Origin of the sequence: Sphingobacterium anhuiense (assembly GCF_042686355.1) — a bacterium.
Classification (GTDB): Bacteria; Bacteroidota; Bacteroidia; order Sphingobacteriales; family Sphingobacteriaceae; genus Sphingobacterium; species Sphingobacterium anhuiense.
Genome location: NZ_JBHUPE010000006.1, coordinates 57,672 through 173,014 on the forward strand (window position 1 = coordinate 57,672; position 115,343 = coordinate 173,014).

Annotated in this window: 89 protein-coding genes and 3 tRNA genes (2 of these 92 cut by a window edge); 35 read left to right on the forward strand and 57 right to left on the reverse strand. The window is 36.3% G+C overall.

All coding sequences use genetic code 11. The features are described 5' to 3' along the window. Positions 1 to 458, forward strand: partial view of an NAD(P)H-dependent oxidoreductase gene (locus ACFS6I_RS15400; protein WP_380921910.1) — the 3' portion only. 73 nt of this gene lie to the left of the window's left edge; 458 of the gene's 531 nt are visible here — the last part of the coding sequence; the start codon falls outside the window, past its left edge; the stop codon is at positions 456 to 458. A gap of 227 nt (positions 459 to 685) precedes the next feature. Here ACFS6I_RS15400 and ACFS6I_RS15405 read toward each other — a convergent pair whose 3' ends face one another. Then, positions 686 to 1,120, reverse strand: coding sequence for an immunity 22 family protein (locus ACFS6I_RS15405; protein ID WP_380921912.1), 435 nt, complete (start codon positions 1,118 to 1,120; stop codon positions 686 to 688). Positions 1,121 to 1,269: 149 nt separating this feature from the next. On the opposite strand from ACFS6I_RS15405, the gene ACFS6I_RS15410 reads away from it, so the two are divergent. The 5 genes from ACFS6I_RS15410 to ACFS6I_RS15430 all read left to right on the forward strand — a co-directional run bounded on the left by ACFS6I_RS15410 (position 1,270) and on the right by ACFS6I_RS15430 (position 6,833). Continuing rightward, the gene (locus tag ACFS6I_RS15410) at positions 1,270 to 2,346 is read left to right on the forward strand and encodes an agmatinase family protein (RefSeq protein WP_168128181.1); all 1,077 of its coding nucleotides are present in this window, start codon (positions 1,270 to 1,272) and stop codon (positions 2,344 to 2,346) included. A 228-nt stretch (positions 2,347 to 2,574) separates the two neighbouring features. After that, complete coding sequence (locus tag ACFS6I_RS15415; protein ID WP_380921914.1) at positions 2,575 to 3,270, forward strand: SMUG2 DNA glycosylase family protein; 696 nt, start codon at positions 2,575 to 2,577, stop codon at positions 3,268 to 3,270. A gap of 90 nt (positions 3,271 to 3,360) precedes the next feature. After that, positions 3,361 to 3,433 (forward strand) — tRNA-Lys (locus ACFS6I_RS15420). 266 nt (positions 3,434 to 3,699) lie between these two features. After that, entirely contained in the window at positions 3,700 to 6,027 is a 2,328-nt protein-coding gene (locus ACFS6I_RS15425) for a TonB-dependent receptor (RefSeq protein ID WP_380921916.1), read from the forward strand. A gap of 17 nt (positions 6,028 to 6,044) precedes the next feature. Continuing rightward, complete coding sequence (locus ACFS6I_RS15430; protein ID WP_380921918.1) at positions 6,045 to 6,833, forward strand: DUF4249 domain-containing protein; 789 nt, start codon at positions 6,045 to 6,047, stop codon at positions 6,831 to 6,833. An 86-nt stretch (positions 6,834 to 6,919) separates the two neighbouring features. Here ACFS6I_RS15430 and ACFS6I_RS15435 read toward each other — a convergent pair whose 3' ends face one another. Together ACFS6I_RS15435 and ACFS6I_RS15440 are read right to left on the reverse strand one after the other, a co-directional pair. Then, positions 6,920 to 7,648 (reverse strand): LytR/AlgR family response regulator transcription factor, encoded by a 729-nt coding sequence (locus ACFS6I_RS15435; RefSeq protein WP_380921920.1) that lies wholly within the window; start codon positions 7,646 to 7,648, stop codon positions 6,920 to 6,922. Beyond that, positions 7,623 to 8,735, reverse strand: coding sequence for a sensor histidine kinase (locus tag ACFS6I_RS15440; RefSeq protein ID WP_380921922.1), 1,113 nt, complete (start codon positions 8,733 to 8,735; stop codon positions 7,623 to 7,625). The genes ACFS6I_RS15435 and ACFS6I_RS15440 overlap by 26 nt, the downstream gene beginning before the upstream one ends. Before the next feature lie 396 nt (positions 8,736 to 9,131). On the opposite strand from ACFS6I_RS15440, the gene ACFS6I_RS15445 reads away from it, so the two are divergent. Further along, the gene (locus ACFS6I_RS15445; RefSeq protein WP_183915375.1) at positions 9,132 to 9,602 is read left to right on the forward strand and encodes a response regulator; all 471 of its coding nucleotides are present in this window, start codon (positions 9,132 to 9,134) and stop codon (positions 9,600 to 9,602) included. 18 nt (positions 9,603 to 9,620) lie between these two features. Here the strand turns inward: ACFS6I_RS15445 and ACFS6I_RS15450 are convergent, their stop codons facing one another. The 4 genes from ACFS6I_RS15450 to ACFS6I_RS15465 form a co-directional block, all read right to left on the reverse strand. After that, positions 9,621 to 10,715 carry a sensor histidine kinase gene (locus ACFS6I_RS15450; RefSeq protein ID WP_183915377.1) on the reverse strand — a complete coding sequence of 365 codons (1,095 nt, stop codon included), beginning with the start codon at positions 10,713 to 10,715 and terminating at the stop codon, positions 9,621 to 9,623. A 74-nt stretch (positions 10,716 to 10,789) separates the two neighbouring features. Further along, positions 10,790 to 12,940, reverse strand: a complete 2,151-nt coding sequence (locus tag ACFS6I_RS15455; protein WP_380921924.1) for a sensor histidine kinase — start codon at positions 12,938 to 12,940, stop codon at positions 10,790 to 10,792. A gap of 1 nt (position 12,941) precedes the next feature. Next, positions 12,942 to 13,712, reverse strand: a complete 771-nt coding sequence (locus tag ACFS6I_RS15460; RefSeq protein WP_380921926.1) for a methyltransferase domain-containing protein — start codon at positions 13,710 to 13,712, stop codon at positions 12,942 to 12,944. A 9-nt stretch (positions 13,713 to 13,721) separates the two neighbouring features. After that, positions 13,722 to 14,534, reverse strand: coding sequence for a hypothetical protein (locus tag ACFS6I_RS15465; RefSeq protein ID WP_168128172.1), 813 nt, complete (start codon positions 14,532 to 14,534; stop codon positions 13,722 to 13,724). A 674-nt stretch (positions 14,535 to 15,208) separates the two neighbouring features. On the opposite strand from ACFS6I_RS15465, the gene ACFS6I_RS15470 reads away from it, so the two are divergent. The 6 genes from ACFS6I_RS15470 to ACFS6I_RS15495 all read left to right on the forward strand — a co-directional run bounded on the left by ACFS6I_RS15470 (position 15,209) and on the right by ACFS6I_RS15495 (position 23,669). Continuing rightward, positions 15,209 to 15,892 carry a response regulator transcription factor gene (locus ACFS6I_RS15470; RefSeq protein ID WP_021189661.1) on the forward strand — a complete coding sequence of 228 codons (684 nt, stop codon included), beginning with the start codon at positions 15,209 to 15,211 and terminating at the stop codon, positions 15,890 to 15,892. Then, positions 15,889 to 17,256 (forward strand): sensor histidine kinase, encoded by a 1,368-nt coding sequence (locus ACFS6I_RS15475; protein ID WP_346580465.1) that lies wholly within the window; start codon positions 15,889 to 15,891, stop codon positions 17,254 to 17,256. Before ACFS6I_RS15470 ends, ACFS6I_RS15475 begins: the two co-directional genes overlap by 4 nt. Before the next feature lie 371 nt (positions 17,257 to 17,627). Beyond that, complete coding sequence (locus tag ACFS6I_RS15480) at positions 17,628 to 18,761, forward strand: efflux RND transporter periplasmic adaptor subunit (RefSeq protein WP_380921929.1); 1,134 nt, start codon at positions 17,628 to 17,630, stop codon at positions 18,759 to 18,761. 198 nt (positions 18,762 to 18,959) lie between these two features. Beyond that, entirely contained in the window at positions 18,960 to 22,046 is a 3,087-nt protein-coding gene (locus tag ACFS6I_RS15485; RefSeq protein ID WP_380921931.1) for an efflux RND transporter permease subunit, read from the forward strand. Between the two features lie 24 nt (positions 22,047 to 22,070). Continuing rightward, positions 22,071 to 23,369, forward strand: coding sequence for a TolC family protein (locus tag ACFS6I_RS15490; RefSeq protein WP_380921933.1), 1,299 nt, complete (start codon positions 22,071 to 22,073; stop codon positions 23,367 to 23,369). A 227-nt stretch (positions 23,370 to 23,596) separates the two neighbouring features. Further along, positions 23,597 to 23,669, forward strand: a tRNA-Lys gene (locus ACFS6I_RS15495). 139 nt (positions 23,670 to 23,808) lie between these two features. Here ACFS6I_RS15495 and ACFS6I_RS15500 read toward each other — a convergent pair. The 17 genes from ACFS6I_RS15500 to ACFS6I_RS15580 all read right to left on the reverse strand — a co-directional run bounded on the left by ACFS6I_RS15500 (position 23,809) and on the right by ACFS6I_RS15580 (position 52,467). Continuing rightward, on the reverse strand, positions 23,809 to 24,501 hold the full coding sequence (locus ACFS6I_RS15500; RefSeq protein WP_132843155.1) for a LytR/AlgR family response regulator transcription factor: 693 nt from the start codon (positions 24,499 to 24,501) through the stop codon (positions 23,809 to 23,811). Beyond that, on the reverse strand, positions 24,498 to 25,658 hold the full coding sequence (locus tag ACFS6I_RS15505; RefSeq protein ID WP_380921935.1) for a redoxin domain-containing protein: 1,161 nt from the start codon (positions 25,656 to 25,658) through the stop codon (positions 24,498 to 24,500). The genes ACFS6I_RS15500 and ACFS6I_RS15505 overlap by 4 nt, the downstream gene beginning before the upstream one ends. Before the next feature lie 10 nt (positions 25,659 to 25,668). Next, a complete protein-coding gene (locus tag ACFS6I_RS15510) occupies positions 25,669 to 26,721 on the reverse strand; it encodes a sensor histidine kinase (protein ID WP_380921937.1) in 1,053 nt (350 codons plus the stop codon). A 265-nt stretch (positions 26,722 to 26,986) separates the two neighbouring features. Beyond that, complete coding sequence (locus ACFS6I_RS15515) at positions 26,987 to 28,669, reverse strand: RagB/SusD family nutrient uptake outer membrane protein (RefSeq protein ID WP_380921939.1); 1,683 nt, start codon at positions 28,667 to 28,669, stop codon at positions 26,987 to 26,989. A 5-nt stretch (positions 28,670 to 28,674) separates the two neighbouring features. Next, entirely contained in the window at positions 28,675 to 32,013 is a 3,339-nt protein-coding gene (locus tag ACFS6I_RS15520) for a TonB-dependent receptor (protein ID WP_380921941.1), read from the reverse strand. A gap of 178 nt (positions 32,014 to 32,191) precedes the next feature. Next, positions 32,192 to 33,352 (reverse strand): FecR family protein, encoded by a 1,161-nt coding sequence (locus ACFS6I_RS15525; protein ID WP_380921943.1) that lies wholly within the window; start codon positions 33,350 to 33,352, stop codon positions 32,192 to 32,194. Between the two features lie 191 nt (positions 33,353 to 33,543). After that, positions 33,544 to 34,149, reverse strand: a complete 606-nt coding sequence (locus tag ACFS6I_RS15530) for an RNA polymerase sigma-70 factor (protein WP_380921945.1) — start codon at positions 34,147 to 34,149, stop codon at positions 33,544 to 33,546. Positions 34,150 to 34,624: 475 nt separating this feature from the next. Continuing rightward, the gene (locus ACFS6I_RS15535; RefSeq protein ID WP_380921947.1) at positions 34,625 to 36,793 is read right to left on the reverse strand and encodes an IPT/TIG domain-containing protein; all 2,169 of its coding nucleotides are present in this window, start codon (positions 36,791 to 36,793) and stop codon (positions 34,625 to 34,627) included. 121 nt (positions 36,794 to 36,914) lie between these two features. Then, the gene (locus tag ACFS6I_RS15540) at positions 36,915 to 40,229 is read right to left on the reverse strand and encodes a TonB-dependent receptor (RefSeq protein ID WP_380921949.1); all 3,315 of its coding nucleotides are present in this window, start codon (positions 40,227 to 40,229) and stop codon (positions 36,915 to 36,917) included. Between the two features lie 31 nt (positions 40,230 to 40,260). Further along, on the reverse strand, positions 40,261 to 41,259 hold the full coding sequence (locus ACFS6I_RS15545; protein WP_380921951.1) for a fasciclin domain-containing protein: 999 nt from the start codon (positions 41,257 to 41,259) through the stop codon (positions 40,261 to 40,263). 106 nt (positions 41,260 to 41,365) lie between these two features. Then, on the reverse strand, positions 41,366 to 42,718 hold the full coding sequence (locus ACFS6I_RS15550; protein WP_380921953.1) for a fasciclin domain-containing protein: 1,353 nt from the start codon (positions 42,716 to 42,718) through the stop codon (positions 41,366 to 41,368). A gap of 17 nt (positions 42,719 to 42,735) precedes the next feature. After that, complete coding sequence (locus ACFS6I_RS15555) at positions 42,736 to 43,824, reverse strand: fasciclin domain-containing protein (protein ID WP_380921955.1); 1,089 nt, start codon at positions 43,822 to 43,824, stop codon at positions 42,736 to 42,738. A 23-nt stretch (positions 43,825 to 43,847) separates the two neighbouring features. Further along, positions 43,848 to 45,053 carry a hypothetical protein gene (locus ACFS6I_RS15560; RefSeq protein WP_380921957.1) on the reverse strand — a complete coding sequence of 402 codons (1,206 nt, stop codon included), beginning with the start codon at positions 45,051 to 45,053 and terminating at the stop codon, positions 43,848 to 43,850. A 50-nt stretch (positions 45,054 to 45,103) separates the two neighbouring features. Next, positions 45,104 to 46,900, reverse strand: coding sequence for a hypothetical protein (locus tag ACFS6I_RS15565; RefSeq protein WP_380921959.1), 1,797 nt, complete (start codon positions 46,898 to 46,900; stop codon positions 45,104 to 45,106). Between the two features lie 2 nt (positions 46,901 to 46,902). Continuing rightward, complete coding sequence (locus ACFS6I_RS15570; RefSeq protein WP_380921961.1) at positions 46,903 to 50,382, reverse strand: TonB-dependent receptor; 3,480 nt, start codon at positions 50,380 to 50,382, stop codon at positions 46,903 to 46,905. Positions 50,383 to 50,590: 208 nt separating this feature from the next. Next, positions 50,591 to 51,787 carry a FecR family protein gene (locus ACFS6I_RS15575; RefSeq protein WP_380921963.1) on the reverse strand — a complete coding sequence of 399 codons (1,197 nt, stop codon included), beginning with the start codon at positions 51,785 to 51,787 and terminating at the stop codon, positions 50,591 to 50,593. 50 nt (positions 51,788 to 51,837) lie between these two features. Further along, positions 51,838 to 52,467 (reverse strand): RNA polymerase sigma factor, encoded by a 630-nt coding sequence (locus ACFS6I_RS15580; protein ID WP_380921965.1) that lies wholly within the window; start codon positions 52,465 to 52,467, stop codon positions 51,838 to 51,840. A 345-nt stretch (positions 52,468 to 52,812) separates the two neighbouring features. Here ACFS6I_RS15580 and ACFS6I_RS15585 point away from each other — a divergent pair, with 345 nt between their 5' ends. The 8 genes from ACFS6I_RS15585 to ACFS6I_RS15620 all read left to right on the forward strand — a co-directional run bounded on the left by ACFS6I_RS15585 (position 52,813) and on the right by ACFS6I_RS15620 (position 59,960). Next, positions 52,813 to 53,019, forward strand: coding sequence for a hypothetical protein (locus tag ACFS6I_RS15585; RefSeq protein ID WP_021191561.1), 207 nt, complete (start codon positions 52,813 to 52,815; stop codon positions 53,017 to 53,019). A gap of 74 nt (positions 53,020 to 53,093) precedes the next feature. Beyond that, a complete protein-coding gene (locus tag ACFS6I_RS15590; protein WP_380921968.1) occupies positions 53,094 to 54,335 on the forward strand; it encodes a GTP-binding protein in 1,242 nt (413 codons plus the stop codon). Between the two features lie 304 nt (positions 54,336 to 54,639). Then, positions 54,640 to 55,614, forward strand: coding sequence for a GlxA family transcriptional regulator (locus ACFS6I_RS15595; protein WP_380921970.1), 975 nt, complete (start codon positions 54,640 to 54,642; stop codon positions 55,612 to 55,614). 21 nt (positions 55,615 to 55,635) lie between these two features. After that, a complete protein-coding gene (locus ACFS6I_RS15600; RefSeq protein WP_132843125.1) occupies positions 55,636 to 56,268 on the forward strand; it encodes a DJ-1/PfpI family protein in 633 nt (210 codons plus the stop codon). A 377-nt stretch (positions 56,269 to 56,645) separates the two neighbouring features. After that, the gene (locus ACFS6I_RS15605) at positions 56,646 to 57,383 is read left to right on the forward strand and encodes a CPBP family glutamic-type intramembrane protease (RefSeq protein WP_380921973.1); all 738 of its coding nucleotides are present in this window, start codon (positions 56,646 to 56,648) and stop codon (positions 57,381 to 57,383) included. Between the two features lie 149 nt (positions 57,384 to 57,532). Continuing rightward, positions 57,533 to 58,711, forward strand: coding sequence for a sensor histidine kinase (locus ACFS6I_RS15610; protein WP_380921975.1), 1,179 nt, complete (start codon positions 57,533 to 57,535; stop codon positions 58,709 to 58,711). Beyond that, positions 58,704 to 59,411: a LytR/AlgR family response regulator transcription factor gene (locus tag ACFS6I_RS15615; RefSeq protein ID WP_132843123.1), complete on the forward strand. Its 708-nt coding sequence runs from the start codon at positions 58,704 to 58,706 to the stop codon at positions 59,409 to 59,411. The genes ACFS6I_RS15610 and ACFS6I_RS15615 overlap by 8 nt, the downstream gene beginning before the upstream one ends. Positions 59,412 to 59,444: 33 nt before the next feature. Beyond that, on the forward strand, positions 59,445 to 59,960 hold the full coding sequence (locus ACFS6I_RS15620) for an STM3941 family protein (RefSeq protein ID WP_183915411.1): 516 nt from the start codon (positions 59,445 to 59,447) through the stop codon (positions 59,958 to 59,960). Between the two features lie 20 nt (positions 59,961 to 59,980). On the opposite strand, the gene ACFS6I_RS15625 is transcribed toward ACFS6I_RS15620, so the two are convergent. From ACFS6I_RS15625 to ACFS6I_RS15635, 3 genes are all read right to left on the reverse strand, one after another. Further along, entirely contained in the window at positions 59,981 to 62,653 is a 2,673-nt protein-coding gene (locus tag ACFS6I_RS15625; protein WP_380921978.1) for a hypothetical protein, read from the reverse strand. Between the two features lies 1 nt (position 62,654). Continuing rightward, a complete protein-coding gene (locus ACFS6I_RS15630; protein WP_380921980.1) occupies positions 62,655 to 63,530 on the reverse strand; it encodes a GLPGLI family protein in 876 nt (291 codons plus the stop codon). Positions 63,531 to 63,615: 85 nt separating this feature from the next. Next, a complete protein-coding gene (locus ACFS6I_RS15635) occupies positions 63,616 to 64,497 on the reverse strand; it encodes a GLPGLI family protein (RefSeq protein ID WP_380921982.1) in 882 nt (293 codons plus the stop codon). Positions 64,498 to 65,040: 543 nt separating this feature from the next. Here ACFS6I_RS15635 and ACFS6I_RS15640 point away from each other — a divergent pair. Continuing rightward, complete coding sequence (locus tag ACFS6I_RS15640) at positions 65,041 to 65,823, forward strand: patatin-like phospholipase family protein (RefSeq protein ID WP_380921984.1); 783 nt, start codon at positions 65,041 to 65,043, stop codon at positions 65,821 to 65,823. Positions 65,824 to 65,832: 9 nt separating this feature from the next. Here the strand turns inward: ACFS6I_RS15640 and ACFS6I_RS15645 are convergent, their stop codons facing one another. Continuing rightward, a complete protein-coding gene (locus tag ACFS6I_RS15645) occupies positions 65,833 to 67,032 on the reverse strand; it encodes a hypothetical protein (protein ID WP_380921986.1) in 1,200 nt (399 codons plus the stop codon). 268 nt (positions 67,033 to 67,300) lie between these two features. After that, positions 67,301 to 68,092 (reverse strand): hypothetical protein, encoded by a 792-nt coding sequence (locus ACFS6I_RS15650; protein ID WP_380921988.1) that lies wholly within the window; start codon positions 68,090 to 68,092, stop codon positions 67,301 to 67,303. A gap of 400 nt (positions 68,093 to 68,492) precedes the next feature. On the opposite strand from ACFS6I_RS15650, the gene ACFS6I_RS15655 reads away from it, so the two are divergent. Next, on the forward strand, positions 68,493 to 68,852 hold the full coding sequence (locus tag ACFS6I_RS15655) for a VOC family protein (RefSeq protein ID WP_021191545.1): 360 nt from the start codon (positions 68,493 to 68,495) through the stop codon (positions 68,850 to 68,852). 69 nt (positions 68,853 to 68,921) lie between these two features. On the opposite strand, the gene ACFS6I_RS15660 is transcribed toward ACFS6I_RS15655, so the two are convergent. The 16 genes from ACFS6I_RS15660 to ACFS6I_RS15735 all read right to left on the reverse strand — a co-directional run bounded on the left by ACFS6I_RS15660 (position 68,922) and on the right by ACFS6I_RS15735 (position 88,482). After that, entirely contained in the window at positions 68,922 to 69,836 is a 915-nt protein-coding gene (locus ACFS6I_RS15660) for a carbohydrate kinase family protein (protein ID WP_380921990.1), read from the reverse strand. Between the two features lie 27 nt (positions 69,837 to 69,863). Then, positions 69,864 to 70,247 (reverse strand): hypothetical protein, encoded by a 384-nt coding sequence (locus ACFS6I_RS15665; RefSeq protein ID WP_380921992.1) that lies wholly within the window; start codon positions 70,245 to 70,247, stop codon positions 69,864 to 69,866. A 139-nt stretch (positions 70,248 to 70,386) separates the two neighbouring features. Continuing rightward, positions 70,387 to 70,686 (reverse strand): hypothetical protein, encoded by a 300-nt coding sequence (locus ACFS6I_RS15670; protein WP_380921994.1) that lies wholly within the window; start codon positions 70,684 to 70,686, stop codon positions 70,387 to 70,389. 71 nt (positions 70,687 to 70,757) lie between these two features. Beyond that, positions 70,758 to 70,997, reverse strand: a complete 240-nt coding sequence (locus tag ACFS6I_RS15675; protein WP_380921996.1) for a carboxypeptidase-like regulatory domain-containing protein — start codon at positions 70,995 to 70,997, stop codon at positions 70,758 to 70,760. Positions 70,998 to 71,127: 130 nt separating this feature from the next. Then, positions 71,128 to 71,724, reverse strand: coding sequence for a hypothetical protein (locus ACFS6I_RS15680; RefSeq protein ID WP_380921998.1), 597 nt, complete (start codon positions 71,722 to 71,724; stop codon positions 71,128 to 71,130). Positions 71,725 to 72,363: 639 nt separating this feature from the next. Next, positions 72,364 to 72,747 (reverse strand): hypothetical protein, encoded by a 384-nt coding sequence (locus tag ACFS6I_RS15685; RefSeq protein ID WP_380922000.1) that lies wholly within the window; start codon positions 72,745 to 72,747, stop codon positions 72,364 to 72,366. A gap of 191 nt (positions 72,748 to 72,938) precedes the next feature. Further along, positions 72,939 to 76,031, reverse strand: coding sequence for an efflux RND transporter permease subunit (locus ACFS6I_RS15690; RefSeq protein WP_380922002.1), 3,093 nt, complete (start codon positions 76,029 to 76,031; stop codon positions 72,939 to 72,941). A 3-nt stretch (positions 76,032 to 76,034) separates the two neighbouring features. Continuing rightward, positions 76,035 to 77,138 (reverse strand): efflux RND transporter periplasmic adaptor subunit, encoded by a 1,104-nt coding sequence (locus tag ACFS6I_RS15695; protein ID WP_165902437.1) that lies wholly within the window; start codon positions 77,136 to 77,138, stop codon positions 76,035 to 76,037. Positions 77,139 to 77,148: 10 nt separating this feature from the next. After that, positions 77,149 to 78,402, reverse strand: a complete 1,254-nt coding sequence (locus tag ACFS6I_RS15700; protein WP_380922005.1) for a TolC family protein — start codon at positions 78,400 to 78,402, stop codon at positions 77,149 to 77,151. Positions 78,403 to 78,470: 68 nt separating this feature from the next. Next, a complete protein-coding gene (locus ACFS6I_RS15705; protein ID WP_183915421.1) occupies positions 78,471 to 79,805 on the reverse strand; it encodes a sensor histidine kinase in 1,335 nt (444 codons plus the stop codon). After that, positions 79,802 to 80,482 carry a response regulator transcription factor gene (locus ACFS6I_RS15710; protein WP_380922007.1) on the reverse strand — a complete coding sequence of 227 codons (681 nt, stop codon included), beginning with the start codon at positions 80,480 to 80,482 and terminating at the stop codon, positions 79,802 to 79,804. The genes ACFS6I_RS15705 and ACFS6I_RS15710 overlap by 4 nt, the downstream gene beginning before the upstream one ends. A 145-nt stretch (positions 80,483 to 80,627) precedes the next feature. After that, positions 80,628 to 82,034, reverse strand: coding sequence for a sialate O-acetylesterase (locus ACFS6I_RS15715; RefSeq protein ID WP_380922009.1), 1,407 nt, complete (start codon positions 82,032 to 82,034; stop codon positions 80,628 to 80,630). 326 nt (positions 82,035 to 82,360) lie between these two features. Then, positions 82,361 to 82,440 (reverse strand) — tRNA-Leu (locus ACFS6I_RS15720). A gap of 235 nt (positions 82,441 to 82,675) precedes the next feature. Beyond that, positions 82,676 to 83,104: a c-type cytochrome gene (locus ACFS6I_RS15725; RefSeq protein WP_380922011.1), complete on the reverse strand. Its 429-nt coding sequence runs from the start codon at positions 83,102 to 83,104 to the stop codon at positions 82,676 to 82,678. Positions 83,105 to 83,311: 207 nt separating this feature from the next. Further along, positions 83,312 to 85,498: a glutamine synthetase III family protein gene (locus ACFS6I_RS15730; RefSeq protein WP_380922013.1), complete on the reverse strand. Its 2,187-nt coding sequence runs from the start codon at positions 85,496 to 85,498 to the stop codon at positions 83,312 to 83,314. Positions 85,499 to 85,683: 185 nt separating this feature from the next. Continuing rightward, a complete protein-coding gene (locus tag ACFS6I_RS15735) occupies positions 85,684 to 88,482 on the reverse strand; it encodes a S9 family peptidase (RefSeq protein ID WP_380922015.1) in 2,799 nt (932 codons plus the stop codon). 140 nt (positions 88,483 to 88,622) lie between these two features. On the opposite strand from ACFS6I_RS15735, the gene ACFS6I_RS15740 reads away from it, so the two are divergent. Together ACFS6I_RS15740 and ACFS6I_RS15745 are read left to right on the forward strand one after the other, a co-directional pair. Next, a complete protein-coding gene (locus tag ACFS6I_RS15740) occupies positions 88,623 to 89,357 on the forward strand; it encodes an SIMPL domain-containing protein (RefSeq protein WP_031289417.1) in 735 nt (244 codons plus the stop codon). Positions 89,358 to 89,569: 212 nt separating this feature from the next. Further along, positions 89,570 to 90,076, forward strand: coding sequence for an ecotin family protein (locus ACFS6I_RS15745; RefSeq protein ID WP_021191992.1), 507 nt, complete (start codon positions 89,570 to 89,572; stop codon positions 90,074 to 90,076). Positions 90,077 to 90,158: 82 nt separating this feature from the next. Here ACFS6I_RS15745 and ACFS6I_RS15750 read toward each other — a convergent pair whose 3' ends face one another. From ACFS6I_RS15750 to ACFS6I_RS15770, 5 genes are all read right to left on the reverse strand, one after another. Beyond that, positions 90,159 to 91,022, reverse strand: coding sequence for a hypothetical protein (locus ACFS6I_RS15750; RefSeq protein WP_380922018.1), 864 nt, complete (start codon positions 91,020 to 91,022; stop codon positions 90,159 to 90,161). Beyond that, positions 91,019 to 91,402, reverse strand: coding sequence for a GntR family transcriptional regulator (locus ACFS6I_RS15755; RefSeq protein ID WP_132771869.1), 384 nt, complete (start codon positions 91,400 to 91,402; stop codon positions 91,019 to 91,021). The genes ACFS6I_RS15750 and ACFS6I_RS15755 overlap by 4 nt, the downstream gene beginning before the upstream one ends. Position 91,403: 1 nt before the next feature. Then, a complete protein-coding gene (locus ACFS6I_RS15760) occupies positions 91,404 to 92,216 on the reverse strand; it encodes a hypothetical protein (RefSeq protein WP_380922020.1) in 813 nt (270 codons plus the stop codon). Further along, on the reverse strand, positions 92,200 to 93,051 hold the full coding sequence (locus tag ACFS6I_RS15765; protein WP_380922022.1) for an ABC transporter ATP-binding protein: 852 nt from the start codon (positions 93,049 to 93,051) through the stop codon (positions 92,200 to 92,202). Before ACFS6I_RS15765 ends, ACFS6I_RS15760 begins: the two co-directional genes overlap by 17 nt. A 390-nt stretch (positions 93,052 to 93,441) precedes the next feature. Next, positions 93,442 to 94,626 carry a thiolase family protein gene (locus tag ACFS6I_RS15770; protein ID WP_380922024.1) on the reverse strand — a complete coding sequence of 395 codons (1,185 nt, stop codon included), beginning with the start codon at positions 94,624 to 94,626 and terminating at the stop codon, positions 93,442 to 93,444. A 366-nt stretch (positions 94,627 to 94,992) separates the two neighbouring features. Here ACFS6I_RS15770 and ACFS6I_RS15775 point away from each other — a divergent pair, with 366 nt between their 5' ends. Together ACFS6I_RS15775 and ACFS6I_RS15780 are read left to right on the forward strand one after the other, a co-directional pair. After that, complete coding sequence (locus tag ACFS6I_RS15775; protein WP_380922026.1) at positions 94,993 to 96,180, forward strand: acyl-CoA dehydrogenase family protein; 1,188 nt, start codon at positions 94,993 to 94,995, stop codon at positions 96,178 to 96,180. Between the two features lie 50 nt (positions 96,181 to 96,230). Further along, positions 96,231 to 98,360 (forward strand): 3-hydroxyacyl-CoA dehydrogenase NAD-binding domain-containing protein, encoded by a 2,130-nt coding sequence (locus ACFS6I_RS15780; protein ID WP_380922028.1) that lies wholly within the window; start codon positions 96,231 to 96,233, stop codon positions 98,358 to 98,360. Between the two features lie 179 nt (positions 98,361 to 98,539). Here ACFS6I_RS15780 and ACFS6I_RS15785 read toward each other — a convergent pair whose 3' ends face one another. The 3 genes from ACFS6I_RS15785 to prpB all read right to left on the reverse strand — a co-directional run bounded on the left by ACFS6I_RS15785 (position 98,540) and on the right by prpB (position 102,090). Then, positions 98,540 to 99,991, reverse strand: a complete 1,452-nt coding sequence (locus tag ACFS6I_RS15785) for a bifunctional 2-methylcitrate dehydratase/aconitate hydratase (protein WP_380922030.1) — start codon at positions 99,989 to 99,991, stop codon at positions 98,540 to 98,542. Positions 99,992 to 100,058: 67 nt separating this feature from the next. Further along, the gene (gene prpC / locus ACFS6I_RS15790) at positions 100,059 to 101,213 is read right to left on the reverse strand and encodes a bifunctional 2-methylcitrate synthase/citrate synthase (RefSeq protein ID WP_380922032.1); all 1,155 of its coding nucleotides are present in this window, start codon (positions 101,211 to 101,213) and stop codon (positions 100,059 to 100,061) included. Further along, positions 101,194 to 102,090 (reverse strand): methylisocitrate lyase, encoded by an 897-nt coding sequence (prpB, locus tag ACFS6I_RS15795; RefSeq protein WP_132843917.1) that lies wholly within the window; start codon positions 102,088 to 102,090, stop codon positions 101,194 to 101,196. The genes prpC and prpB overlap by 20 nt, the downstream gene beginning before the upstream one ends. Positions 102,091 to 102,523: 433 nt before the next feature. Here prpB and ACFS6I_RS15800 point away from each other — a divergent pair, with 433 nt between their 5' ends. Both ACFS6I_RS15800 and ACFS6I_RS15805 read left to right on the forward strand, forming a co-directional pair. Next, on the forward strand, positions 102,524 to 103,276 hold the full coding sequence (locus ACFS6I_RS15800; protein WP_380922034.1) for a 3-keto-disaccharide hydrolase: 753 nt from the start codon (positions 102,524 to 102,526) through the stop codon (positions 103,274 to 103,276). A gap of 184 nt (positions 103,277 to 103,460) precedes the next feature. Continuing rightward, positions 103,461 to 104,039, forward strand: a complete 579-nt coding sequence (locus ACFS6I_RS15805) for a hypothetical protein (protein WP_380922036.1) — start codon at positions 103,461 to 103,463, stop codon at positions 104,037 to 104,039. A 98-nt stretch (positions 104,040 to 104,137) separates the two neighbouring features. Here the strand turns inward: ACFS6I_RS15805 and ACFS6I_RS15810 are convergent, their stop codons facing one another. Next, positions 104,138 to 104,716, reverse strand: coding sequence for a hypothetical protein (locus ACFS6I_RS15810; RefSeq protein ID WP_380922038.1), 579 nt, complete (start codon positions 104,714 to 104,716; stop codon positions 104,138 to 104,140). A 567-nt stretch (positions 104,717 to 105,283) separates the two neighbouring features. Further along, positions 105,284 to 106,975: a sodium/sugar symporter gene (locus ACFS6I_RS15815; RefSeq protein ID WP_380922040.1), complete on the reverse strand. Its 1,692-nt coding sequence runs from the start codon at positions 106,973 to 106,975 to the stop codon at positions 105,284 to 105,286. Between the two features lie 172 nt (positions 106,976 to 107,147). Between ACFS6I_RS15815 and ACFS6I_RS15820 the strand changes: the two genes are divergently transcribed. After that, positions 107,148 to 107,717 carry a hypothetical protein gene (locus ACFS6I_RS15820; RefSeq protein ID WP_206368662.1) on the forward strand — a complete coding sequence of 190 codons (570 nt, stop codon included), beginning with the start codon at positions 107,148 to 107,150 and terminating at the stop codon, positions 107,715 to 107,717. Beyond that, positions 107,717 to 108,181, forward strand: coding sequence for a hypothetical protein (locus ACFS6I_RS15825; RefSeq protein WP_346588619.1), 465 nt, complete (start codon positions 107,717 to 107,719; stop codon positions 108,179 to 108,181). The genes ACFS6I_RS15820 and ACFS6I_RS15825 overlap by 1 nt, the downstream gene beginning before the upstream one ends. A gap of 192 nt (positions 108,182 to 108,373) precedes the next feature. Here ACFS6I_RS15825 and ACFS6I_RS15830 read toward each other — a convergent pair whose 3' ends face one another. Next, positions 108,374 to 110,245: a M1 family metallopeptidase gene (locus ACFS6I_RS15830; protein ID WP_380922043.1), complete on the reverse strand. Its 1,872-nt coding sequence runs from the start codon at positions 110,243 to 110,245 to the stop codon at positions 108,374 to 108,376. Between the two features lie 279 nt (positions 110,246 to 110,524). Between ACFS6I_RS15830 and ACFS6I_RS15835 the strand changes: the two genes are divergently transcribed. The 4 genes from ACFS6I_RS15835 (at position 110,525) to ACFS6I_RS15850 (ending at position 115,159) form a co-directional block, all read left to right on the forward strand. Next, positions 110,525 to 111,853, forward strand: coding sequence for a BamA/TamA family outer membrane protein (locus ACFS6I_RS15835; RefSeq protein ID WP_380922045.1), 1,329 nt, complete (start codon positions 110,525 to 110,527; stop codon positions 111,851 to 111,853). A gap of 65 nt (positions 111,854 to 111,918) precedes the next feature. Beyond that, positions 111,919 to 113,997 carry a TonB-dependent receptor gene (locus ACFS6I_RS15840; protein WP_380922047.1) on the forward strand — a complete coding sequence of 693 codons (2,079 nt, stop codon included), beginning with the start codon at positions 111,919 to 111,921 and terminating at the stop codon, positions 113,995 to 113,997. Continuing rightward, positions 113,998 to 114,483, forward strand: coding sequence for a GNAT family N-acetyltransferase (locus ACFS6I_RS15845; RefSeq protein WP_380922049.1), 486 nt, complete (start codon positions 113,998 to 114,000; stop codon positions 114,481 to 114,483). It begins immediately after the preceding gene. 76 nt (positions 114,484 to 114,559) lie between these two features. Beyond that, positions 114,560 to 115,159, forward strand: coding sequence for an LURP-one-related/scramblase family protein (locus ACFS6I_RS15850; protein WP_132771884.1), 600 nt, complete (start codon positions 114,560 to 114,562; stop codon positions 115,157 to 115,159). Between the two features lie 41 nt (positions 115,160 to 115,200). Here ACFS6I_RS15850 and ACFS6I_RS15855 read toward each other — a convergent pair whose 3' ends face one another. Beyond that, positions 115,201 to 115,343: the end of a hypothetical protein gene (locus ACFS6I_RS15855; RefSeq protein WP_380922051.1), read on the reverse strand. 208 nt of this gene lie beyond the right edge of the window; the window shows 143 of its 351 coding nt (coding positions 209-351); its start codon lies off the right edge, out of view — the gene reads right to left on this strand; its stop codon occupies positions 115,201 to 115,203.

Sequence of the window (115,343 nt, forward strand, 5' to 3'; positions counted from 1 at the left end):
TGAAAAAGTATCCTGATCAATATCACATCCATCAATTACACGAAGTTTATCCTACTGAGAAGATCGATGTGCCTGCAGAACAGAAACTGATAGAGCAGTATGATAAAATTGTATTTCAATTTCCGTTTTATTGGTTCAATTGTCCTCCTTTATTTAAGAAGTGGCTGGATGAAGTTCTTATTTATGGGTGGGCATATGGAAGTAAGAGTGGTTACAAAGTATCAGGGAAGAAGATCGCTCTGGCATTATCTATCGGTATAAATGAGGAAGAGTACACTACTAAGGGAAAGTATAAATATACTTTAAAGGAACTGACCCGGCCTTTTGAATTGACTTTTGAATATATAAAAGCCGATTATCAGCCATTCTTTGCTTATTATGGACTTGAACAAAATAGTTCAGAGGAGTGGATTGAAAAGAGTGTTACCCAATATATAGATTTCCTGAATAACCTATAAAAAAATGATTTTGCTGTTTAGTGACATAGCAAAAATGGTTGCATGCATATATAGGTACTGTCTTTCAATTGGTTTAACCCACTAGATCTTTTCAAAAAGAATTTAAGTTCATTCCCGGCCGATTCAACAGAAGAAGCTAATCTTAAGATTAGTTTCTTCTGTTGAATCGATATGAGAATTAGAAGGAAACACGAACTCAATTACACACTGATCTGGTTTAGTATATGCTAGGCAGGGATATTAAAGCTTCCAATATAGATCATGTCGTTGTAATTTCCGAGCGGTTTGTCTATAATCAACTCTGCGTCGGCATAGCATAATATGGCATTCACATTTGAAATTCCTTTATCAACACATGCCTGATAGATTGCTACTTCTGTTTGATCATTCCATATAGGCAGTTCTTCTATAGCAGCTTGAATACTCATTTTTTTGCGACTAAAGTAAACAGTGATCCAATCTACATCATAATCATACTGTTTGTCAATTGCTTTGCTAAACTGTGAACGAAGATTAAAGTCAGGTGCATTTCTCGCGTAGGTTTCATCAGTTTTAAATCGATTATAATCCTTAATAAATTTACTTTGGTCAAAATATTTATAAAATTGTTCTTCCGTTCTATTTGATGTCCCTGCCCAAATATGGATACGTTGCTCTGCCATTTTATTTCTTATACTTTTAGTAGACTGTAAAGATAGCCTAAATTCCTGAACCTTTATTTGTTCATTTACCCTCCCTAACATGGATCAAGATATCCTTTTTAACGCAGGTAAGTTTTTTTATATTTGCAGTTCAACTAGTGATTCATAACATGTCGACAAAGCAAACAAAAATTGAAAATTTCGATCCATCACAACCTGGCTTACCAGATTCAAGCATATACGGGCTTCCCTTTACAGCTGAAGAAAGTGATATTATTGTTGTACCCGCACCTTGGGAAGTAACTGTAAGTTATGGAAGCGGTGCTAGTAATGGCCCTGATGCTATTTTAAACGCCTCGTTTCAGGTTGATTTACTGCATCAGGAATTTCCTGATTTATGGAAATTAGGAATTTTCATGGATGAAACTCCTGCGCACTGGTCGGAAAACAGTGAAAAATATAAAAGTTTAGCGCAACCGATTATAGAGGCGTTAGAAAATGGTGAAGATATTGAAAATGACGTTACACTAAGAGGGTATTTAGAAGAAATAAATAAAGCTTCCAAACAATTCAATGACGAAGTAAAAGAACGCTCATTGTATTGGATGAATAAAGGTAAGAAAGTAATTCTTTTAGGCGGAGACCATTCTACACCTTTGGGATATTATGAAGCTTTAGCTGAAAACCATGATTCATTTGGAATTTTACATTTCGATGCACACATGGATTTACGCAATGCTTATGAAGGTTTTACCTACTCTCACGCATCAATTATGTTCAACGCGATCAAACTTCCACAATTGGAAAAAATCGTTCAGGTTGGTATTCGCGATTTTAGTGAAGGAGAATTGGAAGCAGTTCAAACTTCAAATAAAGTAAAAGTATTTACTGACACAGATCTAAAAGCAAATAGCTTTGAAGGAAAAATTTGGAAAGATCAATGTGATGAAATTCTAGCACAATTACCGGAAAATGTAGCGGTCAGTTTTGATATTGATGCTTTACAGCGTTGGTACTGTCCAAACACCGGAACTCCGGTACCTGGGGGACTGTCTTATGAACAAGCAACTTACTTGTTAAGTCGATTGGCTAATAGCGATAAAAACATTATTGGTATTGATTTAGTTGAAGTTGCTCCCGGAGAAGACGACTGGGATGGTAACGTAGGTGCTAGACTTCTATTTCATTTATGTGGCGTATTTGCAAAAAACAACAAACTTGCTGTAGGATCGAAAATCAATTTTTAAAGCAAACTGCATGTACTAACGATATTTAAATAGATCATATCTACTGAAATAATGTTCAAAAATAATTAGAGCAGTAGACATTTTACATAATTACACTTACCAGAAAACACAAAAGCCAATCTTTCGATTGGCTTTTGTTGTTATTAAATTGTGATAGGTCAGTATTTGTATACGTCATATCTCAGAAAATAATTAATTTGTGAATAAATAGAATATTAAAATCAAGGTATGGACAACGCCAAGACTGTAGCAACACAAATAATTGAGTTTAATAAACAATTACATTACTCAGGAAATCTTCCAGATGACTTTCGAGTATTAAATCCTTACTTTGAAAACCCGGAGACCTTAATCGTTATGGAAAAGTTTTACAACAAGTATTACGACGACACTGCTCCTAGAAAATTTATTATAGGAATCAATCCTAGTCGTCACGGCGCAGGGGTCACAGGCGTACCATTTACAGACACCAAAAGGTTAGAACACATCTGTGGTATCCCCATGAAATCTGCACATACCCATGAAATATCTTCCGTTTTTCTTTATGACATGATTAAGGAATTTGGTGGTGCACATGCTTTTTATAGACAATTTTACATCAATTCACCCTTCCCATTAGCCATTGTCCGGAGAACAAAGGAAAACAAATGGATCAATGCAAACTATTATGATGATAGAAACTTGTTTGCAATGGTTAAGCCATTTATGATCGAATCTCTAAAAAAACACATAAGCTTAGGCTTGGATACAACTAACGTATTTGTATTAGGAAAAAAGAATGCAACGTTTATTGAAAAGATAAATAAAGAAGAGCATTTATTTGAAAATTTAACGATTCTAGATCACCCACGCTATATACAGCAATATAAATCCCGAGATAAAGAGCATTATATAAATAAATATATCGGTGTACTAGGGACTTAGGGTTAAATAATAAATTTTATTTGGACTATAGCACTAGAAACTCTATCTTTGCATCACTTTCAAAAAGGGATACACTTCCAATTAAGAAAGGATTCCGTAGCTCAGCTGGTAGAGCAATACACTTTTAATGTATGGGTCCTGGGTTCGAATCCCAGCGGGATCACAAAAAAGCTTCACAAATGTGAGGCTTTTTTTGTTTTCCCTGGATTCGAACATAAGCATTGGGATGATTCGTCGCTTTTCATTGCGGACATGCGTTAGATGATTAGGCAATGTAATTAATCCCAACGGAATCAAGATATCGATCATCTCAATACGATATTCTAAAAAAGCACTCAAAATCGCATGTTCCTATAATATCTACCAGCATTCCTATAATATTAAATATTTCATTCTGCCAAACTTCTACTTTCGTAGAAAATTTGAAATATGTTAAAACCACTATCTTTTCTATTATTTTTAGTATCAATCGCCAATATAGGTATTGCTCAAAAGCGATACAACATATCAGGAACTATAACAGATATATCAACCGGCGAAACACTAATTGGTGCTTCGGTTAAACTTCAGGAATTACCACAGTCCGGCAGTTTAAGTAATTCATATGGTTTTTATTCAATTGGTGGACCAGAAGGACGATATGTACTGATAAGCTCCTACATCGGTTACAAGACCTATACAGATACCATCACCTTAGATAAAAATTTTGTTTTGAATATCGCATTGCAGTCTCAAGCGATGCTTGAAGAAGTGGTCATATCTACGAACAGAAAAAACAACAAGAATATTTCGTCTCCGCAAATGGGTGTTGAAAAGCTCAACATGAAGCAAATTAATCAGCTACCAGTCGTTTTAGGTGAGCAGGATGTATTAAAAAGTATTACACTGATGCCGGGAATAAAAAGTTCTGGTGAGGGAAATACTGGTTTTTATGTCCGTGGAGGAGGTTCAGATCAAAATTTAATTTTATTGGATGAAGCTACTGTTTACAACGCCTCTCATCTATTAGGCTTCTTTTCAACATTCAATTCAGATGCGATCAAAGATGTGAGCATCTATAAAGGTGGTATGCCTGCTGAATATGGCGGAAGATTATCGTCTGTCTTAGATGTAAAAATGAATGAAGGGAATAATAAAAAAATAACCGTTCAAGGCGGTATCGGAATGATTGCCTCCCGCATTAAAGTTGAAGGGCCAATCGTAAAGGATAAAGGTTCATTTATGATTTCCGCCCGCCGCACATATGCGGATCTTTTCCTGAAAGCTTCATCAGATACCACAATAAATAAAAGCACATTGTTTTTCTATGACGTTAATGCAAAAGCAAATTACAGATTCAACGATAATAATGCCATTTATCTTTCAGGTTATTTTGGTAAGGATGTATTGGGCCTTCAGGACATTTTTGGCACTAATTGGGGAAATGCAACTGGTACGGTAAGATTTAACCACGTTTTCAATAGTAAATTATTTTCAAACACTTCATTCATCTACAGCAATTATAACTATGTTATTGAAGGACTGGACCGAAATGATGGTTTTAAGGCAACTTCAAAAATAACCGACTTAAATTTTAAACAAGATTTCAATTATTATGCAAGTTATAATCATGCTTTAAAATTTGGAATCCAGGCAACTAGACATGATATTTCACCAGGAGATATTACCACCACAGCGAGTTCCAGTTTTAATGATAAGCATGTTGAACATCGGTATGGTTATGAGATGGCAGCGTACCTAAGCGATGAGTGGAAGGTTAACGATAAATTAAGCATGATATACGGTCTACGTCTAAGTTCAATGCTACTCGTCGGTCCTGGAACATTCAGCAAATATGATATGTTAGGCAATACGTTAATGTCAGAAAAGTATAAGACAGGTGAAGTTGTTCAAAATTATTTAAATTTAGAACCTCGATTCAGCGTAAGCTATATGTTAGACGATCAGCAATCAATCAAGGCCTCTTATAATAGAAATACACAAAACATTCACCTTTTAACAAACTCAACAAGCGCAAGTCCTACAGATCTATATGTCATGAGCAGTAAAAATATCAAACCGGAAATCGCAGATCAGATTTCCACTGGATATTTTAGAAATTTCAAAGACAATACCTACGAATTATCAGTTGAGCTGTATTATAAAAATTTACAAAATCAAATCGATTATAAAGATGCGGCACAATTGCTAGTCAATCAGGATGTAGAATCACAACTACTCTACGGTATTGGCAGAGCCTATGGTACTGAGTTATTCCTCAAGAAAAGATATGGAAAATTTAACGGATGGCTTGGCTATACCCTATCTAAAACGGAACGTAAATTTGAAGGAATAAATGACGGAAAATATTACCCTGCAACACACGACCGGACACACGATTTATCTTTAGTTGCTATTTACAAATACAGCGACAAATGGACTTTTTCGAGCAATTTCGTCTATGGAACAGGTAAAGCTGTAACCTATCCTACTGGCAAATATAATATTGGAGGTAACACAACTTTCTCTTATTCACAAAGAAACGCTTATCGCCAGCCAGCCACTCATCGTTTAGATTTAGCAGCAACATTCGAAGGAGCACCTGGTAAATATTTTCAGTCCAGTTGGACCTTTGGTATTTATAATGTGTACGCCCATAAAGATCCTTATCGAATAGCATTCAGAGATAGTAAAAAAGTTCCCAATGCAACTGAAGCAGTTCAAACCAGCATATTTGGAGCACCTATTCCTTCCATTACCTGGAATTTTAAATTTTAATCTAAAAATCAGAAAACATGAAAAAAACTTTATTTTATATGTTGTTGCTAGTCCTATTTATCTTGACACAGTCATGCGAAAAAGTGATTGATATTCAAGTAAATGACGAGATAGGAAAGCTTGTGATTGAAGGCAGTATTAACAACACAAACCCTCAGCAAGAGATTAAACTGAGTCGTAATGTTTCTTTTTCCGCAGGTAATGATTACCCTTCCGTAACAGGCGCTAGGGTTATTGTTTATGATAATGAAGAAAAAGAATATGTATTTCAAGAAACCATTCCAGGAACTTATGTAGCTAAAGATTTTACGGGACAGCCCGGAAGAAGCTACAGCATGGATATTCAAGTCGATGAGAGTAAATTTACTGCAAAATCTAAAATGCCTCAAGTCGTTCTGCTAGATTCTATAATAGCTGAAAAGCCCAAGCTTGGAGACAAAGATACCCGCAATATAAAAGTATTTTACCGCGATCCTAAAGATGACGCTAACCAATATCGTTTTATTCTATTTGTTAACGATAAACAGATTAAAGACATCTATGCCGTAAATGATGATTTTAACAATGGTAATCAGGTTAGTATCACATTAAGGCCAAATGATGATGAGGAGATATATCCAGGGGATCAAATTCGTGTCGAAATGCTTTGTATTGATAAATCGATCTATAATTACTGGTATAGCCTCATGCAGCAGTCTTCAGGAGGTGGTATCACCCCCAGTAATCCACCAACTAATATAAGTCCAAATGTATTTGGTTATTTCAGTGCGCATACTATATCCAGCAAAAGTATAGTTGTTAATTAATGTCAACTCCATCATTACAAAGGAACCATATGTTTTCAACGCTATGGTTTCTTTGTATTATTTCATCCTGTTAATAACCTTATCCATCACCTATTAATTGTCTGCTTGTCAATACGCGTTAATAGGTTCTCTTTAAAACTAGCACCCAAAGGCATTTCGAACCCAGCAACAGTTACCCAATGATTATCGACACTTTCAATCTTTTTAAGATTGACCACAAATGATTTATTCACACGTACAAAATCCATACTTGGCAACTTATTTAAGATTGTTTTTATATTCATAGCAACCATTAATTTTTTGTCTTTACTATGTATCATAACATAATCTTTCATTGCCTCGATGTACTGGATCTCGTCTAATGCAAGACGGAATAATTTGCGATCAGACTTAACAAAAATATGATCCGTTGGTTGTAAAGCCTGTTTATCATAAGCTTTATTTTGAAAATAGCTGATAGCCTTATCCAAAGCTTTTTTTAACCGATCTTCAGCAATAGGTTTTAATAAATAATCTAAGGCATTCAGATCGTAGCTTTCTAAAGCATAATTAGGGTATGCTGTAGTAAATATAACCTGAATTGACCCTGGAATATGTTTTGCAAACTCCAATCCACTCTCCTCTGGTAAATGAATATCTAAAAAAATTAAATCAAGATCTTGCGTTTCCATAATCATACGGGCATCATCAGTATTACTGTACATACCCATACAATCTAAGAAAGTATAATCTTTTAGTAATTTTACCAATCCCCTTCTTGCAAAAGGTTCATCCTCAATAACAATATACTTAATGCTTAACTGTTCTATATTCATACGATCCATCTATTGGAATACTTAAAAATACTTTAAAAATATCTTCTCTATCATCTATTGCCAATTTATAACTATTCGGATATAAAATGTCTAACCGCTTTCGAATATTACTCAATCCTAAACCTCCGTATTCTTTGACAGATACTTTCTTTTTTTTCGCATTTACACATGTAAAACAAATCTGCTCATTGGCTACAGTAAAATTAATTTTGACATGCAAATCTCCGTCCATGGCCTGATGCGCGCCGTGCTTCACAACATTTTCAATAAATGGAATAAATAGAAATGGCGGAATATTAATCGCCTCCATACCTACATCCACGTCAAAATTCACGCTAAATTTATCTCTTCGAATTTCCTCTAAAAAGATAATATTTTGAAGTACCTCAATTTCTTTTCCCAGTTCTATCGTATCCCCTTTTGATAAATAAAGCTGATTTCTAAGAATATCACTAAGCTTCAATAATACTTTTGATGCCAATTTAGGATTTTCATAAATGAGAAAATTGATATTATTGAGTGTGTTAAATAAATAATGGGGATTAATCTGACTTTTCAATTGTTCCAATTGACTCAGTAAGGTATTATTTTCAAATTCCTTAAATCGTATTAAATTGATAATCCATATTTTAAACAGCTTAACACTACTTACAGCCGCAATAAAAATTGTAAATAGTATGATTAATATCACAAAATCTTTTCCATCTAATAAAGATTGATCTGGCTTCTTAATAAACCGCAATTCCTGACTTTCTAAGATCAACATGCTTAAGAAAATGATGCTATAAAATGCGAACAAAGTACCTCCATAAGCTAAAAACTTACTTCTCAACATAAACACAGGTATCAAAACATAGTGATTAATATAAAATAAAGCCAAGAGAATAATAATTGAAATACATTTTACCAGTAGATTCCACACCTTCATTTTTTCATCAACTTCTGCAGGCGCATTATTGGGTAAGAAATGAATTCCTATGATTGCTGCTATTAACAAAACATGCCGTATCCAGCGGTATTTACTGTCAATTACAAAATCTATAAAATGGCTATTTTCATAACCGATAATTATTTGTCCATTTCTCATTTAAAAGATTTGCAGATAAGCATTTAATTTATTGCAAAGGTACATTACTCCGAAAGTGATTTTACGACCTTTTATCATTTATTTTTTTCAAAAGATACGTCTTCATTTAATTGCTATCTATTTGTAATCGTATGTTCTATATGATTATTCTTTGTATTGAAATTAGATTCAAATAATTCTTAACTTTGTACGTAATGAAAACCCCCTATTTGAATTCTAGGGTAAGTCATGTTTGTTTCGATAGAAAATCTACCTTTTTAATGTATAAGTTGTTAATTTATATATTAAAACATTTGAACACAAACCAATTGATGCAAATGTTGTTAGTAAGAAAAACAACATCCATTCTTTGCGCGACACTTTTATTAGGTTTTCTAACTTTTTACAACAAATAACATGGAAAATAAAAAAACCAAAATCACTGTATTATATGTTGACGACGAGGAAAACAATCTCGTTTCTTTCAAAGCAACTTTCCGTTTCAAGTATAAAGTACTTACTGCTATTAGTGGTTCTGAAGCTATCGAAATTGTAAAAAAGAATCACGTCGACATTATTGTTACAGATCAACGGATGCCAGGCATGACGGGGGTACAATTTTTAGAAGAAATCATTAAGATTAATCCAGAACCTATGCGTATTTTACTGACCGGTTATACCGATATGGCCGCGGTTATAGATGCTGTAAACAAAGGGAAAATTTTCCATTATCTAAATAAACCTTGGAGTGAGGAAGAATTAGACGAAACAATAAATCGGGCCTATGATATCTATTCTGAACGAAAAAATCTATTAGAAACATATTCGAAATTGGAAGTATCAAATGAACAACTAGAATTTTTACTTCGTCAAAAATTGCTCTCATAGGTTATACTTAACCGAAATTCAATCCATTTTTTTGCTTGGAACAACAATTGTAAAAGTTGTTCCAACTCCCACTTCAGATTGAACATCAACCGTACCCTGTAATTTAAGTAGCGCACTTTTCACATTATAAAGACCAAAGCCCATACCCTCAGCTTGGTCACTTGCTCTAAAAAACAATTTAAAAATATCATTGATATATTCTGAAGAGATTCCGATCCCGCAATCACTTACTTTAAGCGTCGCATTTCCATCAGAAACATCTACAGATAATTTGACAAATTTATTTTCACAATCCTTTCGTTGATATTTAAAAGAATTAGAAAGCAAATTATGTAAAATTAATTCCAAGACAGTTTTATCGCAAATAAATTCTTCTTTTTGATCAACACTGATTATAAATTCTACATCATTATTCCGAACAGACATATTATAGAATGCTTGAATATCATTAAAAAGTTCTCTGAAATTAATTGTAGATAGCATTAATTCGCCACGCCTCAATAAATAATAATCACGTAAGCTATCGATATATAAATCCAGTCTTGTCAACGAACCATCCATTAATCCCAATAACTCATGAATTTGATCGACCTGATCAAATTTTAACCCAAGTTTAACAGCTGATAGAACTCCAGTAAGTGGATCGCGAAGATCATGACTTACACTGTAAGCAAATTTATCCAGCTCATGATAAGCTTTTTCTAGCTCCTCATTTTTTATATCGAGCATAGAATTGGCTGTATAAAATTTATCAGCTTCTTCGATACAAGAAATCATTTCCTCCTCTATCCATGGTTTACGGACAAAACGGAATATATTTCCTTTATTAACAGCATCAATTACAGTCTCCATATCTGCATAAGCAGTTAATAAGATACGGATAGGTCTTGGAAAATCCCTTTTTATACGATCAAAGAAATCAATTCCTAACTCATTTGGCATGCGCTGATCACAGAATATGATTCTGATTTTAGGATTTTTAATCAATATTTCTTGAGCTTCAACTGTTGAAGAAGCGGTATGTATAACATAGCTATATCTAAAATTGGCTTTAAAACCAAATAAGTTATTTAATTCATCATCAATATATAGTATTTCTATATCTTTTATCATAATCTAATCATATAGCAGTAAATGCCGCACCTACAAAAATAAGAATATCCCTTACTTTAAAGATAAGGTTCCATTTAAATAATTTGTCGAATCGGAATAATTAATTTAAAAACGGTCCCCTCTCCGACTATAGAATCAACCACAATCTTTCCATTATGCTTGGCTATAGTATTATAAGCAATTGACATACCTAAACCTGTGCCCTCACCAACATCTTTAGTGGTAAAGAATGGTTCAAAAATTTTCTCTCTAATTTCTGAAGGAATCCCAATACCATTATCAGCAATACTAATATACATAAATGACTCATCTTCAGTTAATCCTGTTTCTAACTTTAAAATTCCACCTGGATTATTTTGAAATTTCTTATTGATCGCATAAATCGCATTAGTCAATATATTTAAAAAAACTTGATTAAGTTTTCCTGCATAACATTCTATCGCTGGTAATTCACCGTAATTTTTATCAACATCAATCCCCTGTTGTATTAAACTGTTTAGAATAACCATCGTCGATTCCAAACCCTCATTAATATCAGCAAATTTAAGTGTGTCCTCATCGACACGTGAAAAGATTCGAAGACTTTTAACGATCTCAGCGGTTCGATTGGCTCCCTCACTCATCCCTTTCAATAAGAAATCTACTTCAGTTCTGAGGTATTCCAGATCAATTTCTTCTTTATATGCTATAATACGAGATTGTTTTTCACTTAAGGTCAGTTCATCATCAAGTGCAACACTTTCCACTTCATCTAAAGTTTCCCAAATCATATTAATATCCCGCTTCAAAGGCGCAACACTTGAGGTGACGAAATTAATCGGATTATTAATTTCATGTGCTACACCAGCAGTCAATTGCCCTAAAGAAGCCATTTTCTCGGCCTCTACCAGTTGTGATTGCGCTTCTTTTAAATGTTTCAAAGTCGCTTGCAGCGACTCATTCGACTCTGTCAATTCGCTCGTTCGCTCTACAACTTTTTGTTCTAAAACTACATTCTGTTCACGAATAAGACGTTCATTTTCAAGTGAGGTGGCTAACTCATTAGCTTGGGATATTTCCTTCTCCCTTTTCAAGATATTAATTCTTGAAGCTAGTGCAAAAGAAAGTAATGCCATTTCAACAATTGATGCTAATCTAAAGGAATTACTTGTAAATAGATTATAGGGTAATATTCCATAGTCTTTTAAAAGAAATATCAAAGCTCCCGTTAGCAATATAAACCATGCTATAAAGAAATATCTAGCCGGTTGATACTGCTTTTTCAGTACATATAAAGAAGCTATAAATAAGATTATTGTTTCTAATGATGTTGCAGTCTGCATTAATTCAAATGCGAACTGGTGATATCCAAAAATTAATAAAAGAAAGCTTGCTAAAAATAAAACAAGAAGTGCCAAGAGCATCTTGCGGATAGTCGGCGCATTTTTCTTAAGATTTAGAAATTGATTCGAAAAGAATAAAACGGCTATACTACTAGAGCATGCAAAAATAACGATGCTGACAGATTCCCATCCAGGCATAGTTGGCCATAAAAATTGAAAATTAAATCCGACTATTCCTAGCTGTGTAAGCCCTAAAAATGAGATATAAAGCACATAATACAAATATGCCAAATCTCTTACAGAAAGAAATAGGAAAAAATTGTAAATTGCCATTATCAACACCACTCCTAAAAACAGTCCTAATAAAATATTTTCTTTCCATAAATTTTCCCAAACTACATCAGGCTTCCCCACAGCTATCGGGAGTATAATTTGTTCGGAGCTTTTCACTCTTAAAAAATACTGTTTGCTTTCTGTTGGTTTTAAATTGAGATCAAAAATATAGTTTGGGCTTTGATAAGTTCTTTCTTTAAAATTTTTAAAACTCCCAAAATGTGCCAATGATCTAAAATTGCCTTCCTTATCCAAATCATACAGTTCCACTTCATCTAAAAGTGGATATGCAATATCCAAAAGGTAATGTGTACGTTGACTGAGATTCTCAATTTTAAATGCAACCCACACACTGAATTTACTAAGCCCTAGATTAGGGTTAGGGCTTTCACCTGGTTTAAATTTCTTTAATAATGTAGGGACCTCCTGCGGAGTCACCTCTCTATCTAATTTTAAAATGTGTAAATCAGAACCAGGCTCAAAAAATTCAAAATTATCAGTTAATTGAATTTGACTAAATAAAGGGATAGGTATTACTATAAAAAATAATATCAGTCGAAATAAATTCATACTATTTTACAGCCGAAGCAATTACAATATTCATGGAACAAGAAAAATAACCTTTTTGATCAGCATGTTTTTGAGATTCAATAAAACGATCTCTTTCAGTTGCTTCAATAATATTTAATGAAAACATTTCATCAATCATTTTATCAATCCATAGATATTTACATGCATCATCATAATTTCTTAGTACAAAGGGAAAAACTTCAATTGTTATCTGCGAAAAGCCCATTTTATTTAGATAAGTGGTCAAGGATTGTGCAGCTCTACCGTTATTTACTTTTTGTTGGGTTAAATAACCGTTTAATTTATCAGCAATCGCACTATCGCCATTATAAAATGATAGACTATTCCAATCAGATTCCACCACAACAACAATACCTTTATCCTTTAATATACGGTGTGTTTCTTTGAAAAGATTTAATGGTTCTCCAATATGTTGGACTAAACGTTCCATCCGAACACCATGAACAGACGTTTCCGCTAAAGATACTTCAAGTACATTTGATACTAGAAATTTAACATTTGATTCATCTTGTATAGCAGCTTGGCCCGCAGTGATCATTTCCGGATCGTGATCTATACCAATAAATTCAAATTTATTAGTATTAAACATACGGCTCATATTAAGGACATCCTGTCCAGAACCGCAGCCTAAATCAACAATCGTTCCTCCCTCAGGGATATCATTAAAATAGGTATAAGATTTTTGTTTAACTCCACTCAATATTTTCAGTGTCTCAGTTAAATAATCTAGATTATAATGTTTTTCGTACATTTTATATTATCAAAGTATATTGAGATTATTCTCATCAAAAAAATCATTGTTAGTTTTCTGTTTGCTCATCTGCTTGATGACTTCACTCAAGTTCCATCGGTCCATGTTATCCAGTTGCAACATATAATGTATCTCAATCTCCTTGGAGCGCAATTCCTCAATTCTAACAACATTTCCACGGTTACGTAATTCTAAAATAGCCTTTCTATCTTCTTCAGAAGCTAATTCAAGATTATTAACGTCATCTAGAATCATCGTTGTTGCAAGAAGATCCAGCTTAGGATAATAAAATGTGCCGTTATTTCCAACCCCACTTTCCAAACGATAGCCCACACATTTTGTTAAATTAATCGTGTATGGAGCACATAAAGCAAATAATGATTTTATACCTATTTGTGGTGCAATTGCAATTGCAGCTCTAGTTAAAAAAATACTTCCAATACCATAGCCCGCAATTTCCCTTGAATTCCATAGTCCACAGCCCTCGCCTGTACCTTCCTGTGCATAGTCCCATACCAAATCAAAGATTTTAGCGTCCATGTTTCCTGTCGCCTCCTCGATAGGAAGAGGTTGTGATCCTCCTGAAACATGTATCCTTGCACCTCCGTATACATTTTCTCCATCCAGAGATTCTACAATCAAAACGAAAGCAGCAGGGTTATACATCCAATCATTTTTGGATGATGTAACTTTTTTCACACCTATAGCCGTTAAAACATGTGCATGTCCCTCTATAAAACGTTCGCAAGTTTTAGGATCATCAATTGCACGAAACGCTCTTAACCTGACCACAGGACGTCCCTCTTTAAATATTAGTGCCATGGACAGTTAATTATTCGATTAAGATTCAAAAATAATCAATATAATCAAAAGCTGTTCACTATATATAAAAATATTAAAAATGCACTATTTTATTGAATTCTAAATCATTAAAAAACTAAAATTGTATAGCGTAATTAGAATATAAATTAGATAGGCCCATAAATATTATTTTTTGAAATAAACTCAATTTCATTGTTTTTTTGTATCTTCTTCAAATTCAAATTTCATCAGATTATATCAATAATGCATTTTGCGATAATGGAGTTTCGAAGTCATAATTTTATTCATTCGACATTTTGAAATTACTTTGTTGCAACAAAACAAAGTTACTGAAATCATATATAAAATTTTCATAAAGATCATCAAAAACACCTTAAAAGTTAATTCAAGATAACTATGTGTTACATAACACTTTCTTATGAATAATAATTTTATTAAAATCAAGTCCAAAACAACTTTTCAATTCAACACGGATTTAGAATATACATGAACTACTATAATCTCCATATAAATAAGATAAAAAGGTTACCTACTCATGGTATTTTACGATAATAACATCTTAAATGGTAAGTTTGTATTTATTAAACCATCATGTGTTTATCGCGCCATATTAAAAAAACAGTTTATGAATTAAATATCGATGATGGTTTCAACTGATAAACAATGTATACTCCATGAAAATATTAATTATAGAAGATGATCAGCGCGTAGCAGAACTCATAAAAAGAGGACTGGATGAACAGGATTTTGAAACCGTATTAGCTTATGATGGATTATCAGGTAAAAAGCTGTTTTCTCAAGATCATTTTGACTTAATCATTACGGATATCATCTTACCAAAGCTGGATGGTTTAGACCTTTGTAAGCAAATCAGACAAATAAATCCAGATCTTCCAATCATTATGCTGACAGCACTAGGAACTACAGATGATAAAATAGAAGGGTTCGATGCCGGAGCTGACGATTATTTAGTAAAGCCATTTGAAATGCGCGAACTTTTAGTCCGTATTAGAGCATTATTAAAACGTCGTCAAAAAACAACTGGTAATCTCAATTTTGTTTTACACTTTGAAGATCTCGAAATGAATCTACATACCAAAATTGTAAAACGTAGTCAGCAAGAGATTAATTTAACACCTAAAGAGTTTAAACTGCTGGAATACCTAATGCAAAATCCCAACAGAGTATTGTCTCGGGTAGAAATTGCAGATAAAGTTTGGGAAACTCATTTTGATACCGGCACGAACTTCATCGATGTATACATCAACTACCTCAGAAAAAAAATAGACCGTAATTTTGACAAGAAACTGATTCATACAAAATCGGGAATGGGTTTCATTCTGAAAAAAGAACTATGAAAATAAGAACACGTCTAGTTTTTCTATTTACCCTCATTACAGCAATTATTCTGAGTTTGTTTGCTACTGTAATCTATCTATCTGCAAAGGAAAACAGACAGATAGAATTTTACAATCTACTCCAAAAAGAAGCGATTACCAAAGCCAATCTTTTTCTAAATGCTCATGTAGACAAAAAGATTTTGCAAGATATTTACCATAATAATAGAAAAATATTGAATGAGGTTGAGGTTGCTATTTATGATACCAACTTTGATTTAATTTATCATGACGCTGTAGATATAGATTTTGTCAAGGAAACAAAACCTATGTTTGATGAGATTTACCAAAAAGGTGAAATCAAATTTTATCAGCAGGACTGGCAAGTAATAGGTCTTCAGTATATTTATCAAGGTAAAAAATATATTGTTACTGCGGCCGCTTATGACCAATATGGTTATAGTAAACTCCATAATTTATTAAATAATAGCATTATTGTTTTTATTATTTCAATTTTGTTTATTCTCGTAGCAGGTATTTTTTTCTCTAAGAAAGCATTTGAACCTGTTCGTGCCATGAGTGAAAAAGCACGAAATATTTCTGCTACCAATCTTGATCTACGTTTATCAAATAATGACAATAAAGATGAACTATCTGAGCTTGCCGATACCTTCAACGATATGTTGGATCGCTTAGAAAACTCATTTGACGCACAGAAACATTTTGTATCGAACATCTCTCATGAATTACGCACACCACTTGCGGCTATTATTACTGAACTGGAATTATCAATGAGTAAGGATCGAGGGATAGACGATTATAAGAACGCAATTAATCATGCATTAAATGACTCAAACAAATTGGCCCGTTTGTGCAATAGCCTCCTTGATCTAGCAAAAGCTAGTTACGATCCTGCCGAAATTGCATTTAAGCCCATACGAGTGGACGAGCTTTTGTTAGATGCCAGACAACAGGTTCAAAAAACCAATCCCGAATATAAAATTGACATACACTTTGATGACGATTTTGAAAACGACAATCAAATCTCCATAAATGGTAATGAATACTTGTTAAAAGTGGCCTGTAGCAATCTTTTCGAAAATGGTTGTAAATTCTCTATCCCACCTCGTTGTACTGTTTCTGTTCTATTTGACAGCCAAAATATAGTGCTAAAATTTGTTGATTTAGGAATTGGAATTGCAACAGAAGATCTACCACAGATTTTTAGTCCATTTTATCGTGGTAAAAACAAAGACTATACTTATGGACACGGCATTGGACTTGCATTGACACAAAAAATTATTGCACTGCATAATGGCAACATCTCGGTCATTTCAAAAGAGAATGAAGGAACAACTTTCATCTTAACCTTACCACATTGCTGATGATTTAACGCAGTTCGACCACTTAAACAGATCTAACTGCCAAACAAATTGTTACAGCCCAGTCGTAATCCAAAAAATGCTATGCTTTAATTTCTCTATAAATTATAGCCATACAACACTTCAATCAGCTTAACCCTATCTTGAGCACCATCAAACTCAAATATTAAAACAAATTGATCAAAATCTGCTCTGCTAAGCTGAGCATCTCGTAAATCATTCTAATAATTTTCTAATAATTTTCTATTCGTCTTCTAACTGCTATACTCCTACAACCTAAGCACCTTTGCAATGTTCAAAAACAGCGATAAAGATGCTCCTCATGGAGAAATATCACTTAGGCACAAATAAATGTTAATTTAAAATTCTTGGCGATGAAAACCACAATTACAAAAAAACATAGTCACTTAATACAGATTCTCATCATTTCTGTACTTTCTCTTAATCTAATGGGATGTCATACAAAAGTTGATGAAGAAATCACTGAAAATTTCACACAAAACGGTGATACCATTCAAGTCCAAGGAAAGATAAAATCACAATTAAAGACATGTACTGTTCTCAAACAAGCTCATCAACTGGAGCTCATTACAGCCGGGACAGTGAAAGCTATTCCAAATCTCTATGCTGAAATCGGTTCTCCATTTTCAGGACGTGTTTCAGCAGTACATCTCAAATTAGGAATGAAAACAAAACCTGGAACTCCTCTTTATGAACTGATATCTCCGGAATTTATTGAAACTCAAAAGCTATACTTTCAGGCAAAAACAGCTTATCAAAATGCTAGATTGATTCTAAAGCGACAACAAGATCTTAAACAACATGGTGTAGGAACTGATAAAGATGTCGAAGAGGCCAAGGCCCAGTACGAAATTACAGAGAAAGAATATCAAAATACGTCTGCTTCGCTTAGATTCTTCAATGTAGATACTGAAAAACTAGTTTTAGGACAGCCACTTATTATCCGATCGCCTATTAGTGGTGAAGTTATTAGCAATGACATTGTTCTGGGACAATACATTAAATCGGATGATTTACCCCTTGCTAAAGTAGCCGAACTGAACACTGTCTGGGTAGTTGGAATGGTTAAAGAACAAAATCTAAACCTTATAAATAAATTAGATTTAGCCGAAATTGCTACAATCGCGTTTCCTGATGATAAGATAAAGGGAACCATTTATCACATCGATGAAATTGTAAATGAAGATACCCGAAGTGTCCAAATACTTATTGAATGTCACAATCCCGATCGTGTATTAAAACCAGGCATGTATGTGAATGTCAACTTTACTAAAAAAGCTTCTGATGCTGCGTTCATTCCTGCAAAATCATTACTACAATATAATGATCAAAGCTATGTGTTCTTAGCAATTGGGAAAGATAAATATCTCAGACGCTACGTCGAAACAGGTATCACAGATAAAGATCAGGTACAGATTTTATCAGGTCTGCAAGCAGGAGACAATATTATCAGTGAGGGTGCATTTTATCTATTAAATGCAAAATAAATAGTATTTCGAAGAAAGTTTATTCACATAAAAACTGCTGTACATTCTCAAGTATATTATTCCAATGAAACCAATTACGCTGTGAATTGCATTTGGGGATCTATTGAAATAAGTATACCTATAAAACATCGCTGAAAAGCTAAGATAAATTAATGACTTTCTGATTGGTCCATCGCAACTTTAATCAACTCTATTCTAATGAAAAATATATTCAACAATACTATAGCCAAACGTTGGCTGGTCTTGGCTCTTTTTATTCTATTAACCTTTTTTGGATATTATTCTTGGACACAGCTTTCCATTGAAGCGTATCCTGATATAGGCGATGTAAGTTCTCAGATTGTGACACAAGTACCTGGACTTGCTGCAGAAGAAGTAGAGCAGCAAATTACTATTCCGATAGAAAGAGCTATCAATGGTTTACCAGGTATGCACGTGATGCGGAGTAAAAGTACTTTTGGACTGTCTATGGTTACAATTGTTTTTCAAGATGGAACAGATGATTATTTCGCACGCACCCGTATTCAAGAACGGTTGACGGATCTGGAGCTGCCTTATAACGCAACAGCAAATCTTGACCCTTTAACTTCTCCAACAGGAGAAATATTTCGGTACATCATCGAAAGTAAATCACATGATCTACGCGAACTCACCGATCTGCAGACATTTGTCATTATACCCCGTATCAAACAAGTGTCTGGAGTAGTTGATGTTACAAATTTTGGAGGTATTACGACACAATTTCAAGTTGAGATTGATCCCATTAAACTGGAACAATATGGTCTAGCCTTAAGCGAGGTAGTGAACAAAATTGAAACAAACAACACCAATGCAGGTGGAAGTGTTATGAATAGAGGGGACCAATCTTACGTCATTAGAGGAATCGGACTTCTTAGGACATTGGAAGACATCGGAAATATAGTTGTTAAATCCCAGCAAGGAACAGCTATTTTCATGAAAGATATCGGTCAGATCAGATACGGAAATCTTGAAAGAAAAGGTGCTTTAGGCTATTCTGATAAACGTGGAGCAAACTATTCCGACAATATTGAGGGAATTGTGCTATTACTTAAAGGCCAAAACCCTTCTGTCGTTTTAGAGGGCGTCAATCAAGCTATTGATGAATTAAACAATACCATATTACCTGCGGGAGTACAGATTCATCCGTTCATGGATCGTACTCAACTTGTAGAAACAACCTTAACTACAGTTTCCCACACCTTATTAGAAGGAATGGGTTTGGTTATTATTCTACTCATCATATTCCTTGGTAGCTGGCGTGGAGCGCTTTTAGTTGCTATTACTATACCTATCGCTCTGTTGACAGCTTTTATCCTGATGCACTTTACGCATGTTCCGGCTAACTTGTTGTCATTGGGTGCCATCGATTTTGGTATTATAGTCGATGGGGCCATTGTCATGATGGAAGCTATCTTGAAAAAAAGAGAAGAGAATGAAGATGAACAACTCACCGAATTAGATATTGCTTCTATTGTAAAGCAAATGGCTAAACCCATATTTTTTGCAACAATCATTATAATCACGGCTTATATTCCCCTATTTGCATTTGAACGTGTAGAAAAAAAGTTATTTACTCCTATGGCTTTTACAGTAGGTTATGCATTGTTGGGTGCGTTATTAGTTGCTCAATTCCTAATACCTGGACTCGCTTATGTTGTTTATCGTAAGCCTCAAAAAGTATATCACAACAAATGGTTAGAAAAATTAACTGTAGGATATCACAGACAAATCCAGCATTTATTAAAGCGTCCAAAGAGAGTATTCACGCCTTTAATCATCATTTTTGCAGGTGCAATCATATTAACATGTACTGTTGGTAAAGATTTTCTGCCGCCCTTAGATGAAGGATCCATCTGGTTGCAAGTATCACTACCTCCCGGAATCACAGTTGAAAAATCAAAGGAAATGAGTGATTCACTACGTGCGCGAACACTTCAATATGATGAGGTTACATATGTGATGGTCCAAGCAGGTCGCAATGATGATGGTACAGATGCATGGACTCCCTCTCATTTTGAATGCAGTGTTGGCTTACTTCCTTACAAACAGTGGAAAAATGGGAAAACCAAAGCTGATCTAATTGAGGAATTGGCTGCTGAATACAAACAGATGCCCGGATATGACGTTGCATTTTCACAACCAATGATTGATGGAGTGATGGATAAAATTGCGGGGGCGCATAGTGAGCTCGTCGTTAAGATATATGGAGAAGACTTTAAGGAAATCCGAAGAATAGCAGATGAGGTCTTGATTACGTTGCGAAAAGTAAAAGGTGCTGTAGATTTAGCGATCGATCAAGAACCTCCATTGCCGCAACTACAGATAAAAGCAGACCGTTATAAAATAGCACAATATGGTTTAAATGTCGCCGATGTCTCCGACCTTATTGAAACAGCTATCGGTGGAAAAGCGGTTTCCCAAATATTTCAAGAAGGAAAAGTTTACGATATTATCTGCCGTTATCATGAAGCAAGTCGCAATACACCTGAAAAAATAGGAAATTTAATGTTGACAAATGAATCCGGAGCAAAAATTCCCCTATCACAAGTAGCGACAATAAAACTCAATACCGGAGAAAGTACGATCGCTCGTGAGATGAATAAGAGACATTTGACAGTGCGGTTAAATCTACGCGGAAATGATCTTACTTCCTTTCTCAAAGAAGCACAATCTAAAATTGAAAAAGATATCAAATATGACCACAACGACATAAAAATAAAATGGGGCGGTCAATTTGAAAATCAAAATCGCGCATATCAGCATTTGGCTATTATTGTTCCTATGGCACTAGCATTAATGTTTATATTGCTATATGGCGCTTTTGGAAGCTTCTCACAAGCCGGATTGTTGATGAGTGTTGTACCGCTTGCCATATTTGGAGGTATGCTTGCATTAAATATTCGCGCTATGACCCTCAATGTATCTTCAGTAGTCGGATTTATAGCACTCTTTGGTGTTGCAATTCAAAATGGTGTACTGATGATCACACAGTTCAATGCATTAAGAAAAAAAGGGTATGCACTAAAAGAAGCCGTAATAGAAGGCGCCCAACATCGTTTCAGACCAGTAATCATGACTGCCACTGTAGCCATCTTGGGGCTTCTTCCAGCTTCATTGGCCACAGGTATTGGTTCTGATGTTCAAAGACCATTAGCAACTGTCATTGTTTACGGATTATTCTTCGCTACCGTGATAACCCTCTATGCATTGCCATCATTATACTATCTATTAGAGAAAATAAATGCCGACAAAAAACATAATTAGTTTTCATCTCAAAAATACCATCACATGTTACGTCTTAAAAACATCCGTAAAAAACACTTTCTACTATTATATTTTACTTTAGTCTTAAGTGTAATTACTCAAGCTCAGCTTGACGCAGATATTCAAAAAGAGATTACTTATCCCGATTTTATAAAAGCTGTTGCTCAAAATAACATAGCTTATGCGGCAGAAAAGTTAAATATTAATATTGCTGAAGCAAATATTGAAAAATCCAAAATAATTCCTGACCCAGAATTTACCGCTGGTGTATTTAATAACGACCAGCATAAAATGAAGATGGGGTACGGATACAATATCGGACTGGATTGGACCCTCGAACTTGGCGGAAAACGGAAAGCACGCGTTGATCTGGCAAAAAGTGAATCTGAACTTAGCAAATATATATTGCAGGATTACTTCAGGAATCTCAGAGCCGATGCTACTGTACAATATTTAACCGCAATCCATCATGAGCAACTGATGAAATTACAATTCAATTCCTATGAAACGATGGATGAACTTGCAAAATCGGACAGTTTACGCGCCAAATTAGGTACAATTACTGCTATTGATGCCAAACAAAGTAAACTTGAGGCTAAATCCATATGGAATGAAGCAATTCAGTCCATCGGAAATTGGAAAGGATCGTTGAGTAGCCTCAATTTACTGATGGGGAGTAAACATGCTGAACTTACACAAATGGCATTGGTAAATTTTTCTACATTTGACCGGTCTTTTTATCTCGATGACCTTATAGTCCATGCACTATCAAACCGTTCAGATCTACTGTATGCATTACAAAATAAAGATGTGTCAGAAAAAATGATCCGTCTTACAAAAGTAAATCGGGTACTAGATTTAGGAATAACGACAGGTGTTACGCGCAATGCAGAAGCCCGCAATGATTTAGCTCCCAGTCCAGCTTTCACATCAGCAAATTTTGGAATAAGTATTCCTTTGAAATTTTCAAATCATCGGAAAGGAGAACTTAAGGAGGCATTTTATACCGCCCAACAAGCTGGATTACAACATCAAGAGATTGAACTACAGGTACAAACAGAAGTTAAGCAAGCATTTTATAACTATGAAGCGACTCAAAAGCAACTTCAGCAATTCAACAGTGGCATTCTTGACGATGCTAAAGCTATCTTAACGGGGAAACTCTACAGCTACAAACGAGGTGATTCTAGTTTACTTGAAGTACTCCATGCACAGAGAACCTATATTGAAGTTCAGCAAAATTATTATGAAATACTGTTTAATAATGCCCATGCTCTCGTTATATTGGAACAATCCGCAGGTATTTGGGATATACTTTTTTAGAAAAAAAACAATTTTATGTGTGTTTAAAAAATATTAATATGGATAATCAGAAGCATATTTTAATGAAATATGCTTCCAGAAAGCAACAAAAATCCTAGATGAAAAAAATATTCTCCCTCAAAATAAAGGATTTAAGGAATATTCATTAGATATACTTGGCATATATCAGGTATTTTTCTACCTTTGCATCACTCCAAACAACGAAGGAAACTTCAAAAAAAGAGTAAGATTCCGTAGCTCAGCTGGTAGAGCAATACACTTTTAATGTATGGGTCCTGGGTTCGAATCCCAGCGGGATCACAAAAGAAAAGCTAATCGAAAGATTGGCTTTTCTTATTTAAAGACATGGGGATTCGAAAGAAGCGTCGACCGGATTCGATCTAGAGATATTCAAAATGGGTAATAACATCCTTTAAAAGGATGTTATCTAAATCAATTTTCAAAAAGTATTTATTTTTTTCAACAACTCTTCACGATAAGCTCTTGAAAGAGGAACTTTTATATCTTTTATGACAACCTGGTGGTTTTCGATTTTAGATATTTGAAACAAGGATGTAATGTATGATTTATGTATCCTCATAAACTGATCATCTGGCAATCTGTTCTGCACTTCATTAAGTGTCATACGTGTAAGCGTCTTTTTATCCTGTTCGACAATGGATATATAATTATCCTGTCCCTGAATATAAAGTATATTTGCTAAGATGATCGACACCCAATTATGACCATCTTTAACAAAAAGTGCAGTTTCAGCTGTATTATTTAGGACAGGCATTTGCTGTTTTCTGCTATTTGCAAGCTGACAGGCTTGCAAAAATCTGTTAAAATTAATCGGTTTCAGTAAGTAGTCGGTAGCCGCTAAATCGAAACCTTTCAAGGCATGTTCAACATAAGCCGTAGTAAATATTACCTGCGTTTTATACTTGATTAGTTTTGCTAGCTCTAAACCCGAAATATCGGGCATATTGATATCCAGAAAGACTAAATCTATCGTCGCAGACTCCAAAAAGTCCATAGCCTCACCTCCACTCGAAAACAAATTATCCAGTTTTAGAAAATTTATCTTTTGTGCATGCATACTTATTATATCGAGTGCTACGGGCTCGTCATCTATTGCAATTGCTCTGATCATTTTTTTGGCAGTATTGTATTGAGTTTATCTTTTAATTCCTCATAATTAAGTCCCCTTGCTATAATAATGCCATTTGGGTCTATCAAAAAGGTTTGTGGTATTGCCTTAATACTATAAAGCTTCACAATACTATTGTCCCAATGTTTTAAATCGGATACTTGTGTCCACACTAAACCATCATCTTTAATTGCTTTTATCCATGCTTCTTTATCATCTGCTGCATCTAAAGATATACCCAAGATAGTAAAATTCCTATTGCTAAAATCCTGATATAATTGTCTCATATGAGCACTCTCTTCGCGACAAGGACCGCACCATGATGCCCAAAAGTCCAACAATACATATTTACCTCTAAAAGATGAGAAACTAATTGGATTTCCTGTAGTATCATTTTGAATAAATTCTGGCGCTACGGTACCAATATTCAAGTCTTGAAGATCCTTTAAAAATTTATTGTACTCTTGACCCAATAATGTATTTCTAATGTGAGGACTAAGTTTATTAAATAGCGCATAAGTATCATCAACCTCTGGAAAGGGACCTGCATATTCTGACAAACTTACCAATGAAACATAACTATCTAAATTACTAGTAATGAAAGATTTTAAGACTGGTTTTCTAGAATCTTTTAAGCTATCTAACCTCGCTCCCAAACTTGTAGCGGTAAGGCTATCCGGATTTGATCTTAACATGAGACTCGTTTCCATTTGCTTTTCGAATATCGGTTTTAATAACCGTTGAAGATTTTGTTCATCTACATTAATCTTTGAACCTGTAAACTTACCAATCTCCAGCAAACCAGACGTACTCAGTAGTATATTTCCTGGATGAAGATAAAGCCTCAGCAAATCAATTTTATCTCCAGTTCTTGTTTTTTGTATCAAGGCCGACAGACCGATTTCGTCAGGGTCTCTCACCAATGTTGCTAGCAATGGTTTAACAACATTTCCTTCAAATACATATCCTTTTTTATCATACTCGTATTCAGCTGAATCAATTAATTTTTGTCCATTCATTTGATAAGCTAAATACAGACGAGGATGATTACCGTTTACATTTGTTTTAATAGTGAGTTTAAAGTTTTTATGTTCCATATTTTGAGCATAAGACACCAAAAATGACACAATAGCTAGTAGGGAAAACATGTATTTTTTCATAATTTCAATATTATTTATTCAGTAGAAGTTGTAGTGAGATTTTATAAACAGTGCCATCAGTAAAATTTTCAAATTTATGCTTCTCGGGATATAAAAGCTTGATCCTTCTTAAAGTACTTTTAATTCCAGTATTATTTCCCTCTATCTGATGATGACCACTGATGATGGTATTGACCACTTTTAGATTTAAACGTCCGTTGATAACTTCTAAATCAATCTTTATGGCACTGGATTCGCTCATACTGATACCATATTTAAAAGCATTCTCTATAAAAGTCAGCAATAGTAAAGGTGCAATTTTCCAACCCTTTTCGTTAACATTTAGCTGTACATCGATCACGATATGCTCTTTTACCGGCAACCGCTCTTTTTGCAAAGACAAATAATTATTTATAAACACGATCTCTTCTTCGAGTGGAACAAAATCGCTATGCATTCCTGTTATTGTATACCTCAAAAGATCCGATAACTGATCAATACCATTTGCAGTTTGTGGCGCTCCTTCTTTTAAAGCAGTACCGTAGAGATAATTGAGACTGTTAAACAAAAAGTGAGGATTTAATTGTGATTTGAGGGTATTTAGCTCAAATTCCGCTTGTTGCTGCTGCATCTCTTTTTTATACTTTAACTGATAAAAATAATCTCGAATCAAAGCATACAGAAACGCATACACAGTCATTAAAAGTATCGGTCTTAATACCGACATATTTTCAATTATCCGACGTGCGTTCTCATGATGTAACTGGAGCATTGTGAACGGAATTACACTGATTACTAAGCTAATTTCTAGAAATAAGTACCAGCGAACTCTAGTAAAAAAAAAGTTATAATTGATTTCTACTAATAATAGAAAAAATAAGACCATAAGCATATCGTAACTAAAATTGTTTTGACTAAAATAGTCCCAAATACTTACTGGAGTTTTGTCCTCATAAAATAGATAGTCGCCACTCGTATTAACAATAACCAGATAAGGTATTACGGTAAACATATTGATGACGACCCATACTGCTGCGCAGTGTACCAGCCAATATTGTAAGATAGTACGGATTCTTTTTTTCATAATTGTTCTTTTCATAAAAGTAATCCAATCTACAGATATTGATTAATTTATGTGGTGAATTACTTTTATTAGTGGTGAGTGATGGAATAGACTAGTCAAAATCAAAGAACAAAATATATTGTTTAGGCATAAAAAAAGCTAATCTTACGATTAGCTTTTTTTAATTTACTCTATTGACAACTACAATAGAAAGATGGAATAAAATTAATGATTGATCACCTATAATTATTTGCAATAAGTAATCAATGCATTTATAATCTATTATTTAGTAACCTTTTGCAGTTTGTGCAGCTTTTAAATTAGTATTCCTATCTAAGGCAGTTTGCGGAAAAGGCATCAACATAAATTTTGGATCCCATATACGCTCCTGAACGATTACATTAGCAATATCTTTTGTAGTTTTCATAACATTGGCCGCGATGTTCCAACGTCTGATATCAAAATAACGCTGTCCCTCCCCTGCCAATTCTATTCGACGCTCATTACGGATAACTTCTCTCAGTTTTTCTTTTGTATTATTGACTACCTGATTTACTGGAGGCATACCGGCACGATCCCGGATGTCATCTAATGCCGCAAAAATAGTAGCATCCGGTCCACTTACTTCATTTTTAGCTTCTGCATAAGCCAGAAGGATTTCGGCATATCTAATAATGCTATAATCCTGTGGCGCATCATATTCTAAACCACTAACTAATGAAATTGGATCCAAATATTTCTTAAAATTATAACCAGTGAAGCTTTCTCCGCCACCTGGTCCGGCCCAAGTATAGGTATAACCGTCTTTATATTCATTCCAGGTTGCTCCTGGAAATAATACACTGGCGTAAAGACGCGTATCCCTGTTTTTAAATTCGTTGATGTAGTTCGCAGAAGGAGTTTTATTAATATTAAAATCAATAGCCCTTTGCTCTGGTGTTGGTGGTATAAAACTAGTACCATCACTTTTCCAATATGCATCAACTAAACTTTGAATAGGTGTTATAGACCCCCAACCTCCAATATTTGGAGGAGCTAATAACGTTCTCAAACCATTACCAAATGGTGCATAACTTTGATTTTCCTGAATATTCTGAGAGACTAGAATAGCTTCCTTATTACCTTCGTTAGCTGTCCAAAATTGTTGCTGATAACTAGCCAGACCCTTATAAAATTTCTGTTTAGCGTCATCATCGGCGAAAGTTACCAAAGTACTGTAATCATCCTTGGTATCGTTAACTGTTAAAGCGGTCTTTCGAAATAGCTGATAGCCCGCTCCCATCACTTTTTGAGCACTTGCTACAGCATCTGGATATTTACCGTATTCCAATTGAATACGTGTCAAAATTGCCCAGGCGGCACCATTTGTAATACGGCCAGTCTGATTTGGAGCACCGCCATTATAACTAGCTGGCAAATCTGCTTCAACGGCTTTGATCTCATCAATTGCAAATTGAATTACTTCCGTAACAGGAGCTGTTGCTACGGCAGTTTCCTCAGGATCTGTGTAAGCATTCTTCAACAATGGTACAGCCCCAAAGAGATGTGCCAGTTCGTAATAAGTAAATGCTCTTAAAACTCTAACCTCTGCAATAAAACGTTTGCGCAGGGTTTCATCCATGGTTGCTTTGCCAATATTATCTAAAAAATAATTATAGCGGCGTATAAAAATATAACGGCTATTATAGCCCACATCTAGTGTAGCATCTATGTTTCCAGCGGATACGCGAGAAGCAGTACTTTCCCAAGGATACTGACAGTAAGCATTATCTGCTGCACCATCATCGTATGCATAATTAAAAGCATTTGCCAAAGCGCTGTAACAACCGTTTAAAGCCAGTTGTACATCATTTTGCGATTTCCAGAAAGTACCCGCAGAAAGTTTATCCTGTGGAACAAAATCGATCGACTTTTTACAGCCACCCAAAACTGTAAACGCGACAAGTGATATATATATAATTTTTTTCATGATGATTACAGTGTTAAATTAAGACCTGCAGAAATTGTTTTTAAAGATGGATAAGCTGATCTCTGTGACGGAGCTTCCGGATCAAAATCTTTCAATCTTTTATCACCGCGGATAGTAAAAGGATTATTGCTAGATACATAAACTCTTAAACCTTTAATCTTAGCTTTGTCCAATATATGCTTAGGAATCGTATAACCCAAAGTGATCGCCTTTATTCTCAAATATGAAGCATCAAATAACCAGAAATTAGACATACCAAAGTTTTGGGTATCGTTCGTTAATCTTGGATAAGCAGCATTTGGATTGGGATTATCCAAAGTCCATCTGTCCAAAACGTAATTTTTAACACCCGCGCCATTAAAAAAGGCCTGCGAAGCCTCTTGCTCTAAATAAACTTTTACATTATTTACTCCTTGAGCCAACACACTCAGATCAAAACCTTTATAACTTGACGAAAGATTTAAGCCATAAGTAAAATAAGGAACATCATTACCATTGATAACGCGGTCATCACCATCTATCACCTTATTTCCATCTTGATCTTTGTACTTAATATCGCCTGGCTTTGGATTATTAGCTTGTTTTGCATGTCCATCAATATCAGCTTGATCAACGAATAATCCTTCAGCTTGCCACATGTAAAACGAACCAACAGGTTGACCAATTCGGTTAATATAATAACCGTTTGGAGCAGTTTCATTTGCTCCACCCAAATCCGTTACTTTATTCCATATTTTACTGACATTTCCGCCTATTGAATAGTTAAAATCATTTACTTTTCCATTGTAATTTAAGGAAAGTTCAAATCCATTATTTTTAACTGCACCCAAATTTACCGAAGGTGATTCGCCGTCTCCCAGCCCTGCTTCTGCTGGAATATTGGGATTTGGTAATAAAATATCTTTCGTTATGCGGCTAAAAACATCTAATTGCAAAGTAAGTGATCGAAACAAGGTAGCGTCTAGACCTGCATTATAAGTGGTTAATTTTTCCCAGCTTAATAAGGGGTTAGCGAGCTTACCTGGTGTTACACCATCTTGTTTTGATTGATCTAAAATTACTGTACTACCTGCATTTAATCCATCATAAAAATCGTAATCCCCTACATTGTTAATATTTCCTAATTTACCGGCCGACAAACGTAACTTCAATTCATTGACAGCACCAAGATCTTTCATAAAATCTTCCTGCGACAAGCGCCATGCTACCGATGCTGAAGGATACCATGCTGAACGGTGACCAGGAGCAAATCTAGAAGAAGCATCATTTCTTGCACTCGCTTCAAGTAGATATTTGTCAGCATAAGAATAGTTTAAACGCGCAAATACAGAAGCCAACGCACTTTCTCCAACACCTGCCACACCATCGTTTAAATCGCTGGTAACGGTAGTATTTGCTGGCAGTGTAGAACCTGCATTGATAGCGTTAAGATCATTATTTGGAAAACCTTTACGTACAACCCTAACTGTTCTCTTTTGTAATTTTTCGTAAGAAGCACCAGCCAAAAATTTAAAATAATGCTGATCTATATTTTTTTCATAACTAGCGGTTGTCTGAGCTAATAAATTCGAAGTACTTTGCCACGCTTCAGTCAATTGATTTGTTAATACAGCAGTACTGGTTAATGGTTTATTCGTGATGAAGCCTACAACGGGATCGATTGTGTTGATAAAAGAACTATTGAAGTAATTATATGCATTATAAGAAAATAAACCCGAGATATCCAAACCCTCAATTGGTGTGTAGGTTCCGTTTAAATTACCAATGAAACGATTGGTATTATAATTCGTTCTACCACCCTCCTTTAGTAAACGTAATGGGTTTTGACCAGCTATTGTTGCGTTTTCTTTTCCTGCAGTCACACTGCCCCATTCGCCATTACTTTGCTGTGCTACCGATAATGGAATTGATCTACCAACACCAGTAAAACCGATCTCCATATTATCATTGTTATACCCATCTCTTATATAGGATAAATTGCTTCCCACTTTAAACTTATCGCTCACTTGAGTTTCTGTATTGGACCTCAACGAATAACGTTTCAAATCTTTACCAGGAATCAAAGAATTCTGTCCAAAATAGGCACCACTTAAATAATACTTCGTTTTTTCACCCCCAGACACACTCAACTGATGTTCCATCATCGGTGCGCGTTTACGTAAAATTAAAGAGTACCAATCGGTGTTAGGATATAGATCCGGATTGGATTGACTCTTTATTGCCTCTAGAGCTGTCGCATCATAAAGCGGTGTTCTACCTAAATTAGTCTCTGCTTCATTACGTAAAATAGCATAATCATAACCATTTGTATAATCTGGTAAGTATGTTGCCGATTGGCTACCGAAATAAGCATTATAACTAATAGTTGGGGTACCATTTCCTTTTTTAGTTGTTACTAAAATAACTCCATTTGCAGCTCTGGCTCCATAGATCGATGAAGATGAAGCATCTTTCAATATAGAAATACCGGCCACATCGTTTGGATTGATGCGTGCAAAATCATTTTGGGTTACAACTACACCATCTACCACAAATAAAGGAGAAGATGAACCTAAATTTGCACGTCCTCTAACATTGATGCTTCCCAAGTCATTCCCTAAATCACCAGGAGAGGATTTAATAGCGACCCCTGGTACAGTACCTTGTAGTGCATTTGTTAACGAAGTAACTGGTCTATTAATGATGGTTTTGGTATTCACAGTATTAACAGCTCCAGAAAGGTTCACTTTCTTTTGGGTACCATACGCGACCACGACAACATCCTCTAAAGTATTCACTAAAGGTGCTAAAGTAATTCTAACGTTAGCTGAAGCTCTTACTTCTGTAGTTTGATAACCAACATAAGAAATAACCAAAATAGCCCCATCGTTCACACCTGTTAATTTAAAATTTCCGGATTCATCAGTTGAAGTCCCCAGTTCTTTGCCTTTTACTTTAATACTGGCACCTGGAACCCCTTTGCCTGTTTCATCTAAAATCGTTCCGCTGACCTCCATCACCTGATTTACAGCTGTAATTGATGCAGACTTAGCGTTTGAAAATATACTTTTAGGTCGCTCTTTAATGACAATTGTATTGGTTTCTATAGCATAAGTTATAGGTTGATTTTTAAAAATGGATATCAGTACATCTTCCAAAGGCACATTTTTAACATCAATCGTTACTGGATTTGTTTTTTTTAAAGTGCTTCCTGACACCAAAAAATCATATCCACTTTGTTTACTAACCTGAATAAATACTTTTGACAAAGGTTCGTTTTTAACAGATAGTGAAATTTTTTGCGCAAATGAAGCTGCGTGAAGTTGCATTATACTAGCAACTAATAGAAAAGTAGCTAACTTCATAATTAATAACATTTTACAGACATACCTCCATAGTATGCCCATCTTTTGAGTATAAATTTTATACATTTGATTACTGGTTTATAAGTGAATTGATCATAATTTTTGCCTTGATCCAGTCCGGCCAGATGTGTTACAGCACACTGGCCATTTTTTAGATCACTGCGATAGTTGCTTTATGTTATTGTCTAACCATAATCCTCCTCCCTTCAAAAGTTAAGTGAACTGATTTTGAATTCTGTACAATTTGAAGTACCTGATTTAGATTCCGATCGCGTGAAATACGACCGGTAAAAGACTCTTTACTCATTGGTCCGACAAACTCAATATCTACGTCATACCAACGAGAAATCTGTTTCATAATCGTATATATGTCCGCATCGACAAACTGAAAATAACCGTTCTTCCAAGCGGTAATTTCATCCGTATCTACTTTTCCAACTTTGATTCCATTATTACTAATGCGAGCTTGATCTCCAGGTCGAAGAACATGGTTAAATTCGCCCATTGAAATCGCTACTGATCCCTCGACCAAAGTTGTCCGTATTACATCCTCATTATTATAGCTATTCACATTAAAGTGTGTTCCTAAAACTTGAATCATCTGATCCCCGGTTTTTACTTTGAAAGGCCTAGAAGCATCATGTGCAACCTCAAAATAAACTTCACCGCTGATGGATACTTCACGGTTTTTATCAGAAAATGATGTTGGATAAGTAATCGATGATGCGGCATTTAACCATACTTTAGTACCATCTGCTAATTTTAATCTATATGTTGCACCTCGGGGCGTACGCATGGTATTTGTTCTATAAGGAGATTTAACCTGATTTACATTGCGATCCTTATAGATCACTTCATTTTCAGCATTGATATGAATAAATGAATTTCCTTCTGCGGCAATCTGCCCCTGAGGAGATGCTTCTAGATCTATCTCTTCTCCATCGGATAGTGTTAATATCGCTCTGTTTTTGCCTGGGGCTAAATCGGGGATTTGATTACTAATAGTAACAGTATTAGCGATTCGGTCTGTTTTTAATAAAAAATAAACTCCAAAACTAAGCATGATTAAAACAGCTGCAGCTGCGCCTAAATTATTGCGATTAAAAATCCAATGATACCTTGTCTTCTTATCAAATTCCAGCTTATCTTCAATACGATGATAAATACGATTTTTTAATTCGGCATTGTTACTTGCAAAATCTTCAGGAATATAAAAGTCTTTTTCCGCTTGTAGACGATACCAATCATCGAACTCCCGTTGCTCTAAAGTATTTATATTACCCTTTTTAATTTTACTAGCGAGCTCCTCAATACGTTTTCTTAGCTGCTTTTTATTCATTGGACTCTGACTTTAGGTTTATACTAATAGTCAGTAAAAACTGATTATATACCTAGTCCTTTTTAAAAAAAATAATAAAAATAAGTAAAAACTATCATCAAGCTGAAAAACAATCACTTACGGGGGTGAGGAACTGAATAGATAATTTTAATAAAAAGCTCTTTTTTCTTTAAAAATGATGAGGAGATAGGTTAAAAAAGACGATGTATACATCCGCCTAATATAAAAGCGATAGATGAAGCACTCATTTTGTCTCCAAGGTCTTTGATTGCCTTAGTTAAATGGTTATTGACAGTTTTTGTAGATATATTTAGTTCTGCAGCAATTTCTTTATGTGTCTTTAAATCTTCTCGGCTCATCTTAAAAACCAAACGACACTTTTCAGGTAATTGTGCTATAGCGTTTTCAAGCTTAGCAAAAAGCTCCTTTTCAAGTAAAAGTGTTTCTGCTGAAGGTGAATAAATTTCATTTTCAACTAGATCTACATTTTGAGTACGCTTTCTTTTATGAAATGCACTATCGAGAATATTAATTACACGATATTTAACAGCCACAGCAAGATAAGTATATAAGGAATATTTTAATTTTAACGTTTCTCGACGATTCCATAAACTACAAAAGATATCCTGAACGCACTCCTCTGCTTCCTCTTTAGAGTTGAGCGCATTAGCAGCTAAAAGAAATATTTTCTCCCAGTATCGGTTATATAATTCTGAAAAAGCAGCACGATCTTCCTTAACCCGAATTAAATCAATTAGGGTTTCATCCGTCCAAGTTGCTGAAGCGTATTTTGTCATTTTACCATTAAAAGATTAAGTAAATTTATAACATTATTGTGACATTATTATTAAAGGGTTAATAGATAATATTATTAATAATTTATACTTTCTGCTTGTAATTTGCAATAATACTGCATTTTAACCATGATTATTTAATATTTTTTTGATATGCTCGCTCTTTTTTATTCATCATAAACATTAATCTATACAACTCCATGGTTAAATACATGTCTTTCACTTTTTTTCTTAAAAACCTTTTTAACAATCTCAGTATAATCTAGCATTATTCAGATTATACTGTTATTATTAGTATTTACTAAAAATTGAGATTCATTAATAGGATCTAAACAGCATCTAAGTTTATTTAAAAATTCCAAAAAGAAGCAAATTTGAATCTTAAGAAATTTTCGTAGTATAAAAAAACATCCCCACTAATAGATCATATGATCTATTAGTGAGGATGTTTTTTTAAAATCGACTAAATTATGCGTATCTATTTCAAGAAGACCTTCCGGATTGCTTTATTATCAGGATCTAAGATATAGATATTACCATTTTTGTCCATTGCCATATCTGCCAAAGCGCCAAAGCGTGACTCCACTAATGAGCCATCTACATATCCACGGTTGTTCGCTTTGAAAATAGTGGATACTCTTCTGGTTGAGACATCAATTTCTCTTAAAGCATAATTAAAATTATCTGTAGCAAATATAGTCCTACCTTCAAAAAGAACGACGCTACTTATACCTTGAAAGCGAGCAGCACTTCCAATACCATCAGCATAACCTGCATCTGAAAACCCTACCCAAGCATTCATGGTTATGCCATCAGTCCCTCTTCGCATTAAACCATTCCCACTAATTGCATTCTGATCTGGATAGTAGTAGTTTCCTAAAGCATCTACCACCGTTCGAGTTGTTACCCAACCAGTACCATTAATTTTACTATAATTTCCTGTTGGATTGACCTTATTGACTCCTGCTGCAAATCCATTGATATTGACATACAAATTTCCTGCATCATCAATACTCATATGTCCCGGTGCAAATCCCGATGTATGTACCGTACGTTGACCTCCCGATGTAATCTTGATCACCTGATTTGTTCCCTGATCACTCACATAAATAGTATTCTGCTTATCGATTACGATACCATACGGTTTAACAAAAACCGCATCTGTTCCATTGACCTGTAAAATTGACACAGCACCCGCAGCTGTTATTTTTTTTACCTGTTTATTATTCGTATCTGTTACATAGATATTCCCTTGCTGATCGGTAGCAATAGCAGACATATATCCTGCAAAGATATTACTGCTAGGCCCACCCGCCAAAGTCATTACACCAGCTCTTTTAAACAATTGTGGAGCGAGAGCTTCCTGCGCACCAACAACAACTTTAACATTTCCGGTGCTTAATCCTATAGGTGCTTCGAGCACTAAACTGTTCTCCGTGGCTGTTTTTACCATTGATAATACGCCATTGAAATACACTTTATTTTCTGATGCTGTCGTACTAAACCCCGTTCCTTTAATCGTCACACTCGTACCGGTCAATCCGTTATCCGGTGTCATCGCAGTAATCCCCAGATTTTGATCTTTAAACTGCGGACCATTACTCACCTGATCATTCACTACAACACGGATAACGCCAGACCCTGTGCCTCCCGGAACTGTCAGTTTCAGTTCCGCTTCATTAGCTGACGTCAACGGTATCAATATATTATTGATATATACTTGGTTTTCATCTAGCTCTTTACTAAATAAAGATCCACTAATCGTCATTTGTGCCCCCTTTGGACCACTTAGCGGTGTTACAGTTTGAATAACAGGTTTATCCACAACGGTAAAAGATGGACCTATTGTTTTTTGGTTATTGATATTAACCGATAAAGGACCTGTTGTTACTCCATCTGGAACCTTTACGACCAAACGCTCTGGGGCAGATTCAACGACAACGGCTTTCTTACCATTAAATTCAACAATATTATTGGTAGTCAGTTGCTCAAAACCTTCTCCTGAGATCACTACACGTGTATCTTTCCCTCCTGTCAAAGGTTTGATACCCTTTATTGCCTGATAAGTGAAGGTTTGCCCTTTGGCATTCATCCCATCCACTTTAACAATTACAGATCCAGAACCAGCCTCATTGGGCACTTCTGCTACGATCAGCGTATCACTAATGCTGACGACCAAAGCCTTTTTTTCATTAATAAAGACTTCCGCTGGATTACTGACACTTCCAAATCCCGTACCTCCAATGCGTATTTGGGAACCAGCAGGACCATTTGCAGGAAATACTTGCCGAACACTTAAATCTTGATAGGTATATGTACCAACATCCATGATCTGGTTATTATAGCTCAACACCAATTTACCAGTATTCCCACCAGTGGGCATACGAACCACTATAGCTGTTGCAGTCGCACTGATCACAGTGGCATCTTTACCATTTACTGTTGCTTTATACGCTTCAAGTGTTGTACCAAATCCCTCTCCTACGATGGTGACAAGCGTACCCTCTTTTCCTGAATTTGGGTAATACTCCGTTATTTTCACTGCTGTCTCAGGAAGTATACCTTCCTTCTTTTCACAACCTGCAAAACCTGCAAGTATCAAAATAAAAAGGATGATACCGAGGCTATATTTTGTCCATATTTTCATGACTTTCATTTTTTATTTAATCATATGGAATATCCATATACTATCTTTTTTCATTATTATCCTCCTCACCGTTCAGGTCATTACCGTCATTAGGAGTTAAAATCCCATAAACTGCAAGAACCTAAAATGTATACCGAACCCCTAATTGCATCTGTGCCCTTGAATTGAAATAATCAATACTGTAGGTTTCCCCAGGCTCATTGAACGTAAATACCGGCCAGTTTCCATTATTTTGCTGTGGCGGAAACAATGTCGGGGTCAAACCCACACTACTTGTCGAATTGAACGTATTAGGAGAAAAATACTGTACCCCCCACTTTTTATACAGCAGATTTGTCACATTGATTACGTCAGCAGAAATTGTAATAAATTGACCTTTTTTACTGTTTACAGGCAAATCGTGTGCAATGCGAAGATCTGCTTGCACATTCCAAGGTGTACGTCCCATATTACGCTCCGTAAAATTCCCCCTTCTACTGCTCAGATAAGCATTGCCATCGATGTACCTGTTAAATGCTTCAGCCTGTTGTAGTGCAGTATTTCCACTAGGAATATCTTTAAAATAACCGATTGCTTCGTCAGGATTCGGTACATATACCAAACTAACCTGTTGTGGCAATCCTTGAATACTGTTGTTGACAATTCCGTAAGTAAATGGAGAGCCCGACTGTGCGCTGACAAACAAAGTGATGTTTGTTTTTCCAGCACTTCGCCAATATTGATCGTAACTGATACTTGAAACAATACGATGGCGAATATCAAAATTACTATAGGCCAACTTTGGATTATTCGGTATAAGCGATTGGTTCAGTTGCCAGTTTGATTCCATTGAATTACGGACACCATTACTCAAATCCTTTGATTCTCCGTACGTATAACTCGCAGTTCCATTAAAATTCTTCATTCGTTTACTGATCGTACCTGTAATGCTATAGCGGTATCCTTGATCGGTATTGCTCAACAAATAAATATTCGAAAAACGATCGTCAACCGATCCCTTATATACCGGCTGTTGCTTATGAACATCATAACCATAATAAAGTGGATTATCATGTACATTTAGCTGTTGAAAGAGCACATCACTGATATTTTTCGTGTACATACCTTCCACAGTAAACTTCCAGTTGTTCATTGTTTCATAATCAATACCCAAACTACCACGCAACACCTGTGGCAATGTAAAACCATTATCCACCAGATCAACTTGCGTTTTCCCACTCCTTGGATCATTTACTACAGCCCCATTTGCAGCTATAAAATCAGCCAATCCATTTGGGCTTGGTTTAATCGCATCACTGCCCGGAGCAAAAGGTTTCTGATCTGCACGCTGATCAAAAGCACCATAACTGTCACCTGTATTATAATAAGCATATGCCAACCATGCAAAGGGAATACGTCCTGTAAAAAGTCCTGCTCCACCGCGTAATACTAAACTTTGATCTTCCAGCACTTCCCAACGGAATCCCACACGGGGTGACAGCTGTACGCGATTAAGAAAATCATTTGAAATCCGAGACAAAGGCGTGTAATTATAAGTTGTTCCAAAGTACGGATCGGACTGTATATGACGAACCTTATCACTAAGTACAGGCATATCTGGCAACTGCGTAAAATCGGCACGTAAACCCGGTGTAACACGAAAATGATCACTTACCCTGATCTCATCCTGTACATAAAGACTGTACATATTGATTCCAAAATCTGCGGCTGGATTATCTAAAATATAATCCCGCGTATTGTTCTTATAGTTGTAACTACCACGTACGCGATAAGGATTATTACTTAAAAAATCGTCAATACTATTATAATCTACACGTCCATTCCAAGCATTAACAAAACCATAGCGAATACGGTAAAGCTCGTTATGCGTACCAAAAAGGAGTTTATGCCGGCCAAGGTTCCAGTTCAGATTTGCCGTTAGTTCCCATGTCCGCTGTTGCATATCAAAAATACTCGCTTCACGGTCAGTTCCGAGATAAATTGTCGTACCTGGAGTGCGCCCCTGAATCTGTACTTGAGGAAGCGTAGGGTCACTCAACGGATCTCGTCTGTCGTTTACTACTGTAAAACCCAATACCGCATTACCAGAAAGATTATTACTAAAGCGCCTTTTCAATTCTGCTACTGTACTACTCTGATTATTCGTTTGCTTAAACGCCATACTTGAAAAGCGGAAATCCTGTTGATCGCGGTCAGTATGGGTAGCACTACTAAAAATAGTATTATTACGAATGGCCAATTGATGCCTATCATTAATATTCCAGTCGATACGGTTAAAGAACTTGGTCGATTTTGACCAGTTTGTGTACTTTCCTGCTGTACCTGCATCAAATACATCTCCATAGCGGCTACCCACTGCTGTAGCAATCGATTTGACATCATCCTCACTCAGAATATGGGCTGTCTCGGTAGTACCTGCATACAGTTGTGTAGGATCTTGACGACGGGTTATCTCTTCATTACTAAAGAAGAAAAGTTTATCTTTTATGATTGGAAAACCAATTCTAAATCCGGACTGGTAGTCATAAAAATCATTATCCATCTTGCCTAAACCACCAACCCGATCCTTTCCTGTCAACGTAGCATTACGTCCATATCCATATACTGAGCCCTCGATCTTATTGGTACCGCTTCGGGTTACGGCATTGACCGAACCTCCTGTGAAATTACCGATTTTTACATCATAAGGTGCCAAATACACCTGCATATCTTGAATGGCATCAATGGAAATCGGGTTGGTACGCGTACTGCTTCCAGCCATGCCCGAAGTCCCTGTCTGTCCACCTAAAGAAGGAGAAAAACCGATCGCATCGTTATTGACTGCCCCATCTACAGTGACGTTATTATACCTAAAATTAGTTCCGCCAAAACTATTGTCTCTACTGCCCTGAGGTGTCAGGCGGGTCACATCTGTAATCGAACGACTCACTGTAGGCATATTGCGGACCTGCTCAGCACTGATATTGCGTCCTGCGCCATACGTATCCGCACGTTGTCTCTGTAAACGACCAGTTACAGCAACTTCTGCTAATGCCTGATTGCCTTCCTGCAATTGTAAATTGAGTTCCTGTGCGGCACCAAGACGGACTTGAATATCCGAACGTGTATCACTTTGCATCCCGATCATACTCACCGTCACCGTATAGGGTCCTCCTATACGAAGATTGTTTAACGTGTAGCGACCATCTCTATCCGTAGCAAGTGAGTAGCGTGTTCCCGAAGGCGTATGTATAGCCAGAATCGAAGCTCCAGCTACAGCATTCCCGTCAATATTCTGAACACGCCCTGTTAAAGCACCTGATGTTTCCTGTCCGAAAACAGAGATACCCATTAAAAAGAAGAAGCACAATAAGGCTGCTTTTATTTTTATCCACCAAAGCATATCTTTCCCTAAAAACGGACCAGATCTTGGCTTCATATTGATATAACTATTCATTTTTAATTTCTTTTAGCTAATCCTAATTTGATTATTGAGTAATCCGCAAACCACCATCGATCACATGTAATACCCCGTTTCCACTTAACATATCCTGTTTCAGTAATTTGATATCTACAGTATTCCCTATCCCACGTAAGCTAATCCCTTGGAAAGATGCTGGAGCATTTGGATTTGGCACCAGCTTTATGGTGATACTGTTACCATCCATCATACCCTGTTGTGCCATATTTGAAGTGCCAGTACTGAGAATATAATCGTATACGAAACGTCTGTCCTTCACAATATGGTAAAGCAAGAAACTTCGAAGCTTAACAGGATCTGCCAACTGGATTTGCTGCACCGTACTATATCCCAAAGCCTGCATCGCTGCATTATCTGGAGCAAAAACCGTATAAGGACCAGCACCGCTTATGGTCTGTAAAACTCCCGAACTCTTTAATGCTTGAGCAAATAAAGTAATGTTGGGATCGGCGGCAATAGCACTCCCGATCAAATCGTGTACATAAGGTGTCAGAACACGATCTAAAACCTGAATCAATCCATTGGACGCGGCAATGTTTTGGGCCAATACACGTGATCCGTTGAGGGTCAACACCGTATCTCTTCCTTTTATCCAATGCGTTGCATACATCTTTCCACCCCGAGTCCGCAATTCCTGATTAAACAAAAAAGGAAGTTTATTCAACTCATATTTCCCGTCCAATGTATGATAATTGGCAATTCTGCTGATCATTTTCGTATTCCCAGCCAAAACTGCGACCGGACCGTTATAACCTGCTGTTGAAAAAGCGGCATCTGAAGGGGCCAATAAAGTATAGGGGCCTTCACCATGCTGTACAACCTTATCCATACCGCTTTTACGTAAAACAGCACTAAAACTGGACAGATTAAAGTTGTCGGCTATGACCAAATTGACTCTATTATTGTCATGACTATTGAGTACCTCGTCCTTTTTACAGGAGGTAATCAAAAAAGTTGCAAAAAGCAGTATCACTAATTGCTTATAATATCTTAGCTGTAGTTTCATCTATCAATCATTAATCAGAGCTTGCAAGCTCATTTTATTATTCAGCGTTCATCTAAAATCGTATCGATATGCTCTTATATTTGAGGTTCTATTCGATTTTAAGCGTCTACTTTAATTTAAATCCCTTTGGCAACAGCAGATTGTCCACAACATGTATCGGTCCATTGAGGGTATTGATATCGGTATCGATAATCTGTACAGGTGTACCGCCACTTTCTTTTATGGTCATGGATAGCTTTCTATTGGATGCTGTAAAAGCAAAAGGATTTTTATAGGCATATTCCACCTGCGCATTTCCACCGATGTTGACGTAATAATCCTGTAAGAAATCGGCCGTCAGATCATTACTAAAAAATACCGTACTATTGGGATATGCCAACCCATAAGCCGGATCTTTGATCGCAAAAAAGCGTCCCCAATCCCGATGATAGTTGACGATACTATCCAATGGAAAACCACCAGAGGGTTGGAACGTCGTCTCATCAAAATACACATGGCCTCGAGTCTCATTGAATTGAAGCATTTCTGCTACAGATTTAAATCCAGCACGCTTAAATGCAGCGTCTGTAGGTGCAAACCAAGTCGATATGGTGATATTGGGATCAGCATAATCGGGATTAGGTGTTGGTCCGATCATCCATTTTTTTGTATAGGGCTCCCGCGCATCAGGAAAATTCTGCCAATATTCTTCAGGAGACATTTTATAACCAAATAAAGGCTCCATTTGAGTCACCATCGTTTCTGCAAAACTTTCATCAGAAAGACGTTGTAATTCGAGAAACATGGTAAAACGACCATCCTGCTCCAATGCTTCCAAAACCGTTTTTGTAGGTTTATAAACCGTTTGCTCCAAAAAATAAACGGCACCATTGCGTGCTGGTTGATAGTTAATTTTACCTACTTTCTTTCCATTGATCAGTAACTGGTCATCGCGTATAGCCAGATAATGTTTGTAATAGTAGGGATCATAGCGTTGGCCAAGACCTGATCCCACTCCACCTTCATAAAAAGGAACTCGTAAACCCGGATTCATCAGCATACTTTTTACAGGTAAACTATTATCTCGAAGTTCATCACGGGATATCATACCCAAAACCGTATAAAATAACAGGAGGCTGTCTACATCTGTCCGTGGCATTTGTGCAATCTTTGCTTCGGTCAGTCCCGATGCGATCATCGCCGCATTGTTGGGAACCAACAAAGTATAGGTGGTATTACTTCCTTTTTCCTTGATTTTCTCCTCCATGCTGCTCTTTTTCCAAGCCGTATAAAATATTGTCGCATCCGGATTTTTACCTAATATTTCGATAACGTTCTCAGTCGCCTCAGGTTTATAAGGCACCTGCTCGCCTTCCGCCGCAGGCATAAACTCTGTTTTTTTACAGGCGGCAAATAACAGCGTCATGAGCAAGCCCATAAAGGCCAGCTTATATAGTGTATTGATTTGTTGCATTTTCATCAGCATAATTTGTGATATTATTTAATAGCCTGTTCAGGTCTTACCAATCCTTGATTAAGATCATGTACCACACCATTACGACACAGATAGTCCATCTTTGCCCTGATTCCATACGATACTTGAGCAATTATAGGTGCTGTGACGGTACGGTCTGCACGTAATCTGAGGTAGTAACTTAATATAAAACTGGGGTAGTCCTCTCCCGCAGCAAAACTCATCTCATGCAGATTGTTCTTTAACTGATAGGTATAGCCCCCAGTAGTCGCAATGATCCCCATAACTTTAGCATCGGATACAAAAAAGTGTTTGTCATAGATGAGGTAAGATCCAAACAGCACATCAGCACGATATTTTTCTGGGCTTAATGTTTGTAATGTTTCTTCGGTAATACCCACTTCTTCCAATGCTTCATTGGTCGGCGCAAAGATGGTGAAGGGCCCATTCGTTGCCAGTTGATCCCATAAACCAAATTTCTTCAACCCACTTACAAAAACACGGTAGGTAGGACGTGCTGCCAACCAAGCCTGAATAGAGGTATCAAAATGCGGTTTCATCATTTTATCTAAAACATACAGCACACCATTGGATAAAATCACATCTTTCCGGGTTGCTTTTGCTCCGCTAAAAAAAAGTTCATTAGCAGGTGTACCCCCATTTGGTCCTACCGAACCAAGCGAAGCATATAACTCCGTTCCAGCTAGCGTGGCATAGCGTACATCAACTCCATTCGAGGGAATATCCCGTAACAACATACGGCGCGGAAGAATATGGTATTGGATCACCTTTTTTAAACTGTCTAGATCCATCTTATCAAAATCAGATGGTCTAAATATTCCCAATTCATTAAATGCGTCATCAGTAGGAACCAAAACAGTATAAGGCCCCTTTTCATTTAACGTTTCCGTCAAACCAACTTTTTCCAGTGCGGCACTGAATAAGGTCATTTCGTAATTATTCTTGATAAAATCCGATGCAGGACGTAGGTTCTCGTTCGGTACAACCACTGTTAAATCGGGATGTTCACAAGAGAAAAGGAAAAATGCAAGTATAAACAGCACATACTGCTGTACCTTATTCCACCACTTATCGATTATTTTATAGTTCATATTTAAAATCTCCTATCTAACTGTTAGTAAATTGGTGGGGCGTATTTTCGTTGAATAGTGGTTAGATAAATCCGACCATTTACAACTTCCAACGTGTTTACTGTTGCAAATGTCTGTGGGTTATGGGTGCCGGAATGTACGTTAACCAAAAGATTCGGCAGTTGTGTACCATTGTCAGATCCGCCCAAGAATACTTTTCCGTTCTTCAGACAATTTACCGAAGCCCAATTACCTCCGGTAGCGATCTCACCAGAGAAAAAAGGATTATTGGTGATATCCATACCCGGTGAAAAGAAATCAAACCGTTGCCAGATATCTGTTTGAATACCATTACTTTTACTGCTCGCCCAGAGCGGAAAACTCATATAAGGACTTACTGTAGCACTGGTACTATTGCGGGTCAATCGTGTTAAAAATTTACCTTTATAACCGATTACTGTAGGCGATTGAAGAATAGGATTATCCTGACTTTCATAAAGCGAAAGAAAAATATTCATTTCGTCTTTGATGCCATTTTTAAAACTCCGCAATACATAATCATCATCTTTCAAACTCAGATCTGCATCTACGAAACCTTTAGCACTCATGTTATAGAAATTGACATATACCAACGAATCAGAAAGCGGTAACTTATGAAAATTCTCTTGGCGCAAGAGTAATCCATGCGCTTTGGTTACAAAATCTTTTTGTAGCAAATGCAACGTATACACCTCTTTACTTGCAAGATTGATCACCGTATCAATTAAAATATCGGTCTGTAGATGGCTTTCTAATTCAAAAAATGGAATGGTATTCTTTGGTCGATAGGCGAAAACGATGCGCAACTCTCCTGATGGAACTTGAGCCCAGCTGCTTAAATCAAATCCATTTAAGATAGGACCTACCAACACATTTTCCTTTCCTGGATATTCAGGATTGTCCACTGTTGTGCTATTTCCGATATGTGATGGATAAGGCGGAGCATACGCTGCTCTCTTGTCCAAAAAATCGCCTACAATCTCGGCGCCGGTTATTGCACCTCCTGTACCAAACTTAGGATTGATCAACATACAGAAGTAAGGAACTTTATCATCTTTACTCCCTAAAGTCTGGATATAGTTGAGGTTATTGAAAACCCGTAGATAGGCAGGTTCTGCGATGGCTGTATATTCGACCTTAGCGCAACCTGTAAATAGCGAAACACACAGCAGCAACACCAATAAGTAAATCGTTAATCGTTGATTTTTCATGTAAATATTATTTAAAATAATGATCAGTCCAGAAAATCTGTACCTCCCCATTATCGAGTATGTTTAACTAAAATCATTCTTGCTTTATCTGACGGAGTCACATCTTTAGAACTCTTGCCAATAAGAGCAACTGTATATACGCCCGCTTCTTGTACAGGAGCAGGCCGTCCTGGTTTCTCATAGAGTTTTTTATTGGCGATAAAAGCTTCATGTGTCAATACAGCGATATCATTTGCCCAAGTGCCAGGAACGACATCTGGTGTAGAACGGTAGACCATAAATTCAAAAGGATTATAGATCGTTCGATATCCGATATATGGTCTTTCCATCTTCGGAATTCCAGGCTGTAGATTTTCTACCGCGTCACGATTATCTAATGCCATAGCGGGAGACTGTCCATTTCCTGCTGTGAAAGTCACATATGGATTTCCAATAGATAAGTTTAAAAAGCGTTTGGGAAAATAAAATTGGTATTGCAAATGGGCAAAACTGGCATCATCCTGAGCTCCCGTATACACAGAGCCACTTAAATCATTCGCAACAAGTAGCAGTTTTGCCTTACCATCCTGTCCGGGATAAAGCCAAATGGTATAATTTTGTGCAGGTTGCAACGCCTGTTCTACAGATGCCAATACCTTGCCTGACATATCCAGGGCTTCTATAACATGTGTTCCTTGAATCAGATTGAGATAATTACCCGCCTGACCAAAAGTCAAAGCATCTGCGAGAATTTTACCATCAATTCGAAAACGAACGGACTGTCCAGCTAGTGCATTAGCCGCTTGAATACGAAAATAAGTGCGGTTGGCTGGAGCTGTTACATCGCTAAGCACCTGAAAAGCATTCTGGTAATAAGATGACGTGTTGTCGACTTCGTCTACATGATAATTAAATTCTCTTGGAGCAACAACTATCGTATACACACCTCCTGGCTGATAGGTTGCGACGGGAGCATAATGCAGATTGCTGTTGCTGGAATGGCTGATCGCAATTGTTGAAGTCGACGGATGAAGGACGGTGTATTCATAAGTATCTGCTCCTACAGCTGGAATTTGTCTTCCGTCTTGTAGCAATAACCTAAACTGATAAGTACCATAAGGCAATTCAATGTAAGAAGAACTGACCGTACTTACGTTTATATTATTCGTTTGTGAATGAACAAGAGTACCGTCTGCGTAAGCCAGAGATACTGCGCCAGTAAGATCTTCTTGCATACCCAACAAGCCCATGGTCTGATGTTTAATATTTCCTCCAAGATTCACAATCCGAATTTTAAAATGATCTGGTTTTGAAGGAGAGGAAACTGCGCGTGGTACCGGTACGATATCCGGTTGGCCATCCATAAAAATAGTGGGCATCAGGAAATAATCCATGGGTTTATTATAATCGTTTGGTGCCTGAAAAGTAATATCCGGATATAAATTCCCCTGATAACTTCTTGCGCCCAACGTAAGCTTTACCTGATCCTGCTGGTTAAAAAGATCTTGCGGAATTACCCAACTTTTACCCAATCGTCCGTCTACAGGAAAATAGGGTGTACCGGGATATTGGTCGGCATCTGGAGCGTCTGGACGACGCACGATAAAATTGGTTAAACTATCTTTTCCCGAAATAACCTGATTATATCCTGCTATGTTTACAATACGGACATTTGATCGTTCACGGTTTTCCGTTACCGCCCGATTGTCCACCCCCATTTCAATTTTTTCTTTTTTACAGGAAGTGAATACGAAAGACAGCACTATAATTGCCACATAAGTAAGGTAGTTATCGACTAAACGAAACCAGTAAGCAGGCATCGCATTATAGCATCTGTATTTCTTGAAGTTTATTTGTTGATATCGCATGACTACAATAAATTATAAGTAAAGCCCACCATGATTTCAGCACCACGTTTATAACTACGGTTGATGTACTCATTACCGTACCATTTGCCTCCCGTCTGCGGATTAGCATACACCGTTTTAATGGCCGGGTTCATGATATTTTTGGCATAGCCCTTAAAGAGAATTCTTTTGTTAATCCGTTGACTAAATACAAAGTCCAAATAAGGAACTGGCTGTGTATAAAGATCTGGCTCGCCTGTTAAATTGATTTGGACCAATCGTTCTCCGACCATATTAAAGGTCATCGTTAAATCTGTTCCTGATTGATCATTATCATAATTTAACCAAGCGTTTATTGAATAGGGAGCTTGCTCAAACAACGGACTATTTTTTGGTGAATGCCGATCCAACGAACGATTTGCTTCATAGCGCGCTGCTGATTTCTGGATTTTACTCTGAGCAAGCATTAGGTTTGAGCCTAAGAAAAAATTACGCAAAGGATCGACCAAAGTTCCCAAGTTTTTAACCACTTCAAACTCGACTCCCCAGACTTTACCAATATTGACATCATTCTGGAATTGTATGGTCGGAAATTCTGGATAAGTTGCTGCCAATCCTTGGGTTTCAAGATTAAACACCTTGACCAACTGATTTTCGATACGCTTACCAAAAGCCGAAACGGCAATAACCTCACCTTTCGCAGGAAACCACTCCCATCTAAAATCTGCATTTTGTGTATATTGATTTTTCAGATTTGGATTTCCAACGACTAACCCCATTTGAAAAGCGTCAAATTCAAAAACATTCGTGATCTCACGCAGCTCTGGTCTAGCCAAAGTGGTGTTGACAGCGCCTCTGAAATTCATGTTATCGTTTAATGTAAACGTCGCATTCAACGAATAAAAAGGTTTATAACCCGTTTTATAGACAGAATTAGGATCAATCGGATTAAGCGGAATAGGCGCTTCTCCATTGGCGCCTGTTGTTAATGAAGGATCCAAAAATACGCCAGCTGTATCGACTGTAGAGCCAATATTGGTCATCTCAAATCGAACACCCCCTGCCATCCGGAACCTATCTGTCAATTTCAGATCAAGCATACCATATAAGGCATTCGTTTCAAAATAACCAGTATAATTATTGGGTGATTTTTGACTGTTATATAAAAATCCACCGATAGGCATCATACCTTCACCCTGACCTGCTGTCGGTATCTTCACCCCAATGATCTCATTACTGACAAGACGATTCAGATTACCCTCAACATCATAAAGCGGTATTGCTTTATTAGCGGTAAAATTCGATCCTGGTAAGAACAGCTGGTTTTCTGTAAAATCCCGATCTCGGAACAAATAGTTTACCCCTGTTTTGAACTCTTGCTTCTGACCTAATAAACGGAACGGAATGCTGATATCAGCTTTGTAATTATAATTCTGTTCTGTCAGATTTCGCCATCTCCTACCATTCGGTTCCGCCTGCATAATACCATATGTACCAAATCCATTCACATAACCCGAAGTCAGCGCATACAGATGTTTACTATAAACCTCTTCTGTTGCACCATTATTTGCACCAACGACCGGTCTACTATAATAGCCCCCATCACGTGGTATATAATCAGCTAAACTTGCGAAACGAAAATCGGGATCATTCTGTTTAGATTTTGAGCTCGCCACATTGTAACTTAAACGAGGAGAAAGATCTCCTTTTAAGAACTTATGCTCGCCTTGTAAATTGAAGGTATTCAAGTTTCTGAAAGTCTGTTTTAGCGAATAAGTTGTGCTTTTCACTTCTCCTGGTAAACCCGTATACTCATATCTGCCGGCAAGATGGGTTGATTTGGTTTCACCACCCCAACTCCCGAGATATTGCATACTAATTTCATGCTGTGGATTGAATCGGTAAGTTAAACCCGCCAGAGTTCCATAATTCAGAGTCTCCGTACCTGTATTCTCCTTATAAGTCTGATATTTACCCATATACAAACTATTAGGTGTAATATAATTTGGAATATTACGAACACTGTACACGTCCGGATTACCGGTCACCACCCCTTGATAGATACTATATTGCGTCAAGTCCCCCCCGCTTATATCGGTCGTTCTTCTGTAATAATTACCCCCTAAAATAACACCCAGCTTATGCCTTTTATTGAACAAGTCATAACTGTTTCCAAATGTTGCCGAATACAGCTGGTTCAATGGCGCTTTTTTATAAGTACTCGTCATCACAGGATCAAAGCCCTGCATGATCCCATTAATTCTTCCAACCTCCTGATAAGCATCGTTGCTGTAATTACTGTTGGCAATCATATTATGGATCGATGATAAACCTGCGGGATATTCTTTCGCCAGATTTAAGAAATCAGTCGACAGATTTTTATTATTGATCTTTGTGCCCAAAAAGCCCATGTCACTATTCCATAAACTATTGTACTTCCCTCCCATTCCGATATTAGCATTTAGACCCGTCTGTGCAATCACTTCAAAAGTCATCCGATCAGGTACAGACTTTGTTTTCAATTCTACAATTCCAGAAGCAGCATCTGCAGGTTTATCAGGTGTCACCGTTTTATAGATGGTGATATTATCCAGCAAAGAAGCAGGAACTAAATCTAAAGGAATAGAACTGCGATCTGGATCGGATGATGCCAAACGTACTCCGTTCAGCTGTCCAATAACCGACCGGTCACCAAGACCACGTACCGCAACATATTTATCGTCTGTAACCGTTACTCCGGTAACCCTTTGCAAAGCTTGAGTCGTTGTAATACTTCCTGTACGTTCTATTAATTCTGCTGAAATAGCATCTTGCACAATAGACGCGCGTTTACGCTCTTCCAAAACAGCAACTTCAGTATTTGCTTTACGTCGCGCCTGTACCCTGACTTCCACCTCATCTAATGCTGTTGAAGCAGAACGCAGCTGGATCATGATATTACGTTCGGCGGCATTAATCGATACTTCTCGGGATTGGTATCCCAATAAGGTGAATACAAACACCTGTGTGCTTTTAGGAACGATGATTGTAAAATTGCCCGAGGCATCGGTAGTCGCACCCAATGAAAGACCCTTGACCCGAATGGTGACCCCTGCAAGAGCCGCTTTATTATGCACATCTTGCACCCTTCCGGTAATCGTAAATTGCTGTTGTTCGGGTTTGGATTTGCTTCCAGCATTTTCTGGAGCATCGGTCACCACTACTAATTTATTTTTAATCACATATCGAAAAGGTAGATCGGAAAAACAAGCCATTAATGCCTGTTCAATGGAAGCATCCTTCAGGTTAATATGGATCGGTTTGGTATTTTTAAATAATTCAGTATCATAAAAAAAGTCGTACTGACTTTGTTTTCTGAATTCCTGTAATATGGATGGTATGTTGCTATTTTGTTTATTCAGTGTAATACGTTGTCCAAAAGTAGACGCACTGACCTGAACCAACAAGCAAGTCATTAACATCATGGTGATTTTCATAACACGCATGCATTGATAAAAATTCATATGTATTTATTGTCCTTTAACAAGACTATATAGCAGATTCATGACGGGTGTTTACCCAATGCAAATGAATATTTTATATATTTGTTGTCGTTAATATTAATTGATGATTTTGTTCGCACAACGTTATCGATCAGCTTAACGCACTAGCCAGAGGTGTTACGAGCACCTTTGGCCTTTTTTTAAAAGCCGATCAGGTATTATAGAGGTATTAATCGGTCACAATAATCCTCCTTTCTATCAATTTCAATTTTGCTTTTCCCGTTATTTCAACCATATCCATAATAGCAGTCAAGGGCTGAGAACGCGAAACAATGCCATCAAATTTGAGTTTTCCTAAATGTGGTGGACATACGATATCGACATCGTACCAACGTGAAACTTTACGCAGTATACCTGCTAGTGACTCACTTTTAAAAACAAAATCTCCGGCAGTCCACGCTACCTGCTGCTCGACATCTGCGTCTCCCACAACAAAGTGTTTATCTAAGAATGATTGCTGTCCGGGACGCAACAGAATCGATTCGCCGTTTAAAGAAGAGGTAACCCGCACACTTCCTTCCAGCAGTGTGGTAACTATTCCGGGTTCATCGGGATAGGAGTTCACATTAAAATGCGTACCTAATACTTGGATCTCCTGGTGTGCTGTTTCAACATAAAAAGGGATGCGCTCCATCCGGCCATGCTGACGCTTTTCCATCTTGGCAATTTCAAAATACACCTCACCGGTCATTTTTACTCTCCGCTCATTATTTTCAAAATGTATTGGATAATGTAAAGACGATGCGGCATTCAACCAAGCCTTAGAACCATCGGGCAATGTGAGCCGGTATTGCCCACCTTTAGGAGTTGCAATCGTATTTGATGCACTCTTGTTATTGGATTCCGATTCGGAAACACTGTAAATAAGCTGACCACTTTTTGTTTTCTCTACACGGACTCCGCCTTCTAAGGCTAATGTTCCGACGGCAACTTCATCTAATGAAATCGTAGAGCCATCTGCCAGAGTCAATAGAGCTTTATCTTCTCCTGGTATTACTAAACTTTGCGTACTGTTATCAGGTTTAAACAGAAAAGATTGACGAAAAATCAAGTAAGAGATGGAGCAGATGAGCAGTATTGAAGCTGCGATCTTTAGCCATGAGGAAATCCGAAAACCTGTATCCAGTTTCTTATTTTTTTTAGCGATCCGCTCCTTGAGTCTAAGATAATTATCTTCAGCAGTCGTAACAGTAACATGATATGCCAGCGCTTGTACGATACGCTTCTGTTCTTCAACTTCTTTACGATACTGCGGACGATCCTGAAGCCAATTCTCCCATTTGGCAACATCATGAGCAGGGTATCCTTTACAATAGTTAATGAAGCTCTCATCTGCTAATAATGCTTTCAGATTCAGTTCTTCCATGTTTTATTTTTCTTCATTTGATCAATAGAGCATGGAGTAAGCTTTTTTCACTACTGATTTTCTAAAAAAAATAAAAAAAATGTTGAAAGGGCGCCAATGGCTATTTTAAGGAAGGTTTCTTGTTCGGCAGTCAATAGATTTCGTAATTTATCGACAGACTTATAGATGGTGTTGTAGACCGTATTGATCGAAATACCATTTGCAACAGCGATCTCATGATAGGATAATCCAAGGTAAAATTTCTGATAAATCAACAAGCGTTGCTTCTCGCCAAGCTCATCTACTTTTCCTTTTACAAAGCGACCGACCTCATCTTCCGTATAACGCTGTATAAATCCATCTTCAACAGAAGGTACCTCACAGTTTTCTAATAAAGTAGCCATGGTAGGTATCATTTCGTATTTTTTTGCGTCGCCACGGAATAGCTGGCGCAAAAATATGGTAATAATGTAATTATGCTGATTCTGTATCGCACTGCTTTTTATCCTATTTTCCCATAAATAAAGAAAGACATCGTTAATGGCATCTTGAATAATATCAATAGCAAAACCACGTTTGGTGCCGACATAGCTTAGGTAATGATGATAGTATTCGTAAATCTGATAAAACGCTTCTTCACATTCTTCGATAACAAATTTATTCCAGTGTTCTTTCAGGTCGTGGCGTTTTATAAGAGGCATAAATTCAAAATAATACGGTTAACTATTCCTTACAAAGAAATAGAACGCATATTAACAGAGCATTAATTATAAATAACCAAATCATGTCATCTCTAAGAGCAGCATAAAAACAAGCAAGCAACAAACATCACATACCTTTCCTGTATCGCCCCATCGACAATATTTGCCCCCCCTTACTTAAAACAATAGATCATTTGAATCAACATGCATTTTTTTAATAATATTGGGTTTGTACCAGATTTATTTCTTCACTTTTTATAATTATATCAAATGCAACTTAATTGCATTTGATATAATTATTTCCTACATTTGTTTCTGTATAACAATTCAGAAAACAGATTATATATGATACCTCAAACATTTGAACAATGGAAAACCTGTTTGGTAAATGATTGCAAGATCAGTCTTACCAAAGAATTTGCAACCAGGAGACTTGCTGTTTATCATGATCTAGATAAGCCCGAAACGAAAAAATTCATCCGCTTGTATGGTTTTCAACATTATCAAAATATCATTGGCTGGTTTACAAAAATAGTTGAAGGCTCGATTTAGGTTAAAATTAACAAGGCTATAAACTGAATACTTCTACTCATAATGCTTATATAAAACGCTAAAAAATTAACTACATGCAGACAGAAACATCCTTATCAAATCCTGATGTAAGCATCGGCAAGAAACTTCCGGTCACCGTATTAAGCGGTTTCCTTGGTGCTGGAAAAACAACCTTACTTAACCATATTTTGCAGAACAAAGAGGGCTTAAAAGTTGCAGTTATCGTCAACGATATGAGCGAAGTGAATGTCGATGCACGATTGGTTGAAAATCAAAACACGCTATCGCGTACAGAAGAAAAATTAGTCGAAATGAGCAACGGTTGCATTTGCTGTACACTCCGTGAAGATCTCATGGTTGAAGTTGAAAAACTTGCAAATGAAGGACGATTTGATTATTTATTGATTGAGAGTACAGGTATCAGTGAACCTATTCCGGTAGCGCAGACTTTTTCCTATGTTGACGAAGAACATGGGATAGACTTGTCTCGTTTCAGCTACATCGACACCATGGTTACCGTCGTGGACTGCTTTAATTTTTTCAAGGACTTTGGAACAAATGAACTGCTACAGGACCGAAATCTAACGGATATGGAGGGGGACGACCGAACCATTGTCAACCTGCTTACAGATCAGATCGAATTTGCCAATGTCATCATCCTGAATAAAACAGATTTGGTGGATGCTGGAACAGTTGGTATTTTAAAGGCTGCGATACACAAATTAAATCCAGGAGCAAATATTATCAGTTCTGTTTTTGGAAAGGTAAGTCCAAAAGCAATATTAAACACCAACCTGTTTGATTTTGATGAAGCCCAGACTTCGGCGGGATGGCAAAAGGAGTTGGAGTCGGAGCATCATGTTCCTGAAACTGAAGAATACGGGATTAGTTCGTTCGTATTCAGAAATCAAAGACCTTTTCATCCTGAACGGTTTTGGCATTACTTAAACCATAACTATCCCGCAGGTATTATACGTGCCAAAGGTCTTTTTTGGCTAGCTTCTCGTCGGGATGAAGCTTTAAATTTTTCTCAGGCAGGCGGATCTTCACGCCTAGAAACAGCTGGCGTGTGGTGGAGCAGCATGTCTTACTTTGAACGCATACAGTTTGAAAGTTATGTGGCCAACAAAGACTATATTGAAAGTCGCTGGAGTAAACAATGGGGCGACAGGATAAATGAACTTGTCTTTATCGGACAAGACATAAACGAAAAAAAAGTAATGCTGGATCTGGAAAAATGCTTACTCCAAGAAGATGAGTTTTATCTGTTTGATAAAAACATCCTATTCGAAGATCCTTTTCCAACAAATATATAAGGTAGAGAAGATCAGTGAAAAAATAAAATAGCATGGTAGCATAAGTATGCTCCATGCTATTTTATTATCATCGGACTTCAACATGCAGATACCCCCTTCATCATAAAATTGACCTGATAGCAGGTTTTATTTTAAAAAGTTCACATCCTGAGCGGATCAAAATAATGAAATAACCATTCAAGTATATCCATAAGCTTTAAATAAATTATCAAAAAAATGGCACGATAACACAGCATATTGTCATTGATGATCCTGTTACGATCGAGTACCTTTGTCCTAATCAATATGCAAATTACGTTGAGACATGGATAAGAAAAATATTGCCATTTTGATATTACCAGATGTACAATTATTGGATGTAGCAGGACCTACTGATGTCTTTCATACGGCCAATGAAATTGTAAAAAAAGTAGGTTATGGCGCACCCTATCAGCTTCATTACCTGTCGGCATTAAAATCTGAAACTGTCACATCAAATTCAGGTATCAAGCTCCAATGCGACGCAAGTATTTTCAATATAACAACACCTATAGATACCTTGATCATTGCGGGCACGCACCCCAATTTATTTGAAAATCTTGATGAAACGGTCTATACATGGCTCAAGCAAATATATCCGCAGGTAAATCGCCTAGCTTCGATCTGCGTCGGCACATTTCTAATGGCCAAAAGCGGTCTGCTGAAAAATAAAACAGTGACCACACACTGGAAATATGCAGGCCTGCTTAAAAGTATGTATCCTGAAATTCATGTTGACGCCCGATCTATTTTTTTAAAGGATGGCAATATCTATAGTTCTGGCGGGATAACTTCTGGAATCAATCTGGCGTTGCATTTAGTTGAAGAAGATTTGGGAAGGGACATGACCATACAGGTGGCCAAGCATCTGGTATTTGGAGTACATAGGCTCTCGGATCAATCGCTCTTTTCCGAAGAACTACCTGCCGTTGAAGAAATGAGTGAACTTGTTCAAAAAATCTATCACTATGCTAATGCACATATTGAAGAAACATTAAATCTTGAACAACTAGCATCCGCAGTAAACATGAGTCCCCGCAATTTTTCACGCGTCTTTAAAAAAGAAGCTTCTTTTCCGCCTGGACAATTTATCGAAAAAATACGTTTAGAAAAAGCCAAACAGCTACTTGCCTATACTGCTGACGCTTTAAAGATCATCAGTGTACAATGTGGCTATGATCAGGTCAGCTCCTTAAACAAACTGTTCTATAAATACTATAAAATTAGTGCAATACAGTATCGAAACACATTTCAACATTAATTCATAAATACCTTTTCTAAAATGGAGATCAACAAAGATAAAACCATCAAAAACATTGCATTTTTTGTTTTTGACCAAGTAGAAGTATTAGATCTAAACGGACCTTTAGATGTATTTGTAAAAGCAAATATAATAATACCAAACAGCTTTAATTGTTATACTGTTGCCTTGGATACTACGCCTATATTTGCAGAATCCAATACCATGCAAATTATTCCTAAATATACAATTGATAATTGTCCACAAGCAGATCTGATTATCGTACCTGGAGCATTTCCTGAAACAGTTATCAAATTATTTAAAGACGAGCATTTTGAATCCCGATTCACAGCATGGATTACAGCTCAGGCACAACGTGATACTGTAATTGCCAGTATTTGTACAGGTGCGCTATTACTATCGAATACTAAGCTTTTAGATGGAAAATCTATTACCAGTCATTTTATGATGACAGATCTGTTACAAGAACTAAATCCGGACAGTCAAGTTGTAACAGGGCCTCGATATATTGATCAGGGTGACTTATTAACTACTGCAGGCATCACAGCAGGTATAGATGCAGCCTTATATATGGTGACAGATATCCTTGGTCAGGATGTGGCTCAACAGATTATTGAAATTTTTGAGTATAAAGCAGAATTGCAAATTCATTAAGCTCACCTACCTGGATAATCGTATCGTATAAGATTGAAAAACAGTCTTTACATGATCACTTCACCTATCCATTCTTTCTTACATCAAGTAAAATGACAGCAATTAAAGGATCGATCAATCCATTTAAACGCATACCCTGTGGATTTTACTTTCAGTTTTTGAAGAGCTAGTTAGGTTATTTTAAAAATCACTTCATGCGACATGAAGTGATTTTACCCATTACTAACTTTTTTGATCGTGCTTTAAACCATTGATCAGCGTTGTATGCAATTCCTTTATCGATCAAAAAACACCTTCCATCGGCTGATTCCACCTTTTCATCGGTAGAAATTTCATCGAATGCTGCATTCACATATTTTTAAGAAAAATTAAAAGATATGTCACTATTCACACCGCTTATTTGGATCTCTTTGATGCTACCGTTAATGGCTATTGCTTTTGCCAAAACGAAAAAAGTAAATACAAAATTTTTAATCCTTTTTATCGTCTATTTTTTAGCGGATTGTTATATCCAACATTTTAGCAGACAATATTTTAGCCTTGATTCGATCGGCCTTAAATTTTCATGGATCGGTAAAATATTGAGTTTATTGTTATCGCTGACCATCATTTTCTCGGTAAGCAAAACCCATCTTGAGCAGATCGGATTCACCTTGAAAAGTAATGCAAAGAAACAGGTGAAATTCGGTATATCCATATTCCTTGGATTCTTACTTTTTGATTTGATTTTCAAATTTATCTTATTCCCTAAAGGAGGTCATTTTGATCTTGAGACATTCGCTTTCCAGGCTACAATGCCAGGCTTAACCGAAGAATTAGTTTTTAGAGGCATTTGCTTTTGGCTTCTTGATCAAGCTTTTACTCCCCAATGGAATATCAAAGGCATCTCATTTGGCTGGGGATTTATTATCGTGACCCTGCTATTCAGTGTTGCACATGGCCTTGTGTTAACGGAAGATCATCAACTCAAATTTGATATCATAACCATCATCTACCTCACGCTGATATCTTCGTTAAGTCTTGGCTTGCTGAGGAAATTTACAGGTAATCTGATTTATCCCATAATAGGCCACAATATGGTCAATGTATTGAATGCACTGATACGAATATTATAGTGGAACATATGCTGAAATAGGGCAATAGGTGAATCATGAATCTGCTAATAAGCGATCGTAAACACCATAAGCAATTCTCTTTTTATATGAAAAGTAATCCTATAACTCGTTCAAAAAACTATATTTGGTTGATCATTTAAACAAACATCATGTCGCAGGATACGAGAATTTTATCTAGTTATTTAACAAGTAAAATAGCTGAATTTGATTTTGATAGTTTATACAGCAAAACCAGTCGAATTATACTTCATGTCTGCATGTGGTTCACTTTTTCGATCTTATTGCTGTTGAGCTACATACTTGCATATAAACTCTCTTTTTTTAATGCTACCATCCTAACCATTAGGATGACAAGCGTTAATATGCTCGTTTTCTATCTGTTCTTTTATGTGTTACTTCCCAAGATTTTATCCGGTAGCAAGAATAAGATCATTTTACTTCTAGTCATTAGTTTGCCGATATTGTTATTTATCTGGATTGCTACTACCTATTTTTTCTCCCTAATCTACCATGCGCTGGGCTTTGAAATAGAAAATGGAGAACTAAAGAATGCTATTAAGATGAGTGCCGATCAGTCGTTCATACAAGCCGTATCTGTAAAACGCATGATTTCACAAGCATTCATTGTCATTTCAATTCTATCGCCTTTCTTTTTTGTCAAAATTCTATTTGAAATTTCAAAATTATACAGTAAAACCTTAAAAATTCAAAACGAAAAAGCTTCATTAGAAATTGAGAATATCAATATTGAAAAGAATTTTTTAAAAGCACAGCTTAATCCACATTTTCTATTCAATACTTTAAATAATCTCTATGGTCTTGCAATTAAGAAAGATCCCGCTACGCCAGAGGTGATTGTAAGTCTTTCGGACATTATGAGTTATACACTTTATGAGTCTAACACGGAAAAAGTATCCTTGCAGAAAGAATTGGAATTTATAAAAAACTATGGTGAACTCGAAAAAATGCGATACCCGGTAGATAAAAAGATCCAATTTGATCTTCCTGAAGAAAGTGCATTATTAGGTTTATACATCGCTCCTCTCTTAACATTTACATGTATTGAAAATGCTTTTAAGTACGGTCTCAAAAATAATAAAGAACAGCTTATATATTTGACGATAAAAGTTAAGGATCATCATTTTTACTTTCATCTTGAGAATGATGTTGAAGACTTTGTCCCGACAAAAAACTTTGGTGGTATCGGTCTATCTAATTTACAAAAGAGACTTCAATTGTTATATCCCAATAAACACGAACTTAAAATGGAGCATTTACAAAATAAATTTATCGTCAACTTAAAAATAGATTTAGCAACTCATGGATAAATTCACCTGTATCGTCACCGATGATGAACCACTTGGTAGAGAAATTATAGAATCATTTGTAAAAGAAATACCCTTCCTTACGCTTGTCGGCTCTTTTGGAGATCCTGTCGAAGCATTGCTGTATTTACAAAGTAATGCTGTTGACATCATGTTTAGCGATATCCAAATGCCGAAAATTAATGGTATGGAGTTGGTAAATGCCTTGGTCAATCCACCTGTTATTATTTTTATTACCGCACATCGTGATTTCGCATTGGATAGTTTTGATGCTGGGGTAACAGATTACTTAGTTAAGCCCGTTCGATTCGATCGCTTTTTAAAAGCAGTAAATAGAGCCAAAGAAAGTGTATTGGCCGGTAAAACCCCAAAGATACAAGAAGCAAGACCTGATCGTATATTTATAAAATCAGAAGGAAGATTAGTGAAAATATTATTACACGAAATCCTGTATATTGAATCCCAGGGAGATTATCTAAAAATCGTTGTTTACGAAAAAACATATACCACACAAGCTACGCTCAAATCCATGGAAGAAATCCTTGATAAGCAACTATTTTTTCGTATTCAGCGGTCGTTTATCCTCAACATAGAAGCTGTAAAAACAGTTACCGGAAATATGATCGAATTAACCAATGGCAAATCAATAGCGATCGCTGTAAACAAAAAGGAGGAGTTTTTCACCTTATTGGGCATCAAATAAAAAAGATAATTTTAATATTTAAAAGAGGTCCTTATGGTAGATATACAATTTAAGAAGAGCAATATTATGACAGGAATTTTCCTTTGTATTGCATTTATTGTACTATTACTTTTCATCTTTTATACCTCGTCCAATAGCTATGCCCCCATACTAATATTTTTAATATGCATAACTTTACATATTTTATATTTTCACAAGATAAAATTCTGGATCGATCATAAAAATGGCCGACCAGGATTAAGCATTGAGGAACAAGGTATATTAAATAACACCGCTGATACATCCATTTTTATTCCTTGGGAAGAAATTCAAAGTTTTGAATCTGGCTTTTTTCGTACCCAAAATCAAATCTTTATCAAAGTTAGGAACGAAAAAAAATATGACCAAGTTAAACGTACGACATACTTAACTGCTTTAAATACAATAGGTCGCCTTTTTAGGTCAAAACCAGATTTACTTTGGATCGATGTTGATGTCTTAGCGATCTCAGAACAACAGCTTTTAACCTTACTGCGGTCGAGGTTGGGTAAAAATAACCGTCAAGGGTAAAACTTCCTTTAGATCAACTATTATTTAAAATTAAACACCACTTTTAAAACAGCCATCCTGCCTCGTAGTTCATACTGATTATGAGTCTGCATATTCGCCGATATGTAATAGGTTTCAAATTTCTTCACATTTGCCAAATTCGTCAAATTTAGTTCAAAATCCGTTTTCAACTTCTTGTGACGATAGCGTAAAAATGTATCAAAGAAAACATAATTAAAATCTTTCAATCCCGGTTGATGCGAATACGTATTTCTAGCACTTAAACGCAAATGAACGCTTGAAAATAGATTTACCGGTAAACTCATTTGATGTGAAGCATTAAATGTATTTCTATTTAATTCATCAGATCCACCCTTTTGTTTCGTACTTACCCAAGATAATTGTCCAGTATAAGAAAGGTTCAACTGCTTCCATATTTTAAATTCCATATTTGGCCTCAACGTATAACTTGTATTCTGAAATGGAAGTATCTCCTCATTGAATAACTGATTATAGTCCGACAAAGACCACGATGCAGCAATTTTCACCGTACTCGATAAAGCAAAAATGTATTTATCAATCCCAGCAGAAGCACTATAGGACTTCACTTCATTTTCTTGGGCGATCAGCTGTGTTTGAGTCGACTCCTCATTGATTACATTAGAAAGCATTGTACTTGATATGGATTGGTTGTAGCCCAATCCAAAATTAAAAAATAGCAGTTTTATTGTTTTACCTAACTTATAGTTTAATCCAAAATTATTGCTCCTATTTTCATTGATCCCACCACTATTAGTCGATAAAGTCCGGTAATTTCTAATCAGTAAACCTCGATACACATTTTCGATAGTTCCAAAAGTATTGCCTCTCTGATAAGAAAAACTAAGTTCATCCTCTTGGTGTACTTGCAAACGAGCTGAAAATGAAGGATTAAATAAAAGATTATTCTGGCTATTATCGATACTAAAACCGTCATCAATATAACTGGTGTGTTGCCATGATAAAGGCAAACTCAACTTTGTGGCTAGTCTATTAATACTCCATTCATAGTCTGCATTGACAGAAAACGATGAACGATTCCAGTGCATATTATTCTCCGTAGAATCAACATCTGTAGCCTTTACAATTCCTTCTTTATTGATATCAATACCCGATTTGAGTTTTTGGTCTTCCATCATTGCCCCCAGCGTATAGTATTGTTTGATCTTTCCTTTGGGAAGCCTATATCCGATACTACCATTCGTAAAAATTGTGGGAACTTCAACATGTTGCAGTGTTTGTTCATATGATATTCCTGAAGCAAAGATATCCGGAAAAAGACCAGGAGAAAAAGCTAAGGTCTGTGGTTTATTGGCGTAATGCATATACCAATTGATCTGCACAATATCTCCATTTTTAAGTTGAGGAACCCATTCCAATTGATTTGAAAAACCTCTGATTTTATGGTTCAAATTCCCGAAAATAGTATTCCCATTACTCCCTATTGTGGCGCGCCGATCTTCTTTTTCGTATTCGAACGAGAACGTATTATTGATATAACGCTTTTCCATGTTCTTGTTCAATGACAACCGAAATGCTGCGAGCCATTCAGCTGTTTCTGTATATTGGTTTTCATCAAATACAAAATCTCCTTCTTCCGAAAAATAGCTTGTTTTTCCTTGAAAAGTGGTATTATTCTTATCATACAAGAGCTGTACATTCGACTTCAGTTGCAAACCATTTTTTATATTCAATAGATTATTTGCATTTAAAGCCACTGTATTATTCATAAAATAATTTGATTTTGCTACAGGAGGACCACCAACAGTCCCTACAGAAAGCAAATTATTTATAGGTGAATACCCCATTTGTGCAAACACGGAACTTTGATTAAATCCAGTAAAATCACCAGTCAAGTCATTACCTATATTATTTCCCTGCAGCACATTCAATACCTTATATTTTTTATTGAACAAGATCGTATTGACTTCTGCATCATATTGCTTGGGCAGTCCCGCTCCCAGTTTAGCCTGACCGGTTAACTTGAGCTTAGCATCGTCTTTAATAACCAGATTTATCGCCACATCATCTGTAAAACGCTTATTTTTCAACACTTTCATATGTTCGTGGTTGGTCAATACCTGTATATCTTTTACCATCTTATGTGGTACCGTTTTTGTGCCAATCGCGTAACGATCGTCCAATAAATCGTCTCCATCAATATAGAACTTCGAAATCGCTTTTCCCTGATACTTAATACTTCCATTATCTCCTACCTCTATACCCGGCATCCGTTTTAATATCTCACCAATGCTACGATCCTCATCCTTTGCAAACGTCGAAACATCATAAGATAATGTATCCCCGATTCGACGGATCTTCGGTCTACTTTTGACCTCAACATCATCCAATAAAACAGCTTTCTGTTCGAGTTCAATCGTTTTTTTAGTACGTAGATCTGTCAATGGAATTATTTTTTTTTGGTAGCCTAAGTGGTTAATCTCGAGATATGCTCCACCCACATCTTTCAATGTCGTTAAAGAAAAAGCCCCATTCACATTAGTCTCTTTAAAGGTTAATAACTTATGGTCACTCGACTTCAGTACCACATGGATATAATTTAACGGTTTTCCCGACGCCTTATCTACTAATACCCCTTCAATGGCAACCTGCTGCCCAAAAACCCATGCACTACAAAGTATAGAGCAAATAACAGTAAGAGATCTTAATAACATATTATGGTTTTAATTCTAAAGGATTATTAGTGACCGGAGAAGGTTTATAATTATCATCATTTTTAATAGATATCGATTTAATTTTATTAGGGTCGATAGTTGAAAATGGTACGTCGCTCGTTACAAAAACTCCACTCTTTTTTATAGAGGAAGATCCACCCGATTTTGTTTGCATATACGCCTTCGGATTGGTTTTAAAAGCCTTGTACAATTTTTCTACCTCCTCAGGTGCTGATAAAATAACATCAACCGGAGCACCAATCGTAATCTGAACACTATCAGCAAGTTTATCAAAACCAGAATACTCAAACTCAACTTCACTTTTATCATCCCTGGCTTCCAAAATTAATCCTGGTAAGCCGTGTAATTTCCATGGTCCAAAAGAAAAAGGAAGATCTGTTGTAAACCAAGTTGTGTAATGTCGACCGCCAAAAGTCGTTGTCGCTTTTTGACAAGTATATCCGCCAATTACTTTAGTATCATCATGAATATTCCAGTCTTGTTTAGGATATACTGCATCCAACAAGAACTCATCGGATGCTACACGTTTCACTTCAATCATATTGGATTTAGAGGATTCTAAAAGATAAGATTCTCTTATTCCGCTAGTGGATTTCGAAACAATAACATGACCATCAAAATTTAGAGCATCCATCTGTTGCGCAGATTGTTCTTGTGTTCTAGTAGATGAATAACTTGTGTAATAGCTTGTTTGGGGACCTAAATAAGTTACGACTTCATCTCTCCGATATTTATCTCGTTGTGTTGTATCATTAACGTGTTTAAAGAGGTAGTGAACTTTCGCAATTGCCTTTTCTTGAGCCTTAACAGTGATCCCAGTTAATAACATCAATACGATGAATAGGTTTCTTTTCATTTTTTTGGTCTAAAGAAGTTGAATTAAGAACAAGGCGTAACAAAGCCAAAGTATTATAATTCGGATTCGAATAATTTTAGGGTTTTTAATACGATTTTAACTCGAGTGGATTATTGATCACAGAAGAAGGCTTATAATCATCATCATTCTTAATAGTCATCGATTTAATTTTTGATGCATCCATAGCTGGAGCTGATGAACTCGCGCCACTAATGCTAACAAAAACACCAGCGCCTGTAGATCTGCGGCTAGATCTGGTTTGCATATAGGCACTGGGATTTGCCTTAAAAGCCTGCTCTAATTTTTCTACTTCATCTTTTTTAGACAAAATTGCATTTGCAGGAGTTCCAATTGTCACTTGTACATCATCAGTTAATTTATCAAAACCAGAATATTCAAATTCCACCTCACTCTTGTCATCCTTTACCGCTAAGATCAGTCCCGGTAAGCCATGCAATTTCCAAGGTCCAAAAGAAAAAGGAATATCTGTTGTAAACCAAGCGGTGTAATGACGACCAGCAAAAGTTGTAGTTGCTTTTTGACAAGTATATCCACCAATTACTTTAGTTTCATCTTCTATATCCCAATCCTGCTTAGGATAAGTAGTCTCTAATAAAAACTCATCAGATGCAACACGTTTTACTTCTACCATCTTGGATTTGGAAGGTTCTAAAAGATAAGATTCCTTGATACCACTAGTCGATCTGGAAATCACTAAATTACCATCAAAATCCGGAGCTGATAGTGTTTTTGAAGTCTGTTCTTGCATTCTAGTACTAGAATAACTGGTGTAATAACTAGCTTGTTTACCAAGGTAAGTAGCAACTTCATCACGTATATGTTTGTCTTTTTGTGTGGTATCATTAACATGCTTAAAGATGTAATGTATTTTAGCAATTGCCTTTTCTTGTGCATGAAGAGTGAGCAGGCTGAATGAAATGAATGTAGTCAATAAGATTTTCTTCATAATTTTACGATTTATTTGTAAACTTACGAAATATTCGTAATTAACAAATACTCATTAAGGAAATGAGTAAAATAAATATATAAATAACTGATTCATTGATAAATAAAATCAAATCACATGTCTTCACATTTATAATTATCAATATTTAGTGATCTCCTTATAACAGTTTAATAATAATCTTTATAGCCATTTATATAGAATATATAGCGCTTAGCTCATCATCTTTGTCGTTGTACAATGAAGATCACGGACTAACCGTAGGCTTATATAACAGACATCAATGCAAAGTAAAAAATAGACTTGTCTTATTGTAGAACAGCAAGCATTAGGATAACAGCTTTTTGATCGTATGATTTTATTTGCTAGTTTTATATGTCAAGATATCCTTGGCAAATGTGGAAATCAATGATAAGAGAAATTTAATAATTAAATACAGCCGGGAAAAACCTACTTAAAATCTAACAACAGACTACATTCAATAGTTAGTGAATATGGATCGTTGCTTTTTTTATTAGTATTAGGAATTCTTACAATAAAATTTAAATGATTGTAAATAACAAAATAGGAATTACGCTTTCCGGTGGTGGCTTTAGAGGAATCGCCCATTTGGGCATACTCCAATATCTTCAGGAACTGAACATACAGCTTCATGCTATTTCAGGAGCGAGTGCAGGAGCTTTGGTCGGTGCGTTTATAGCTGAAGGATACGCTCCGCTAGAGATATTGGAGTTGGTAAAACAGGAAAAATTCTTCACCTATTCCGACTTCTCCATTAGAACTGATGGCCTGTTCAGTGCAGATATTTTTGAAAAAATCATTAAAAAATATATTCCGCACGACAGCTTCGAAAGCTTGAAAATACCCCTATATGTTGCTGTTACAGATTTAACCAATGCGGAGTCTCTTATCTTCAACCAAGGCTCACTATCTTTTGCTATTAAATCTTCATGCTGTTTTCCACTGGTATTTCAGCCGGTAGCTTATAAAAATAACCGTTACTTATGTGATGGCGGAATATTAAATAACTTTCCGGTGGAGCAGATTAAAGCAACATGCAATAAAAGTATCGGCATCAATGTGAATCCGGTCAACCGTTCCGAAGGACGACTGAACTACAAGCAGATTGTGGAACGTATTATCCGAATTACAACCTCAAACATTAAGGCTGAAGCTCCTGGCGATTGCGATATATTTATACAGCCTGAGGAAATCAATCAGTTTAAAACATTTGACACAAGTAGAGTGAATCAGATATATGAATTCGGATATAACTATGCGAAAAAATTTGAGAAAGAATTTTTAAATCTCCAGAAAGAACTCGGCTAATAGCTAGTTTTAATCATGATAAGAAAGCTCGCGCTTCCATAAAAACACTTTTTCTGTTGTCGTTTCTTGATCTTTATCAATAACAACCTCTTCTCTCATCACCCAGTTGTTGTTCTGATCATATGTATAAGAATAGGTAGTTGTACTACCATAATTAGGATCTGCGGTTTTGTAAATGGAAGAGACAACATCCCCCTGTTCATTATATTGATAGGTGTAAGAAGAGTTTTGATCTCCTGAAAAAATTTTGTTCCCTTTGGCATCGTATTTATAACGGGTAATTATAGATGGAGTTTTCTGTGGCCACTCTACTTTTTTACTTTCAATAAGCACTCCGCCATTACCAAGTGTTTTATAAATTGTTTCACTTAAGACAAATTCATTCATAGCATCCTCGACACGTTCATAATTTTCTTCAATCTGTCTATGATCCTCGTACTTATAGAGCGTCCGAAAGCCTCTGCCCTCCTCGATCACTTCATCACCGTTTTTATCTAAAGAAGTATAGTATACTTTCCAAAGTTCCCCTTCGTCATTATATTCCAGTTCTTCTTCAGCTTCTTTTTGACCTGTCTCCCACCAAAAATATAATTTTAGTTTTAATTGTGCTCCACTGTAAAAGTACTCTGTAGTGAGATAAGCACTATCTTGCTTAGTCTTCTCATCTTCAAAAATAACATAAAGATGAGTCAGGTTGCCATTGCTATCATATACTTTACGTTCGTTCCATCCATCGCCATAATAACGAACCGTGTCCATTTTATTATTCTCTAAGACGTAGCAAAGTTCATTTACTGACTTCAGTACAGGTTTATTCATATTCGAAAATTTACCTGTACTATAGTTTTTCAATGCCGATCTTTTCTTTTTCAAATATGTCTGATAATCTTCGTGTATCACCGTATCTATAGATGGCCAAAATTGAAAGGGTTTATCATAAGACTTTTTCTCACGGGCGGCTTTAACATTGTCAGCGATATCATTTTCTAGATCATTATTTTTTATCGGAGATGCAATCATAGGAGGCACTTCTGCAAAAATAGAATCAGTTATTTTTCCCACCACAACCGGTGGTTCAATTTGTTTCTTAATTGGTTTAAGGATCTCTTTTTTTATTGTTTTTTTCGCTTTTTTGCTTTGCGCACTTCCACTTTGAGAAATGCATATCAATAGCACAGTAGCAATAAAATAATAGTGAAGTAATTTCATTGTATATTTTTTATAAAAGTTCAATAGAGTACGTGTTAATTTCAAGATATGCTGAAGCTATATTTTGGAGGCATCTTCATTTACCATCTAATAGACCCTCTTTATGATGAGCCTTTATCGAATCGATCTGCGAGTCTTTATTACATGATTTTAATTCATTGCTAGATTCAGTTGTGACCTTATTCAATCTGTGCACTGATGAGTATATATAGTTAAGTATCATTTTACAAACAATGGCTTTTTATAAAAATACATTAAAACACTATGGCTATTCGACAACAGCGGTATCGACCTCTTCTACTGTTTCCTCATCACCTTCCATTTCGTTTTTTGAATTTTTAACATCCTCATCTGTATATTGATAATGTTCATCAAAGGTTTTCGTCTCACGATTATAAATCAGCACATATTTTGAGTTTTTGTTTTGCTTTATTATACCATCAGTTGGTGCAGGAACAAGCTTCATATCATTCAAATATATTAGTGCGCCTTTTGCAAATCGTTTGATGGTCGGCAACTCGGAACTTAATTCTTTCCAGTACAGGAGATTACCTTGATCAGTTATAATGAAAATGGCACTACTGGCAAAATCTTGTTTTTCAAGTAGAAAAGCCATTTCTTTATCCCCTTGACCAGTAAAATTGCCATATGCAATTACTTTAGGTGCTCGATCTTTAATTTTTGTGAAAAAATATTGAATGTTATCTTCATTTTGCATGAACTTATTGTCCATAAAAATCTTTACGATAGCCCTTTGAAATGGAACAGGAATATCGTTATATTCAGGTATTGTAAAAACCGCATTTTTCCAATATGCATAATCTTCTTGACTAGCCCATCCATTTACAAAAACACTATCAGCGGGATATGCGATCTCTTCTGTATAAACTTCCTGACGCTGTTTATAAACTCCAAATTGAAAAGCAATAAAACATACTATCGCGAGTAAGGCAATGATGAGAACTACCCAAAAAATAGTTTTTTTAGTTGATTTAGGTTTCGGTTCCGGCAAATTATCCGAGCTCTGAAATTGACTTGAGTTAGAATTGGTTCGATCCATCTTATTTTTGGTTGTATTTCTAGTATTCAAATTACTATTTCACTGATAACAATTTATTGGCCAAAAATAAAAATCGACAAGACTAAAACACGAAGCATTTACAATTTGTAAACCATCACTTACAATTCGTGGCGTTTCCATTATAATAAAAAAAAGTTATACTAAACAGACATCTTGAAGAATATTAAACTGTCGAAAAGAATTCTTAAAATGAACTTATAAGTGTCCCTTTCTATAAAAGCTTAATCAGATTAACTTGATCGATAAATATTCTTTATTCTAAAATCATCGCGTAAATTACATAGAATTATTGATCACTTAAGAAGAGGTGCAATCATGGTCTTTTTTTCAGAATTAAATAAGTATAGTACATTATATTTGTATCTATAATCAAAAAATTATGAAAGATACACCTACACAAAAACTCAAGCACGAACAGATCCAATATATTGAATTTTTATCTCAAGATCTTCAACAGATCAAAAATTTTTATACAGCATGTTTCAGTTGGACTTTTACCGATTATGGACCTCACTACACTGCATTTGAAGGTGAATATATTGATGGTGGTTTTACTTTAGGAACTCCTGTAAAGGGAAGTATATTAATTATCCTTTACTCTAAAGCTCTTGAAACAACTCTTGAAAAAGTAATTAAAGCTGGTGGTATAATAACAAAAGAAATCTTCAGCTTCCCTGGTGGGAGACGATTTCAATTTATAGATCCAGATGGCAATGAGCTGGCCGTTTGGTCAGAATAAACTAAACATGCAGGTCTGTATTGATGAACCAAATAAACACAGGCCTGCATGAAAATAATAGCTTAACCTCTAATCTTTATGTGCTGATTCTTTTTGAAAAGCAATAAAATCTGCCTTAGAATAATCTGGGCATGCTCCCTCTCGAGCAGTAACAAATGCTCCCAGTGAAACAGCTTGATTCATAATTTCAATTGCTGAACTTCCTTTTTCAAACCTTTTTGATAAAAATCCCGCCAAAAAGGAGTCTCCGCTACCAACAGTATCTTTTACTTCAATAGGGATCGTCGATATGGAATAAAAATCATGACGATCAGCATAGAGTGCTCCTTTACTTCCTTTGGATACAATAACTTCGTTCATCCCGAAAGTGTCCTGTAGGAAACTTACACAATCCTCTTCTGTCGTATAGGACTTACCCATAAAGTCAATCATCATACGTAACTCGGCTTTATTAAATTTTGCTAACTGTGTTTTATGCAACAGATCTTTTATCACATGTACATCATAGTGTGGCGCTCGCAGATTGATATCAAATACATTGTAAGAACTATTTTCAAGCAACTCAAATAATGTATTCTTAGACTGGGTATTACGAGTGGCCAGTGTACCAAAAACCAATGCATCCGATTCATTAACCATTGCTTGATTAATAGCATTCACTTCAATATAATCCCATGCAACCTCCCGGACAATATCATAATGTGCATCATTATGTTCATCGATAGTCGCAACAACTGTGCTCGTAGGATAAGCACTATTCACCTGTATGCCAGTAGAATGTATTTTCCAATCTTCGATTTTCTGCAGCAATTCACGACCTAATTCGTCATCTCCTACGCTGCTTATCATATTGACCTCAACCCCCATTTTAGACAGGTGATAAGCGACATTAAAGGGTGCTCCCCCAGCTCTTCTATCTCCTCCAGGAAATATGTCCCACAATACTTCGCCGAAACAGGCTATTTTATTTTTTTTATCGATCATTCCAATTTCTTATTTCCAAAAAATGAGCTACCAATCATTCACATCCCCCGTACTTTCAGTATACACTAATTTATCAAAATATTTACTATTGTCTATTTTATTTTTCTTTTGATAATCAGATGGATGCTCTTTTGTGATGTGATATCTTTCACAGAAGTATACATATCGTGGAGTTGAACTTTTCGTTCCAAATCCCTTATTCCGGTACTTCCGCCACGCAGATTTTTCCAACCATTTAAAAATCACCCATTTAAGCCAATGAATAAAGGAAGTCGATTCCGCTATACTGTTAAACCGTACCTTACCGGTTGCTCGGCATTTTCGTCTCTCGACTACTTCATTAATTTCAATCCTATAAAACACCGTGTCTAAAAACTGTTTATAACTGCTCATCATGTTTTCTCCTTTCAATCATTGCGATCTTATTTTTCCCATCTTCAGGGCAAAAACTAAATATTCCTTTCTCTTCGTACAAAAACACCCCAAAATCATTAATAGCACTGTAAACCTCTTCTTTAGCGCTCTGATAATGTACGGCTACCGTGACTAACTAATTGGTTACACAATCCCATGGCTTTATCGTAAACCCTTCAAAACGGCTCATTTCTTCTACAAAAGCCACTAAGGGAATATTTTTATAGATCCGCACTTTACGAGTCCATATTTTATCAATTTCAATATCCATATTAGGACCGACAAAAAGTATATATACCTGCAAACCAAAACCATACAACCTTCCTGCCAGCAGCATCCCAATATCACCTGGTAAATTCAGCGCCTCACTTTTCTTAAGATTGTAAGAATATAGAACCAACTTCCCTGCCATTCTTTCTTTAGGTATTTTTGGCATCCGACAGACATCACTTCCACCTCGTCAAGCTGATTTCACAAATGGTTTAGTTGCATGTGCAATAATATACTTTAATTATAATCCAGCTCTAGGGTTTTGTAGCCGACAGAAGTCAACTTCACTTTGCCATTGCGTTGGGATACGGTAATACTGAACGTGCCATCTTTATTGGCCGATGTCTTCACATTATCCGATTCAACACACCCGGATAGAGCTTGTAACGGCTTTTTATCTACAGCAGAAATAACCGTACCCTGCAACACATAATTCTGCTTATTCTGAGCTTGTGCGGCTACTGATCCGAAAGTCATCAACAGCAGTAAAAGCAACACTGCTGAAAACGTTGATTTTAGCAATCGATTTACAAAACCCTCATTAACAATATCTCTAACCCCTCCCTGCTCTTGATTTGAAAAGCATTTTAAACGATTAGACGGATTATTAATGCAAAACCGCTCTAGATGCCTGAGAAAAGAAATTGGATCGCTTAAAACTTCTTATTTTAAATAAAGCGCTTTCAATGTAGGGATTAAGTATGGATGAAGCATAGATAAAGCGTTGATAGTGCGTTAGTAGTGCGTAAACGGGTACCGTTTTACGCACTATCCATGCTTTACCAGTACTTAGCATACGCATTACGGACGCTTGAGCTACATACCAAGCCTGCTTGAGCGAGATCTTGCAAGTAAGACTGCCCATGACGCGAAAAACGGCTGTTTTGATCAGCATTTGTTTTAACCTTCTTTTAACCTCGTAGTAAGTTTCCCAGTAACTGCACAATACTTGCAAAGTAGCTACACCGTCCTTTCCCTTGTGCATCGACGGCGCAAGTACGGCGCACATACGGTGTAATGACGGCCGGAGGTAAAACAAGGTCCGAAGCATCTTAAAAGCAGGTATATAGCGTGTACCTCCCGGACAATGCGTTGATTTGCTGTTTGCCACATCCAGCAAACTTCTACTAACTTTCTTTTCCTTTTCTTCACCCCTTTTTCTACTTCCACTTGACTTTTGTTCGACCGTGCTTCGACTTTTCATGCACTGTAGCCGATGAAATCCCGATGCCGACTCGAAGCCCAGTCGAAGAAACTTAGAAGTTGGTGTGAATTTGGTTAAGAAAAAATCAGAATTTATTCTTTTTGATATTTCTTGTTTGACTGCCGTTCGAGTGTTGTTCGAGTCCGTTTCGACAAGTACTCGAGACTGCTTCGAGTCTTGCTTGGGTGCTGTTCGACTGCGCTTCGACTGGCCTTCGGGAACTTGCCGAACAGCAGTCGAAGAACTGTCAAATGATTCTCGAATCAGTTCCGAACCAGTCTCAAAGTTGTCTCGAACTTTTGTCGAACCTTCGTCGAAGACTGGCCGAAGGCAAAAAACACCACTAGTTGCTTGTGCAATTTTACTTTTTACTACATTTTTAGCAACAGAATATGAAGAAAATTCGGTTGGCTGTTTGCTCAACAGCAGGCTTTCCTTTTCAGGATTAAATAGCTTCTGGAGATATTCCCAAAGCTTGATGATATATAGCTTTTCTATTTTCATTTTGGTTTTTTTTGCATAAAGCTTCCCTGCTCCTTTTCCTGCCGGGGGAGACTTGATCATGAAGCCTTGTTCCCTCGGCAACATCCGGAGTTCACAGGTAGAAATTCTATTTTAATATTTTTCTAAGATTAATTCTTAGTTTTCTTCAACGACAACTTTAGCTTTAATGATCATCATAAGCTGTTCTTCCCAGAGCAGTTCCAAAGACTCTCCTGCTATGCTCAATACTTTGCGACCACCTTTTACGATTGTTAATCTTTCGAAGTTCTCTTCTATTCCGAAGTACTTGCTGAGATCGTTAAGTATCCGTTGTCTATATTCTTCCCATTCAAAAGCATGAAGATTAATATTAGCTCCAATGGCAACTTCTGTCCCGACATAAAAAAAGATAGCCACTACCCCTAAGGCAAAATGTCGAAATGACCAGATGCTCCTTTCTAATTTTTCACCAGATTCAGCTCGGGTATTGGCGATATCAGGTAAATGGATGCGCTTGGTAATAGATGTAATTAAGACCAAACACAAAATCATAAACGGAAATAGCAATTGTTAGATGTCAACATCCACTAGAAGAACCTCTTCCAAAAGAAAGAAAAAAGATAGGTTTTAAGGTAAGCTCTTCAGATTGATCGGCATCACCTTATTCTACATAAAAGATCTCCAAAAGCACGAAACTATTGGAGATCTTTTAGTTAAAAAGCTAATTGCCCTTAGACCTTCTCTTTGCGATAAGCCAGATAAAAAACAACTGGTAAAATGGTGAATGATAGCACCAAACATATCAATAGTCCACCAACGATCATAATGGCAAGTGGTTTCTGAATTTCAGACCCCATACCTGTTGATAAAGCCGCTGGCAATAAACCCATTGACCCCATTAAGGCGATCATAACAACAGGCCTGATCCGGCTTCGGACACCTTGAATAATAGAATCTTTCAACTTCATTTTATGTCTGAGATTATCTCTGATAACACCAATAAGTACAATACCATCAATCGTAGCCACTCCAAATAAAATGATGAAACCGATACCTGCTGATATCCCAAAGATGGTGCCTGTGACCCATAGTGAAATAAACCCTCCAATAAAGGCAAAAGGTAATGTGAGAGAAGCAATGGCTGTATCTTTTATATTTCCAAAATTGGCATACAGTAACAATAAAATCAGCACTAAAGAGATAGGAACTACTAAAGCTAACTGTTTAGCGGCACGCTCTTTACTTTCAAATTCTCCTGCCCACTCCATATGATTTTCTTTTGGTAGACTTACTTCTGCGGCTACTACCTGCTTCGCTTCTGCAATCGTACTTCCTAAGTCACGGCCATCGATACTAAATCCGACACCGATATAGCGGCTATTGCCTTCACGATATATAAATGCAGGCCCCGTTTGATAATTGATACTCGCAATCTCCTGCAATGGGATATTCTGTCCGTTACTGGTCGGTATTAAAATTTGACCAATTTTAGTTGGGGTATCACGATAAGCTTCTTGAAAACGAAGGATGACATCAAACTGTCGATCACCTTCATAAAAAGTTGTCGCAGCCTGTCCTCCGATCGTCATTTCAATAACAGCCTGAACATCTCGAGTCTGAATCCCATATTTTGCCATCTTGGAATCGTGCAACTGTATTTTGAGTTCTGGTAGTCCGATATTCTTATACACATTGATATCGGCTATACCCTTAACTTTTGCAATAGATGTGGCTACTTTATTGGCATATTTTTCTAAATCATAGAGATCATCACCAAAAATTTTGATAACCAAAGAGCTCTTCACACCTGCGACATATTCCTCGACATTGTCTTGAATCGGTTGACTGAATCCAAATGTAATACCGGGATAATGATGCAATTTGGTACGCATTTCTTGAATAATATCTTCTTTAGATACTTTTCTTTTCCATTCGCCGGCATCTTTCAGTTGAACATTGAACTCAATATTGAAGAATCCCGTCGGATCTGTTCCATCATTTGGTCGACCTGTTTGCGTCAAAATAAAATCGATTTCTTCACAATCTTTTTGCATCAAATCTTTCATTTCTGCGGTCAAACGGGTAGATTCTTTCAAATTGACACTATTAGGCAGTGTTGCACGGATGTAAATCGCACCCTCATTGAGTTTGGGTAAAAATTCGGATCCATAGTGCATAAATTTAAACAGACATAAAGCTAAAATACCTAAAAACAGACCTATGGTTGTTCTTTTATAACGGAAGGCCCCGGCATACATTCCGAAAATTGTTTTTTGAAAAAATCGGGTGATCACATTTTCCTTCTCGTCGATATTTTTTGTAAACAACAATTTACACATCGCTGGAACATAGGTCAAACTTAATATCAGAGAACCAAGTAAAGCGTAACCCAACGTAAATGCTAAAGGAGTAAACATCTTTCCTTCCACTTTTTGAAAAGAAAAAATAGGCAGTAGTGCAACAATTAGAATTAGCAATGCAAAGAAAATGTAAGAAGCTACACTACCTGCACTTTTCTTAATCACTCCTAGCTTACTCATTTTAGCAAAACGCTCGGGTCCTACTTTGTGTGATAACGTAGCCATGGCTACAAATACAGTCTCTACAATAACAAGCGTCCCTTCAAGCAATAAACCAAAATCTAAAGAACCCATAGATATCAGGTTGGCCGGCAGTCCTTGTATTTTCAGCATGATAATAGCAAACAGGAATGCAAGCGGAATGACCGAAGCAACAATAAAGGTTGACTTCCAATTGTAAAGAAAGATAAATACAATCAGTGAAACCAACAGAATACCTTCAATCAGATTTTTAGATACTGTTTTCACCGTATTATCCACCAATTTGGTTCTGTCGATAACCGTTTCAATCTTTACATTATCAGGCAATGTCCGCTCATTAAGTTCTGTGATTTTTGCTCTCAGGTTTTCAATAACAGCTGACGGGTTTTCTCCACGCAACATAACCACAATTCCCTCAACCATATCACTGTTCTCATTATAACCTACCTGCCCCAGACGGGGTTTATGTGATACAACAACTTCAGCAACATTTTTAATCAAGATTGGCGTAGAACCATTTAATTTGATTGTGATATTGCCAATATCTTCAATCTTATCCAATAGACCTACTCCACGTACTACATAAGCTTGACTTCCCTGTTCGATAACATCACCACCGACATTCACATTTGATTTCGATACAGCCTCATAAATATCTAATGGAGAAAGGTCGAAATTCTTGAGTTCTGTCGGATTAATTTTAATTTCATAAGTCTTCTCTTCACCACCAAAACTCACAACATCGGCAACTCCAGGTACAGAAAGCAACTCACGTTCAATTACCCAGTCCTGAATAGCGGTTACTTCTTTCAATGGAAGATCACTTTTAATCACATACCTAAAAATCTCTCCTGTTGCACCCGAAGGAGGTTCAATCTCAGCACTTGCTCCTTCGGGTAAATTGACCCCGCTTAATTTGTTGGAAACATATTGTTGCGCATAAAAATCATCAACTCCGTCTTCAAATTGCACCGTAACAACTGATAATCCAAATAAAGATATTGAACGAATGTTGGATTTATGCGGGATACTATTCATCACCTTTGATATAGGCAAAGTAACCAGCTTTTCCATCTCCTCTGCACTTCTTCCAGGCCATTGTGTAATAATACGGCCACGGGTACTCGTTACGTCGGGAAATGCTTCAATAGCTGTATGTCGTAGCGCATAGACACCTCCAAACAGCAATGCTAAGGTTGCAAAAAGAATAAAGGTTGTATTTCGCAACGAGAAGGTCACGATATTTTGAACTAACTTTTGCATACCTTAGGGATTTAACTGTTCAAATAATAACAAAGCGTTTTTACTGATGATCTGTTCGCCTTCATCAAATTTTTCTTGAACAAATGTATACTGCTCATTGGAAGAAATTGTCGTGATACGTTTTGTAGAAATAGCACAGTCATTTTTATAAATAACGACATATTCTTTATTGTTGTGAAAGACAATTGCGCCATTAGGAACAGCATAAGCTTGTGCACCGCCATTGGATTTATCAATAATGATATCGGCCGCTAAACCTGGCATCAATTGTAGATTTTGATTCTCCAGTACCACACGAGCTTTTAATACATGCTCATTGTCATCAAACACATGATATATTTTATCAATTTTTCCAGCATAAAAAATATCGGGCTGTGCGATGGTTTTTACCTTTACCGCATCACCTTCTTTGATGTATTTTAAATTGTTGGCATAAATATTAACCATCACCCAAACTTGCTTCAGATTAGAAATCGAAAAAAGCGGATCCTGGTCTGTTGAAATACTTTGTCCAACACTTACCGCTTTTTGAATAATATAACCATTCTTAGGCGCTACAATTTCAAATGATCCCTGTCCTTTTGCGCGATACATTTTTAATATCTGCTGAACTTTATCCAATTCAATTTTTAAACTGGCTAATTCATGTTCGCTGGTCAGAACCTCCGATCCAGCTACCATACCGTCCTGCAACAGTTCTTTTTTGGTCTGCAACTGCTTAGTCGCCATTACAATTTGATTTTGTAAATTACGCTGTTCCTGAAAGAGTTCCTGAACATGTGTCGATTTAATCGTCGCCAATATTTGGCCAGCTTTAACATAATCTCCCAATTCAAATCCAACACTTTCAACTGTACCTTCCAATAAACTTCTAAAGGCAACTAGATCATTTTCATTATAATCAATTTTACCAGAAAGCGATAATTGTTCCGTAATGGGTAATAAAGCGATCGGGCTTATGGTCGTTGTTTTTTTCATCTGTTCACTGAGACAGAATTTGGTGGTATCGGCTATACCTTCGGTTGTATTTGAAGTGGCATCGGCACTGCATCCCGATAGCAATTTCATAAAAATGACCATCGGTAAATATATAAGTTTGGTTTTCATCGTCATCTTTCTAAAATTTTTGTCCGGTTAAATATTGTAATTGCGCATGTGCCATTTGATAAGCTAAAGTCATATCAACAATACCCGTTTCGGTTTCCTGATAAGCTTCTATAAAATCAATAAACTCCAATAAAGTGATCTGTTTCTTCTGTAAATGTTTTTGGTAGTTAGCAATCATAGCTTTGCGTTCTTCCGAAGCAATATTTTTTGATTTTAATAAGGTAACTTCATATAGCGCAACTTGATACTGTAAATCTTTGAACTGTCCTTTCAATTGACTCAGTAACACATTTTGTTGAGATTCAGCATGTTTTGCCATACTTTCGGCGGCTTTAATATTTCCCTTATTTCGGTTCCAAATAGGTAAGTCCATGCTAACTCCAGCACCTACAAAATCACGCATAATATTTCCACCACGATCATAACTTAATTGAAATGTTAGATTGGGCGTTCTTTCAGCTTTTTCGATCAAAAGCTGTTGCTTTGCCTTATCACGTTCGTTGATTTGTTTTTGATAACCAATATTTTGATCTAATAACTGATGCTCAATATCAAGGGGTATTTTTTGAGATAAATTTAACGGCACCTCAGATTGTTCAATTTGCAGATTTTCAATCGTTTCATTCTGAGTCAAAACTTTAATCTTTGTCAACCAATTATTTTTGTCGGCATAAAGTTCCACACGATCTTTTTCAAAATTGATAAGCGCAGCTTGAATACGGAGGTAATCAGATTTAGGAATATTATTGAGGTCGGATTGACGTTTATATTGATTTTCCAAATTCTGATAGAGATTTACAATGGAATCCACGAGCGACTCTTTTCGGGAGACAGCCATATAGCTCCAATATGCTTCATCTAACTCAAATTGTAATTCACGAAGTAATTCTTCATAATCAAGTAAAGCATCTTTCCTTTCTAAGGATTTAAGACTGATTCTTTTTTTACGTTTTCCGGCAGTTTCAATCAGCTGTTCTAATTCTACCGCGACTTGCTGTTGTTGCCCGTATTTTCCAAACAGATAAGGTAAAGTCTCTGAGGTACCATTTTTCCAAAGATTGACTTCACTAATACTTAGAGTAGGATTAGACCATAATTTTTCCTGTACGACCAATGCATCTGAAGCAGCTATCTGATACTTTTGAGCAATAAGTTGTCCATTGTTCTGCAGAAGCATATCCTTCAATGCCTGTAACGAATACGTCTGTGCCCGCGATTGACCAACTGTCAATAGAAAAACACCTATAAACCAATATATCTTCACTATTTATTATTTTTAGCAAAGCTAGGCTTAGAAGATTAACAAGAATTTCGAAGTAGATTAGAATTTGATTAGAAATACAACGAGACGATTGTCCCTTTTGTACTAGAACTGATATCCATACGAATGTGATGGAGTTTAAAAATAACATTCGCTAACGATAGACCAATCCCTTTACCCGTATAACCATGTGCATTTTCACCTCTATAAAAATTTTCGGTCACGCGAATAAGTTCCTCTGGCAGAATACCTATTCCTTGGTCGATGATTTCAACAAGCAATTTACCACTATGAGATTTGAGATGAACAACGATAGGTTGATTATTGGAATACTTGACAGCATTTAAAATTATATTTTGAACAGCAAGCTGTAACAGCTTATCATTCGCATCGATTTTTAATATATCGGTATCTGCAACCTGGATATCAACACTGATCTGGGCACCATGTACTAAGGTAAGTTGCTCAATAATTTCCCAAAGTACTTCATCAATACGTATGATCTTAGTCTCAAAATTAGTCTTTGCGCCCGATAGAATCATCATATGATCGATCGTATCACGGAGATCTTCGGTATAACGTTTCAGCTGTAAATTGACGAGCTCATGCTCTTCGACAGTTCTAGGCTTTTGTTTACTCACTTCCAATGTCCCTAAAATCGCGGCAAGGGGTGTTCGCAATTCATGAGAAACATAATCGATAAAATTTTTTTGAATGGAAAAGGTCTGACTTAGCTTTTCAACAAAGTGATTGTAGGTATCAACTAATTCCTGTACCTCTTGATAGGATTTATTTAATACAATGGGTTCATTGAAATTTTGATTGTCTTTTTTCTTAATCTGACTGATCATCTTGAGGATTGGATCATAAGCAATATTTCCAAGAAACTGCGAGAAAATCAGGATCAAAATCAATCCGATTAATGAAACAGCCAGCAAGATATGTAGCAATAGTTTCATCTGATCTTGAAATTCGACTGTTGATGCCCGAGTTACAATAACAAAATCACCTTCATTATCATGATAAAAAAGTCCATTATAAAAAAAAGCATCTGTTTTAAGTTGTGCTTCATCCTGTTTACGTACCAAATCGAAAAAATCTGAAGAAACTGGAGCATCGTCCTCCATCAGTCCATCATAGCGTCTATTAAGGGAGTCCACAACCAGTATATTGCGTTTAGAAATATTCTTCTGAAGTTGATTTTTAATCGATTCATGTTCGATAAATGATACCTCGTCTTTCTCCAGATAAAATAGAGCAGATAAGAGGGTCTTACTCTCCAGATTCCGAAATTCCTGGCTTTCCATCTTAGTATAAAAAGACACATAGATGATCGTCGAGGCAATCAAAATAATCACTCCAAATATGAAAGCTGCATATATAGAAAGTCGGTTCTTTAAATTCATTGTTCTAACTTAAATAGATACCCTACTCCTTTTACAGTAAAAATATATTTTTGATTTTTTTCTACCTTATTACGGACATAGGAAATATATACATCAACAACATTGGTCTGATTGTCAAAGTTAATTCCCCATACTGCATTGAGGATCTGAATTCGGCTAACCGCTTTATTCTGATTTTCCACCAAGTACATCAAGAGTTTAAATTCTCGAGGTGATAATTCCACCTCCTGTCCCCCATCAAACACCTTATATTGATCTTTGTCGATCATGAGTGAACCGATCTGTATACATTGGCTTTTTTTAACGTCAAAGCCAATCTGACTCCGACGGGTCAGTGCTTTAATCCGAGATAATAATTCATCAAAGTGAAATGGCTTGGTCAAGTAATCATCAGCCCCAATATCTAAAGAATCGACCTTATCTTGTACCGTGTTTAATGCACTCAACATTAAGACAGGTGCGTGACAGTCTTTATAGCGCAAAGTACTAACTAATTGCCTACCGTCCATTCCCGGAAGCATAATATCAATAATCAAGAGATCCCATGCTATATTGAGGTAATTACCAATGACTTCTTCTGCAGACCGACATAACGTAACCAAATAGCCGTTTTCTTCTAATCCTTTAATTAGAAAATCACTGATCCGTTTATCATCCTCCACAACTAATATCTGCATAGTAATTTACTTTAATTCACAAATTTAAAGAAAGGTTAGAGGAAATTAAACAGAAATATGAATATCTAATGAAATTCTAATCTAAAGAAGTAGCGGTGCAAATAGATTTCTGATGCTAACAAGCAACCATCAGAAATCTATTTCATTATTTCAAGGGGCTTGTATCAATTTCCCAATTATCTGTTCTAAATGGCGCCATTGGAAGATTATTTTTAGTAAAAATATTTCCGATTCCAGTGTTACTAAACTGATAGCGTACCGCTACAGGAGCCTTCACTTGTTTACTGGAGACAATGAGTTGATTTCCTTTTATTTTTAAAGTTGCAGGATAGAATACTTTATCCGCTCCAGCAATAAAAATCTCCTTTGGTTGATCTCCTTTTAAAACTAATCCTGATGTAGCATAATCAAAGTCGAGGATAGCTTCTTTATCTTTTATTGTTAATGATTTAAACATCGGGCTTTTGTGCGCATCTTTCTTAAGACCATAGGTTTCTACTAAAGCGAGGTTTGCCAATCTTAGACCTACATCTTTTTTATTTGTAGGGTGAATATTCAACGTATCTGTGACTAAATCTGAAATTACCACCATTCCTGTGTTTTTTGTAGTAAGGTTTTTAGCCTGCGCTTCTCTCAATAAAGCTCCGACACCATGTCTTTCATAACGAAATGGTGCAATCTGTACATAATAAAATGGAAATTCTTTATTCCATGCCTTACGCCATGATCCAACCATCGTATTGATCAATTCCGTATAAGTAGATGCTGTCTCTTTATTACTTTCACCCTGATACCAGATGGTACCTGCTATTTTATAATTGAAAAGTGGAGCAATCATCGCATTGTAAGCATATCCTGGCAATACAGGCCACCATGCTGTAGGTTTATTGTTAGTTGCCGCTTCTTTCAGAACCGTATTATTATCCACCAACTCTTCGGGAGTCCACACTTCAGCAGGTGTACCGCCCCAATTACTACCGATCAATCCAATTGGAACATCTAAATCTTCGTTGAGATGTTTACCAAAATAATATCCAACCGCACTAAAATTCTTAATGGTGTTGCTATCACATATAGACCAATTTCCTTCATTATTGTCCTGTGGTGTATTTGAAGTTGTTTTTGGGATATTAAAGAGTCTAATGTTGCGTTTATTAAGTTCTGAAAACTCATCTTTTATACTTGTGATACCTTGGTTATACGACCATTCCATATTAGATTGACCGCTACATACCCACACTTCTCCGATCAATATATTGTCAAGGACTATTTTGTTGCCACCTTGAAGTGTAATGTTGTAGGGTCCGCCAGCCTGTGGCGTCTGGATATCGATCTGCCATCTTGCATTACCGTCCGTTACACTTTCAATAAGTTTATTATCCCACGAAGTAATGATTTTAATCTTTTCACCCGGCTCTGCCCATCCCCATAACTTAGTGGTTGATTTTTGCTGCAACACCATATTACTTCCTAAAATATTAGGAAGCCGAATTTTTGCATAGGATGTCGCTGTGAACAAAAAAAGGATACCGGCTAGCAAGTATTTTTTCATTTTTTAGTATTTAGGTTTCGTTTCTTCTATTCTCATTCGTCTAATCAAAACGTTCATGATAATAAAAAGATAGCTCTCTATCGGAGCAATTGATTATCAAAGTAAATATAAATGATTTAAGTCAGATAATTAATATAAAAAGAAGGTCCAATTCTAAAACATACTATCCACCAAGTAAGTCGCTCAGCATGTTTAAACTATTTATAAAGTGACAAATACCTTATTAGGGTACCCTTTTGATAAAAAATAAAGACTTGTGTGAAACAACAGGAGTAGGTTTTATAAAAGAAAAGGATCTGAAGAATTAACTTCAGATCCTTTTTCGGTACCCGGAGCCGGGATCGAACCGGCACGGTTTCCCACTAGTGTTTGAGACTAGCGCGTCTACCAATTCCGCCATCCGGGCGGTCCGTTCAAACAAGTATTTCGTTGTTTGGAGTGATGCAAAGGTAGATATTCTTTTGATATATGCAAAATAAAAATGCACCTAAACAAGAAAATAACTGATTATGAACGACTTTATTTTTTTCATTTAAAAAATAAAGATCACAAATATCGACAGGTTTATAATCTCTATCGGATATTGGTTCTCAATCAAGCCAAATGATAATAGGAAGCTTGAACTACCTTATGGAGCAATGCTATAAACTCGCAATTTTCATCTCTGGATGCTTCTGTCCATTATGACAGGTTTTACATGAAATAGCTTTGATCTCCCCCTCTTTACTTCCTTTATGGAAGTATTTTTTATTAATCTTGGCAGTCATTTTCATCATATCACGCGCTATACTTTTATGGTTATTCTCATCACTTGCAAAATCCATTTTTTTAGGATCGTCTTTAGAAGGAGCATGACAAAACCCACATTTCACACCCAAAGAAGCATTGAAATCATGCATTACCTCTTTCAATTGCTCCGGAGTTGTATTTTTAGGGAGTACTTTTAGATTGCTAAACTTTTCTTCCTTTGGTTTTTCCTGACTGGGAATAAAAGCACTTAAAGTCATCGCAGTTGCAAGCACTGCAGTAACTAAGGATATTTTCCTGTATTTAAAATAAAACTTCTTCATTTTTCTTCTTCTTCTTTTAATAACTAAATGTAAAAAAAGAACAACGAATAACCTATGATAAAATGAAATTAATATGACAATCCAGTAGATTGTTACACTATTGACTTTTGCACCGTAACCAGCTACGGTGCAAAAAGAAAGCGCTCGATAAAATATCGAGCGCTTTCATGATGTACCAACTTTAAGGCATACCTAGTTTACCTATTCTTAGCTAATGAATAACAGTTCGCGAAGTTTTGGTAATGGCCATTTTTGATCATCAACAATTTTCTCCAATTTATTGACATGGTAACGAATCTCATCAAAATAAGGTTTAACAACCTCATCGTAAGCGATTGATTTTTCGCGCATATCTTCAATTTGATTTGCTTTTTTACGTTCTTTACGCATAGCTTCTGTTTTCTCAAGAACAGTATTAACATGTAATGAAATACGTTCTAAGAAATTAAACTGAGAACTATATGCTTCTTTTCCAAATCCTAGATCTTTCAAGCCTTGGACATTCTTGATCAATTCATTTTGATAGATCAAACATGCAGGAGCAATCTGATTATTTACGATATCTTCAATAACACGTGCCTCAATTTGAAGTTTTTTGTAGAAGTTCTCCAACAAAATTTCATGACGGGCTTCACTTTCACGTTTTGTATAGATGCCTAATCTCTCAAATAATTCGATAGACTCCTCTTTTACATAAACATCTAAAGCTTTAGGCGTAGATTTGATATTAGACAAGCCTCTAGCTTCTGCTTCCTTCTCCCACTCATCGCTGTAGCCATTACCTTCAAAACGGATTGATTTAGAATCTTTGATATATTTACGAACAACATTCAATAAAGCTAAATCTTTCTTGATGCCTTTTTTAATTTGTTTATCAACTTCAATCTTAAATTCAATCAATTGATTAGCAACAATAACATTTAATACAGTCATTGGTAAAGCAGAGTTTGCAGAAGAACCTACAGCTCTAAATTCAAACTTATTACCTGTAAAAGCAAATGGAGAAGTACGGTTACGATCAGTATTATCCAATCTCAGTTCAGGAACTTTCGGAATACCGTGCCATAAGTTTGCTTCAGATTTTACTTTTTTAGCAACACGTGCCGATTCAACTTCTTCTAAAAGATCATCTAACTGAGATCCTAAGAAGATTGAAATAATAGCAGGAGGAGCCTCATTTGCACCTAAACGGTGATCGTTACTTGCACTGGCAATCGATGCGCGTAATAAATCCGCATGCTCATAAACAGCCTTAATGGTATTAACAAAGAATGTCAAAAACATTAGGTTATTTTTAGGAGTCTTACCAGGAGACAATAAATTAACCCCTGTATTGGTAATTAATGACCAGTTATTATGTTTACCAGAACCGTTGACACCGCTGTAAGGTTTCTCATGTAATAATACTTTGAAATGGTGACGCATTGCCACTTGGTCCATTAAATTCTGTAACAATTGGTTATGATCAATTGCTAAGTTTATTTCCTCGTACATAGGCGCACACTCAAATTGAGAAGGAGCAACCTCGTTGTGACGAGTTTTTAATGGAATACCTAATTTCAAAGCTTCATTTTCCAAGTCGACCATGTACGCTAAAACACGTTCTGGAATCGCTCCGAAATAATGATCATCCAATTGTTGTCCTTTTGCGGACATATGACCGAATAAAGTACGTCCTGTCAATTGTAAATCTGGACGTGCATTATATAAAGAAAGATCAACTAAAAAATACTCTTGCTCAATACCCAAAGAAGCATTTACTTTAGTAATTTGTTTATCAAAGTATTGTGCCACTTCAGTAGAAGCTTTGTCTATAGCACTAACAGCTTTTAAAAGAGGAGCTTTATAATCTAATGCCTCGCCTGTATATGATACAAAAACTGTCGGAATACATAATGTTTTACCTGAACCTGTTTCATAAAGGAAAGCTGGAGATGAAGTATCCCAAGCTGTGTATCCACGTGCTTCGAATGTATTACGAATACCTCCATTTGGAAAACTTGATGCATCAGGCTCTTGCTGTACCAAAGCATCTGCTGTAAACTTCTCAATAGCTTCACCATTATCATCCGGCTCAAAGAAAGCATCGTGCTTTTCAGCAGTAGATCCTGTCAAAGGTTGGAACCAGTGCGTATAATGCGTAGCACCATTAGATAGTGACCAACTTTTCATCGCCTGCGAGATATGCTCCGCTAAATCACGAGAAATTGCACTTCCATCTTCGATTGCCTGTGCTAACTCCTTGTAAGAGTTTTTAGGAAGATAATCTTTCATCTTCGCAATTGAAAAAACATTCTTACCGTAAATATCGGTAGCTTTTTTAGTTTCTACTTTTAAAGAAGCATTTTTGCGAGATACAGCTGCTTCGACAGATTTAAATCTTAAGTTAGACATTATGTGATTGAGATTTTAAGTTTTTTATACCCTGTTTTTGATCTTTCCATCAAATTACTTTGTAAAAGTATGTTGTTTTCAATAAAAATTGAAATTTTTTTTATTTTTTTTACAAAAAAGCCTAAACAATTATAATTAAGTATAAAAAAAAGAGCTTATTTGTAACAAATAAGCTCTTTTTAAATTTATTCAACTGAAAAACCCCAATCGATTCCTTTTTCTTTTGCTGAAACTCCAGATTTCAACCATTTCGGAGCAGGCGCTCCTTTTAAATAGTGATCAAAAAACTGTTGCTCTCGTATTTGAATATCTTTTCTATTCTGTCTTAACAACAAATTATGTTCGTCACCATTGTAATTAAGCATCCAAACAGGTTTTTGTAAGCGTCTTAATGCCGTAAACATTTCGATGCCTTGGTACCATGGCACTGCTCCATCATTATCATTAGCCATGATCACTACCGGAGTTGTTACTTTATTCAGATGGAACAAAGGCGAATTAGCTAAATAAGCATCCTGTCCCTCCCATAGAGTCTTACCGATTCTACTTTGTGTATTTTCATACTGAAACTGTCTTGACATACCTGTCTGCCAACGAATACCTCCATAAGCTGAAGTCATATTAACAACCGGTGCCCCTGCCCACGCAGCCGCATACATATTGGTAGCTGTTATTAAATGCGCTACTTGGTAGCCTCCCCAGCTTTGTCCTTGGATACCCATTTTAGATGAATCTACCCAATTGTTCTGCGCCAGATGCTTCATTCCTGAATTAATATATTCTTCCGCAGATTTACCAGGCTCACCTGTGACATACGAAATATCCGGTGCAAAAACCAAATAACCATTGCTCACAAAATAAGGTATGTTCAAACGAGACGGTGTGGGTGCCGGTGCTTGGTAACTATATAGTCCATCTGATAACTTTTCATAGAAATAAGCAATAATTGGATATTTCTTATTCGGATCAAAATCTTCCGGTTTGTACAGAATACCTTCTGCAGCATGACCAGCAGGTGTAGTCCACTGTACCAATTCCGCGGTTCCCCAATTGTAATTCGCTTGCTGCAGATTCAACTCACTCAATTTTTCTTCCTTTTTAAACGTATTAATGTTTACATATAAATCAGGACTATTGACATAATCTTCTTTTGAATAAATCAGATATTTCTGATCTTCGGATGCTTGTAAATTTCTAAAAACCTTTGGTGCCATCAAGATCTCTTTCGGATCTTTGCGCTTACCTCTCAATTCATAAAAACCATTCTCTTTGGTCTTTTCATTAAAAGCAGTTAGCAAAACACGTTGACGCTCATCAAGTGTATTAGATTTCCACTTGCTATTTCGCGGATGTGTTAAGTTTTTATAGCGCAATACAGTACTGGATACTCTTCCATATCCATTTGTGGCTAAATATTTATCCGATCCATCTAAAGCGAAATACCAGATATCATATTTATCATAAACATATACTCCTTTATTGTCGGCTCCCCAAGCGGCCATACCATAGCCTTCTGGTTTTGCCGGCATATCATTATCCTCATCGACAAAGGATACAGGAAGACCATCATTTAATATCGACACTTTTTTGGAGGCAATTTGATACGAATACCAATTGCCACTATCCTGATTAAAATACAGCACATACTGACCATCTGGAGATAAAACAGCTTGTCCTGATAAATTTTCAACTACCAACTGACGAGCACCAGAAACGGTAGAGACGACATATACATCCTGTTTGCTCCGATAATCCCACTGCGTAGATACTCTACGCCCAAAATCAGTGGTTGCCAAAACATATTCTTGGTCGGCTTCAATAGTTGTACGTACTGGGTTAAATTTCTCATCAACTAGAGGAATCACACGATTATTCTGTTGCGGATAAAATACACTCAGATAGCTTTGAGCAAGATCTTTTTTAAGATTGACTAATTGCTGCGGCTGTAAGTAATCATCCTGCCAATGCCAAACGTCTACTTTCGCATGCTCAAAATCCACTAATGTCGTATCCTTAACTCTAGGTATAGGTGCCAATCCTAAAAATAATTTCTGTCCATTTTTACTAAATTTTAACTCTCCATCTCCACTTACAGCCCAATTTGCAGGTACTCCTGAAGTATTTTTCTGAACAGCAATGCGCGCTGAATCAAGCTGTGAAGTATAATAATAAAGATTAAACTCTTTTAATAAAGATTTTTCAGCAGTTTTATCTCCTAAATAGACCAATTGATTGCCAAGATCGTCAAAAGTGAAGTTTTTATACGTTCCGCGACCATTTGTAATCTTTTTTAATGTTTTATTGGTCAAATCATATAAATAAACACCTGCAATATTGGATGTAGAATCTTTAGCTTCAGTTTTTTTGGTAAAAACTAGCTTGTTTCCCGCTTTATTAAAGTCGTATTGATCTACCTGCTGAAAATTAACGGTATCACCTGTTACTAGATCATATACATGCAATGTGCTGATTTTAGTTGATTTTTTAGTCTTTGACGTCGCGGTGTCTGTAGGAGCTATCCCTTTATCATCCGTTAAGAATCCAAAGTAACCATTGGCTTCCTCAGCCAATTTATAGGATTTAACTTCTGCATACTTTAAAAGCTTTCCAGTTGCTACCGTAAAAATAGCAAGGGAGTCTTTCTGCATTTCTTCCGGTTTCTTTTTCTTAATTTTCGCTTGGCGTGTATCAGCAAACTTAGGCTTTATCAATGAAATGACATGCATTTCATTATTGGTCAAACGGGCATTATATCCCCTTGGTAATGCAAGTATGGATTTGTTTAAATTATCCTTGACATATAAGGCTCCATCTCCCTCCTGTGGCAGTACTTGAAATGTGATGTATTTTCCACTACCACTTATTTCACTTGCATTCAAACTTTGCCATCCATCATAAACCGTATGGTTAAGCGGTTGCTTTTGAGCAAATAAAACGGCTCCATGCATTGCTAACAACCCTATAAGAATGATTTTTTTATTCATTATTTATTACTTATATCAACAAATTGATTCAAAAACTGCAAATTATCTATTTAAATTCAAAAATAACAGTTTTTTTTGGTATCATGATTGCTACATAGTAAGTCGATAAAACGTTAAATAACCTGATTAGAATAATGATTATGAAATACAATCCAATTATAATTGCACTTATTGCAGGTATTGTTATTATTGCAAGTGCATGCCTTTTTAGCAATGCATACCGTTACAAATTCAAATCTTCACAAACGATTACCGTTAATGGAAATGCTAAAAAAGATTTTGAATCTGATTTAGTAAAATGGAATGCCAGCTACAGTCGTAAAAATTTCGATTTAAAAGGCGCATCAGATCAATTAGCTGAGGATCGTGAGCTGGTGCGCAATTTTTTGATCGCACAGGGTCTAAAAGCTGAAGAGATAAGATTTGAAGCTGTTAATATTAATAAAGAATTTGAATACCACACAGATGGTAAAGGCAGTAGCTATAATACGTTTTCTGGATATACCTTATCGCAAACTGTTGGAGTGGAATCAAAAGATCTTAACAAAGTCGATAATGCATCTCGCGAAATATCAACGTTAATCTCTCAAGGGCTTGAATTAAGTTCGAGTACACCCAACTACTATTATTCTAAGCTGGAAGATTTAAAATTAGAACTCATTTCTCAGGCTTCTAAAAATGCGCACCAACGTGCACAGAATATAGCGTCCGAATCTGCCTCCACTTTAGGTCAATTGGTAAAAGCTGATTTGGGCGTTTTTCAGATAACTGGTCAGAATGATAACGAAGAATTTTCTTATGGTGGTGCATTCAATACAACATCTCGAAAAAAGACTGCAAACATTACTGTAAAAGCGAGCTATTTACCATTATAAAGTATAAAATGATATTTTCAAAGCCATTTAGTCTTAAATCAAGAGAAAAATTCACAAGAAAAACGCTACACAATAAATTGTCTATCAAGAAAATAGCATGATTTAAAACGACTTTCAAAACTTTTCATGATAAAAAAAATCGTCAACGGATTAAACTTATCGTATACAGATCGCTCTAACCTGATAATAATACACATGTAAAAATAATATATATGAAAAAGTTAATGTTAAAAACAGGTATGATCGTTGCTACTTTATTAATTTCGATATCCGCTATGGCACAGACATTACTTAAACAAGACGTAAATGTATTTCCAGCACCAGAAAAAGGGATGGTAAAATATGTCATTGAAGTCCCTCATGCAGGAATCGATGGTGATAATAATAAAAAGATTGAGTTTTTTGCTGGCAAATATATGGAGACCGACGCGTGTAACAGTTACTTCTTAGCCGGTGATTTTGAGAAAAAAGATCTGCAGGGATGGGGATATAATTACTATGTTTTCAAAACAAATGGAAATGTAGCTTCGACTCAAATGCTTTGCCAGGGTGAAAAAAAGAACAGCTTTGTACAGGCTAAATCTGTTATAACCGATTACAATGGAAGAATGCCAATCGTTATTTACGCACCAGAGGGTTATGAAGTAAAATTCAAAATTTACAAAGCTGAGCCTGAAACTTACCAAGCCGCTGAGGTTCCTCTAAAAAAAGCGAAATAGTTAAACGCAATATAAAATAAAAAACGCTCTTCAATTAAATTTGAAGAGCGTTTTTGTTAATTAACAACTTTGACGTAAACGATTATTTTAAAAATTTACGCAAGGTAGAAAGTGTAAAGTCTGTTTTTGTTTCGTCTGAAAGTTTTCCAGATAATGCACCAATCTGGTAATCATTGAAACCAATTGTACTCGCTCCAATCGTTTCTAAATTCATATTTTTCAAATATCTACCCTCATTTTCACCTACAAAATACAACTGTGAATCTTTAGCTTTAATTTGAACGCTTTCATAATTATTCTTTGCAAAATTCACATTGGAACTATCTAAATCGAAATTCAAGTGATTTAAATTGAATGAAACTGGGGGGCTATCTTGCTCTCCGTTATTAATAGCAAATTGCGAATACTTCAGTATAAAATTCAATTTGTTGATTTGCGTTCCATTATTCATAACAAATCCTGAAAGTTTGTTTCCTACGATCGTTAATTCATCTTGTTTAGTGGAAAATTCATTGACCATCAAATTTGTTAAATCTATCTGCTCTAGATTGGGTGTAAAGATATAAATTGGCGTATTATAGTAATTGCCATAAAAATTGAACTTAATACTTAACTGTCCATTCTCATCCGATTTAATTGTTAACCGTTCAGCATCCTCTTTTGCTATTTTCACAGCATGCTTATCACTCTTGATCACATATAATCTGATAGGGATAATATAGTTTAAACTATCACTTCCAGTAATGCTGACCTTTTTAAAGTTATTACTTTTAACGGTTTTAAGATACGTGTCTTTCGTATTTGGATCTTTTCCCTCTTGGTTCAGTATTTTATTATACACGTTTATATCGATACTATTATGCCCCACGATATAGGAGGTCGTGACTGTAGGAATAATAAGTAGCGCTATCCCCAAGCCTATCAATAATTTAGTACTCAGTTTCATAATTCGTTATTTTTAAAATTTTGTTCGATAAAGTTGTGGTAACGCTGTTTCAATTCATCTAAGCTAATTTCTAGTAAATAAATATTTCTAAAAAATGGAAAAAGATCTTCTTCTAAAAATACCGCTTTTCGATATGCCTTCACATTACTTACAGAAGCATCCGTTACAAAAAAACCAACTCCTCGTCTGTTCACTACTATTTCCTTTTGCTGTAACAAGTCATAAGTCCGCATTACTGTATTTGGATTTACTTCCAATTGTACCGCCAACTCCCGTACCGAAGGAAGTTTATCATCCACTTTCCACGTCCCCAACAGAATATGATCACATACATAAGCTGCTATCTGAAGATAAATGGCTTTATTAGCATTAAAATCCATACTAAACCTCCTTTTCTTTTAATCTCAAGAATGCTAACCCCCAAAAAACTAACGTCAAAATAATTCCTATCGCCATAATGAGCTGAAATACATGGATTTCATTTTGAAAAGCATTTCCTCCAACTTGAATGGTATCTTTAGTAGTTAATTTCATCACATAAATAAACGAAATCATCCAGATCGCTATATATATAATCATGGTAATAGCAGTTTTAATATATTGAAAGTTTTTATAGGCAATAGAACCCAGTAAAAACAAAGCGTTCAATAAGAATGGTAGGAAATATAAATAATGTAAGTACTTCCATTTTTCCAATTTGAAGAAATAAAGCCAATGGTCTGTTATCACTGTTTCACCAGTAGAATAAGTTTTGGTTATTATCGAAGACCCTGTACTTCTTAAATAAGATACAAAGGCCAGATCAATTAAATAGAAAAGTAAAAAGTAAGCCCCTAAACTCACAATAACAGTATAAAAAATAGCTGCAAGAAATTTTTCTAAACGAGAAGCTGGCATCATTAATTCAAAGATGGCTTTAGTTTTTTGGCCTAGGTCAGAGAAATAACTGCTAGAGACAACAGTGATAAAGAATAAACCCAAAATGAAAAATAAAGGAACTCTAAAATTGAGCAAATATTCTCCAGTAGCATTTCCAAATTTTAGCTCTTCAAAATATCTAGAAAAATAGAAACTATAAAAAGCTATAAAAACTCCAGCAATAATAATTAGTGACATCAAATAAATGCGTCCGACAGAAATCCACTGCCGGCGAATCAATGCACACAAGCGATTAACATTAAATACGTTCGACATCTTCAGTAACATTTAAAAGGTTTGTAATCAATTCTTTTTTCTGTAAAACAGCATTAAACAACAGTTCCAGATCTAATTTCGAGTCTTCTCCCATCGCATTCAACTGTATGGTATTAAAACCACCTAATGCAGGTTCTGAATATAGCACATCATCGTTCAACTCAGGTACTTTTTTAAAGCTGATATGATCCGTAATACGATTAACATTAGCATTTAATACCACCCGATGTTCATCCAATAGAATAACCGCATCGATCAGGTTGTCGAGATCACGTACTTGATGTGTCGAGATAATAACACAGCGGTCGTCGGCAATAGCAGAGGCCATAATTTTACGAAACTGCACTTTAGAAGGAATATCTAGACCATTAGTAGGTTCATCCATAATCATGATTTTGGTATTGGAAGCCAAACCAAATGATATGATATATTTCTTCTTTTGCCCATAACTCATATCTGCAAGCTTCTGGTCGATCGGAATTTCAAACTCTCTGATCAGTTCTTGAAAATATGCATGATCAAACTTTGGATAAAAAACGGCATTCGCTTTTACAAAAGTTGCGGATTTCACTGCTGGTAAGTGAAATTCCTCAGGAATAAAACTAATTTCCTGAAGCAGAGCAGGTTCGCGTTTACAAGGATCATGCTGTAACACTTCAATCGTACCACTTACAGGATAGACCAAACCGGCCATATTCTTCAGTAACGTCGACTTGCCGGCACCATTTTTCCCCAAAAGACCATAAATATGCCCTTCCTGTAAATGAAGATCCATATTTTTAAATAATGGTCGCGATTTGCTGTAGCTGAAATTTAGGTTTTTAATAGTTATCATACTACTGTATTATTTAATTAATACACTAATATAGAAAGGAAAAATAAGAATGCAAATTATTTTGTACTTTTTATTAAAGAAATAAAAGAAAACGCAAACAATTTTAAATATAATATCAGAAATAAGAAGCCTACCCTTTTGATTTCTAACATTATATTGAAAAGATTAGCGATCGTTACAAGAAGTAATTATGCCGAACAAATTAGGTGCAAACAAAAGACCGTTTCTCTATATAAGAAAAACGGTCTTTTACCTTCGATGGAGAAGTTTGTGTTAAAGACAGAAACCTTTCATGTAAATGAGTACTGTCACTTAACAATATTCTCTAAACTCAGTTGTATAACCTTCTGCCCATATGTATGTATGATAATATATCTAACCTGATCGCTACTATACATTACATCTTTTAATAATCATTGCAGAAGCACCACCGCCACCATTGCAAATTGCTGCTAACCCATACTGTCCTCTCTCCTGCTCCAGCACACTTGTTAAGGTTACTAAAATTCTGGCACCCGAACACCCTAGAGGGTGACCTAAAGATACTGCTCCCCCATAAACATTCATCCTTTCCAATGAAATATCCAGCAAACGGGCATTTACTAATGCTACAACAGAAAAAGCTTCATTAAATTCAAAAAAGTCAATATCAGACAATTCTAGATCTGCTTTTGCTAATACTTTTTTCACGGCGAGACTAGGCGTCGTTGTAAACCATTCCGGTTCCTGTTCCGCATCAGCATATGCAATGATTTCAGCTAAAGGCTGTAAACCCAATGCTTCCATTTTCTCACCGGACATGAGTAATAATGCCGCAGCTCCATCACTTAAAGTAGAAGCATTTGCTGCAGTAATCGTTCCGTCTTTTTGAAAAGCTGGTTTCAAAGTATAAATTTTCTCAAAATTGACCTGCGTAAATTCTTCATCTTGCTTGACAACAACTTCTCCTTTTCGGGTAGAAACTATTATCGGAGCCACTTCTTTATCAAACTTTCCCTCTTTCCAGGCATCAAGGCTTCTGGTATAGGACGATACCGCATAGGCATCCTGCTCTTCTCGGTTAATACCATATTTAATGGCACACAGCTCCCCAAAAACACCCATTGCGTCTTGCGAATAAGCGTCACTCAGTCCATCTTTCTGTACTCCGTCTACTAAACTTTGATGACCGTATTTCGCTCCCCAACGTACTGTAGGTGCATAATAAGGTACGCGACTCATACTTTCCATACCGCCAACAAGTACCACATGAGCATCACCCAATAAAATAGCCTGTGCCCCTAATGCTACCGCCTTCATTCCACTTGCACAAACCTTATTAATAGTAGTCGCAGGAATATCATCGGGTAAACCTGCATATTTTAAAACCTGGCGAGCGGGAGCTTGTCCCAAATCAGCTTGTAGGACACAGCCCATTAATAATTCATCCACTTCTTTGCCATCAACAGCAACTTGTCTCAAAACTGCTTTAACAGCTTGAGCACCCAATTCTGTCGCGCTCAAAGTGGATAATCCTCCTCCAAAGCTTCCTATTGCGGTACGTTGCGCCGCGACAATAAATACTTTCTTAGTCATCGTTTATTATTTTGGTTATCTATGCTACTACCTTGTTTTATCTAGAAGTCTGATCCGGTTCCCCCGAACTGCGAATCCCAATTGACCTACGAAGAAAACAAACAGTAGAGCGTTATCATAAAGTTGTATTTAAAGGTACAAAAAATAGTAAAGAGTAAATCAATCGCTTAAACAGAAATCTTTAATAAGCTTATAAATGAGCCTAAAACACTTAAAACAAGCGAACAGTCTCCCATAAAAATAAGTTACCATAAAAATTAACGTTCAAATAAATGGAAACGTCATCTTTTTAATTTAAATTAGCTTCAACATATTTGGATCACCAAATCCAAAAGAGAAAATATAACCAATAAAACTTGATAGCATATGCAAGCAACACAATTGACAGTTGAGCACCACGTATTTCGCGAAAGTTTAAAAGCATTTATCCGTAAAGAGATCCTGCCTTATATTGACCAATGGGAAGAAGAAGGTAAAATAGATCGTGCCATTTGGAAAAAAATGGGTGACATGGGCTTTACAGGACTCAACTATCCTGAAGTTTATGGGGGGCTCAACCTTGATTTTTATTATTCCATGATTCTGTGTGAAGAACTCTCCCAATGCTTTTCAGGCGGATTCACGATAACAGCATTAGTCATTCAATATATGTCAGCCCCATACTTGCTCAAGTATGCATCTGAAGAATTAAAAGAAAAATATTTAAAAGGTGTTATTGCTGGAGATTTAGTCAGTGCAGTAGCTATTACAGAACCAGGTGCTGGATCTGATGTACAAAAAATCCAAACAACTGCTATCCGGGAAGGTGATTATTACATTGTTAACGGTTCGAAAACCTTTATCACCAATGGTTACTATGGCGATTTTTTTATTACTGCTGTTAAAACCGATCCGACCAAAGGAAGTAAGGGCATCAGCCTGCTCTTGATCGACCGTCATGCTTCAGGAATTACAGCAACCAAAATCAACAAAATGGGCTGGCATGCTTCCGATACAGCAGAATTAGGTTTTGATCAGGTAAAAGTACCCATCTCGCATTTAATAGGTGAAGAAGGTGCCGGTTTTAGTTACCTAATGGACGGACTGCAGCTGGAACGCCTCACCGCAGCAATCCATAGCATTGCGACAGCAGATTCTGCATTACAGTATACCCTAGAATATATCAACAAACGTGAAGTATTTAAGCACAAACTGCAAGATTTCCAAGTAGTGAGACATCGCGTTGCCCAAATGGTTGCAGATATCGCTACAACAAAAGCATTTATATATGCTTGTTGCGATTTGCAACAACTTGGAAAATATGCAGTTAAAGAATGTTCGATTGCGAAATTACAGGCGAGTGAGCTTGCGGTCCGTATTGTAAGCCAATGTTTTCAACTTTTTGGGGGTTATGCCTTTACAGAAGATTTCAAAATAGCTCGTCTCTACCGTGATATAAGAGTCGGTACCATTATCGGGGGAACATCTGAAATCATGTTAGAAATTATTGCTAAAATGACAATTGATAAAGTCAATTATCAATCCAAGTCCGATAAATCAATTTCTTCAAATTAATTAAACTCTATACTGCAATTCCCCATAAGGGAATATAACACCTAAAAAAAATGGATAAAATTAATCCTATATATTTTACTTATTTCTTAAGTGAAAGAGATGAACAGGGAGTCGTATTGATTAGCCCCTTAATTTCTACAGAAACTATCCATGGAAATGACTTAGAGCGATTAGAAGAATTTGTGACCATCATCCATGATCAGATTAATCTCAATGAAGTAAAAGGAATAATATTCAAAAATCCACTTATAGGCCAAGCTATTAACTATGATATTTTACTTCAACAAGCATTAGATGAAAATTCATTTAAGCTACGTTTGAAATCACTCCTGTCAAATTTTAATGATCTTAACCAACAAAAGAAACCCATCGTCGGTCTAATGGACAGCGACTGTATGAGTTTACAACTTTCTACACAACTATGGGCACACTGCCGGATTGCCCTTGAGCAGATAAAAATAGGATTTCCAGAAGTCAACTATGGATTATTTCCAGGGTTTGGTGCCACGATACAAATAACAGAGATACTTGATGCACAAGATGCTCTTCCATTGGTGCTACAGGCTAAAATAATCACAGCACAAAAAGCTAAAGAAATAGGTTTAATCGATCTCATTTCTTCAAATATAGATCATGCAATCTTTCTTGCCAAAACATGGATCTTAGAACATGTGCATGAACAGGCTCAGAAACAAACTCCACCATGGGATGAAGCACAATGGGATAATCTTACCGTACCCATCAAAAAACGTAACTTAGGAATTAAGCCAAACATATACAACTGTATGGCAGTTATTTATCAAAAACACAATCTTTCAAAACAAGAAGCACTCCGTATTGAAATAGCGTATTTTATCCAGACCCTGCGCGATCCTATTACCTGCAGTATCATCCGGACCCAGTACTTCGGTATAAATGAAGCTACAAAAGCTACAGTTCCATTAGTCCATACCTCTTTCGAGTTACAAAGGATGGCAATATTAGGCGCTGGAATGATGGGATCTGGAATTGCATTCGAAGCTGCCCGATCAGGAATTGATATTATCTTGAAAGATGTGACTTTACAACAAGCAGAGCAAGGAAAAAAATATGCAGAAAAAGTATCAGCAAAATGGGTGGAACTGGGAAAAATGAATGAAGAAAAAAGACAGGCTCTCCTCTCCCGAATCTCCCCTACAGATCAGACAAAAGATTTTGGAGAAGTTGATCTCATTATCGAAGCTGTGTTTGAAGACAAAAATCTTAAGGCGGCTGTCAGTACTGAAACACTTCATTTCCTAAATAATAATGGTTTTTTTGCTTCCAATACCACATCATTACCCATCAGTGAATTGGCTTTAGTAAGTCCGAAACCAGAAAACTTTATTGGAATGCATTTTTTTTCACCTGTAGATCGAATGGCTTTAGTAGAAATCATACGCGGGAAACAGACAAGTGAACAAACCCTGTCTAAGGCTCTACAAGTAGTCCGTCAACTGGGAAAGATTCCAATTGTTGTACATGATGGCCCTGCATTCTTTACTTCCCGTATTTTTTTCAACTACCTACTGGAAGCAGTGACGATGCTGTTGGAAGGTATTCCTGCATCTCTCATTGATGAACAGGCAATAAATGCTGGGTTTGCTGTTGGTCCTTTGGCAGTTCTTGATGAAATTTCGCTATCGCTTATGCTGCATGTATACGACCAGCTACCCCATCTACATCCAAGCCAGAGGCGATGTTACGATTACTTAAAAAAACTTGTGGATAGTGGACGAAATGGACGAAAATCCAATAGAGGTTTTTATGACTATGAAATTGCATCTGGAAAAAAAACAATTTGGCAAGATTCGAATTTACCGACCTTAACTACATCGCCCGAAACCATCAACATTCAGGATCGATTATTACATGTTATGGCACTTGATAGTTACCGTTGCTTAATAGAAGGTATACTCGACAGGCCGATCGATGGCGACATCGGTGCCACCTTAGGGATTGGCTATCCCATTCATACTGGCGGTGTATTTGGTCATATAGACCAAGTTGGACTCCAAAATTTTGTAAGAGATTGTCAGCGTTTTGCACAATTAGGTGAACAATGGATTATTCCAACCTCGTTACATCAGCTCGCCGAAGAAAATTACAGCTTTTATTTAGGCCTTCAATCCAACTGGCCTATCCAAAAACAAAATTTATAAATTCAAAAAAGGTTTTCATAAAGGTTTTAAAAAAACCTTTATGAAAACCTTCACTAACTAACTAACTAACTAACTAACTAACTAACTAACTAACTAACTAACTAACTAACTAACTAACTAACTAACTAACTAACTAACTAACTAACTAACTAACTAACTAACTAACTAACTAACTAACTTTATTTCACCATCAAATCAACTAACTGATTAACATCCATATCGATAAAAGTATCGTAATCCAATGTTGCATTTAAGATTTGTTTCTGTTGTTTATCTGCAAATATTCGGGCTACATTAATCCTGTATTTTTCAATCAGTTTAGGAATACCTTCATCGCGACGGCGTGGATGCCCTATTGGATATTCAACCAAAATTTCAGAGAGCTTTGTTCCATCATTTAATGTAATCGTCAGTCCATTTGCAATTGCCCTTTTTTCAGGATCATGGTAATCTTCTGTTAATTTAGAATCTTCGATACAATTCATTTTATCACGCAAAACATCAATTCGAGGATCCATAGCTATCCGATCTTCATAATCTTCTGCTGTCAATCGGCCATAGATTAAAGGTACCGCAATCATATATTGTATACAATGATCTCGATCAGCAGGATTATGAAGTGGCCCCTTTTTATCAATAATGCGAATAGCAGCTTCATGGGTCCTAATTTCTATATGCTTAATAGACTCAACAGTTTTCCCTATTGCTTTAAGTTGATCATGCAGCAACATGGCAGCCTCAACAGCTGTCTGAGAATGGAATTCAGCCGGAAAAGAAATCTTAAATAAAATATTTTCCATCACATAAGAGCCATAAGCTCGCTGAAATTGAAATTCCTTTCCTTTGAACGAAACATCATAAAATCCCCACACTGGAGCCGTTAATACGGAAGGATATCCCATTTCCCCTGTCTTGGCTATCAATGCTAACTTTACAGCACGTGAGGTTGCATCGCCTGCTGCCCAAGATTTACGGCTACCTGTATTAGGCGCATGACGATATGTTCGCAGTGCCTGCCCATCAACAAATGCCAGTGAAACAGCATTGATCAATTCATCACGACTTAATCCCAACAATTTACCAACCACAGCTGTGGAAGCTACTTTAACAAGAATCACGTGATCTAAGCCCACTTTATTAAAAGAATTTTCCAAAGCAAGAACACCCTGAATCTCATGTGCCATGATCATTGCTTCCAAGACTTCCCTTGCTTTTAAAGGTTTTTCACCCATAGCAATACGGGTTCTACTCAACCAATCAGCCGTTGCTAAAATACCTCCTAAGTTATCCGAAGGATGTCCCCATTCTGCCGCAAGCCAAGTATCATTAAAATCCAACCAGCGCACAATTGTACCGATATTAAAAGCAGCCTGTATCGGATCTAATTGGTAGTTTGTTCCAGGAACTTTCGCACCGTTTGGCACAATGGTACCAGATACCACCGGACCTAACAATTTTGTACAGGCAGGGTAAGTGAGCGCTTCAAAACCGCATCCTAATGTATCCAAAAAACAGTAAAATGCAGTTCTCCATGCAACTTTGCTTTCAATCTTATATTGAAGAACATAATCTGCAATATCAGCCAAGACCTGATCAGCCGGTGGTCGTTCATTCGAAATTTGTGATGCCATTTTTTCTAAAAAACTATTCGTAAATATTAAATTTCAATTGTTGCGTTCATTTGTATACTTTCTCACATTACCTTTCAGAAATAGGAATATAAGGTCTATTTTCTGGTCCGATATAGTGAGCACTAGGTCGAATAATCTTCCCGTCCTGACGCTGTTCAAATACATGTGCCGACCATCCTGTTATCCGTGACAGCACAAATAAAGGGGTAAACATTTCTGTCGGGATACCCATTATATGATATGAAACGGCCGAATACCAGTCTAAATTGGGAAACATTTTCTTTTCTTCCCACATCACAAATTCCAAACGCTCGGCAATGGAATATAGTGTCATATCGCCCGCTTCCTCCGATAGCTCCCTAGCAATACGCTTAATAACCTGGTTACGCGGATCTGAAATAGTATAAACAGGATGACCAAATCCAATAATAACCTCTTTATTCGCTAACCGCTTACGAATATCAGCCTCCGCTTCATCAGCATTGGCATAACGACTCTGTATTTCAAAGGCTACTTCATTAGCACCACCATGTTTTGGTCCCCGCAGGGCACCAATAGCTCCTGCAATACAAGAATAAAGATCCGATCCAGTACCTGCAATAACACGGGCGGCAAAAGTAGATGCGTTAAACTCATGTTCAGCATACAGATTAAGAGACACCTGCATGGCTCTTATCCAAGATGCAGATGGCGGCGTGCCATGCAACAAGTGTAAAAAATGCGCACCCAAAGTTCCATCGGTCGTTTCGACATCAATTTCTCGGCCATGTTGGCTAAAATGATACCAATACAACAAAGCAGAAGCCATAGAGGCCATTAAACGGTTGGCAATATCGCGCGCACCAGCACTTGGATGACTTTCCTTTTCAGGTTGAATACTCCCAAATACCGAAACATAAGTTCGAAGAACATCCATTGCATGAGCAGTTGTCGGCAATTGTTTTAAAACTTTCTGTATCGCGATCGGTAATCCACGTTGACTTATTAATTGTGCCTGATAAGTGGTCAATTGCGATTTAGTCGGTAAATTTCCATAGATCAATAAATAGGCTACTTCTTCAAAACTAGCCTGATCTGCAAGTTCCAAAATATCATAACCTCGATAATGTAAGTCATTACCACTTTTTCCGACGGTGCTTAATGCTGTATTGCCTGCGGCAACACCAGATAATGCGACGCTTTTCTTGGGTTTAAAACCCATTTCATTTGTTTCTGTCATCATGCTTAGTATTGAACAATTGATCTAGTTTATTTTCATATGCATAATAATTAATGCTACGATAAAGTTCTTCACGGGTTTGCATACCTACCAGAACGGCAGCTTGCGTACCATCTTTTCGAATATGCTGATATACATTTTCAGCCGCTTTATTAGCTGCTCGAAAAGCAGAGAGCGGATATAAAATTATTGAAACTCCTACTTGATGTAATTCATCTCGAGTAAACATTGGCGTTTGACCAAACTCTGTAATATTTGCTAAAACAGGCAATTGGGTTGCATCATGAAATCGTCTGTATTGATCCAGTTCATGAACAGCCTCTGCAAAAATAAAATCAGCTCCAGCCTCTTTATATGCGATAGCTCTATCTAAAGCCGCCTCTAAACCTTCTGATGCTAAAGCATCTGTACGGGCGCCGATTACAAATGTATTATCCGTACGTGCATCCACAGCAGCTTTAATACGGTCCACCATCTCTGTCTTCGATACCAATTCTTTTCCAGGTCGATGTCCACAACGTTTTGCTCCCACCTGATCCTCCATGTGAACAGCTGCAGCACCAGCCTTGATCAAAGACTGAATCGTACGTGCTATATTAAATGCCGAGGGTCCAAATCCGGTATCGATATCGACCAATAAAGGGACTGGACAAACGTTCGTAATACGCTGTACATCAACCAGTACATCTTCCAGCGTGGTAATCCCAAGATCAGGAATTCCTAAAGAACCCGCGGCAACTCCTCCTCCCGATAAATAAATGGCCTGAAAACCTGCTTGCTGAGCTAGCAGAGCATGGTTCGCGTTGATAGTTCCAACCACCTGTAATGGTTTTTCCTGTTGCATCGCTTCTCTGAAAAGAAGCCCTGGAGTTTTTATCATATAATTGGATATTATAAATGAGCCCGATAGCCGAGCAGATGCATTAAACTTTTTATTGCTTAATGTCCAAGAAATTTTCTGCTTTATTATCGTATTGAAAAAAGTTCCCTCATTGCTAAAGATAAGAAAAATAATGGTCGTGATCACCATCTTTAAAGATCATTTTTCATGTAAATGTTCAAAGTACACACTCTCAACAACACCCTTCAAAATATTGATTATCAAAAGTTTTATTGTAAAAAAAACACTTGATAAAATAATTAAAAAGGCTAAATACTGAGACAATATGCATATCCACTGGGTCAGATGATGAGCAATAGAATTGGTAATAATTATATTGCTTATTACTACAAATTTATTTAAGTTTGCTTGAACGCAGTATTTTAAGCATAATCCTTATTTAACCTTTTTTAAACCGTTTCACTACATCAATATGAACCTTAAAACTATCGGTTTATTTTTTCTTTTGCTCACTTTATGTCAGCATAACTACGCTCAAAAAATAACCTTATCTTTTGGCGAAGAAGTACAACTTGAGGATCTACTTTTATCAACAAAGCCCACTAAAAATTCAATCAACTGGTTAAATGTAAACACAGCCAAAGATACTTGGCGTTTAAAGGGGAAATCACTCATATGTACAGGGCTTCCTATTGGTGTCATGCGTTCTGAAAAACTATATGAAAACTTTATTATCCATGTCGAATGGAAGCATATCTATGCAGGAGGTAACTCGGGTATCTTTGTATGGTCGGATGCAGAGCCCGATTCCATAGGAAGACTTCCTGGAGGAGTTGAAGTGCAGATGCTGGAATTGGATTGGGTAAAACAGAATACCAAAGACGGTGTTGTTCCGCCAATCGCTTACGTTCATGGCGAATTATTTGGTGTGGGCGGTGTGGAAACAATACCAGATAATCCACGCGGTACAAGAAGTAAAGCTATAGAGAATCGGGCTAAAGGAAAAGGAGAATGGAATAAATATACGATCGTCTGCGTGGACGGTACAATTAAATTAGCTGTGAACGGAAAATTTGTCAATGGTATTCGCAATTCGACTATTAAGAAAGGGTACCTATGTCTTGAATCTGAAGGTTCGGAAATACATTTTAGAAATTTTCAATTAATTGAACTTCCTCCAAGTGTTACCCACATTTCTCAAATCGTAAAAACAATAATACAATAACCACTTAACTTCGTTGCTGCTCTTTTAAGAGCAGTTTAAAACAGAAAATTTAACAGCTAAAAATTAAAAATAATTAATTTCGGATCTTAATTGTAAGTTACAAGCAAAAAAAAGAAAACTTTTGATTTCGTTTACTGTTATATAATAAACAACAATCGTTAATTATATAGAAAACTTACGAATCATGAAGAAATTAGCATTACTACTTACAATTATGGGGGGAATAGCTTTCGGCGCAAATGCACAAAAGATCGAAACTGTTCCACAAAGTTCAGCAGATGTTGGAACTACCCCAATAAAAAAAGGTAACTGGATGGTTGGTGGTTCCTTAGCAAATCTTGGTTATAGTTTTGAAGGAAAAGCATTTAATATCAACGTACAACCTCGAGCTGGTTATTTTGTTTCTGATGGTATCGCGATCGGAGCTCAAGCTAACTTAGGATTTATTGCTGTAAAAGATCATGATAACGAATGGAATTATGGTATTGCACCTTTTGTCAGATATTATTTCCCAGAAGGTTCATCTTCGTCAGGACGTTTCTTCGGACAAGGTGATATTGGTATCGCAGGTAGTTCAGTTGGAAAAGGTGCTTCCTTAGCTTTAGGAGCAAATCTTGGTTATGCACACTTTATTACAAGAACAGTTGCACTTGAGGCTACTGTCGGTTATAACTATACCAAATCGAACGTTAACTTAGGTGAGAAGTCTTCTGGCTTAGGAGTAGGACTTGGATTCCAAATCTATTTACCTGGTCAGAGATAAAAACAGATTTTTGCATCGTATAAAAAAAGCACATATTCATCTATGTGCTTTTTTTATTAACGTCATTTATTCATCATAAAACAGACTTCATTAAAAAATCATGAACATAATACGTTCTTAGGTTTTATTGTCATCACAGTCTGTTCATGCCAGCTTGTTGCTACTGGACAACCCAGTTTTTCATTATAATAAATATCAGATACAACATGCTCTTTTTCGATTTTCACCTCCAGCTGAAACATACTGTCCAAATCATTTAAAATACGCTGCTGATACTCCTCTCTTTCAGTTGCCGCAGGTAAAGTAATTTCATAGCAATACAAATACTTCTCCCTCCATAATGCGGAGTCTCCACAATCCTGAGTATGTAAATACTGACATCGATTATCATCATAGATAAAAATACGTGAGACAGGAAAATTTGCCGATAAACCAAACGCAAACAAGTAAAATTCATAAATCGCCATATTGACTAATGAGATTCGAAGTATATCGGCTTTTTCATCGCGCACAACAGCACTGTAAGAATCAAGTCCACTTAAAGGAGATGTAAACTGTGCATAGTATTGTTCCGGAGGTTTAACTTTTAAAATGCTTTTTAAAGGTTGTTCCCGATTATGAGTTTGAAACTCCTTCATGACACGAGTTTTAAAACGATCTTGCCTTAATGTTTTCATTCTTATTATATGTTTATAAGTTTTTCGTGTAATTAAAAGCTTTAGCTATACTAAGTATGTTCCCAAATCAATTGACTTCCCTATAAAAAATTGAAAATAAAAAACCGACCTACTACATTCACAAATAAACAAAAACATGCATCTATCATAGAGCACAAAAAACTCACTTAAATTTATTGTATCAAGAATAAATTAATCATGAAGATTTCTCTATCAGTGCTACTTGCCAGATAAGTAGGTCGGAAAAATCATAAGATACTAGCCGTTCACCATCTTTACATAAGCCGTTACAAATATGAAAAAACAGACAACATGAAGTTGACAACATGTTATAAAGGTGACGAGTAGACTTATATTTTTTTTTAAATATCGTTATCTAACAAATTTTAATATAGCATGCATTTTATATAAATAGTGCATGTAAAAAAATGCGATCAAATGGCTACATAATTTCAATCCCATGAATATTAAGAATTCTCCCTCGTAGAAATAAAGATAAAAATAATGCATACAAGAAAAGGCACCCTATTGGGTGCCTTTTCTTGTATTATAGTTCATACGTAGTTCTTACCAATAAATTGAATATAGTGCAACCACAATCATGAGTACCAGTAATGATCCAATAACAAAACCATTGTGAGATTTAAACATTTTTACATCAATTTCTAATCCTTTAGGAACAATACCACGTTTGTTATCAATCAGACTAATGATTACCATAAAGATCACACATATGATAAATACAAAACTCATCCTATCAATAAATGGAATTTCATAAATACCAGTAGCTGGGTTCAGCACAGAGAATCCGGTGCTTGATAAGAAAGAAAGGTCCATCATATCTGGCAACTTTTTGAATAGTACAGACAAAATAAAGCCTCCAATCGTTGCGAACATCGCGGCATTTGATGTTGTTTTTTTCCAAAAGAACCCTAGAATAAACATAGCAAAAATACCCGGAGAAACGAATCCTGTATATTCTTGAATGTATTGAAATCCCTGTTTTCCTTCTCCCATTAGCGATTCGCCTAAAATAAGTGCTAATCCTGTTCCTAAAACCATGGAAACAATAACAGCTATTTTCCCTACATTAACCAAATTCTTTTCAGAAGCAGTTTTATTGATTGCTTTTTGATAGATATCTAACGTAAAAATGGTCGCAATACTGTTTGCTTTGCCCGCTAAAGAAGCAACGATTGCAGCAGTCAAAGCAGCAAAAGAAAGACCTTTTAATCCAGCGGGCAAAAGGGTTAAGAGCGCTGGATATGCTTTATTTGGATCCTGTGCTCCTGTAGATGTCAATAAGCTTGAAGCATCAATAGCACCTAAGTTTTTATTTACAATATAATAAACAGCAATACCTGGGATAACAACAATCACTGGCATCAAGAGTTTTAAAAATGCAGCAAACAATAAACCATTTCTTGCAGTTGGTAAGGAAGCTCCCAATGCACGCTGGGTGATATACTGATTACAGCCCCAATAACTTAGATTGGCGATCCACATACCCCCGATCAAAACACTGATACCAGGTAAATCCATATAATTAGGGTTGTCGGTTTTGAATATCATATGGAAATGCTCAGGAGCATCATTATGTAAAGTGGTGAAACCAGCTAAAACTCCATTACCATCTGAAATGATATTAAGTGCTAAGTAAGTAGCTACCAAACCCCCTAATACTAAGAAAAACACCTGAATAACGTCTGTATAACCAATAACCTTCATACCGCCTAATGTAATGATGATAGCAAAAACAGCCAATAGCATAATACATAAGGTCAGATCTAAACCAGAAATACCACTGATAGCGACAGCTCCAAGATATAAGATCGACATTAAGTTGACCACGATATAAAGCATTAACCAAAATACAGCCATGATCATCGCTACAGTACCATTATAGCGTTGGTTCAAAAACTGAGGCATGGTAAAAATCTTATTCTTCAGATAGACCGGCATAAAGAATATGGCTACAACAATCAGGGTTATGGAGGCCATCCATTCATATGCTGCGATTGCAAGTCCCATTTTAAAGCCCGAACCGCTCATTCCAATGAATTGTTCAGCAGAAATATTTGAAGCGATCAAGGAGGCACCAATAGCCCACCATGTCAATGATCCTTCAGCCAAGAAATAATCCTTTGCTCCTTCTGACGCTGACTTCTTTTTGTAGTAGATCCACAAACCATATGAAGCAACAATTATAAAGTATACAAAAAATACAATATAATCCTTCGTACTTAAAATAGTATTCATTAGTTAAGATTAATTAGATTTTGATATAAAAATGTGAGGCTAAATATAGAAATATTTATTGCAGAATCACATAAAAAAACAGACACAAAACTTATATAATCAATTTCACTCATCTCAAAATAGTTCAATTTTTATGTTTTTTTCCCAATTTTCTTTGTAATTTTGCACAATAATGTCAAAAATCTCATCAAATAGAGTTATTCGTTATACCTCTTTATTATTACTTTTCGTAATACAATTATTATTTTTATTAGCAATCTTTAAGGAAAATAACTCAACTATTGCCCTTTCATTCTTCATCATTCTAATTTCATTCTTATTACTTTTCTCCTTTTTTAAGTCGCCAGTTCATCATAATAAATTAGCGTTTGAAAAAGTTTATATTGCCGTATGGGTTCCAATTGGTGCGATAAGTTGTTATTTTTTAAATCATGCATTTGGATTAGGTTCGGTATTTTCAGCAAGTTTAGTAGGGCTCACCGGCGCCTTAATTCCGTACCTAAACAAAAAGTCAAGTTATCTGCCCCATCTACCTCCTGCTATTTATTGCGGTGCATTCGTAGGTATGTCCAATACCAAAGTAGCTCATGATATTTATTTCATTCTCGCAGCCAGTATCTGTACGGCTATTCTGCTGATCATATCAAAAAGTTTGTTGAACGGAATTGGCGGAAAACTTGGAACATTGGCTTTTGCCGGAGTTACCATTACCTACTTGATTCTATTTTTATTTTCTAGATAATGATATTTACAGCGATTCTCATATTTACAGGAATTTTCGGGAGTTTACTCACTTATTATTTTAACAATAAGCTGAAACTTGGAGGTGTATTATCCTCATCCCTACTGACCAGCATTGTTGCTGGATTTGTCCACTTTTTCCCTTCTTATATTCCAAAAGAATTAGTCAATCATATTCCGCTGATTTTTATTGGGTCTTCTTTTGTCGGTATGGTTTCGAGCAATCAATTATCTACATTTATCGGAGTTTCACTTTCCGGTCTTGTATACAGCCTGATCTATATCAACACCAGTAAATTTTTTGATGGTTTTGGCGGTGCATTAGGTACTTCAGCGTGCATATCATTACTGGTAATTATGAGCATACCTTATCTTCGGTCAAATCATAAAATGACACTGGGTTTCTTTCAGTTACGCCGTATGATATTTAAGAACACCAGAAGAAAATCGCAAAAAAACACCTAGTCGTGCACCAATACCTTAAAAATCTACTTTTTCAATAAAAGGCAGCAGCTCTCTTCCCTAAAAATCTCAGAACTTTATCACAAAATAAGAGCATAAAAAACGGTTTAAGTATTATTACTCCCGCTTTTAAGAGAAATAACAGCCTCAAACCGTAAGATGCAAAGTCTTCTCAGAGATTACAAAACAGTAACATTAAAGTGTTACTCGATTATCATCACTGTTATAATCCATAAATATATCATTATCAAGCACAACTTCTTTCACCTTTGCTTTAGCTTTCAGTTTTAATGTAGTAATAGCCTGATTACTCTCCCAAATTTGTGGTGTAAAATGAATTTTTTCTTTTTCACCGTCCATATAAGTCAATACCACATCAAATGGAATCGCAAATCCACCATTATTTTCAATCACTAAATTAATGGTTTTATTTTTTTGACTGACCTTTGACAGCTTCAGATCGATATAATGATTACTAAAATACCAGTTATTCCAGAACCAATTGAGATTTTTTCCAGATCCTGTATTGAAGGAATAAAAATAATCCCAAGGAGTCGGATGCTTCCCGTTCCAATTCTCCATATAATGATGTAAAGCTTTTCTGAATGCTTCGTCCCCTAGATAATCTTTCAGTGCCAAATAAGATAATGCCGATTTGATATAGGCATTATTACCATAACCCTTACCGCTCAATTGTGAAGACAAAGAAATCAATGGCTGATCTTGTTCCGTAGCAGGATCCTGAATCCATCCTTTTACCCGAAATTCTTTAAACAATTGCTTAGCAGCTTCCTCTCCATTTTCATCCATTCCAATTAGCAATTCCAAAGCTGTAGCCCAACCTTCATCCATAAAGGCATAACGGGTTTCATTAGTTCCCATATAAAAAGGAAAATAAGTATGTGCAATTTCATGATCTACAGTTTGTCTAGCATCCATCAAGTTATCCGGCACACTGCTATCATTGACCATCATCGGGTATTCCATATCCGCAAATCCCTGAATTGCAGTCATCGTTGGAAATGGATATTCTACTCCTGGCCAATTTTTAGAGAACCAGTCAATACAGTAACGCTCCCACCCTACATATTGCTCGAAATCCTTAGTCCCATTCAAATAAGCCGCCTGAACACTTACTCTTTTACTTTTCAATTGAACACTAGAAGCATCCCACACATAATGATCACTCAAAGCAAAACAAAAATCAACAATATGATCTGCTTCAAACTTCCAGATGTTCCAGTCATGCTGTTTTGTCACCTTTTGTGTCTCCATTTCTTTTAAATTTGCAACCGTAATCACTTGGTCCGAAATCAAAGATTTTTTAAAACGGTCTAATATTTCAGTTTGCAGTACCTCTTCAGGATTTAGAAAACTTCCTGTAGCCCATACTACATAATTTTTTGGAACGCGGATTTCAACTTTATAATCATTGAAATCATTATAAAATTCCTGACGGCCGTTATGTTCCAAGACATCCCATCCATTATAATCATCATAAACTGCTATACGCGGGTATGCATACGCACAAAAATAGGTACCAGGATCAATCTGCCCCTCACGGTCACTGGATAATGACAATGGATACTCCCATTCCATTTCGACTGTGACAGAAGACTTAGGATCAACCGGTTTATTCAACTTAATGCGATTGGCGGTAGTCCAGTCTTTACTGTCGATAACATACACTTTATTATCTACTTTAAACGACTTCAACTTCAGTCCCGAAGTGAGAAAATCTGTACTGACATCCGCAGCTCTTGCGGCTGTAGGTTTATGTACATTATTAGCAAAATGAATAACAAGATCTTTTAATGCATTAGGACTATTGTTCTCATATTGAATACGCTCTTTTCCAGAAACGATTTTTGTTTCTGGGTTTACCGTTACCTGTATGTGATATTGTGCTCTGTTTTGCCAATATTTTGCACCTGGTGCACCGGTTAAACTTCGGGTTTCATTTTTATAAGCCTGTTTAATATGTCGAGGAGTATATAATTCCTGAGCATGCAGGAATATGTTACAGACGACAATGTAAACCAGACTGAGGAGAATCTTTATTTTCATGTACTTTTTTTTTGCTAAAGATAAGCAGTTCCTAAACGTCGTACAACAAGGAGATGTGTCGTATATTAAAAATTACTGGTTAAAAAATATGGCAAATCTTACTTTTAACCATATTTCCTTATTAAAATAACACTTGATACCAAAGAGATATGGATAATTGTATAAGAATCATGAACGCCAAATAAAAAAAATACAAACAAATTTATCTAAGTTTGCATACTATCTATATGACTAAAACGTTAAATTTTATACTCATATGTTGCAATATAAACTTGATACATGAAAAGATATTTACCTCATTTAAAATCTGTTAACATAACTTTAGTTTCCTTATTACTTTTGTTCGCAACTCTTATCACTCCAGTTCTTGCTCAGGTCACTATTGTATCGGACTCATCTAGATTAGAATCACAATCCACCTATATGCAGCATAAAATTGATTCTAACGCTTCTTATCAATATGATATATCCGATTTATTTCGCAACATTCTTCATCCCAAAAGAGAGCGAAACCCAAATAAAAAACGTTCTGGAATTACCCTGATGCCTGGTGTGGCCTTAAATCCCACTATTGGAGCTCAAATCGGAATAAAGGGAGTTGCAGGAATTGTACTGGGAGATAAATCGAATACCACAATGTCTACAGCGGCATCAACAGCTTCAGTAACAACAAAAGGTATTATGGTTTTTTACGTAAGCCATAACATCTACACCAGAGAGAATAAATGGAATATTCAGGGAGGATGGGCTATTGTTAAAATGGTCAATCCAGATGCCGGCTTAGGAATGACTAAAACTTTTTCTGGACAACATGATGATGATATTCTGGCTAACCCAGACAAAAACATGTTTGTCTACAAGTATACATCCTTTAGCATCAATGAAAAGCTCTATAAACGGGTTTCAGATAATCTTTTTTTAGGTGCTGGTTTTGCATTTGACATTCGCAGAAATATCAAAGCATCGACCGAAAACAATGACAATCCAAATTACGTCTATAGTAAACGTTATGGTTTTGATCCTGAAAAATTCAATTCAAATGGTCTCCTGTTTAATGTTCAGTATATGACACGTGATAATCCAAATCGTGCTTATAAAGGAATTTATTCGGATATTGGAATTCGTATGAACCAGGAGTGGATGGGCAGTAGTAAGAATGCAATTCAGCTTACCACAGATTTTAGAAAATACATTAGTCTTTCTGAGGAAAACCCTGAACATGTACTTGCATTATGGAATTATGGATCTTACCGTATAGCAGGAAGACTACCTTATCTTGATCTACCAGGAACTGCCAAAGATAGTTATGCACGGTCAGGGCGCGGTTATACGCTTGGGTTTTTCAAAGGCTTATCTTACTTCTATAATGAGGCAGAATACCGTTTCCCGATACTTCGTAATAAATTTATCAGTGGAGCAACCTTTTTTAATATCCAATCGACCAATAACGATATGGACAGCAAATTATTTCAATCTTGGAGAGCTGCTGGAGGAGCAGGATTGCGCATTCTGTTTAATAAAGCCACGCGCACCAATTTATGTATTGATTATGCTTTTGGTGGGTATCATCAAAGAGGTCTATTTCTTGGATTAAATGAAACCTTTTAAAAAGCAGGCTTAATTGAAGTTTTTCATTATTTTAGGGGCAAATTGTTTTTGAGCCCCAATATCATATGTCTGTTTTTAAATCTACTTTATACGCTTTAATATTATTTTCACCTTCTCTGTATGCACAGGAGGTTAGTAAAGATACCATTACATCCTATCAATTAGAAACAGCAAAAGTATCTGGCTATTTTACAGAACAGCCCCTATTAACAACACCAGGATCTGTTTCTATAGTCGGGCAGAAAGCAATTCTTAGTCAAAATGGAGCCACTTTATTACCGAGCTTGAATACCGTTCCAGGCTTACGGATGGAAGAACGCTCACCAGGAAGCTACCGTTTGGCCCTTCGTGGTAGTTTAATCCGTTCTCCTTTTGGTATCCGTAATGTGAAAATATATGTCGATGAATTTCCAATAACAGACGCTGGTGGGAATACTTACCTCAATCTTATTGATCCGGCTTCTATTTCGCAAATTGAAGTTCTAAAAGGTCCTGATGGATCTATTTTCGGACCGAACTCGGGAGGTGTACTCATGATTAAACCTAATGGCTTTCAACATAATCCGTTATCTAAAACCTCACTTAACCTTGCTGGTGGATCTTATGGATTTGCACAACAACAACTTTCGATACTACAGCAGATCAACCAGAAATATCAATTTTCCATTGATCAAAGTTTTACAAGATCCGATGGTTATCGAGAAAATTCGGCTTTAAATAAAAAAACTATTCAAACTGCACACCTCTGGAACTATCATCCACAAGCAAGTCTTAAAGTCTTTGCCCTTTATAGTGATTTGAATTATCAAACACCAGGAGGACTTACGCTAGAACAATATCAGGAAAACCCACGTATGGCACGTCCCGCTACTCCAGCCACACCATCGGCTAAACAACAAAAAGCGGCGATTGATAATAAAACTTTTTTCGGAGGAATATCCCATAAAATCAACATCAGTAATAAACTATCCAATACGACCACTATTTTTGGCTCATCATCAAAAATAGAAAATCCATTTATCAGTAATTATGAATATCGAGATGAACAAAACTTAGGGTACCGAAGCTATTTTTCTTACGAATCGCAGGATCAATTGAATTGGCAATTACAAATTGGTACCGAAGGTCAAAAAGGTTGGTATGATATTGCTAATTATGATAATAAAAACGGAGTTTCCACAGATCCTCAAGCAGAAGATAAATTGGAAAATTGGCAGAATTTCTATTTTGTAAGGGGTAAAATTATTCTTGCAGAAAAATTGACCGTGGAGGGTGCTCTTGGGTTGAACCAGAATCAAATTGCTTATAGACAAGTATATCCTCAAACCTCGCAACAAAAAGAACGAATCTCTTTTGGAACAACGTGGATGCCGAAGTTTGCGGCATCCTATCTGCTTACACCAAAACTAGCCATCCGAGGTTCCATTTCCTCTGGATTCTCAGCTCCTACAATTGCTGAAGTTCGATCTTCGGACAATATCATCAACACAGCTCTGAAACCTGAATCTGGTTACAACAAAGAGATCGGATTACGATGGGAATGGATGAACCGTCGTTTTATTACCGATATATCCTACTATCAGTACAAAATGAATAATGCCATTATTCGCCAGTTAAATGCGAATGCGGTAGAATATTACCAAAATGCGGGAAAGGTAAACCAAAGTGGTATTGAGAGTTCCATTATGGGTTACATTATAAAACCTTCTTCTGAAAGTTTTGTACAAGCGCTGTACATCAATTCGAGTGTGACCTACAATCATTACCGATTTAAAGATTATGAGGTAGGAAATAACAATTATGATAATAATAAACTAACGGCAGTACCGGACTGGATTATTGTTCATGCCTTAAACCTAGATCTCGCTCATCAACTTAATCTTAATCTGCAGCACAATTATACGTCAAAAATTCCGCTAAATGATGCAAATACAGCATTTGCAGATTCCTATCATCTGGTTCAGGCAAAGATCCAATGGGGAGTCAAATTTTCAACTAAATTCATGGCGAATGTATACCTCGGAGTCGATAACCTACTGAATGAAAAATACAGTTTAGGAAATGACATTAATGCATTTGGGAATAGATATTACAATGCCGCACCAACACGAAACTTTTTCGCTGGACTAAAACTAAGTTATTAAATGAAACGAGACTATATCATCAGAAAACATTCAACTGATGAAGCTATACCTTACGATTTACTGTTATTGGCAGATGAGACGAAAGAAGCTATCGACAAGTATATTTCGACCTGCACCATCTTTACTTTAGTACATCGAATAACTAACGAGATTGTTGGTGTCATGGCAGTAAAACAAATAAATTCAGATACGGTTGAACTAAAAAATATTGCGATCACAGCACAGTACCAAGCACAGGGTCTGGGCAGCGACATGCTGTCTTTCTTAAAATCCCATGCACAGGAAGAAAATTTACTGCAGATCTGGGTTGGTACTGCGGATGTAGGCTTTCAACAGCATCGATTCTATATGCGCAATGGTTTTGAAATGAATCACATCCGTCATAACTTCTTTATAGAAAATTATGCTGACCCTATTATAGAGAACGGACTGCAGATGAAGCACATGCTTGTCTTTGCATACCGTTTAAAAACGAATACAGATTAAACTACCTGCAACACAATATAAATAATTATACATACCTTTAAAAATAATAGCTTTATAAAAAGAGCATTTAGATACCATGAGCAATTTCAATTATCCATTAAACTTTCTATTTAAAATTTCGACTTTTCATAATGACTTCACCATAAAGGATAGTGAGGATCGTACACTTTTTTATGTTCGTCAAAAACTGTTCAAGCTTAAAGATGAAATTATGATCTTTTCAGACGAAAGTAGATCAGAACAGCAGTATGGTATAAAAGCAGACCGTTGGTTAGATTTTAATGCAAATTATACTTTTACAGATACCAGAACTACTGAAACGATTGGTAAAGTGGGCCGAAAAGGAATGAGATCGATATGGAAAGCTAATTACAATGCTTTAGACATAGATGGTCTTGAAGATTATACCATCAAAGAAGACAATGGCTGGGTAAAAGTTGGCGACAGCTTTTTAGGAGAAATACCGATACTCAATATTCTTACCGGATATGTATTCAACCCCTCATACACCATGTATGATAAAGAAGGAAATAAAATATTACAGCTCAAGAAAAAACCTTCTTTTTTCGGCCGAAAATTTACATTGGACAAACTCGCGGATATCAACCCAAAGGATGAAACAAGACTTATTCTTTGTTTTATGATGATGATCTTACTAGAGCGCGAAAGAGGATAAAATAGAAAAGGAGAATACAAGATGTATTCTCCTTTTCTATTTTATAAACCTTTAATCTGACGGTTCAAGTGATATAGCTTAACAAGCCTTTCTATAAAAAACAGGATCAATATCGCATAGATGATCTGAGAAACTAACAAGGCATTTTCCTGTTGCGGTAAATTGAATTGGAGGTCTTTCCATG

Excerpts from the sequence above, each read along its gene's own strand:
- ACFS6I_RS15585 (WP_021191561.1), top strand. The coding sequence starts at position 52,813 with ATGATACCTCAAACATTTGAACAATGGAAAACCTGTTTGGTAAATGAT.
- ACFS6I_RS15740 (WP_031289417.1), top strand. The coding sequence starts at position 88,623 with ATGAAATACAATCCAATTATAATTGCACTTATTGCAGGTATTGTTATT.
- prpC (WP_380922032.1), bottom strand. The coding sequence starts at position 101,213 with ATGATGACAGAAACAAATGAAATGGGTTTTAAACCCAAGAAAAGCGTC.
- ACFS6I_RS15550 (WP_380921953.1), bottom strand. The coding sequence starts at position 42,718 with ATGAAAATGCAACAAATCAATACACTATATAAGCTGGCCTTTATGGGC.
- ACFS6I_RS15435 (WP_380921920.1), bottom strand. The coding sequence starts at position 7,648 with ATGAATATAGAACAGTTAAGCATTAAGTATATTGTTATTGAGGATGAA.
- ACFS6I_RS15640 (WP_380921984.1), top strand. The coding sequence starts at position 65,041 with ATGATTGTAAATAACAAAATAGGAATTACGCTTTCCGGTGGTGGCTTT.
- ACFS6I_RS15625 (WP_380921978.1), bottom strand. The coding sequence starts at position 62,653 with ATGTTATTAAGATCTCTTACTGTTATTTGCTCTATACTTTGTAGTGCA.
- ACFS6I_RS15415 (WP_380921914.1), top strand. The coding sequence starts at position 2,575 with ATGGACAACGCCAAGACTGTAGCAACACAAATAATTGAGTTTAATAAA.
- ACFS6I_RS15600 (WP_132843125.1), top strand. The coding sequence starts at position 55,636 with ATGGAGATCAACAAAGATAAAACCATCAAAAACATTGCATTTTTTGTT.
- ACFS6I_RS15590 (WP_380921968.1), top strand. The coding sequence starts at position 53,094 with ATGCAGACAGAAACATCCTTATCAAATCCTGATGTAAGCATCGGCAAG.
- ACFS6I_RS15630 (WP_380921980.1), bottom strand. The coding sequence starts at position 63,530 with ATGAAAAGAAACCTATTCATCGTATTGATGTTATTAACTGGGATCACT.
- ACFS6I_RS15465 (WP_168128172.1), bottom strand. The coding sequence starts at position 14,534 with ATGGCACTAATATTTAAAGAGGGACGTCCTGTGGTCAGGTTAAGAGCG.
- ACFS6I_RS15530 (WP_380921945.1), bottom strand. The coding sequence starts at position 34,149 with ATGACAAAATACGCTTCAGCAACTTGGACGGATGAAACCCTAATTGAT.
- ACFS6I_RS15520 (WP_380921941.1), bottom strand. The coding sequence starts at position 32,013 with ATGAAGTTAGCTACTTTTCTATTAGTTGCTAGTATAATGCAACTTCAC.
- ACFS6I_RS15475 (WP_346580465.1), top strand. The coding sequence starts at position 15,889 with ATGAAAATAAGAACACGTCTAGTTTTTCTATTTACCCTCATTACAGCA.
- ACFS6I_RS15715 (WP_380922009.1), bottom strand. The coding sequence starts at position 82,034 with ATGAAAAAATACTTGCTAGCCGGTATCCTTTTTTTGTTCACAGCGACA.
- ACFS6I_RS15450 (WP_183915377.1), bottom strand. The coding sequence starts at position 10,715 with ATGATAAAAGATATAGAAATACTATATATTGATGATGAATTAAATAAC.
- ACFS6I_RS15675 (WP_380921996.1), bottom strand. The coding sequence starts at position 70,997 with ATGACTTTCGGATCAGTAGCCGCACAAGCTCAGAATAAGCAGAATTAT.
- ACFS6I_RS15455 (WP_380921924.1), bottom strand. The coding sequence starts at position 12,940 with ATGAATTTATTTCGACTGATATTATTTTTTATAGTAATACCTATCCCT.
- ACFS6I_RS15485 (WP_380921931.1), top strand. The coding sequence starts at position 18,960 with ATGAAAAATATATTCAACAATACTATAGCCAAACGTTGGCTGGTCTTG.
- ACFS6I_RS15540 (WP_380921949.1), bottom strand. The coding sequence starts at position 40,229 with ATGAATAGTTATATCAATATGAAGCCAAGATCTGGTCCGTTTTTAGGG.
- ACFS6I_RS15655 (WP_021191545.1), top strand. The coding sequence starts at position 68,493 with ATGAAAGATACACCTACACAAAAACTCAAGCACGAACAGATCCAATAT.
- ACFS6I_RS15725 (WP_380922011.1), bottom strand. The coding sequence starts at position 83,104 with ATGAAGAAGTTTTATTTTAAATACAGGAAAATATCCTTAGTTACTGCA.
- ACFS6I_RS15815 (WP_380922040.1), bottom strand. The coding sequence starts at position 106,975 with ATGAATACTATTTTAAGTACGAAGGATTATATTGTATTTTTTGTATAC.
- ACFS6I_RS15735 (WP_380922015.1), bottom strand. The coding sequence starts at position 88,482 with ATGAATAAAAAAATCATTCTTATAGGGTTGTTAGCAATGCATGGAGCC.
- ACFS6I_RS15510 (WP_380921937.1), bottom strand. The coding sequence starts at position 26,721 with ATGAAAAAAAGAATCCGTACTATCTTACAATATTGGCTGGTACACTGC.
- ACFS6I_RS15575 (WP_380921963.1), bottom strand. The coding sequence starts at position 51,787 with ATGGAAGAACTGAATCTGAAAGCATTATTAGCAGATGAGAGCTTCATT.
- ACFS6I_RS15805 (WP_380922036.1), top strand. The coding sequence starts at position 103,461 with ATGAAGAAATTAGCATTACTACTTACAATTATGGGGGGAATAGCTTTC.
- ACFS6I_RS15605 (WP_380921973.1), top strand. The coding sequence starts at position 56,646 with ATGTCACTATTCACACCGCTTATTTGGATCTCTTTGATGCTACCGTTA.
- ACFS6I_RS15760 (WP_380922020.1), bottom strand. The coding sequence starts at position 92,216 with ATGTCGAACGTATTTAATGTTAATCGCTTGTGTGCATTGATTCGCCGG.
- ACFS6I_RS15745 (WP_021191992.1), top strand. The coding sequence starts at position 89,570 with ATGAAAAAGTTAATGTTAAAAACAGGTATGATCGTTGCTACTTTATTA.
- ACFS6I_RS15765 (WP_380922022.1), bottom strand. The coding sequence starts at position 93,051 with ATGATAACTATTAAAAACCTAAATTTCAGCTACAGCAAATCGCGACCA.
- ACFS6I_RS15645 (WP_380921986.1), bottom strand. The coding sequence starts at position 67,032 with ATGAAATTACTTCACTATTATTTTATTGCTACTGTGCTATTGATATGC.
- ACFS6I_RS15560 (WP_380921957.1), bottom strand. The coding sequence starts at position 45,053 with ATGAAAAATCAACGATTAACGATTTACTTATTGGTGTTGCTGCTGTGT.
- ACFS6I_RS15670 (WP_380921994.1), bottom strand. The coding sequence starts at position 70,686 with ATGCCAAAAATACCTAAAGAAAGAATGGCAGGGAAGTTGGTTCTATAT.
- ACFS6I_RS15460 (WP_380921926.1), bottom strand. The coding sequence starts at position 13,712 with ATGTACGAAAAACATTATAATCTAGATTATTTAACTGAGACACTGAAA.
- ACFS6I_RS15840 (WP_380922047.1), top strand. The coding sequence starts at position 111,919 with ATGTCTGTTTTTAAATCTACTTTATACGCTTTAATATTATTTTCACCT.
- ACFS6I_RS15425 (WP_380921916.1), top strand. The coding sequence starts at position 3,700 with ATGTTAAAACCACTATCTTTTCTATTATTTTTAGTATCAATCGCCAAT.
- ACFS6I_RS15750 (WP_380922018.1), bottom strand. The coding sequence starts at position 91,022 with ATGAAACTGAGTACTAAATTATTGATAGGCTTGGGGATAGCGCTACTT.
- ACFS6I_RS15845 (WP_380922049.1), top strand. The coding sequence starts at position 113,998 with ATGAAACGAGACTATATCATCAGAAAACATTCAACTGATGAAGCTATA.
- ACFS6I_RS15515 (WP_380921939.1), bottom strand. The coding sequence starts at position 28,669 with ATGAAAAAAATTATATATATATCACTTGTCGCGTTTACAGTTTTGGGT.
- ACFS6I_RS15830 (WP_380922043.1), bottom strand. The coding sequence starts at position 110,245 with ATGAAAATAAAGATTCTCCTCAGTCTGGTTTACATTGTCGTCTGTAAC.
- ACFS6I_RS15430 (WP_380921918.1), top strand. The coding sequence starts at position 6,045 with ATGAAAAAAACTTTATTTTATATGTTGTTGCTAGTCCTATTTATCTTG.
- ACFS6I_RS15780 (WP_380922028.1), top strand. The coding sequence starts at position 96,231 with ATGGATAAAATTAATCCTATATATTTTACTTATTTCTTAAGTGAAAGA.
- ACFS6I_RS15505 (WP_380921935.1), bottom strand. The coding sequence starts at position 25,658 with ATGAAAAAATACATGTTTTCCCTACTAGCTATTGTGTCATTTTTGGTG.
- ACFS6I_RS15800 (WP_380922034.1), top strand. The coding sequence starts at position 102,524 with ATGAACCTTAAAACTATCGGTTTATTTTTTCTTTTGCTCACTTTATGT.
- ACFS6I_RS15535 (WP_380921947.1), bottom strand. The coding sequence starts at position 36,793 with ATGAAAATATGGACAAAATATAGCCTCGGTATCATCCTTTTTATTTTG.
- ACFS6I_RS15490 (WP_380921933.1), top strand. The coding sequence starts at position 22,071 with ATGTTACGTCTTAAAAACATCCGTAAAAAACACTTTCTACTATTATAT.
- ACFS6I_RS15695 (WP_165902437.1), bottom strand. The coding sequence starts at position 77,138 with ATGAAAACCAAACTTATATATTTACCGATGGTCATTTTTATGAAATTG.
- ACFS6I_RS15825 (WP_346588619.1), top strand. The coding sequence starts at position 107,717 with ATGATATTTACAGCGATTCTCATATTTACAGGAATTTTCGGGAGTTTA.
- ACFS6I_RS15595 (WP_380921970.1), top strand. The coding sequence starts at position 54,640 with ATGGATAAGAAAAATATTGCCATTTTGATATTACCAGATGTACAATTA.
- ACFS6I_RS15660 (WP_380921990.1), bottom strand. The coding sequence starts at position 69,836 with ATGATCGATAAAAAAAATAAAATAGCCTGTTTCGGCGAAGTATTGTGG.
- ACFS6I_RS15770 (WP_380922024.1), bottom strand. The coding sequence starts at position 94,626 with ATGACTAAGAAAGTATTTATTGTCGCGGCGCAACGTACCGCAATAGGA.
- ACFS6I_RS15615 (WP_132843123.1), top strand. The coding sequence starts at position 58,704 with ATGGATAAATTCACCTGTATCGTCACCGATGATGAACCACTTGGTAGA.
- ACFS6I_RS15445 (WP_183915375.1), top strand. The coding sequence starts at position 9,132 with ATGGAAAATAAAAAAACCAAAATCACTGTATTATATGTTGACGACGAG.
- ACFS6I_RS15405 (WP_380921912.1), bottom strand. The coding sequence starts at position 1,120 with ATGGCAGAGCAACGTATCCATATTTGGGCAGGGACATCAAATAGAACG.
- ACFS6I_RS15710 (WP_380922007.1), bottom strand. The coding sequence starts at position 80,482 with ATGCAGATATTAGTTGTGGAGGATGATAAACGGATCAGTGATTTTCTA.
- ACFS6I_RS15480 (WP_380921929.1), top strand. The coding sequence starts at position 17,628 with ATGAAAACCACAATTACAAAAAAACATAGTCACTTAATACAGATTCTC.
- ACFS6I_RS15570 (WP_380921961.1), bottom strand. The coding sequence starts at position 50,382 with ATGAATTTTTATCAATGCATGCGTGTTATGAAAATCACCATGATGTTA.
- ACFS6I_RS15620 (WP_183915411.1), top strand. The coding sequence starts at position 59,445 with ATGGTAGATATACAATTTAAGAAGAGCAATATTATGACAGGAATTTTC.
- ACFS6I_RS15705 (WP_183915421.1), bottom strand. The coding sequence starts at position 79,805 with ATGAATTTAAAGAACCGACTTTCTATATATGCAGCTTTCATATTTGGA.
- ACFS6I_RS15555 (WP_380921955.1), bottom strand. The coding sequence starts at position 43,824 with ATGAACTATAAAATAATCGATAAGTGGTGGAATAAGGTACAGCAGTAT.
- prpB (WP_132843917.1), bottom strand. The coding sequence starts at position 102,090 with ATGATAAAAACTCCAGGGCTTCTTTTCAGAGAAGCGATGCAACAGGAA.
- ACFS6I_RS15610 (WP_380921975.1), top strand. The coding sequence starts at position 57,533 with ATGTCGCAGGATACGAGAATTTTATCTAGTTATTTAACAAGTAAAATA.
- ACFS6I_RS15850 (WP_132771884.1), top strand. The coding sequence starts at position 114,560 with ATGAGCAATTTCAATTATCCATTAAACTTTCTATTTAAAATTTCGACT.
- ACFS6I_RS15775 (WP_380922026.1), top strand. The coding sequence starts at position 94,993 with ATGCAAGCAACACAATTGACAGTTGAGCACCACGTATTTCGCGAAAGT.
- ACFS6I_RS15440 (WP_380921922.1), bottom strand. The coding sequence starts at position 8,735 with ATGAGAAATGGACAAATAATTATCGGTTATGAAAATAGCCATTTTATA.
- ACFS6I_RS15410 (WP_168128181.1), top strand. The coding sequence starts at position 1,270 with ATGTCGACAAAGCAAACAAAAATTGAAAATTTCGATCCATCACAACCT.
- ACFS6I_RS15580 (WP_380921965.1), bottom strand. The coding sequence starts at position 52,467 with ATGCCTCTTATAAAACGCCACGACCTGAAAGAACACTGGAATAAATTT.
- ACFS6I_RS15500 (WP_132843155.1), bottom strand. The coding sequence starts at position 24,501 with ATGATCAGAGCAATTGCAATAGATGACGAGCCCGTAGCACTCGATATA.
- ACFS6I_RS15820 (WP_206368662.1), top strand. The coding sequence starts at position 107,148 with ATGTCAAAAATCTCATCAAATAGAGTTATTCGTTATACCTCTTTATTA.
- ACFS6I_RS15755 (WP_132771869.1), bottom strand. The coding sequence starts at position 91,402 with ATGGATTTTAATGCTAATAAAGCCATTTATCTTCAGATAGCAGCTTAT.
- ACFS6I_RS15565 (WP_380921959.1), bottom strand. The coding sequence starts at position 46,900 with ATGCGATATCAACAAATAAACTTCAAGAAATACAGATGCTATAATGCG.
- ACFS6I_RS15525 (WP_380921943.1), bottom strand. The coding sequence starts at position 33,352 with ATGAATAAAAAGCAGCTAAGAAAACGTATTGAGGAGCTCGCTAGTAAA.
- ACFS6I_RS15545 (WP_380921951.1), bottom strand. The coding sequence starts at position 41,259 with ATGAAACTACAGCTAAGATATTATAAGCAATTAGTGATACTGCTTTTT.
- ACFS6I_RS15690 (WP_380922002.1), bottom strand. The coding sequence starts at position 76,031 with ATGCAAAAGTTAGTTCAAAATATCGTGACCTTCTCGTTGCGAAATACA.
- ACFS6I_RS15810 (WP_380922038.1), bottom strand. The coding sequence starts at position 104,716 with ATGAAAACATTAAGGCAAGATCGTTTTAAAACTCGTGTCATGAAGGAG.
- ACFS6I_RS15835 (WP_380922045.1), top strand. The coding sequence starts at position 110,525 with ATGAAAAGATATTTACCTCATTTAAAATCTGTTAACATAACTTTAGTT.
- ACFS6I_RS15680 (WP_380921998.1), bottom strand. The coding sequence starts at position 71,724 with ATGAAAAGTCGAAGCACGGTCGAACAAAAGTCAAGTGGAAGTAGAAAA.
- ACFS6I_RS15470 (WP_021189661.1), top strand. The coding sequence starts at position 15,209 with ATGAAAATATTAATTATAGAAGATGATCAGCGCGTAGCAGAACTCATA.
- ACFS6I_RS15785 (WP_380922030.1), bottom strand. The coding sequence starts at position 99,991 with ATGGCATCACAAATTTCGAATGAACGACCACCGGCTGATCAGGTCTTG.
- ACFS6I_RS15650 (WP_380921988.1), bottom strand. The coding sequence starts at position 68,092 with ATGGATCGAACCAATTCTAACTCAAGTCAATTTCAGAGCTCGGATAAT.
- ACFS6I_RS15635 (WP_380921982.1), bottom strand. The coding sequence starts at position 64,497 with ATGAAGAAAATCTTATTGACTACATTCATTTCATTCAGCCTGCTCACT.
- ACFS6I_RS15730 (WP_380922013.1), bottom strand. The coding sequence starts at position 85,498 with ATGTCTAACTTAAGATTTAAATCTGTCGAAGCAGCTGTATCTCGCAAA.